Origin of the sequence: Marinobacter sp. DSM 26671, assembly GCF_900112835.1 — a bacterium.
In the GTDB taxonomy this organism is placed as follows: domain Bacteria; phylum Pseudomonadota; class Gammaproteobacteria; order Pseudomonadales; family Oleiphilaceae; genus Marinobacter; species Marinobacter flavimaris.
Genome location: NZ_FONF01000005.1, coordinates 1 through 115,060, shown reverse-complemented (window position 1 = coordinate 115,060; position 115,060 = coordinate 1). Strand labels below are relative to the sequence as shown.

The 115,060-nt window shown below is 54.7% G+C and carries 108 protein-coding genes, 4 tRNA genes and 2 pseudogenes (1 of these 114 cut by a window edge); 85 read left to right on the top strand and 29 right to left on the bottom strand.

Going from position 1 to position 115,060, the window contains the following annotated elements; genetic code table 11:
* Both BM035_RS07340 and BM035_RS23120 read left to right on the top strand, forming a co-directional pair.
* Positions 1-1,191 carry the 3' portion of an O-antigen ligase family protein gene (locus BM035_RS07340; protein ID WP_092030951.1) on the top strand. It extends 585 nt beyond the left edge of the window, so 1,191 of the gene's 1,776 nt are visible here — the last part of the coding sequence; the start codon falls outside the window, past its left edge; its stop codon occupies positions 1,189-1,191.
* 71 nt (positions 1,192-1,262) lie between these two features.
* Entirely contained in the window at positions 1,263-1,793 is a 531-nt protein-coding gene (locus tag BM035_RS23120; RefSeq protein ID WP_302848261.1) for a pilin, read from the top strand.
* Positions 1,794-1,800: 7 nt separating this feature from the next.
* On the opposite strand, the gene BM035_RS07330 is transcribed toward BM035_RS23120, so the two are convergent.
* Positions 1,801-3,162 (bottom strand): MBL fold metallo-hydrolase, encoded by a 1,362-nt coding sequence (locus BM035_RS07330; RefSeq protein WP_092030950.1) that lies wholly within the window; start codon positions 3,160-3,162, stop codon positions 1,801-1,803.
* Between the two features lie 162 nt (positions 3,163-3,324).
* On the opposite strand from BM035_RS07330, the gene cysQ reads away from it, so the two are divergent.
* The 40 genes from cysQ to BM035_RS07130 all read left to right on the top strand — a co-directional run bounded on the left by cysQ (position 3,325) and on the right by BM035_RS07130 (position 46,824).
* Entirely contained in the window at positions 3,325-4,101 is a 777-nt protein-coding gene (gene cysQ / locus BM035_RS07325; RefSeq protein WP_092030948.1) for a 3'(2'),5'-bisphosphate nucleotidase CysQ, read from the top strand.
* Entirely contained in the window at positions 4,098-4,577 is a 480-nt protein-coding gene (rfaH, locus tag BM035_RS07320; RefSeq protein ID WP_092030947.1) for a transcription/translation regulatory transformer protein RfaH, read from the top strand. Before cysQ ends, rfaH begins: the two co-directional genes overlap by 4 nt.
* 324 nt (positions 4,578-4,901) lie before the next feature.
* Entirely contained in the window at positions 4,902-6,377 is a 1,476-nt protein-coding gene (locus tag BM035_RS07315; protein ID WP_217646326.1) for an undecaprenyl-phosphate glucose phosphotransferase, read from the top strand.
* 23 nt (positions 6,378-6,400) lie between these two features.
* Positions 6,401-7,885, top strand: a complete 1,485-nt coding sequence (locus BM035_RS07310) for a capsule assembly Wzi family protein (RefSeq protein ID WP_092030945.1) — start codon at positions 6,401-6,403, stop codon at positions 7,883-7,885.
* A gap of 29 nt (positions 7,886-7,914) precedes the next feature.
* The gene (locus BM035_RS07305) at positions 7,915-10,422 is read left to right on the top strand and encodes an SLBB domain-containing protein (protein WP_092030944.1); all 2,508 of its coding nucleotides are present in this window, start codon (positions 7,915-7,917) and stop codon (positions 10,420-10,422) included.
* Positions 10,422-11,384 carry a Wzz/FepE/Etk N-terminal domain-containing protein gene (locus BM035_RS07300; RefSeq protein WP_092030942.1) on the top strand — a complete coding sequence of 321 codons (963 nt, stop codon included), beginning with the start codon at positions 10,422-10,424 and terminating at the stop codon, positions 11,382-11,384. The genes BM035_RS07305 and BM035_RS07300 overlap by 1 nt, the downstream gene beginning before the upstream one ends.
* 167 nt (positions 11,385-11,551) lie before the next feature.
* A complete protein-coding gene (locus tag BM035_RS07295) occupies positions 11,552-12,685 on the top strand; it encodes an NAD-dependent epimerase/dehydratase family protein (protein ID WP_092030941.1) in 1,134 nt (377 codons plus the stop codon).
* Complete coding sequence (locus BM035_RS07290; RefSeq protein WP_175497358.1) at positions 12,682-13,689, top strand: hypothetical protein; 1,008 nt, start codon at positions 12,682-12,684, stop codon at positions 13,687-13,689. The genes BM035_RS07295 and BM035_RS07290 overlap by 4 nt, the downstream gene beginning before the upstream one ends.
* A complete protein-coding gene (locus BM035_RS07285) occupies positions 13,686-14,999 on the top strand; it encodes a capsular polysaccharide export protein, LipB/KpsS family (protein WP_092030937.1) in 1,314 nt (437 codons plus the stop codon). The genes BM035_RS07290 and BM035_RS07285 overlap by 4 nt, the downstream gene beginning before the upstream one ends.
* Positions 14,986-16,305, top strand: a complete 1,320-nt coding sequence (locus BM035_RS07280) for a lipopolysaccharide biosynthesis protein (RefSeq protein ID WP_139216024.1) — start codon at positions 14,986-14,988, stop codon at positions 16,303-16,305. The genes BM035_RS07285 and BM035_RS07280 overlap by 14 nt, the downstream gene beginning before the upstream one ends.
* A gap of 101 nt (positions 16,306-16,406) precedes the next feature.
* Positions 16,407-17,585 carry a hypothetical protein gene (locus BM035_RS07275; RefSeq protein ID WP_092030934.1) on the top strand — a complete coding sequence of 393 codons (1,179 nt, stop codon included), beginning with the start codon at positions 16,407-16,409 and terminating at the stop codon, positions 17,583-17,585.
* Positions 17,586-17,605: 20 nt separating this feature from the next.
* Positions 17,606-18,154: an acyltransferase gene (locus BM035_RS07270; protein WP_092030933.1), complete on the top strand. Its 549-nt coding sequence runs from the start codon at positions 17,606-17,608 to the stop codon at positions 18,152-18,154.
* Positions 18,155-18,196: 42 nt separating this feature from the next.
* Complete coding sequence (kdsA, locus tag BM035_RS07265) at positions 18,197-19,057, top strand: 3-deoxy-8-phosphooctulonate synthase (RefSeq protein ID WP_092030931.1); 861 nt, start codon at positions 18,197-18,199, stop codon at positions 19,055-19,057.
* Complete coding sequence (locus BM035_RS07260) at positions 19,057-19,608, top strand: KdsC family phosphatase (protein WP_175497357.1); 552 nt, start codon at positions 19,057-19,059, stop codon at positions 19,606-19,608. Before kdsA ends, BM035_RS07260 begins: the two co-directional genes overlap by 1 nt.
* Positions 19,595-20,371 (top strand): 3-deoxy-manno-octulosonate cytidylyltransferase, encoded by a 777-nt coding sequence (gene kdsB, locus BM035_RS07255; protein ID WP_092030929.1) that lies wholly within the window; start codon positions 19,595-19,597, stop codon positions 20,369-20,371. The genes BM035_RS07260 and kdsB overlap by 14 nt, the downstream gene beginning before the upstream one ends.
* A gap of 6 nt (positions 20,372-20,377) precedes the next feature.
* Complete coding sequence (locus BM035_RS07250) at positions 20,378-21,304, top strand: KpsF/GutQ family sugar-phosphate isomerase (protein ID WP_092030928.1); 927 nt, start codon at positions 20,378-20,380, stop codon at positions 21,302-21,304.
* A gap of 47 nt (positions 21,305-21,351) precedes the next feature.
* Positions 21,352-22,449 carry a dTDP-glucose 4,6-dehydratase gene (rfbB, locus tag BM035_RS07245; RefSeq protein WP_092030926.1) on the top strand — a complete coding sequence of 366 codons (1,098 nt, stop codon included), beginning with the start codon at positions 21,352-21,354 and terminating at the stop codon, positions 22,447-22,449.
* On the top strand, positions 22,446-23,318 hold the full coding sequence (gene rfbA / locus BM035_RS07240; protein WP_092030924.1) for a glucose-1-phosphate thymidylyltransferase RfbA: 873 nt from the start codon (positions 22,446-22,448) through the stop codon (positions 23,316-23,318). Before rfbB ends, rfbA begins: the two co-directional genes overlap by 4 nt.
* Positions 23,315-23,857: a dTDP-4-dehydrorhamnose 3,5-epimerase gene (gene rfbC, locus BM035_RS07235; protein WP_092030923.1), complete on the top strand. Its 543-nt coding sequence runs from the start codon at positions 23,315-23,317 to the stop codon at positions 23,855-23,857. The genes rfbA and rfbC overlap by 4 nt, the downstream gene beginning before the upstream one ends.
* Complete coding sequence (rfbD, locus tag BM035_RS07230; RefSeq protein ID WP_092030921.1) at positions 23,854-24,711, top strand: dTDP-4-dehydrorhamnose reductase; 858 nt, start codon at positions 23,854-23,856, stop codon at positions 24,709-24,711. Before rfbC ends, rfbD begins: the two co-directional genes overlap by 4 nt.
* A 163-nt stretch (positions 24,712-24,874) precedes the next feature.
* Positions 24,875-25,663, top strand: a complete 789-nt coding sequence (locus BM035_RS07225) for a hypothetical protein (RefSeq protein ID WP_092030920.1) — start codon at positions 24,875-24,877, stop codon at positions 25,661-25,663.
* The gene (locus BM035_RS07220; protein ID WP_175497356.1) at positions 25,660-26,988 is read left to right on the top strand and encodes an oligosaccharide flippase family protein; all 1,329 of its coding nucleotides are present in this window, start codon (positions 25,660-25,662) and stop codon (positions 26,986-26,988) included. The genes BM035_RS07225 and BM035_RS07220 overlap by 4 nt, the downstream gene beginning before the upstream one ends.
* Positions 26,989-27,184: 196 nt before the next feature.
* Positions 27,185-27,964, top strand: a complete 780-nt coding sequence (locus tag BM035_RS07215) for a hypothetical protein (protein ID WP_217646324.1) — start codon at positions 27,185-27,187, stop codon at positions 27,962-27,964.
* Between the two features lie 4 nt (positions 27,965-27,968).
* Entirely contained in the window at positions 27,969-29,408 is a 1,440-nt protein-coding gene (locus tag BM035_RS07210; RefSeq protein WP_092030915.1) for a hypothetical protein, read from the top strand.
* A complete protein-coding gene (locus BM035_RS07205) occupies positions 29,405-30,520 on the top strand; it encodes a glycosyltransferase family 4 protein (RefSeq protein ID WP_092030913.1) in 1,116 nt (371 codons plus the stop codon). Before BM035_RS07210 ends, BM035_RS07205 begins: the two co-directional genes overlap by 4 nt.
* The gene (locus BM035_RS07200) at positions 30,517-31,740 is read left to right on the top strand and encodes a glycosyltransferase family 4 protein (protein ID WP_092030911.1); all 1,224 of its coding nucleotides are present in this window, start codon (positions 30,517-30,519) and stop codon (positions 31,738-31,740) included. Before BM035_RS07205 ends, BM035_RS07200 begins: the two co-directional genes overlap by 4 nt.
* On the top strand, positions 31,733-32,329 hold the full coding sequence (locus BM035_RS07195; RefSeq protein ID WP_092030910.1) for a sugar transferase: 597 nt from the start codon (positions 31,733-31,735) through the stop codon (positions 32,327-32,329). The genes BM035_RS07200 and BM035_RS07195 overlap by 8 nt, the downstream gene beginning before the upstream one ends.
* On the top strand, positions 32,329-32,955 hold the full coding sequence (locus BM035_RS07190) for an acetyltransferase (protein WP_175497355.1): 627 nt from the start codon (positions 32,329-32,331) through the stop codon (positions 32,953-32,955). Before BM035_RS07195 ends, BM035_RS07190 begins: the two co-directional genes overlap by 1 nt.
* A gap of 6 nt (positions 32,956-32,961) precedes the next feature.
* Entirely contained in the window at positions 32,962-34,137 is a 1,176-nt protein-coding gene (locus BM035_RS07185; protein ID WP_092030907.1) for a DegT/DnrJ/EryC1/StrS family aminotransferase, read from the top strand.
* 15 nt (positions 34,138-34,152) lie between these two features.
* Entirely contained in the window at positions 34,153-36,105 is a 1,953-nt protein-coding gene (locus BM035_RS07180) for a polysaccharide biosynthesis protein (RefSeq protein WP_092030905.1), read from the top strand.
* A gap of 145 nt (positions 36,106-36,250) precedes the next feature.
* Positions 36,251-37,249 carry a UDP-N-acetylglucosamine 4,6-dehydratase (inverting) gene (gene pseB / locus BM035_RS07175; protein ID WP_092030904.1) on the top strand — a complete coding sequence of 333 codons (999 nt, stop codon included), beginning with the start codon at positions 36,251-36,253 and terminating at the stop codon, positions 37,247-37,249.
* Positions 37,250-37,252: 3 nt separating this feature from the next.
* Positions 37,253-38,410, top strand: coding sequence for a UDP-4-amino-4,6-dideoxy-N-acetyl-beta-L-altrosamine transaminase (gene pseC, locus BM035_RS07170; protein ID WP_092030902.1), 1,158 nt, complete (start codon positions 37,253-37,255; stop codon positions 38,408-38,410).
* Entirely contained in the window at positions 38,407-40,029 is a 1,623-nt protein-coding gene (locus tag BM035_RS07165) for an aldo/keto reductase (RefSeq protein WP_092030900.1), read from the top strand. Before pseC ends, BM035_RS07165 begins: the two co-directional genes overlap by 4 nt.
* A gap of 2 nt (positions 40,030-40,031) precedes the next feature.
* Complete coding sequence (locus tag BM035_RS07160) at positions 40,032-40,832, top strand: SDR family NAD(P)-dependent oxidoreductase (RefSeq protein WP_092030899.1); 801 nt, start codon at positions 40,032-40,034, stop codon at positions 40,830-40,832.
* Positions 40,810-41,943, top strand: a complete 1,134-nt coding sequence (gene pseG, locus BM035_RS07155; protein ID WP_254775415.1) for a UDP-2,4-diacetamido-2,4,6-trideoxy-beta-L-altropyranose hydrolase — start codon at positions 40,810-40,812, stop codon at positions 41,941-41,943. The genes BM035_RS07160 and pseG overlap by 23 nt, the downstream gene beginning before the upstream one ends.
* Positions 41,936-42,442, top strand: coding sequence for a UDP-4-amino-4,6-dideoxy-N-acetyl-beta-L-altrosamine N-acetyltransferase (pseH, locus tag BM035_RS07150; protein WP_368073249.1), 507 nt, complete (start codon positions 41,936-41,938; stop codon positions 42,440-42,442). The genes pseG and pseH overlap by 8 nt, the downstream gene beginning before the upstream one ends.
* Before the next feature lie 18 nt (positions 42,443-42,460).
* Positions 42,461-43,513 carry a pseudaminic acid synthase gene (gene pseI, locus BM035_RS07145; RefSeq protein WP_092030895.1) on the top strand — a complete coding sequence of 351 codons (1,053 nt, stop codon included), beginning with the start codon at positions 42,461-42,463 and terminating at the stop codon, positions 43,511-43,513.
* 71 nt (positions 43,514-43,584) lie between these two features.
* The gene (locus BM035_RS07140) at positions 43,585-44,973 is read left to right on the top strand and encodes an MBL fold metallo-hydrolase RNA specificity domain-containing protein (protein ID WP_092030894.1); all 1,389 of its coding nucleotides are present in this window, start codon (positions 43,585-43,587) and stop codon (positions 44,971-44,973) included.
* 42 nt (positions 44,974-45,015) lie between these two features.
* Positions 45,016-46,278: a Vi polysaccharide biosynthesis UDP-N-acetylglucosamine C-6 dehydrogenase TviB gene (gene tviB, locus BM035_RS07135; protein ID WP_092030892.1), complete on the top strand. Its 1,263-nt coding sequence runs from the start codon at positions 45,016-45,018 to the stop codon at positions 46,276-46,278.
* Positions 46,279-46,455: 177 nt separating this feature from the next.
* Positions 46,456-46,824, top strand: a complete 369-nt coding sequence (locus tag BM035_RS07130) for a histone-like nucleoid-structuring protein, MvaT/MvaU family (RefSeq protein WP_053112590.1) — start codon at positions 46,456-46,458, stop codon at positions 46,822-46,824.
* A gap of 36 nt (positions 46,825-46,860) precedes the next feature.
* Here BM035_RS07130 and BM035_RS07125 read toward each other — a convergent pair whose 3' ends face one another.
* Both BM035_RS07125 and BM035_RS07120 read right to left on the bottom strand, forming a co-directional pair.
* Positions 46,861-47,814, bottom strand: coding sequence for a GGDEF domain-containing protein (locus tag BM035_RS07125; protein WP_092030891.1), 954 nt, complete (start codon positions 47,812-47,814; stop codon positions 46,861-46,863).
* Positions 47,815-47,817: 3 nt separating this feature from the next.
* Positions 47,818-48,846 carry a response regulator gene (locus BM035_RS07120; RefSeq protein ID WP_092030889.1) on the bottom strand — a complete coding sequence of 343 codons (1,029 nt, stop codon included), beginning with the start codon at positions 48,844-48,846 and terminating at the stop codon, positions 47,818-47,820.
* A 267-nt stretch (positions 48,847-49,113) separates the two neighbouring features.
* Between BM035_RS07120 and BM035_RS07115 the strand changes: the two genes are divergently transcribed.
* The 3 genes from BM035_RS07115 (at position 49,114) to BM035_RS07105 (ending at position 52,120) form a co-directional block, all read left to right on the top strand.
* On the top strand, positions 49,114-49,989 hold the full coding sequence (locus BM035_RS07115) for a hypothetical protein (protein ID WP_008171304.1): 876 nt from the start codon (positions 49,114-49,116) through the stop codon (positions 49,987-49,989).
* A gap of 49 nt (positions 49,990-50,038) precedes the next feature.
* Entirely contained in the window at positions 50,039-51,484 is a 1,446-nt protein-coding gene (gene sbcB / locus BM035_RS07110) for an exodeoxyribonuclease I (protein ID WP_092030887.1), read from the top strand.
* Positions 51,485-51,781: 297 nt separating this feature from the next.
* On the top strand, positions 51,782-52,120 hold the full coding sequence (locus BM035_RS07105; RefSeq protein ID WP_008171308.1) for an endonuclease domain-containing protein: 339 nt from the start codon (positions 51,782-51,784) through the stop codon (positions 52,118-52,120).
* A 164-nt stretch (positions 52,121-52,284) separates the two neighbouring features.
* On the opposite strand, the gene BM035_RS22910 is transcribed toward BM035_RS07105, so the two are convergent.
* The 5 genes from BM035_RS22910 to BM035_RS07090 all read right to left on the bottom strand — a co-directional run bounded on the left by BM035_RS22910 (position 52,285) and on the right by BM035_RS07090 (position 54,250).
* The gene (locus BM035_RS22910) at positions 52,285-52,794 is read right to left on the bottom strand and encodes a hypothetical protein (protein ID WP_254775413.1); all 510 of its coding nucleotides are present in this window, start codon (positions 52,792-52,794) and stop codon (positions 52,285-52,287) included.
* The gene (locus BM035_RS22905; RefSeq protein WP_254775411.1) at positions 52,752-53,378 is read right to left on the bottom strand and encodes a hypothetical protein; all 627 of its coding nucleotides are present in this window, start codon (positions 53,376-53,378) and stop codon (positions 52,752-52,754) included. Before BM035_RS22905 ends, BM035_RS22910 begins: the two co-directional genes overlap by 43 nt.
* Positions 53,336-53,518 (bottom strand): hypothetical protein, encoded by a 183-nt coding sequence (locus tag BM035_RS22610; RefSeq protein ID WP_175497354.1) that lies wholly within the window; start codon positions 53,516-53,518, stop codon positions 53,336-53,338. The genes BM035_RS22905 and BM035_RS22610 overlap by 43 nt, the downstream gene beginning before the upstream one ends.
* Before the next feature lie 104 nt (positions 53,519-53,622).
* Positions 53,623-54,009, bottom strand: a complete 387-nt coding sequence (locus BM035_RS07095) for a type II toxin-antitoxin system VapC family toxin (protein WP_092030885.1) — start codon at positions 54,007-54,009, stop codon at positions 53,623-53,625.
* Position 54,010: 1 nt separating this feature from the next.
* The gene (locus BM035_RS07090) at positions 54,011-54,250 is read right to left on the bottom strand and encodes a type II toxin-antitoxin system Phd/YefM family antitoxin (RefSeq protein WP_008171314.1); all 240 of its coding nucleotides are present in this window, start codon (positions 54,248-54,250) and stop codon (positions 54,011-54,013) included.
* Between the two features lie 291 nt (positions 54,251-54,541).
* On the opposite strand from BM035_RS07090, the gene BM035_RS07085 reads away from it, so the two are divergent.
* Both BM035_RS07085 and BM035_RS07080 read left to right on the top strand, forming a co-directional pair.
* Positions 54,542-55,951: a plasmid pRiA4b ORF-3 family protein gene (locus BM035_RS07085; RefSeq protein ID WP_092030883.1), complete on the top strand. Its 1,410-nt coding sequence runs from the start codon at positions 54,542-54,544 to the stop codon at positions 55,949-55,951.
* An 80-nt stretch (positions 55,952-56,031) separates the two neighbouring features.
* Positions 56,032-56,304 carry a type II toxin-antitoxin system ParD family antitoxin gene (locus tag BM035_RS07080; protein ID WP_075267572.1) on the top strand — a complete coding sequence of 91 codons (273 nt, stop codon included), beginning with the start codon at positions 56,032-56,034 and terminating at the stop codon, positions 56,302-56,304.
* On the opposite strand, the pseudogene BM035_RS23175 reads toward BM035_RS07080, so the two are convergent.
* A pseudogene (locus BM035_RS23175) lies at positions 56,259-56,684 on the bottom strand (hypothetical protein); the annotation flags it as partial. The gene BM035_RS07080 and the pseudogene BM035_RS23175 sit on opposite strands and share 46 nt — an antisense overlap.
* A gap of 505 nt (positions 56,685-57,189) precedes the next feature.
* On the opposite strand from BM035_RS23175, the gene BM035_RS22895 reads away from it, so the two are divergent.
* The 4 genes and pseudogenes from BM035_RS22895 to BM035_RS07060 all read left to right on the top strand — a co-directional run bounded on the left by BM035_RS22895 (position 57,190) and on the right by BM035_RS07060 (position 58,445).
* Positions 57,190-57,375, top strand: coding sequence for a hypothetical protein (locus BM035_RS22895; protein WP_050898262.1), 186 nt, complete (start codon positions 57,190-57,192; stop codon positions 57,373-57,375).
* Positions 57,368-57,700 (top strand): annotated as a pseudogene (locus tag BM035_RS07070) (transposase); the annotation flags it as partial. The gene BM035_RS22895 and the pseudogene BM035_RS07070, both read left to right, overlap by 8 nt.
* A gap of 90 nt (positions 57,701-57,790) precedes the next feature.
* On the top strand, positions 57,791-58,114 hold the full coding sequence (locus BM035_RS07065; protein WP_008171320.1) for a nucleotidyltransferase family protein: 324 nt from the start codon (positions 57,791-57,793) through the stop codon (positions 58,112-58,114).
* On the top strand, positions 58,104-58,445 hold the full coding sequence (locus BM035_RS07060; RefSeq protein WP_008171322.1) for a HepT-like ribonuclease domain-containing protein: 342 nt from the start codon (positions 58,104-58,106) through the stop codon (positions 58,443-58,445). Before BM035_RS07065 ends, BM035_RS07060 begins: the two co-directional genes overlap by 11 nt.
* A 152-nt stretch (positions 58,446-58,597) precedes the next feature.
* Here the strand turns inward: BM035_RS07060 and BM035_RS07055 are convergent, their stop codons facing one another.
* Entirely contained in the window at positions 58,598-60,598 is a 2,001-nt protein-coding gene (locus tag BM035_RS07055) for a hypothetical protein (RefSeq protein WP_092030881.1), read from the bottom strand.
* Positions 60,599-60,693: 95 nt separating this feature from the next.
* Entirely contained in the window at positions 60,694-62,205 is a 1,512-nt protein-coding gene (locus BM035_RS07050; protein WP_092030879.1) for a flagellin N-terminal helical domain-containing protein, read from the bottom strand.
* A 394-nt stretch (positions 62,206-62,599) separates the two neighbouring features.
* Here BM035_RS07050 and BM035_RS07045 point away from each other — a divergent pair, with 394 nt between their 5' ends.
* From BM035_RS07045 to BM035_RS07025, 5 genes are all read left to right on the top strand, one after another.
* A complete protein-coding gene (locus tag BM035_RS07045; protein WP_092030877.1) occupies positions 62,600-64,117 on the top strand; it encodes a flagellin N-terminal helical domain-containing protein in 1,518 nt (505 codons plus the stop codon).
* A 72-nt stretch (positions 64,118-64,189) separates the two neighbouring features.
* Complete coding sequence (locus BM035_RS07040; protein WP_092030875.1) at positions 64,190-64,624, top strand: flagellar protein FlaG; 435 nt, start codon at positions 64,190-64,192, stop codon at positions 64,622-64,624.
* Positions 64,625-64,879: 255 nt separating this feature from the next.
* On the top strand, positions 64,880-66,868 hold the full coding sequence (gene fliD / locus BM035_RS07035; protein WP_092030874.1) for a flagellar filament capping protein FliD: 1,989 nt from the start codon (positions 64,880-64,882) through the stop codon (positions 66,866-66,868).
* Between the two features lie 36 nt (positions 66,869-66,904).
* The gene (gene fliS, locus BM035_RS07030) at positions 66,905-67,303 is read left to right on the top strand and encodes a flagellar export chaperone FliS (RefSeq protein ID WP_092030872.1); all 399 of its coding nucleotides are present in this window, start codon (positions 66,905-66,907) and stop codon (positions 67,301-67,303) included.
* Positions 67,304-67,432: 129 nt separating this feature from the next.
* On the top strand, positions 67,433-68,644 hold the full coding sequence (locus tag BM035_RS07025; RefSeq protein ID WP_064228759.1) for an argininosuccinate synthase: 1,212 nt from the start codon (positions 67,433-67,435) through the stop codon (positions 68,642-68,644).
* Positions 68,645-68,781: 137 nt separating this feature from the next.
* Here the strand turns inward: BM035_RS07025 and BM035_RS07020 are convergent, their stop codons facing one another.
* Together BM035_RS07020 and BM035_RS07015 are read right to left on the bottom strand one after the other, a co-directional pair.
* On the bottom strand, positions 68,782-69,813 hold the full coding sequence (locus BM035_RS07020; RefSeq protein ID WP_092030870.1) for an AraC family transcriptional regulator: 1,032 nt from the start codon (positions 69,811-69,813) through the stop codon (positions 68,782-68,784).
* A 299-nt stretch (positions 69,814-70,112) separates the two neighbouring features.
* Positions 70,113-71,084: a response regulator gene (locus BM035_RS07015; protein ID WP_041645339.1), complete on the bottom strand. Its 972-nt coding sequence runs from the start codon at positions 71,082-71,084 to the stop codon at positions 70,113-70,115.
* 111 nt (positions 71,085-71,195) lie between these two features.
* On the opposite strand from BM035_RS07015, the gene BM035_RS07010 reads away from it, so the two are divergent.
* The 3 genes from BM035_RS07010 (at position 71,196) to BM035_RS07000 (ending at position 73,399) form a co-directional block, all read left to right on the top strand.
* Entirely contained in the window at positions 71,196-71,678 is a 483-nt protein-coding gene (locus BM035_RS07010; protein ID WP_008171349.1) for a YajQ family cyclic di-GMP-binding protein, read from the top strand.
* Positions 71,679-71,756: 78 nt separating this feature from the next.
* Positions 71,757-73,094 (top strand): AmpG family muropeptide MFS transporter, encoded by a 1,338-nt coding sequence (locus BM035_RS07005; RefSeq protein ID WP_175497353.1) that lies wholly within the window; start codon positions 71,757-71,759, stop codon positions 73,092-73,094.
* The gene (locus tag BM035_RS07000) at positions 73,094-73,399 is read left to right on the top strand and encodes an MGMT family protein (RefSeq protein WP_092030868.1); all 306 of its coding nucleotides are present in this window, start codon (positions 73,094-73,096) and stop codon (positions 73,397-73,399) included. Before BM035_RS07005 ends, BM035_RS07000 begins: the two co-directional genes overlap by 1 nt.
* 41 nt (positions 73,400-73,440) lie before the next feature.
* Here the strand turns inward: BM035_RS07000 and BM035_RS06995 are convergent, their stop codons facing one another.
* Positions 73,441-74,202, bottom strand: a complete 762-nt coding sequence (locus BM035_RS06995) for an SDR family oxidoreductase (protein ID WP_092030866.1) — start codon at positions 74,200-74,202, stop codon at positions 73,441-73,443.
* Positions 74,203-74,364: 162 nt separating this feature from the next.
* Here BM035_RS06995 and BM035_RS06990 point away from each other — a divergent pair, with 162 nt between their 5' ends.
* The 6 genes from BM035_RS06990 to gspD all read left to right on the top strand — a co-directional run bounded on the left by BM035_RS06990 (position 74,365) and on the right by gspD (position 80,886).
* Entirely contained in the window at positions 74,365-74,913 is a 549-nt protein-coding gene (locus BM035_RS06990; protein ID WP_092030864.1) for an FxsA family protein, read from the top strand.
* 194 nt (positions 74,914-75,107) lie between these two features.
* Positions 75,108-75,395, top strand: a complete 288-nt coding sequence (gene groES / locus BM035_RS06985) for a co-chaperone GroES (protein ID WP_008171363.1) — start codon at positions 75,108-75,110, stop codon at positions 75,393-75,395.
* Between the two features lie 78 nt (positions 75,396-75,473).
* Positions 75,474-77,126 carry a chaperonin GroEL gene (groL, locus tag BM035_RS06980; protein WP_008171364.1) on the top strand — a complete coding sequence of 551 codons (1,653 nt, stop codon included), beginning with the start codon at positions 75,474-75,476 and terminating at the stop codon, positions 77,124-77,126.
* A 133-nt stretch (positions 77,127-77,259) separates the two neighbouring features.
* Positions 77,260-78,051 carry a type II secretion system protein N gene (gene gspN / locus BM035_RS06975; protein WP_092030862.1) on the top strand — a complete coding sequence of 264 codons (792 nt, stop codon included), beginning with the start codon at positions 77,260-77,262 and terminating at the stop codon, positions 78,049-78,051.
* 1 nt (position 78,052) lies between these two features.
* A complete protein-coding gene (locus tag BM035_RS06970; protein ID WP_092030860.1) occupies positions 78,053-78,904 on the top strand; it encodes a type II secretion system protein N in 852 nt (283 codons plus the stop codon).
* 32 nt (positions 78,905-78,936) lie between these two features.
* Entirely contained in the window at positions 78,937-80,886 is a 1,950-nt protein-coding gene (gspD, locus tag BM035_RS06965) for a type II secretion system secretin GspD (protein WP_092031054.1), read from the top strand.
* A 4-nt stretch (positions 80,887-80,890) separates the two neighbouring features.
* On the opposite strand, the gene BM035_RS06960 is transcribed toward gspD, so the two are convergent.
* From BM035_RS06960 to purE, 6 genes are all read right to left on the bottom strand, one after another.
* Positions 80,891-82,888, bottom strand: a complete 1,998-nt coding sequence (locus BM035_RS06960; protein WP_092030858.1) for a M48 family metallopeptidase — start codon at positions 82,886-82,888, stop codon at positions 80,891-80,893.
* Positions 82,889-82,899: 11 nt separating this feature from the next.
* Positions 82,900-83,487, bottom strand: coding sequence for a LemA family protein (locus BM035_RS06955; RefSeq protein WP_053112523.1), 588 nt, complete (start codon positions 83,485-83,487; stop codon positions 82,900-82,902).
* Positions 83,488-83,509: 22 nt separating this feature from the next.
* On the bottom strand, positions 83,510-85,570 hold the full coding sequence (locus BM035_RS06950) for a putative bifunctional diguanylate cyclase/phosphodiesterase (protein ID WP_008171375.1): 2,061 nt from the start codon (positions 85,568-85,570) through the stop codon (positions 83,510-83,512).
* 284 nt (positions 85,571-85,854) lie between these two features.
* Positions 85,855-86,433 (bottom strand): superoxide dismutase [Fe], encoded by a 579-nt coding sequence (gene sodB / locus BM035_RS06945; protein WP_092030856.1) that lies wholly within the window; start codon positions 86,431-86,433, stop codon positions 85,855-85,857.
* A 71-nt stretch (positions 86,434-86,504) separates the two neighbouring features.
* On the bottom strand, positions 86,505-87,623 hold the full coding sequence (locus BM035_RS06940; RefSeq protein WP_092030854.1) for a 5-(carboxyamino)imidazole ribonucleotide synthase: 1,119 nt from the start codon (positions 87,621-87,623) through the stop codon (positions 86,505-86,507).
* Between the two features lie 17 nt (positions 87,624-87,640).
* Positions 87,641-88,132 carry a 5-(carboxyamino)imidazole ribonucleotide mutase gene (gene purE / locus BM035_RS06935; RefSeq protein ID WP_008171382.1) on the bottom strand — a complete coding sequence of 164 codons (492 nt, stop codon included), beginning with the start codon at positions 88,130-88,132 and terminating at the stop codon, positions 87,641-87,643.
* Between the two features lie 296 nt (positions 88,133-88,428).
* Here purE and BM035_RS06930 point away from each other — a divergent pair, with 296 nt between their 5' ends.
* The 6 genes from BM035_RS06930 to BM035_RS06905 all read left to right on the top strand — a co-directional run bounded on the left by BM035_RS06930 (position 88,429) and on the right by BM035_RS06905 (position 91,220).
* Entirely contained in the window at positions 88,429-89,409 is a 981-nt protein-coding gene (locus BM035_RS06930; protein WP_092030852.1) for a hypothetical protein, read from the top strand.
* A 139-nt stretch (positions 89,410-89,548) separates the two neighbouring features.
* Positions 89,549-90,421 carry a DUF2846 domain-containing protein gene (locus tag BM035_RS06925; protein WP_092030850.1) on the top strand — a complete coding sequence of 291 codons (873 nt, stop codon included), beginning with the start codon at positions 89,549-89,551 and terminating at the stop codon, positions 90,419-90,421.
* A 50-nt stretch (positions 90,422-90,471) separates the two neighbouring features.
* Complete coding sequence (locus BM035_RS06920) at positions 90,472-90,729, top strand: hypothetical protein (RefSeq protein ID WP_008171388.1); 258 nt, start codon at positions 90,472-90,474, stop codon at positions 90,727-90,729.
* A 173-nt stretch (positions 90,730-90,902) separates the two neighbouring features.
* Positions 90,903-90,978, top strand: a tRNA-Val gene (locus BM035_RS06915).
* A 67-nt stretch (positions 90,979-91,045) separates the two neighbouring features.
* Positions 91,046-91,122 (top strand) — tRNA-Asp (locus tag BM035_RS06910).
* A 22-nt stretch (positions 91,123-91,144) separates the two neighbouring features.
* Positions 91,145-91,220 (top strand) — tRNA-Val (locus tag BM035_RS06905).
* 41 nt (positions 91,221-91,261) lie between these two features.
* On the opposite strand, the gene BM035_RS06900 is transcribed toward BM035_RS06905, so the two are convergent.
* Entirely contained in the window at positions 91,262-92,668 is a 1,407-nt protein-coding gene (locus BM035_RS06900; RefSeq protein WP_053112517.1) for a 3-oxoacyl-ACP reductase, read from the bottom strand.
* Positions 92,669-92,978: 310 nt separating this feature from the next.
* Here BM035_RS06900 and BM035_RS06895 point away from each other — a divergent pair, with 310 nt between their 5' ends.
* The 8 genes from BM035_RS06895 (at position 92,979) to BM035_RS06860 (ending at position 100,394) form a co-directional block, all read left to right on the top strand.
* Positions 92,979-94,316 carry an acetyl-CoA C-acetyltransferase gene (locus tag BM035_RS06895; RefSeq protein ID WP_075267570.1) on the top strand — a complete coding sequence of 446 codons (1,338 nt, stop codon included), beginning with the start codon at positions 92,979-92,981 and terminating at the stop codon, positions 94,314-94,316.
* A gap of 99 nt (positions 94,317-94,415) precedes the next feature.
* Positions 94,416-94,492: transfer RNA gene (locus BM035_RS06890), tRNA-Met, on the top strand.
* A 224-nt stretch (positions 94,493-94,716) separates the two neighbouring features.
* Positions 94,717-94,908: a hypothetical protein gene (locus BM035_RS06885; RefSeq protein WP_053112515.1), complete on the top strand. Its 192-nt coding sequence runs from the start codon at positions 94,717-94,719 to the stop codon at positions 94,906-94,908.
* A gap of 12 nt (positions 94,909-94,920) precedes the next feature.
* A complete protein-coding gene (locus BM035_RS06880) occupies positions 94,921-95,193 on the top strand; it encodes a DUF5676 family membrane protein (RefSeq protein ID WP_053112513.1) in 273 nt (90 codons plus the stop codon).
* Positions 95,194-95,235: 42 nt separating this feature from the next.
* On the top strand, positions 95,236-96,417 hold the full coding sequence (gene nhaA / locus BM035_RS06875; protein WP_227507797.1) for a Na+/H+ antiporter NhaA: 1,182 nt from the start codon (positions 95,236-95,238) through the stop codon (positions 96,415-96,417).
* Between the two features lie 102 nt (positions 96,418-96,519).
* Complete coding sequence (glgP, locus tag BM035_RS06870; RefSeq protein ID WP_092030846.1) at positions 96,520-99,066, top strand: alpha-glucan family phosphorylase; 2,547 nt, start codon at positions 96,520-96,522, stop codon at positions 99,064-99,066.
* A 75-nt stretch (positions 99,067-99,141) separates the two neighbouring features.
* Positions 99,142-99,813 (top strand): DUF998 domain-containing protein, encoded by a 672-nt coding sequence (locus BM035_RS06865; RefSeq protein ID WP_053112512.1) that lies wholly within the window; start codon positions 99,142-99,144, stop codon positions 99,811-99,813.
* A gap of 74 nt (positions 99,814-99,887) precedes the next feature.
* Positions 99,888-100,394 (top strand): phosphoketolase family protein, encoded by a 507-nt coding sequence (locus BM035_RS06860; protein WP_008177429.1) that lies wholly within the window; start codon positions 99,888-99,890, stop codon positions 100,392-100,394.
* Between the two features lie 66 nt (positions 100,395-100,460).
* Here the strand turns inward: BM035_RS06860 and BM035_RS06855 are convergent, their stop codons facing one another.
* From BM035_RS06855 to BM035_RS06845, 3 genes are all read right to left on the bottom strand, one after another.
* Complete coding sequence (locus tag BM035_RS06855) at positions 100,461-101,699, bottom strand: SAM-dependent methyltransferase (RefSeq protein ID WP_008177432.1); 1,239 nt, start codon at positions 101,697-101,699, stop codon at positions 100,461-100,463.
* 129 nt (positions 101,700-101,828) lie between these two features.
* Positions 101,829-102,164 carry a hypothetical protein gene (locus BM035_RS22890; RefSeq protein ID WP_039882193.1) on the bottom strand — a complete coding sequence of 112 codons (336 nt, stop codon included), beginning with the start codon at positions 102,162-102,164 and terminating at the stop codon, positions 101,829-101,831.
* A 199-nt stretch (positions 102,165-102,363) separates the two neighbouring features.
* Positions 102,364-103,371: a hypothetical protein gene (locus tag BM035_RS06845; protein WP_008177437.1), complete on the bottom strand. Its 1,008-nt coding sequence runs from the start codon at positions 103,369-103,371 to the stop codon at positions 102,364-102,366.
* A 291-nt stretch (positions 103,372-103,662) separates the two neighbouring features.
* Between BM035_RS06845 and BM035_RS06840 the strand changes: the two genes are divergently transcribed.
* Both BM035_RS06840 and BM035_RS06835 read left to right on the top strand, forming a co-directional pair.
* Positions 103,663-105,312, top strand: coding sequence for an autotransporter assembly complex protein TamA (locus tag BM035_RS06840; RefSeq protein ID WP_008177438.1), 1,650 nt, complete (start codon positions 103,663-103,665; stop codon positions 105,310-105,312).
* Entirely contained in the window at positions 105,309-109,070 is a 3,762-nt protein-coding gene (locus BM035_RS06835; protein ID WP_254775408.1) for a translocation/assembly module TamB domain-containing protein, read from the top strand. Before BM035_RS06840 ends, BM035_RS06835 begins: the two co-directional genes overlap by 4 nt.
* 2 nt (positions 109,071-109,072) lie before the next feature.
* On the opposite strand, the gene BM035_RS06830 is transcribed toward BM035_RS06835, so the two are convergent.
* From BM035_RS06830 to BM035_RS06820, 3 genes are read right to left on the bottom strand one after another with little or no spacing between them, the layout of a single operon-like run.
* Positions 109,073-109,777, bottom strand: a complete 705-nt coding sequence (locus tag BM035_RS06830) for an SIMPL domain-containing protein (RefSeq protein WP_014577645.1) — start codon at positions 109,775-109,777, stop codon at positions 109,073-109,075.
* A 31-nt stretch (positions 109,778-109,808) separates the two neighbouring features.
* Positions 109,809-110,543 carry a gamma-glutamyl-gamma-aminobutyrate hydrolase family protein gene (locus BM035_RS06825; protein ID WP_008177443.1) on the bottom strand — a complete coding sequence of 245 codons (735 nt, stop codon included), beginning with the start codon at positions 110,541-110,543 and terminating at the stop codon, positions 109,809-109,811.
* Complete coding sequence (locus tag BM035_RS06820; protein ID WP_053112503.1) at positions 110,536-111,537, bottom strand: amidoligase family protein; 1,002 nt, start codon at positions 111,535-111,537, stop codon at positions 110,536-110,538. Before BM035_RS06820 ends, BM035_RS06825 begins: the two co-directional genes overlap by 8 nt.
* A gap of 215 nt (positions 111,538-111,752) precedes the next feature.
* On the opposite strand from BM035_RS06820, the gene lexA reads away from it, so the two are divergent.
* Positions 111,753-112,364 (top strand): transcriptional repressor LexA, encoded by a 612-nt coding sequence (lexA, locus tag BM035_RS06815; RefSeq protein WP_008177448.1) that lies wholly within the window; start codon positions 111,753-111,755, stop codon positions 112,362-112,364.
* A 42-nt stretch (positions 112,365-112,406) separates the two neighbouring features.
* Positions 112,407-112,898: a cell division inhibitor SulA gene (locus BM035_RS06810; RefSeq protein WP_053112501.1), complete on the top strand. Its 492-nt coding sequence runs from the start codon at positions 112,407-112,409 to the stop codon at positions 112,896-112,898.
* A gap of 4 nt (positions 112,899-112,902) precedes the next feature.
* Here BM035_RS06810 and BM035_RS06805 read toward each other — a convergent pair whose 3' ends face one another.
* Both BM035_RS06805 and BM035_RS06800 read right to left on the bottom strand, forming a co-directional pair.
* The gene (locus BM035_RS06805; protein ID WP_008177453.1) at positions 112,903-113,163 is read right to left on the bottom strand and encodes a hypothetical protein; all 261 of its coding nucleotides are present in this window, start codon (positions 113,161-113,163) and stop codon (positions 112,903-112,905) included.
* Positions 113,164-113,214: 51 nt separating this feature from the next.
* Complete coding sequence (locus BM035_RS06800; protein WP_008177455.1) at positions 113,215-113,727, bottom strand: DUF6586 family protein; 513 nt, start codon at positions 113,725-113,727, stop codon at positions 113,215-113,217.
* 224 nt (positions 113,728-113,951) lie between these two features.
* Here BM035_RS06800 and BM035_RS06795 point away from each other — a divergent pair, with 224 nt between their 5' ends.
* Positions 113,952-114,755 (top strand): DUF1329 domain-containing protein, encoded by an 804-nt coding sequence (locus BM035_RS06795; protein WP_254775406.1) that lies wholly within the window; start codon positions 113,952-113,954, stop codon positions 114,753-114,755.
* A 114-nt stretch (positions 114,756-114,869) separates the two neighbouring features.
* A partial coding sequence (locus tag BM035_RS22885; protein ID WP_441295077.1) for a helix-turn-helix domain-containing protein occupies positions 114,870-115,060 on the top strand: 191 nt, incomplete at its 3' end.

Below are 115,060 nucleotides of genomic sequence, written 5' to 3'. Positions count from 1 at the left end.
GCCTCGCTTACAGCAAGCCGAGCCTTTTTAATCAACTTCTTTCTGTTGACATGTTTGTGTTGTTTTTACGTATTTCGATTGAGGTATTTTGTTGTCAAGTCGAATGATTCTGTTGTCACTCCCCCCTTGAGATCTGTATTTATTCTGGTGGCTTTGGGTGTTTTTTCCATTTCGATAGTTCCGCGAATCGACGCAATTATAAGTGCGCCACTTATAGAATCAGGTTTTGTGAACCGCATTGATCCCGATATCACCGCTGACCGAATGAAGTCTGTGAGTAGTAGTGGTCGTCTCGACGAGTGGGGAAAGGTTTTCTCTGGTGTCTATCCAGATAGTGTTGTTTTTGGCAACGGTCTCGGTCGATATGGAGACTTCAGTAATCGTGCACAGCTTGAGTCGGGGCCTCAAGGAAACGGATCAATTTGGAACCACGCTCACAATATTTTCATAATGTTTTACGTTGAATGGGGTGTTGTAGGAATTTTCGCTGTTTTGATTCCGTTGGCTTATGTTTTGAATCTAATTTACCGATCTACAATCGGTTTTTATAATTTAAATGAATTTTTCCCTATTTCAGTGCTGGTTTTTTTTCTTTTCCACAGCCTCGTGGAGTTCTCTCTCTGGTATTTGCCTTTTTTAGGGATTTTTTTGTTTTCTATCGCTTCAATAGATAAGTGCTATGAGTTTGTCTGGTCGTCACGGACTGTTCCAAGAACAATTCTGTTTCTAATATTGCTAATCATGAGCCCGCTTGCGCTATACATTGCGAACGACGCGGTAAAAACCATAAAAATAATGTATAAGGATAGCGTGGATTTAGACGAACTTTGGGCATTGGATGATTTGAGTAGAAACAGAATTATTGGTTATGGCCCTATGCTCGTTATGGCTGCACGATTTCCTGCGCTTGAAGCAGGTGGTGATCGTGCCTTGAAACGTTTTGAGGAATTGTCAGAGTGGCGCCCCTATCCACTTTTCCGTGTGAGAGTTTCAGTTCTGTCTACGGTTTTTAAGTCTTATGAAGAGTCCTGCAAGTACATCGAAGAAACCGTTACTTTATATCCAGATTCAGTCGCTGCGATACAAAATGGAATCATAGAGCTAAATTCGCTTGAAGATCAGGGAGAATTAACTGATTTCTCTGATTGCATACTGCGAGGTGTATCTAATTGGGTAGCGCCCGAACGCTGATTCAACGGCTATGAAGAAAAACTGTGTGTTCGAGTAGCTGTTAGAAGATTCAGTTAGTGGAATCAAAATTAATGGAGCAAGGTTCTGGCTCCTTATTTGCTTTAGGTTCTGCAAGGTTCAAAACACTGAATTTTATTGACTTTAGTGATGAAATTAATATGCATAAACAAAGCGCCGGTTTTTCACTAATTGAGCTTATGATTGTCATTGCCATTATCGGCATTATTGCTGGCACTTCATTTACCTCTTATCAAAACAGCCTGCTGAAAACGCAGCTAAATCGGGCAGTTGGAGAATTGGCTATCTATAAGTCGGCCTTTGAGGTTCAGGTGGCCAATGGGGGTTCTGTCGCAAATACGGATCTCGGCTATGTTCCATCTCCGCTCACGAATGGAAGCGCTGCTACCGACATCGGTTTTGTCAATGCTGACGGGTCAGGTCACATTCAGGTGACGCTGGGGGGCAACGCTCACCCAAATCTTGCAAGGGTTATTGTTCGGTTTGAGCGAAGTAGTGCTGGGTCGTGGCAATGCGTCATTGACCCTTCTGCTGCATCAAGATGGAGCGACGAGTTTAGCCCCGGGTCTTGCACAGTGATTTGAAGGAGGCTTAGACTTCGACTTCTTCAAACAACTCCGGCACCTCAACATTCCAGCCAAATTTGTCACGTATCTTCTTACGCATAACGTCACTCGCAACTATCTCACCGTGGGTGACGTATACTTTTTCAGGTTTGAGAGAGCCCTGCTCCAGCCAAGCCAGGATCTCGTTGTAATCCCCGTGCGCAGAGAGTGAATCCAGATTATGAATCTCGGCCTTCACCGGCCAGTACTCACCATGAATCTTCACCGATTCCGCACCATTCACCAATGCATCCCCGCGAGTACCCGGTGCCTGAAAGCCAGCAAAAACGATGCTGTTCCGAGGATTGGGTAGCAGCGTTTTCAAGTGATGCAGCACCCGCCCACCACTGGCCATACCGCTGGCGGAAATAATCACACATGGGTAACGCACGGCGTCAAGTTCAATGGATTCTTCCACTTTGCGAACAAACTTGGTTTGCTCATCAATGAGTTCACACTGGGCGGCATTGAGCTTGTGCTCTTTATGGTGTTTGCAGAAGATCTCCGTAGCCTTAATGGCCATGGGACTGTTCAGGAATACAGACAGTTTGGGAATCTTCCCGTCGCCCATAATCTTGTGAATCACATAGAGCAGCATTTGCGCCCGCCCAACAGCAAACGCTGGTAAAAGCACGATGCCGCCACGGCCAGCCGTTTTGGTAATGATTTCTGCGAGCTCGGCCTCCGGATCTGTCTCCCCGTGGGCGCGATCTCCATAGGTGGATTCACACAGCAGCACATCCGCTTTTTTTAGGGGCTCCGGCGGGCGCATAATGATGTCATTTTGCCGCCCTACGTCTCCGCTGAACACAACCGTTCTGTCTGCGTCTTTGTGATGAACGTGCACACAGGATGAGCCCAGAATATGCCCCGCTGGCGTGAAGGTTACCTGGAACCCTTTCACCGGTTCGAATGTCTCGTGGTAGTGAAGGGACTCAAAGTGCTTCAGGGCTTCCCAGGCATCTTTCTCGGTAAACAGCGGTTCCGGTTTTTCGTGTTTGGAGAACTTTTTGCGAAAAGCGTATTTCGCATCCTCCTCCTGCAAAAAGCCGGCATCTGGCAGCAGAACCTTGCACAGTTCATGGGTGGCTTTGGTGCAATAAACTTTGCCCTTAAAGCCTTTTTTCACAAGGGCTGGCAGGTAGCCGGAGTGGTCAATGTGGGCATGGGTGAGCACCACCGCATCAATGGTGGAGGGATCCACAGGAAACTTCGCCCAGTTGCGCCGGCGCAGGGTCTTGACGCCCTGATACATTCCACAATCCACCAGCACCCGATGCTTCTCATCTGAAAGCAGGTAGCGGGAGCCCGTGACTGTTCCTGTGCCCCCAAGGAAGCGAAGTCTCATGTTGGAGTCCTTTTACTGGTGAAGCCGGGGTCAGAAGAAAGGTTTCTTCTGACCCCTCTTTTATAGATGATATTATAAGCTTATGAAGTTGGGGTCAGATGAAAAGTTCATCTGACCCCAACTTGTTGCTCCCAAATTGATCTGAAGCAGGAAGCGAATCACATGCATTACAGCTCCATCCTCCCGGATGTCATAAAGGTAGCAGACGAAGCCAGCGAGAAGGTTCTGCATATCTACCAGTCTGATTTCAAGGTGAGCTACAAAACAGACGATTCGCCCATTACCGCTGCAGACACCGCCGCCCACGACATCATAACCCAGGGCTTGCGCAGAATAAGCCGGGACATTCCCATCCTTTCCGAAGAAGGCAAAGATATCCCCTGGGAAGAGCGTAAGCACTGGCGCCGGTTCTGGCTGGTGGACCCTGTCGACGGCACCAAGGATTTCACCCAGCGTACAGGCGAGTTCACCGTCAACATCGCCATGATAGAGGATGGTGAGCCGGTTATGGGCGTGGTCATCGCTCCGGCTCTGAAAGAAGCCTATTGGGGTGTGGTCGGCGAGGGCGCCCATATGCGCGATCGCACAGGCAAAGTTCACAGAATTCGGGTGGCGGAGCCCAAAGACGTAAAACGTGTGGTGGCCAGCAAGAACCACCTGAACCCGGAAACCAGAGCGTTTATCGATAAGCTCGGTGAGCACGAACTGGTGCAGGCTGGCAGCTCGCTCAAGTTTTGCAGGATCGCAGAGGGACACGCTGATATATACCCACGTATGGGACCAACCTGCGAGTGGGATACAGGCGCCGCGCAGGCCGTGCTGGTGGCGGCCGGTGGGAAAGTTCAAACAGTTGATGGCAAGCCTTTGAAATATGGTAAAAAAGATGTGTTAAATCCGTATTTCATTGCAGCGGGAAGCTGGTACCTTCTGCAGTCATGACATGGTATGCACTTCAGTATAAGCCCGCGCAGGGGGATCGCGCCCTTAAAAACCTCCAGAATCAGGAGATTGACTGCTTTTACCCAAAAATCAGTGTCGAGAAAATCAAGGGTGGAAAGCGCTCGAAAAAACTGGAGCCGTTGTTCCCCGGGTATTTGTTTGTAAACCTGGAGCGGAGTGACCCGATGTGGTCGAAGCTCCGCTCCACCCGGGGAGTCCTTCGCATTGTGGGCTTTGCCAACAAACCCGCACCCATCGGCGATGCTGTAATTCAGCATATAAAAGAGAGCCTCGACTCGGTGGCCGAGTTGGGCGGCATCAAGCCAGGGCAGGCCGTGCAGCTGAATGAAGGGCCGTTTGAGGGTATCAATGCCATCTTCCAGTCCTACGATGGCGAGGCGCGTGCAATCGTGCTGATCAGCTTTATGCAAAAGCAACAAACGGTAAGGGTCCCTGTCTCGGCTCTGAAAAGCTGAAATGGTGTGAAAAAACCAACTGCCTTCTTGCTGTTGCGGCTGGCAATATTTGCATCCTCTACTCTTTAACAATTCTTTACCGCCGCAAGTCCCTGAAACCAATGTGTCAGACTTTTTGTCACTTGCTTGTCACAGGCGATGACGTAGAATCGTCACGCTTCTGAAACAGTTCATTCATCTACCGACAGGGATACAGTTGGGAGTCAGTCGTCCCCTTCTTTTGTTCGTGTTTCCTGTCGCTTTTCAGACAATCTTATCCTATGACCTTAAAACACTGGGCCCTGGTCGGTGGGGCGGTAGCGTGCTCGAGAGATGCCAGCTTAAATGAATGATATGTCCCGATTTCAAATACCTGTTGAGGGTTTGAACAGAGTGTCGCTAAAAAAGAGAACTCATGAGTTTCCTCTGGCGCCTCAGGCCAGTGGCCGCGTTCAGTTCGCCTTCTGGGCGCAATGGGCTGTAGCGACGTTTATTCAGTGCAGCCTACTCATCTGGCTTGCAGTTGAAAAAGCGGGTGGAGATGTAGCTTCACACTACAGGATGCTTGCAGTCGTTTCCTCGCTGCTGGCCATTCCTCTTTTTGCCGTGTTCCGTGCGTACAGTATTCGAAGTGGCTATCTGGTTGGTATCGCCAGAATCCTTGCTGCATGGTCAACGCTGGTTGCCATTTTGGCGTTCATCGCGTTTGTAACCAAAATCAGTGAGAGCTATTCCAGGGAAGTCATACTTCAGTGGGTTGCTGGTGGCTTCGGGCTCCAGGCACTAGCGTTCGTACCGATGCACAAGGTTTTCCGTAGAATGGATAAACGCCATCGATTCGCGAATGCTTCGGTCATTATAGGTTGTGGCAATATCGCACTTACGTTGGCAACCAAGCTTCGTCACGAGCGCAAGGAAAGTATGTTAGGCATGGTCTGCCTGGACGACGAGGAGCCACACGAGGGAAACGCTCAAACACCTTATTTCCCGACTCTCGGAGCCGTCAGCCAGTTACGGTCTATTCTCCGCGATAACCGCGTCAGCCGCGTCTACATTGCACTACCCGCCAGGGAAACGGACCAGATTGAAGGTCTGTACGTTGACCTTCTCGATGCCAGTGTTGATGTAGTCTGGGTGCCGGATTTCGCCAATCTGAAACTGCTGAACCACAGTATTTACAATCTCGGTGGAATGCCGGCCATCAATCTCAATGAAAGTCCGCTTACCTCCTATCCAGGCAGTGCCTTTTTCAAGTCAATGATGGACAGAACTCTTGCGTTGCTGGGGATTTTGGTTCTTAGCCCGCTGCTGCTGGGTGTAGCCGCGGCTGTTAAACTGTCATCTCCTGGCCCGGTTCTTTTCCGGCAAAAGCGCCATGGCTGGAACGGCAACATTATCGAAGTGCTGAAGTTCCGCTCAATGCGTATGCACGACGATCAGAAAGTAAAGCAGGCTACCAAGCACGATCCCCGGGTAACGCCGGTTGGAAGATTCCTGCGACGCTCCTCAATCGATGAGCTGCCGCAGCTTTTCAATGTGCTAAAAGGGGATATGTCCCTCGTCGGCCCCAGGCCGCATGCTATTGCCCATAATGACTACTATTCCGATAAAATAATTGCCTATATGGCGCGGCACCGCATCAAGCCGGGAATAACCGGGCTGGCACAGATAAGCGGATACCGTGGAGAAACAGAAACCATCGACAAGATGCAGAAGCGGGTAGAGCTCGACCTTGATTACATCAACCACTGGAGCTTGTGGCTGGACGTCAAGATTCTCATCAAAACGCCGCTAACACTGATCTCGAAAGACATCTACTAACCAGACCTTTTCGGCTTGAATCAATGCGACGTGTAATAACAATACTGTCTGCGGGTGTGTTTCTGGCAGCCCCGTTGCAAGCTTTTGCGGCCCCCTGGCTTGGGCCCGGAGACGCGCGGGCGCGCCACTCCATCCAGAAACTGTCCGACCGTGGTCACCTCGATGCATCCACAGCCACCTGGCCAATCAATTGGGCAGATCTGGAGCAGGGGCTGGATGAAAGCAGTGACAGCTCGGTGGCCACTCAGCGCGCCTATTTGGGGTTTGAGAGGGAGCAGCAGGCGAAAACTGGTTTCCGTGGAGAACTGAAGCTTGAGGGCGCCAACGATCCAGCCTTCCTCCGTGGCTTCCACGATCTGCCCCGGGAGGAAGGCCAGCTTACCGCAACGCTTCAATGGCAGGGCGAAGCCTGGGCAGCAGGGATTTCACCATCGGCAGTCGCAGATCCTGGCGATGGCAAGGAGTCCAGGCTTGATGGCTCTTACGTTGCCGCAACGGCAGGGAACTGGGTGCTCGGTGTTGGGGCTATCGACCGGTGGTGGGGCCCGGGTTGGCAATCCACCATGATTCTCTCTAACAACGCCAGGCCCATTCCAGCCGTATGGATTGACAGAAAAAACAGCCTGGCACCGGAATCGGATCTGCTCTCATGGATCGGCCCCTGGAAGTTGAGCCTGTTTCTGGGGCAGTTGGAAGAAGAACGCGCCATCCCCGATGCAAAAATGATAGGTATGAGGGTAACCTTTGTGCCCATTGAACGGCTCGAAATCGGGCTTTCCCGAATCATTATGTTTGGTGGGGAAGGAAGGCCGGAGGGCTTTTCCACGGTATGGGATGCGTTGATTGGTAAAGATAACATTGAGGTAGATGAGGGCGAGACTGGCGAAGACGACGCCGGCAACCAGATAGCCTCAGTTGATGTTCGGTACGGGTTCCCACTTGGAGAGCAGGCGATGGGACTCTACGCTCAGATGATGGGGGAAGATGAGGCCGGTTACCTGCCTTCCCGGAAATCATGGCTATTTGGCGTTGACTGGACAACACGGCTTCTCAGTTCAGATCAGCAGTGGTTCGTTGAATTCACCAACACGCTGGCCGAGGATCTCATTGGGGACTCTAGGCCTGATTATGCCTACAACCACTTCAATTACACCACTGGATACCAATACTACGGCAGGGCGATTGGCTCCACCTTCGATGCAGATGCCGAGGTGCTGTCTGTGGGGTTACTCAATTTCCTTCAGGATGGAAGTAACCTGAGTGCCACTTTAACCTACGCCAACCTTAATAAAGACGGTGGTAACCGTGTGAGCCAGCCCGATGATGAGGTTTTTTATAACGTTCCGGACGGTGCCCAAAAAACTACCATCGCCAATCTCGGTTATGGCAATGAATTGCTTGGCGGATGGCTGGATCTCAACCTTCAGCTAACCGATAAAAAAATTATGCTTCTCGGTGGTGAGAAAGACCGTTGGTCTTTCTCTGCTTCCTGGAAGTACCGCTTTTAATTCAAATTCTACAGGCTTGGATTTAACCAGTGACGGCTAAAAAACTTCTTATTGCGATGCTCCTTGTGCTGCCTCTTAGCAGTTACGCACAGTCGATTACTCCCGCTCAGATTGAACAGTTTAAAAGCCTGCCGAAAGCCCAGCAGGAAGCACTCGCCAGGCAATACGGTGTAGATCTTGACGCCCTGACCGGGGGAAATCAGGCTGCCAGTCGTCCGCAACCTGTTCAGGTAGTGGAACCGGTTAGCCAGATTACCGATCAGGAAAGGGACAAAGCGGCCGAAGAACGCGAAGAAGATGAAAAGGCGGCTGAAAAGAACAATGGTTTAAAGCCCTTTGGATATGACCTGTTTGCCGGTGACCCGAGTACCTTTGCGCCGGTCACTGAAATCCCCGTGCCAACAGATTACACCCTCGGGCCAGGTGATGTGCTGCGTGTTCAGCTGTGGGGCAAGGAAAACCAGAATCTGGAATTGCCTGTCAGCCGCGATGGCACCATCAGCTTCCCGGATTCTGGCCCACTGAGCGTGGCCGGCCTCGGTTTTAATGAGGCCCGGGAACAAATCAGAACGCGTGTCTCTGAACAGTACATTGGCGTACAGGCGAGCATTTCTCTGGGTGAACTGCGCAGTATGCGAGTGTTTGTGTTGGGCGAGGCGCGCAATCCTGGCTCCTACACAGTCAGCTCACTTTCTACTATCACAAACGCCCTGTATGTTTCAGGTGGAATAAAAAGAACAGGGTCATTGCGAAATGTTCAGCACAAGCGCGACGGTAAACTGCTGGGCACGCTTGATTTGTACGATCTGCTTTTGCAAGGCGACAGCAGAAGTGATAGCCGCATGCAGCCGGGAGACGTAATCTTCATTCCGACGGTTGGCAAACGTGTAGGGATTGAGGGTGAAGTCTACCGGCCCGCGCTCTATGAGCTGGACGGTGAAGGCACGCTTTCGCAATTGGTAAAAATGGCTGGCGGACTTACCCCGCAGGCGTATCCACAACGCATCAACATCGAGCGTACCAACAAGGACTTCCTGCGTATCATCGCGGAGGCGGACTACACCAGCCAGAGAGGTCTTAAGGCGGCAATTCAGGCCGGTGACAGAGTAACGATTCCTTCAATTGTCGATATTACCGGCCAGTATGTGGAAGTTCAGGGGGCCGCGGCCCGAACCGGCAAGTTCGCCTGGATTCCGGGTATGCGCGTCAGCTCATTAATCAAAAATCTGGACGCAGATTTGCGCCCCATCGCCGATAAACAATATGCAGCGATTGTACGCACAGACCCGCAAGACGACACGATTTCAGTCTTGAACCTAAGGTTGAGAGACGCCGTGCAGAACCCGGGAAGCCAACACGACCTGCAATTGAAAGAAAAGGATCGGCTGTTGTTCTTCTCCAATGCAGGGAAAGATTCGCGCCTCACGAGAGGTAGCGAAGAGGGCCCTAAAACTTACACACGCGATAAGCTTTTTGAGCGTGTTATACAGCGACTGAAAGCTCAGGCGAGCCCCGCGAACCCGCAGCAAACCATCTCCATCAGTGGCCCCGTTCGTTACCCCGGAGAATACCCGCTGCCAGCAACACAACGCCTGGAAGACGCAATTTTTGTGGCCGGCGGCCTGAAGGACTCCGCATCCCTTTACCAGGCAGAAGTTGCCCGCTACATAGTGGGTGATAATGGCGTGGGCCAAACCCGCATACTGAACGTGAATCTCGCGGATGCCATGGCCGGGCGAAGCAACATCGAGCTACAAAGCCGGGACAGGGTGTTGATCAAGTCCATACCCGAGTTTGCAAAAACGCGCACCATTACACTTCAGGGCGAAGTACGTTATCCGGGTGAATACACGTTCCGAGATGGCGAAACGCTAACAGACGTACTCAAGCGTGCAGGTGGTTTGACAGACAATGCCTTCCCACGCGGTGCCGTGTTCACACGGGAAAAGCTTCGCCGGTTGGAGGCCCAGCGTCTACGCGAAGCTGAGGAACGACTGCAAGGTGATCTGCTTGGAGTCCAATTGGAGGGCGATAGCTTCGGCGGACAGACCACCCAGCGCATCCAGCAAGTAGAAGATCTGCTGGAGGATGTTCAAAACAGCCGGCCAATTGGTCGTATGGTGATTAACCTTGCATCTGTGGTGAATGACGAGGCCTACCAGTCCATCCGCCTGCAGAATGGAGACAGCCTTACAGTTCCCACGATTCCTCAGTCGGTTTCCGTGTTCGGAGAGGTTCAGTTTCCTACAAGTCATCTCCACCAGGCAGGTCTCACCGTGGATGACTATCTTGGGCGCTCAGGTGGTCCTACCCGCCAAGCCGATGAAGACAGGGTATATGTTGTTAAGGCAGACGGCTCAGTTATGCTTCCAGATCGTAGCCGCTGGTTTGGCGGCCGAAGTCAGCAACTGGAGCCGGGGGATACCATTATCATGCCGATCGACGTAGATCGCCTGAACCAACTTGAGCTCTGGACCAATGTAAGCCAGATCGTCTACCAGATGGCGCTTGGTGCTGCAGCTGTGGGGAATCTGTAATGGCAGAGAGAGTTGAACCTCGTTACTACCCTGAGGAAGAGATAGATATCCGCGAGCTTTTTTCCACGCTCTGGCGAGGGAAATGGGTAATCGTGGCATTCACATTGCTCTTTTCAGCGGCTGGCATCGGATACGCTATGTTCAGTCCAAATATTTATCAATCAAGTGTTCTCGTTGCGCCGGCACAAGAGGAAGGTGGCGGTTTAGGCGGTCTTGCAAGTCAGTTTGGTGGCTTGGCTAGTTTAGCCGGAATCAACCTTGGCGGTGGCAGCGCGAACCAGACAGCTATAGCAAAAGAAGTGTTGAAATCCCGTGCCTTTCTTGCCGACTTCTTCCGTCGTCACAATATGGCAGTGCCATTGATTGCTGCGGAAGCATGGGATGAGAAAAGTGGTGAGTTGGTTTATGACCAAAACAAGTACGATCCAGGAAGGGGCGAGTGGCTGATAGACAGCGATGGTGAAACTCACGAACCGACCGATTGGGATATGGTTGAAGCCTTCAGGGAAGACCATTTTACTGTGAGCGAAGCTAAAGACGCTGGCATGATCACCATCAGAGTGAAGCACTACTCACCGGTCCTTGCGAAGCAGTGGGCAGAAAAGCTTGTGCATGATATTAACGAGCATATGCGCAAGCAAGACGTGGAAGAGGCCGAAGCACGAATAGCGTATCTAGAAGACAAACTTAGCGAAACCAATATAGCGGGCATGCAACAAGTGTTCTATCAGCTCATTGAAAACGAAACCCGCACCGTTATGTTGGCGAACGCACAGAGTGAGTACATTTTCAAAACCGTCGATCCGGCCGTTGTGCCCGAAGACGAGGCAGAACCCAAACGAGTCTTAATTATCATGGTATCTACTGTGCTGGGCGGGATGCTCGGCGTATTTGTGGTATTCGTGAGTGCTTTCCTGCGTTCGGATAAATATAGAACAGAAGAAAAGACCGTTGTTTCCTGATCAAATCTGCCTATTAGATTCTTGACCACCATTCCTTTTCTAATTGATAGCCTGATTTTCAAGCGTCTAATCTATTTGCCACATTGAGGCATGATGTCTGTTTGAAAAGTAAGTTCCTTCGGGCTTAAAAACTCAAAACCAACGATTCATAGAGAGAGATTATTTTAATGAAAGTTCTAATCACTGGCGGTGCTGGCTTTATCGGTGGAGCGCTGGCGAATGCACTTGATGATCGTGGTGACGAGGTTACTGTTCTCGACAATTTGTCGCCACAGATTCATGGAGAAGATCCCCAGTCTTCTGCGCTTCTCCATCGTTTACCGGCATCGGCTCGGCTGGTGATTGGGGATGTTCGCAATCGAGATGACTGGGCTAAGGTCCTCCCTGGGCAGGATGTTATTGTCCATTTGGCTGCTGAAACTGGCACCGGCCAATCGATGTACGAGATTGATCGATATGTGGATGTAAATGCGCACGGCACGTCCCTTCTGCTTGATATGCTTGCGAAGAAAGAAGCCGGTAGCGACTCTGTGAAGCGATTGGTGGTGGCGTCTTCTCGCGCAATCTATGGTGAAGGCAAGTATCGAGGCACCAAAGGCTTTGTTTATCCCGGTCCACGTTTATCCGAAGACTTGGAGAACGGGGTTTTCGAATGTCGAGACCCAGAAACCAACGATATTGCAACTCCGGTCCCCACCGATGAAGCGTCTCGAATTCATCCCTCGTCGGTCTATGGTATTACCAAGCAAGTGCAGGAGCAGCTTGTTCTGACGGCCGGTGCAGCTCTGGGCATCGGCGCAGTAGCGCTGCGCTATCAGAATGTTTACGGCCCTGGCCAGTCGTTGAAAAATCCATATACCGGAATTCTATCGATCTTCTCAACCTTGCTACTGCAGGGTAAAGACGTCAACATTTTTGAGGATGGCAAGGAGAGCCGGGACTTTGTCTTTATCGACGATGTGGTAACGGCTACCGTCGCCGCTATTGATTCAAGAGTAACGGGGCGGGCTTACAACGTTGGCACCGGTGAGAAGACTGATGTTCTGACTGTTGCCCATACGCTTAAGGCAAACTACGGTTGCGGTGGCGAGATCAAGGTTTCCGGTAATTTCCGTATTGGTGACATTCGCCATAATATTGCTGACCTTACGAACGTAAAACGCGATCTGAACTTCCTTCCAAGAACAACATTTGCCGAAGGTGCTAAGGCTTTCGCGCAATGGGTGAAAACTCAGGAAATAAGCGATTCCGGTTACGAGCGTTCCGTAAACGAGTTACGGGCAAAGGGTTTGCTGAAGTGATGGAAGGTGAATCGAATTTGGCCGGAAAGCGGGTGCTGTTTATTGCCCCGATGTTCTTTGGTTACGAGAAGCTTATACAGGCAGAGCTCGAGGCAAAGGGCGCGGAAGTCGATTACTTCAACGACCGACCAGACAACGGATTCTGGACAAAAGCGTTAATTCGCGTGGATCGACGCCTGCTGGCGCGTAAAACCGAGAGGTATTACAACAGCATTATCGAATCCACTCGAAGCCAATCATACGACCATGTATTGATCGTGCGCGGTGAGGCCATTTCACTGCAGATGCTGCGTCTATTACGTCAGGCTCAGCCCAAAGCAAGAATGAGTCTCTATCTATGGGACTCAATGAATTACAACCCCAATGCGCGCAGGGTTCTGGGCGAATTTGATCAAGTCTTCTCCTTCGACCGTTCCGATGTTGAGCAGAATAACAAGATGCAGTTTCTGCCTCTTTTCTACGGTCGTGAATTCGAACGTTCTGCGCAATGGGATGGAGAGCCGGTATACGATGCCTGCTTCATCGGCACTATTCATACCGACCGCTATAAGGTTCTTGAAAAGGTTATCGATAGCCTGGAGGCTCGTGGCCGCAAGGTTTTTGTGTTTTGTTATTATCCTTCCAAACACTTATATCGTTTGAGAGCTTTGTTGGATCCCGGCTTCCGTCGCTTTGGAAGTAAATACGTCAGCTTCACAGGGATGACACTTGCCAACGTGGTTGACCACATCGCTAAGAGCCGGGCTGTGGTCGATGTGAACCGTCCTGACCAGTTGGGTCTGACCATGCGCACTATCGAAGCGGTGGGTGCGCAGCGCAAACTGATTACCACGAATGCGGATGTGAAAAACTACGACCTCTACGACCCTTACTCTGTGCTTCTGGTTGATAGGCAGAGACCGCATATTGATGATGATTGGCTATACCGTGAAGCTCAGCCGTTCAAACCCTCACTTCGCAACAAATACTCCGTCTCTTCTTGGGTAGATCATATATTCCAATGAAATATCTGAGCATTATCTACTACGACACATTTGCCAGGTTTTTTTGTGCAATTGAAGATGCGGTAAAAGAGCGAGACTCAGCCGCGGAATTCTTGCACCTAGCCATTTTCCCCAGCGGCTGGCTATACATGAAGGTAAAGGGACGCAATGTGCGGTTGCTGCCGTTGGAGGTTCGTAAACCCTATGTTGCTGAAAGGGAGGTAGGCGATGCCGATCTTGATAAGATTGCGCATTATCATGCCGTAACAGGAGCGCGGTTCGGAAGTGGCTACAAGCACAGTTTGCGTAAGCGCGCACGGAATTACCTTGGCACAATGGAGCGAATTCTGGGTGAGTTTCGTCCTGATGCGGTGCTTTTCTCCGGTGACACTCGTATTGCCTGTGAGGCCTTGCAGTATCACCTTGACCAAGTTGGGTATGAGGGCAAGCGTTTCTATTTTGAGCAAGGGCCGAATGGTACCACCATCTTTGATAGACGAGGTGTAAACGCAAATTGTTCTTTTCGCCGCGCGGCAGCCAACTTGACTGGCGAGGGATATGATCCAGAAACGGCAGCCAAGCAGCTAAAATTCAAGAAGAATCCTATGTTTCGAGGCAGCGACTACGTTGCAATAGGAATTCTTCGACTTTTTGGTAGACTGCCCCCCGAGTGGGACACCATGCCTTTAAGAAAATTATCTGAGGCTGACTATTCTAATTGTATTGCGCATGGGCGCCGGAATGCTCGGTCCGACTCAACTGAGATTCTCGTGGCACTGCAGGTGCCAGATGATGCCAACAACATTCACCACAACCCGATGGAGCTAAGAGACATCGATCTAGTAACGTGGGTTTTGCGTGCTAGTTCACGTCTTGGATCTCGCGTCCGTGTACGAGAACATCCGCTGTATCGGCGGCGCTACAGCGCTGAAATGTATAAACTGCTCTCCAGCAATGATCGCGTTGCACTGTCAGACTCAGATCTGAGCGAGGATCTAGCAGACGCATCCGTCGTTGTTACCGTTAATTCTATGACTGGCTTGGACGCCTATATTCGCAAGATACCAGTAATTCTTTTGGGAAATGCCTTTTATGACCACCTTCCCGGGGTTGAGCGTGCACAGACTGAAGCCTGTTTGGAAAAATCCCTGACTGATCTAACCAAGCACGGTTTGGCGTCACGACTCGGTGGCCGCAGCCCTTCCTCCATCTTTGCGGAAATGAGAGCAAAGTACTTTATTGATGGACATTACCTGGATGCAGAATTGAGCGCGCCACAAACCATTGCCAAGATCTTAACTCAGCAGATTACAGACCGTGCTGGCAAATAAATCCCCCCTGAGCATGAATTTAAAGGGAGTCTATTTCGGCATTCTCTCTAATATTTTTGGTAGCGTGCTGATGCTGGGTGCTACTCTCTGGTTGACGCGCATTCTGGATCCCGAGGAGTTCGGCCAATTCCGTGTTGGCTCGAACTTTGCTACGTTGATGATTCCTCTGCTTGCATTAGGTGGAGAACGACTGATCAGCAGTATTATTCAGAGGGAAAGCGGTGACTCTTTGCCTGTGTCGCGTGCTTTGGTAACGATGATTTTCATTGTAGCAACTGGTCTCTTCATGCTTAGTGTAAGTTATCCGTTGCTTTCGAAATTCATATTTGACGGTACTATACCCGCAGGCATTTATTACGCAAGCATCGCAATAATACCTCTTACTATTGCCTACAACGTAGCAAACACAATCTGGCGCCACACGGGTGATCCGGCTTTGGCTCAGATTGACCTTAATTTCACGCAGCGACTAACACGTGCGCCGCTTTTGATCGGATGTTCATTTCTCTGGCCAGGTGCGCTAGCTGCATCTTTAGCGATGACTGCGGCGCAAGCTGTATCACTGTTCCGGATACGGAGAAATATACAGCATTTTTCAGTTAGTGGAATTGGCTCTCCTTTGGCCGCAGTCCGCATGAATTTTAGAGGCATGTTGGCTATTGGTTTACCGGTTGCGATTATGGCTTCTGTAGACCGACTGGATGTTTTGTTAGTAAACGCTGTGATGGGGGTAAAAAGCGCGGGTAGTTACGATCTAATTTTCATGCTATCCGTAACTGCGATGTTTCCTGCTATGGCGCTGTCTAAGACAGCTGAGCCATTTCTTTATGGGATGGTTCGTAATCCCGAGAAGAATAAGCAATTAAAAAGTCTTCAAACACGTACTTTCCTCCTATCGTGTATATCGGTGTTAGCCATTGCAGTGATAGCGCCTTTTTTAGAGGTATTTCTTGGGAACGCGGATTCAAATTTTTCCGAAGCGGCTTTGATACTGTCCGCTGGGCTGGCGTTTTCGAGCGCACACGGCCCAGCGTTGGAATATTTGCAAATTAATGGGAAAGTGCGTTTGACCCTAAGTGTGGTCGTTTCTTTAATGCTCCTATTCTTTGTCCTAAAATATTTTGTTGCTAGTGTATATTCTTTAACTGGTGTGGCTGCACTTGCTGGTTTATTTTATTTTACATTGCGTTTATTTCTTTCAATATACATTCGCCTTAGCGAAAATGTTAGCCTTGCGCACCCCGCTACGATTTTTTCTTCCTTTTTAGGCTATTTCGTCGTTGCCTTATACATTTGGGCTGTTTGATTGTGAAATATTTGTCAAGTTTATTTGTTAACTTTATTTGCAGCTCTTTCTTTCTGATTAGTTTAATGTTGGACTGCAATTATTCAGGCTCAACAATCGCGGTGCCGGCAATACTTATTTTTTTTCACATCTGGAAGCTGTTTCAATTCAAAAATTCTCCTGAGTTGGCGTTTTTATTGCTATTTTCATTAACATACCCCCTTTTCTGGGTGTTGGCATTAGGTTTGAATGTTGATATTCATTATTTTTCCTCAAACGTAAACGACAGGTTGATAACAAAGGCATTTTCCGCTCAAGGGCTTTTCCTTGTTTGCATATTTTTGGGCATGCGCGATACGACTCCAGTTTTAATCTCACAATACCCATGTCGAAATAGCTCAATCATATTTTGGGGCTGCATTTTAGCAATGATAGTTTCTTTGGTTGTGGCCGTGAGCTCTATTGATGGCAGTATATTTCAGCAGTCTTACGATTATGAGGAAAGCAGCTCCTCGATATTGTTCGAGTACGTTTTAATTTTAATCATAATAGGGTATGCGTACTCTGGTGACAAAAAATTGCGCCAGGCTTCCTTGTTATTCATGTCACTAATGTTTGTAATAACGCCTCTCTATTTCGGGAAAAGGTTGCCTGCATCAATGGTTGCGTTTGCAATTCTTCTTTTATTCTGGAGACCAAAGAATTTGAGGGCAGTCGCACTTATCTTTTTCATAGGATTCTTCATGTTGTCCGCTCTTGCGATATATAGAGTTGGAGAGTCGGGTCAATCGATGGTTAACGTTTTATTAAATATTGGTGATCACGGCGCAATGCGGAATAATCAGGGTGGTGTAATTTATTCGTCTGCCGCTTATATGAAGCTGAGTGAACAAGGTATTTTTGATCTCATTTTTGGTCTTCAATCGGTTGTGAATACTGCATTGTCTATTTTCTTACCATCTTCGATGGTTGATAAGTCAGCTTACATAAACTTTGCAGCAATGAGCTATATTCCAATTCCCGGTAATGGTGGCTTGCCCGGGGTAAGTTTTTTCGTTTGGGGTCGGGTAGTGGCAGTCGTTATTATGGGTTTTTTCTTGGGTTGGTTGATGAAGAGGTCTCGCTTTGATTATCTGACTTCCGTTTATGTCAGTTTTCTATTTTTTACGTTCCCTCGTTGGATGGCATATAACGTTAATATCATGTTCAAGGCAGGTGTGCTGCTGTTGGTTGGCTGGATTTTGGTTCGGCTTGTTGTATACGCGTCAAACAGAAGAAAACATAAAGTTTCTCCGATCTAAAGAGTCTGGATATCGTGCATATGTTATATAAGTTGGTTTGGGCAATAAGGGCCATCCTCTACAAGGGTATTTTTGGGAGCTTTGGGTTACCAAGCTATATTGGCCGTCCGGTTTTTTTAATGAAGCCCAGGCGTATGAAAATAGGTAGTCGCGTGCGTATTTTTCCTGGATTGCGTGCAGAATGTCACGAAAATGGCAGGCTCTTTATACATGAAAATGTAACTATAGGTCAGAACTTTCATGTTACTTGTCTGAACGATCTTCATATCCGCTCAGGAACAATTATTTCTGGTGATGTGATGATTACTGATATCGATCACGAATATGGAGATCCAATGACTTCGGTAATCAATCAGCCATTTATCCACTCGAAAACAGATATTGGCGAAAATTGCTTCATTGGGTTTGGTGCACGGATACAGGCCGGAACAGTTCTTGGCAAAGGTTGTGTCGTTGGGACCAATTCTGTTGTTCGGGGAGAATTTCCAAGTCATAGCGTCATAGTAGGTGTGCCGGCTCGAGTAGTGAAGCGCTTCGACTTCGAGTCTGGGCGATGGGAGCGTTGTTAAATGTTTGTAAATATTTTCTGTCTTTAGGTGTGGGAATTATTCATGAAAGTTAACCCGAGTGTCGTTCACATAACTAATAAAGTTCAGGTCGCCAATAATCTGCCGTTTGTCCTTTTTGGCGGTATTAACGTGTTAGAAGAAATGGACTCCACTCTGCGCGCTGCAGAGCACTATGTAAAAGTCACGGAGAAGCTGGGCATTCCCTTTGTTTTTAAGGCTAGCTTCGATAAGGCAAATCGTAGTTCGATCAGATCGTTCCGCGGTGTTGGGCTCGAAGAGGGGCTCAGGATCTTTGAGGAAGTGAAGGAACGTTTTGGCTGCCCGCTCATTACGGATGTCCACGAAATCGAGCAGGCTGAGCCAGTTGCTCAAGTGGTCGACGTGCTTCAAATACCAGCGTTTCTTGCCCGCCAGACCGATCTGGTGGTGGCTATTGCGAAAACGGGGCGTGCAGTCAACATCAAGAAGCCACAGTTTCTCTCACCGTCGCAAATGAAGCATGTTACGTCGAAGATTCGTGAGGCAGGGAACGAGAACATTATCGTTTGCGAGCGTGGCAGCCAGTTTGGCTATGACAACCTTGTGGTCGATATGCTCGGTTTCCGTGAGATGTTTGAAGCAACTGACGGGTGCCCGTCTATTTTTGATGTTACCCACAGTCTTCAGCGTCGCGAGGCTGGAAGTGAAGCGTCCGGTGGGCGTCGGCGCCAGGTGGCTGAACTTGCAAGGTCCGGCATGGCGGTAGGTTTGGCTGGGTTGTTTCTGGAAGCTCACGAAGCTCCGGAACGCGCTCTTTGCGACGGCCCAAGTGCACTCCCTCTTGACAGGCTGGAGCCTTTCCTCAACCAGATAAAGGTCATCGATGACGTGGTGAAAAATCTGCCTGAAATAAGAGTTGACTGATGATGAAGAACGTCTATCAGGGAGGAATTCGGCTTGTACTTTTTGACGTAGACGGAGTTTTAACTGATGGCAGTCTTCACCTGGGTGCACTTGGTGAAGAGGTTAAGATTTTTAACGCCAAGGACGGAGTAGCGGTGGCTTTGCTGAAATCTCACGGTATTTCCACTGGGGTGCTTTCGGGCAAGGCGAGTGACGCTCTTGATTATCGCGTAAGTCAACTCAAGCTGGACCTTGCAATTACCGGTCGGAGCGACAAGTTAAGAGCTTATTCGCAGCTAAAACGCGACTTGTGTCTTGATGATCGCGAGATTGTCTTTGTTGGTGATGACGTGATTGACCTGCCGGTAATAAGGCGAGCGGCGCTTAGCTATGCACCAGCGGATGCCCATGAACTGGTTCGTTGGGAAGCCTCCCACATTACCCGAACTAAGGGCGGTAAGGGTGTTGCCCGTGAAGTGGCAGAGCACCTACTGCAACTTGGTGGCCTCACGCTTGAGGAGGCCTACGCTCCTTTGCTAAATAAATGGAGCACGCACGATGTACAACAGTAAACAACCTGGCTTAAGGGTCGCTATACCGGCGCGCTTTGCTTCGACTCGTTTGCCTGGTAAGCCGCTGGTTGACCTCGCGGGAGAGCCCATGATCGTTCGGGTTTTTCGACGGGTTGAAATAGCCTTGCCCGATGCAGACATAGTGGTTGCTACCGACGACCCGCGTATCGTTGAAGTTCTGGAATTTCATGGAATTCCTTTTGTAGAGACAGACGTAGGGCACGACAGCGGCAGCGATCGCATTGCGGAAGTAGCTCGTTTGATGGAGTGGCCCGCTGAGGACATCATTCTTAATGTCCAGGGAGACGAACCTCTGATACCCCTGGAATTATTGCGGGCTTTTGTCGCCTTCTGCCGCAAGCGCCCAGAGTTGGAGATAGCCAGCGTTGCGGTTCCGTTGACCACTCGCGAGCAGCTTACCGACTCCAATATTGTGAAAGTGGTGATGGATCAGAAGAATGATGCTTTGCTCTTCTCCCGCTCGCCGATTCCCTTCTGCCGTGATGGCGACCCTAACGCGTGGCCTTTGGCCGATTTTGCCCGCCATGTCGGCATATATGCCTATCGGAATGTGAGTCTTCAGGGTTTTACGAACACGCCGGTCTGCCGGCTTGAGCAGCTTGAGCATCTCGAGCAGCTCCGGGCGCTGTGGCTGGGCATGAAAATCAGCATGATGAGGTGGCATTCAGCGCCGCCCCACGGGGTAGATACCCCTAGCGACGTTCAGCGCGTAATCGAAACTCTATTGAACAGTAAGGAATGACCTTCTATGGACTATACCGAAATCGCCAAGCGTGTCTTCGCTATTGAAGCTCAAGCCGTGGCTCAGCTTGGCGAATGGCTTGACGAATCCTTTTCTGAGGCGGTGGGGCGAATTCTCTCCTCGAGCGGCCGCGTGATTATTTGCGGTATGGGGAAGTCAGGTATTGTTGGAAAAAAGATTGCTGCCACGTTGGCAAGTACTGGTACGCCCAGTTTCTTCATGCATCCTGGGGAAGCCTACCATGGCGATTTGGGTATGGTTACGCCAGACGACATATTCATTGCCATTTCCAACTCTGGTGAAACCGACGAAGTGGTCAAGTTGATTCCTTTCCTAAAAAACAATGGCAATTATTTAATTGCCATGACGGGAAGCTCGAATTCGACATTGGCAAAGGCGTCAGAGGCCCATTTGAACATCAGAGTAAAAGAGGAAGCTTGCCCGCTCCAACTGGCACCTACGTCCTCCACAACTGCCACCATGGCTATGGGAGACGCCTTGGCAGTTACTCTCATGAAAGCCCGGGATTTCCAGCCCGAACACTTCGCACGTTTTCACCCGGGGGGCTCACTTGGCCGAAGGCTACTAAGCCGCGTTGAAGATGAAATGATCAAAAGCGATCTTTCGATGGTCGGTGAGGAAGCAAAGGTATTGGATGTGATTCATGCCATGACACGCGGCAGCATGGGGTTAGCTATTGTTGAGCACCCAAAGGGCTGGGGCGTCATAACCGATGGTGACGTTCGCCGGGCGATCGAGCGTCATGGTGCCGATGTTTTCATAAAGTGTGCGGCTGATTTAATGAGTCGGGATCCTGTAATGGTTTCTGCCGGTACTCGTGTTGAGGATGCTTTGATGCTAATGGAGAAGCGAGGCATTACCTCATTGCTGGTTGTCGAAGATGAAAAATTAGTGGGTGTTTTCAAGAAATAATTTCGTCCCGCGCTCAAATAACATGTCTCAGTGTTTTGGATAAATTAATGAAGAAAACGATTATTGTGACCGGGGGGGCGGGCTTCATTGGCTCGGCCGTGATTCGACATCTTGTTAAGAATACTCCCCATGACGTAGTTAATCTGGACAAACTTACTTATGCAGGGAATCTGGAATCTCTCCATGAAGTGTCTGAGTCGCCGCGTTATTGTTTTAAACAGGTTGATATCTGTGACGCGGAGGCCGTCGACCGGGTGTTTTTCGAGCTTAACCCCACGCATATCATGCACTTGGCCGCAGAAAGTCACGTCGACCGCTCTATTGATGGCCCAGCGGAATTTATACACACGAACATTGTTGGCACCTATACTCTACTCGAAGCATCTCGGCGTTATTGGTCAGGCCTGAATGAGCCCGCAAAATCCGCTTTTCGTTTCCATCATGTTTCCACAGACGAAGTGTATGGTGACCTAGAGGGAACAACAGACTTATTTACCGAAAGAACGCCCTACGCGCCGAGTTCACCGTACTCAGCTTCTAAAGCCAGTTCTGATCATCTGGTTCGGGCCTGGCATAGAACTTATGGTCTCCCTGTTGTGATCACGAACTGCTCCAACAACTATGGACCATACCATTTCCCGGAAAAGCTCATTCCTCACATGATTTTGAATGCGCTGTCTGGTAAGCCGCTCCCTGTATACGGCGATGGCTCCCAGATTCGTGACTGGTTGTATGTTGAGGATCATGCTCGTGCATTGGTTAAGGTTGCCACTGAGGGCAGGTTGGGGGAGACCTACAACATTGGCGGTCACAACGAGAAGAAGAACCTAGAGGTGGTGGAAACGGTCTGCGATTTGTTGCAGGAAATAGCACCGCCTGGTGACTATCCCCACCTCGAATTGGCGCTTACTTCCAGTGTGAAGCATTACCGGGATCTGATCACGTTTGTGAAGGACAGGCCGGGGCATGACGTGCGCTATGCGATAGACGCTCGCAAGATTGAGCAGGAACTTGGTTGGGTGCCTGAGGAATCGTTCGAATCCGGAATTCGCAAAACGGTGCAGTGGTACCTGAATAATCCGGAATGGTGGCAGCGGGTATTAAATGGAGACTATCAACTTGGCCGCATGGGAGCGAAAGCATGAAGGGAATTATTCTTGCAGGAGGTTCTGGCACCCGGCTTCATCCCATCACACTTGGGGTGTCCAAGCAACTATTACCAGTCTACGATAAGCCAATGATTTATTACCCGTTGTCAGTTTTGATGTTAGCGGGTATCCGGGAAATTCTCATAATTTCAACGCCAGAGGATCTGCCAAACTTTTCCAAGCTATTGGGAGATGGCTCTGAATTTGGTGTCGAACTGAGTTACGCCGAACAGCCGTCTCCGGATGGCTTGGCTCAGGCATTTATCATCGGAGAAGAATTTATAGGAGATGATAATGTATGCCTGATTCTTGGTGATAACATTTTCCATGGGTATGGCTTCAGCCAGATGCTACGTGAGGCAGCTTCCCGTAACCGCGGCGCCACAGTGTTTGGTTACCACGTAACTGATCCTGAGCGTTTTGGTGTAGTTGAGTTTGATAGTCACGGTAAGGCTTTGTCCATTGAGGAGAAGCCGAAGCAGCCGAAGTCGAATTATGCGGTGACGGGTCTTTATTTTTACGACAATGATGTTGTAGAAATCGCCAAGAAAACTCTTCCATCAGACCGGGGAGAGCTTGAGATCACCGATGTAAACAATGCCTATCTTAAGCGGGGTGACCTGAATGTGAGCTTGCTTGGACGAGGGTTCGCTTGGCTGGACACCGGCACTCACGATTCACTTATAGAGGCAGGGCATTTTGTCCAAACGGTGGAGCACCGCCAGGGTTTGAAAATTGCCTGCTTGGAGGAAATCGCCTTTAGAAACGGGTGGGTGACTACAAACTGGCTTACTCAGCAGGGGCAGAGTTTGGCTAAAACCGGCTATGGGCAGTATTTATTACGATTGGCAAAGGAGCAGTTATGAAGGTTATTTCCACAGGCCTGAAGGATTGTGTGGTCATCGAGCCCCGGGTGTTTGGAGACGACCGGGGCTTTTTTCTGGAGACCTTTCAGGCGGAAAGGTATGCCTCCGCTGCCAACATTCACCTTCCGTTTGTGCAAGACAATCATTCACGCTCCAGAAAAGGAGTATTACGGGGCTTGCACTTCCAGATAAAGAAACCGCAGGGGAAGCTTGTGCGCGTGGTGCACGGAGAAGTTTTCGATGTTGCCGTGGATCTTCGGCGTGATTCGCCCTCCTTTGGTCGTTGGGAAGGTGTTTATCTGAGTGGGGAAAATAAGCGCCAGTTTTGGGTGCCGCCTGGCTTTGCCCATGGCTTTGTTGTTGTGAGCGAGACGGCGGACTTCGAGTATAAATGCACAGACTATTATGATCCTGCGGACGAGGGAGCCATTGCCTGGAATGACCAGGACTTGGGTGTTGAATGGCCAGAGGGGCTCAATATCAAGCTATCTGATAAGGACGCTAAAGCGCCAAGTTTTAGGGAGTTTTGTGAATCATGAAAATAATGATTACAGGAGCCAGCGGGCAACTTGGTAAGTGTCTGCAAGACGCACTTGCTAACACCGAGCATGAATGGCTAGCCGTAGGTCGTAGCGACCTTGATATAACTCGTGCATCGGACGTTGACCAAGTTGTAGCGAGAGCAAAGCCCGATGTAATTATTAATGCGGCTGCTTATACTGCCGTTGATAAGGCTGAGGCTGAGCCCGACCATGCCTTCAACGCAAATTCGCATGCTGTGGCTAATTTAGTGGAGGCGGCAGATACTGTAGGCGCTCTTCTCATTCATGTATCAACCGATTACGTTTTTGATGGGCGTTCAAAAAGACCCTATCTCGAGACCGATACTGTCAATCCAATGGGGGTCTACGGCAAGAGTAAGCTTGCAGGTGAAAGAGAAGCCCAGCGAGCCCAACGGCATATCATTGTTCGTACGGCGTGGGTATTCAGCGAATACGGCAGTAACTTTTTGAAGACGATGGTCAGACTCGGGCGTGAGCGGGATAGCCTTTCGGTAGTTAATGACCAGATTGGTACGCCCACTTATGCAGGCGATCTTGCGGCTGCCTTAACTAACTTGGCGCTGCGACAACCTGAGAATGGAATTTACCATTACTGTGGGGGAGAGCCTTGTAGTTGGTATGATTTTGCTCAGGCGATCTTTAACACTTGCAATGAGCTATCGGCAGATTTCTCGCCGCCAACAATTACTCCGATATCTTCAGCTGAATTTCCAACACCTGCCAAACGACCGGCGTTTTCAGTTCTTGATGGCAGTAAGCTTAAACGAGCAACCGGAGTCGAGGTTGGCGATTGGGTTGGAGCACTTAGAAATGTTTGTAGTAAGGCTTAACTATGGGGAGTGTCAGTTGATCTGGTTTTTGCCGTGAAACTGAAATCGGCCAGGTATCAGTTCGGCATTGCAAACCCGTTTCACTTATAGATTCCGTTCCAGCAATACTCTATTTGAGCCACATAGGAGAGTTGAGCATGAACAATTGGTTTCGGAGCAATACATGAAAGCCAGGCATTGGCTCTTCGCTGTTCTCACAGGTGCGCTAATTGGCTTGGTGATCGGGTTCGTTCAACTGCTCGTTTTTAGTGACCAACGGCATACTGCATCACTCAAGCTTTATGAGCGAGTTCTATTCGATGAGTTCTGGGAGGCCGCCCCGCCTTCGTTGTTAAGGGCCGAATTGCGCAGATCAGAACTGTCCAGCCAAGGCTCAGTGAAAAAGGAGCAACGAGACGTTGTTGTTGCAGAGTTGTTGAATGGGTGGTTCAGGCTGATAGATGGAACGCTTTTTCGATTCGCCATTGATGAAGCGTTGAAGTCTGGCTCAATCAGCAGAGATATTCAGCGTTACGCCCGCCTGAATAAGGGGTATGCAGATGGCCTCAACCAGCGTTCGATTTCCTTCCAGGTAGTTGGTGGCGATGAATCGGTTGTTGAACGCGAGCTAAAACGTTGGGTAGCGAGCGTTCAGGCAACGAGCACCCTGCAAGCTCACTCGGCCGTTAAATCCTGGTTGTCCCGTAAGGCTTCTAGCCTGGAAGCCTTATCGGAAGGAGAGGGCGCAACCCTTTCGGAGGACGCGAAGTCTGAACTCAAACGGATGGCGGCGGAATTCCACAATGCAGCGGAAAGTTTTCCTTTGATCGAACCATTCCAGGCAGCGTTGTCTGAAATCGAAGTTTACTCACACCCCCGAACATGGGCCGCCAGAATGGCACTTTGGGCTTTGATTGGTGCAGTTATTGGGGGTGTCCTTCTGCTGGGTTTCCGAGCGAAGAGGGCCGGGTGAGTCTGCGCAGTCGGTTCCTGAAGTTGCTGTTCGGTCCGGTTATAACGTTATTGGCCGGCGTGTTGTCGGGGCCGCTAATCTCCCGCCTTTTTACCCCTGAGGAGTTCGGACGCTACTCGGTTTTATTGGCAATGGTTGGCATTGCTGTTGTTGCCGTTACCATTCGTTTCGAACAACTCATCCCGACCAGTAAAGACCCGGCCGCCAGCTTTTGGATCGTCCTCATTAGCGCGTTGGTTGGTGCCTTGGCTCTGGGAGGGATAGCCTATCCGTTTTTTGCGTTGGAAGAGGCGCTGTTTATCGCATTGGCTACTCTGGCGGTTGCGGTTTTTAATGGGTTCTATTACCTCAGAGTTAATGCAGATGAACCTTTACGCGCATCTGCCGGCCGAGCTGTACAGGCAGCCGGGGTTCTTGGTGGCCAGGCGTCATTTGGAGCTGCGGGCTGGGGAATATTTGGCTTGATCTGGGGAGAGCTTGTGGGGCGCTTTGCTTCACTTTTGTTTGTTTTACAGAAAGTGGATGGCCGAAGTGTTGCTGTACTAAAGCGGGAGTTCGCCGAGCAATGGCCTGCAGCGAAATGGCTGCTTCCCGGGTCTCTCCTGGGCGCCCTCGCACTTCAGCTCCTTCCTTTAGGTATGGCTATTTCGGTTGGCGCAGCATCTGCAGGTATTTTCTTACTTGTTTATCGAATGGTAGTCATTCCCAACTCCATTCTCTCGAAGGTTGCAAGCGATACGCTGCTTGTTGAGTTCAGCCGATTGGAAAAGGACGATCTGCCAATTCGCAATGCGGTCGAAAACGGATTTCGCAAGCTGACCCTTACAGCGGTATGTCTGTATGGGAGTTTGGCGATTTACGGCGGCTGGTTGTTCACAGTTCTGCTTGGCGATCAATGGAGCAACTCCAGCGTTTTTATCCCTTGGTTGGCACTTTTGGTGGCGTTTTGGTCAATCGCCTCACCGCTTGCGATGGTTTTCGTCTCGCTTCAGAAGACCAGATGGTCGTTTGGTTTGAGCAGTCTGGACGTTCTTAATCGCTGTTTTGCTTTGTTCGTAGGTTTCTTCTATCAGGATGTCTTGGCTGCTGCTGTTTCGCTGGCAATTGGTGGGGCCTTTGTTTACGGAGTAACGGTTGCAAGCGCGATGAGAGTTTCAGGTGCCAGTTTCACTGGCGCAGTTGCCCCTGTCTTGCTCAGTGGCACATTCGTTGTGTTTTTGCTGATTGTTGCCAACGTTCTCTTTGAAGGCGGTTCATGGGAGCTTTCGATCGTGCCGACAATTCTTGCGTTCAGTATTTGCGGGAAAAAACTGCTTTATGGCTAAAAGGGTGGCTGTAGTTGGTACCTACATGTGGACCAGGCGCCTTTCTGCGTTGTTGGAGAAGCACGCGGGGGTAGTCTGTTCTCCTGTGTCAGAGGTTCGACTGCGAGATGTCGTTGGGCTAGTGGGCATGTTCCGTGTTAATACTACCATCCGTGTTGGCTTCAGGCCGGGCCAGCTGCGTCCTAGAGCTCTGCTATTGGATCTGGTCTGTCTTTTTTACGTTTTGCTCGGAAAGAATCTGGTGTTTTATTGGACTGGATCAGATGTGCCCAGAACTGCTGGCTTGCTATCTTCCGCTGGTTGGTTCTCAAGATTATGGTCTGTTCCCATTACCCGTTTACTCCTCCGAAAGAGTCATCATTGCGCCGCAGCCCCCTGGTTGGTCAATGAGCTCGATACTCTTGGCTGCAGCGCTGAAAGCTTTCCCTTCCCTACTCCGACAGAACGGTTTGAAAGCAAATCGGATGAAGGCCATGGTTCTTGGCCACTCGGATTCACCGTTCTTTCCTATGTGCCTGACCACAACTATCAAAATTACTGTGGCGATGAAATTCTGGCTTTGGCGAAAAGAATGCCGCACCTGCAGTTCAGGATAATGGGGGGCGAAGGAAAGTGGTGCCTTAACCCGCCGGACAATCTTTTGTTTCTGGGGTGGACAGATGCATTTGCAGAGTACAAGCGGTGCGTCGTTTTATTGAGAGCGGTTCGCCATGATGCCCTCGGTGGTACTGTAAGAGAGGCTCTTTTGTGCGAACGGTATGTTTTGTACACGTATCCCCATGAGTTTGTAGAGTTGCTTCCCTCTCCGGATGAGTCTATTGATTTTATTGGGGCAATGGAAAATAAGTTGGATGGGCTTTTCGGTCGGTTTCGGGATGGCCAACTTTCAGCTAACCAAGAGGGTTCTGAGTGGGTGAAGCGAAACCTTTCCGAGCAGGTGCTTGCTAGAAGGCTCGCCAGCCGCTGGATCGAATAGTCGCATGTTTGAAGTTCGCTTGAGGTATTCGATTATTGTAGCGTTATCCTTGGTGGCCACTGCGTTTTTCGCTGCTGATTTGTTCGGTATTTTTTATAACACGGCGCTCGCTTCATCTCTTTTATTGATCGTTCTATGTGTGCCGTTGCTGTCTCGGAACCTTAAATGGTATGAGCCGGTTTGCGCGCTAAATGTAATGTTTGCGCTATTAGCACTGGCAGGAATCTATCTCGCGTTCACTGGATTTACGACAGCAGAGCATGCTCTCCATCGCTTCCCCGTATTAGCGCAAAGAGCGCCACTGACCCTTTGTTACGTTTCCGTGTGGATTCTCTGCTTCTATACTGGTTACTACCTGTTTAGAAATGTGCCCGTAGAAGGTTCCGAGGACCGGGCGCTGGTACCTGCCTTGATGGGAAAGCAGGCTGGCGCGATTAGATTATTATCGCTTATCTGTTTCTCATTTGCGTTAATAAATCTGTCTTACAATGTCTGGCTATATAATCCAATTGACCCTTTTTCCTATTTCACCAGCTTCGGTGTTTCCAGGTATCGAGACCAGGTGAATGAGGGGCTTTATACAACCTTAGGTTACAATCTTTTTGTGGTGGCGTTGATTTTTTATCGCTACTCCTTTCAGGAATGGTCTCTAAAAAAATTCATTCTGTTTTCAGTGTTGCTTGTAATTTCTTTGATTGCAGTGTTGTCCCGAGGGCAGATATTTTTTACTTTCTCAATCGTGCTGTTTTTGCTTTGTTTGGAATATTTTTTTTCAAAGGATCGAAAACGATATTTTCGGTTGGCAATGCGGGTCTTGCCTTTGCTTTTCGTTATTATTATTTTTTCTTATTTTGCAAGGCTTGTAAGTGTCGAACTTTTCCTGGCAGAACAAGCCGGCAATGATCTCAATGTTATTGACGCATTTCTCGAGAAATTTTTGGGTTTTGGGGCATTGATTCTGGGCAAAGGTAATGTCCCTAACCTGCCAGCAATGATTGTTTACGAGGACCACTTTGGAAGTGTTGAACCGTATCTTTACGGTGAGTCTCTTGTCGCCTGGATGGCTGCATTTTTTCCGTTTTTTGATGCTACCTATATTGGGTATGGTATTAGTGATACTTGGTATCCAAATAATGTCGGCGGAATCCCCCCGGGTGTTGTTCATGAGATGATAGCAAATTTCGGTTTTTTGGGAGGTTTTCTTTCGGCATTCAGTTTTGGTGTCGTTAGCGTGCTTATATTTAATCTTGTTGTTAAGAAGGCTGGTTTTTTAATTGTTGTGGCTTACTCAGCTTTATTTGTCAGGTTTTGGTTTATTTTGCCAAAAGTTGAATTTGCCGTTCTGAGTAATGCTGTTTGGTTATTCCTTCCAACGGCTTTGGTTTATGCAGTCTATTGTTTGGCAGATAAAAATTTTCGTTGGCCAATTAGAGAAAAATTATGATTCATATCTCTAATAACTTTATCAGTAGCACTGTGCACGCGAGTGTTATCTCTGAGTTGTCGAAGACTTTTGAGGATCAGCTGGTAATTGTTCCAATAAGGGAGAGGGCCCACGAGGGTAAGAATACTGAAGGATTGGTAAATGTTCGGTTCAGATTTATTTATTTTAATAATAAGATTATTAAGTTTTTTCCATTGCTGAAAGTTCTTTTACTGTCGTTAAGAGTTCACTCGCTTCTCAGCGCTGCTGGTAAAGCATGCGGCGGTCGGGGCAAAAAGTTGAATGTTATTGCACACAATTTCTGGTCGGATGGAACGCTCGCTTTTTTCAATTCTTTCTTCATCCCGATGCGCTATATGCTGGTTGTAAGAAACACGGACATCAACTATTTCATTGCCAGGTTACCCCATTACAGATGGCTGATGGCATGGGCTATAAGGCGTTCAGAAGGTTTGACTTTCGTTAGCCGCTCCCACTATCTCCGGTTTAAAGCTCAATGGCCCAGCCTGCTTGCTCATGCCCCTAAGGTAGAGATAATTCCCAATGCTCTCTCGGAATGGTGGCTTGATAATATCGTCGAAAATCCTATTGCCCGGCCTGCACAAGTGTGTTTTGTCGGTCGGTTTGACGCCAACAAGAATCTAGTAAATCTGCTGAATGCTGCCCAGATTGTTCGGGCGGCTATGCCTGATTTCAGGCTGGTACTCGTTGGGGGAGACGAATCCGAACTTCGTGCGACAACAGGGTATGCCTGTATTCCGGACTTTGTTGAGGTTCGGGGCAGGCTTCAATCAGAGGAGTTGTTGGATGTTTATCGGTGTTCCCGCGTGTTCGTGATGCCTTCTTTTACGGAGACCTTTGGACTGGTTTATCTGGAGGCTCTGTCTCAAGGCTGCTCAGTAATTTGTAGCATCGGGGAAGGTATCGATGGCATGTGGGAAGTGCCTTTCATCCGGGCGGTAGATCCAAAATGTGTTGATGCTCTTGCCAGCGATATGATGGAGCTGATTAACCGGTTCCCGGAGGGGATCCCTGTATCTTGGAGTGTTCCTGAAATTCGTCGGTTCGATTGGAAGCGCGTAGCAGATAAGTATTTGGAGTTTTTTTCTTGAAAATTATCTACCTGCATCAGTATTTCCGCACTCCAGCAATGTCCGGAGGCACCAGATCCTATGAGATGGCGCGTCGTCTTGTCGCGGCAGGGCACGACGTCCATATAGTCACTTCGAGTACCGACCCTGATGAGGCTTCAAATGACTGGTATGAGGAAATGGTGGACGGAATTCATGTCCACTGGTTGCCAGTGCCCTACAGTAACACAATGGGTTTTGCCAAGCGGCTGATTGCGTTTTCTACGTTCGCAAGGAAGGCTGGTAGGTACGCGTCCAAATTGAGCGGAGAAATTGTATTTGCAACCAGTACACCCCTTACCATTGCTATCCCGGGTGTTAGGGCCAGTCGCTCTTTGAAGGTGCCACTGGTCTTCGAGGTACGCGATCTTTGGCCGGAAATTCCAATTGCTCTGAACGTGTTGAAATCCCCTGTTACCAAATATCTTGCCAGACGCCTTGAGAAGTGGGCATATAAAAATTCAGACAGAGTGATAGGCCTATCTCCCGGGATGTGTGAGGGTGTAGTCCGAGCTGGCTATGACGCTTCGAGAGTGCACTGTGTTCCCAACAGCGCCGATCTTGATCTGTTTGCTGTGTCGGACAAGGCGGGCCAGGACTTTCGTGATAGCCGCGCATGGCTGGGTGACAGGCCTTTGGTGTTATATGCCGGAACATTTGGATTTGTGAATGGTGTCGGTTACTTTGCGGATATAGCACGAGCAGCGCTCCAGCTTGATCCACGAATTTGTTTTTTGGCGGTTGGTAATGGGGCGCAGTATGAAAAGGTTAAGCAAAAAGCTGCAGAAAACGGAGTCCTTGGGAAGAACTTTTTTATGGAGCCTCCCGTTACGAAAAAAGAGATGCCAGCATTACTCAACGCTGCAACGCTTACGACTTCACTGGTGATTCCTAATCGAGCTCTTTGGCATAATTCTGCCAACAAGTTTTTCGATTCACTTGCGGCCGGCAGGCCCATTTTTGTTAATCACGGGGGATGGCAGGCCGAGCTTCTTGAGGAGGCAGGCGCCGGTTTTGAAGTGCCCCCTGATGATGCTTCGGCATCGGCTGAGAAGATCATAAATTTCCTGAATGATCGGGCCAGAGTAGAATCAGCTGGAAAAGCTGCTCTTGATCTGGCGCGAACGCGGTTCGATCGCTCAGTGCTTGCTGGCCAGCTAGAGAGGGTATTATCTGAAGCAGTGCAGGCAGTTCATGCTTAAGCGGTTTTTTGACATTGTAGTAGCTGGCATCCTCTTGGTCGTCTTGGCACCCGCCTTTTTCCTGTTGATTGGGGTCGTCAGGGCGAACCTGGGATCACCGGTTTTTTTCAATCAGTTGCGGCCCGGGAGAAATGGCAGTCCGTTTCGGATGGTTAAATTTCGTACTATGCTCAACTCTGTTGATCACGAGGGGCGGTCCTTGCCGGATGAACAGCGCATGACATCTTTTGGTCGGTTTCTCAGGTCTACCAGTCTTGATGAGCTGCCGGAGCTTTGGAACGTTCTGAAAGGCGAAATGAGTCTTGTTGGCCCGCGCCCGCTGTTGATGGAATATCTTCCTCTTTACTCTGAAGAACAGTTCCGTCGACATGAAGTGCGTCCGGGTATTACCGGATGGGCTCAGGTGAATGGGCGCAATGCGATCTCATGGGAAGACAAATTCAGGCTAGATATATGGTATGTGGATAACCAATCCCTCTGGCTTGATATAAAGATCCTGATTATGACGGTGAGGAAGGTATTGAAGAAGGATGGCATCAGTAGTGAGGGTGCAGCCACGGCGTCCAAGTTCACCGGGAACAGGAACTGATGCGTTTAGCAATTCTTGGGGCCAGCGGGCACGGAAAAGTAGTGGCCGATACGGCAGTTTTGGCCGGTTGGAGCGACGTCGTTTTTTTTGATGATGCCTGGCCAGAGGTCACCTGGAATGGCATCTGGCCAGTGGTTGGTTCGACCAGAGACTTGATTTCACAGCGGCGAGATTTCGATGGCGTGGTTGTCGGGATTGGGAATAACTTGACCCGGGCAGTACTGCAGAGAAAGCTGATTGATGCCGAGCTCAATATTGTCTCGGTATGCCATCCGTCAGCTGTTATCAGTACTCACGCAAATGTTGGAAGCGGGGTCGTAGTTTTTGCCAATGCTGTGATTAACGCCTTTGCTCAAGTAGGTGCCGGATCGATTATAAATACCGGGGCCGTTGTCGAGCACGATTGCTCGATTGGTGATTTTTGCCATTTGAGCCCGAACGCAGTCCTTGCGGGTGGAGTGTCTACCGGTTTTCAGGTTTGGGTTGGTGCAGGGGCCTCGATAAAACAGTTGATTAATCTAGGTAATGAAGTAACGGTAGGTATGGGAAGCGTGGTTTTGCGGGATGTTCCAGAAGGCCAAACCGTCGCAGGTATACCGGCCGGTCCCATTCTTTCTCAGGATTAGGTTTTTATGTTGAACACGACGTTCTCACCCTGGCCATCATTTTCCCAGGAAGAAGCAGATGCTGTTTCGTCAGTGTTGTTGTCAAACAAAGTGAATTACTGGACTGGCACGGAGGCAAGGGAATTCGAGAGGGAATTTGCTGAGTTTGCAGGTACAGAGCATGCGATAGCCGTGGCTAATGGCACTGTTGCTTTGGACCTCGCTCTCAGGGGGTTGGAAATTGGGCGTGGTGATGAAGTTATAGTAACTTCCAGAAGCTTCCTTGCTTCTGCATCGTGTATTGTTAATGCCGGTGCCAAGCCAGTTTTTGCCGATGTGGATCGGGATTCGCAGAACATCACTGCCGAAACAGTTCGACCTTTAGTGAGCGAACGGACCAAAGCGATTATTGCTGTACACTTGGCTGGGTGGCCATGCGATATGGATGCCCTGAATGTGTTGGCAGCTGAGCATGGTCTGTACCTGATTGAAGACTGTGCACAGGCCCATGGCGCCACCTTTAAAGGTCGCTCGGTTGGTGGATTGGGGCATGTGGCGGCATGGTCGTTCTGTCAGGATAAAATTATGACAACCGGTGGAGAGGGTGGCATGGTCACCACGAACGATCGGGAGTTATGGTCTCGCATGTGGTCGTTTAAAGATCACGGAAAAAGCTGGGATGCTGTCTACGAGAGGGAACATCCTCCAGGCTTTCGTTGGTTGCACGAGAGTATTGGTACCAACTGGCGCATGACTGAGATGCAGGCAGTCATCGGGCGTATTCAGGTGAAGCGGATGCATGACTGGAACCGTGCTCGGAAGGCCAACTGCGAAAAGATCTGGGCGAGCGCTGCAAAGCAGAGCGGGTTGCGGGTACCTACGGTGCCAGATGAGATTGGTCATGCCGGTTATAAGTGTTATGTGTACGTGGAGACTGAGCGGCTGAGGGCTGGCTGGAATCGTGACAGGATCATGGCTGCTTTGATTGAGCGTGGTGTGCCATGCTTTTCTGGTTCCTGTTCTGAGGTGTATCTTGAAAAATGTTTTCAGGATGCAGAATTGGCCCCCGCCGCTCGACTTCCCGTGGCTAAAGAGCTTGGGGAAACAAGCCTTATGTTTTTGGTACATCCAACGTTGACTGATGTCGAAATGTCAAAGACGGTTGAAGTGCTTGCCGATGTATTGGTCGAAGCATCCAAATAAAACAGGGTTTTCAGATTGAGAAAGGGACTGATCAACTACGTTTTGCATTTGTCGAGGCCTGAAAAGCGGGCGATTTCTGTGGTGACCGATTTCTTTTTGCTGTCGTTCGCCATTTGGTCGGCGTTTGCGCTGCGTTTTGAGAGTTCGGCATGGGTGCCCTCGGATAAGCAATTATGGGTTTCATTGGCCACGGTGGTCTTAACCATCGGTGCATTTGTAAAGCTTGGCCTATATCGAGCGGTTATTCGCTACATTAGTGAACACGCCTTCCTTGCAATTTTAACTGGGGTTGTGTTCTCGAGTGTTTCTTTAATTGTGCTTGGATTCCTATTCCAGACCCTTGTTCCCCGTTCAGTGCCGGTAATCTATGGCGCATTTGCTTTTATGTTGGTGGCTGGTACCCGATTCAGCGTCAGAACTATCGTACGCAAGCGAAGCGACCGTTCGAGGGATGGTGTTCTTATTGTGGGTGCTGGACAAAAGGGTATGCAACTGGCGTCGGCCTTGGCTCAGGGCGTTGAATATCGTCCTCTGGGTTTTGTTTCAACTGTAGAGGCCAATCATAAATCGGTGATTGGCAGTCTTCCGGTCTATTCGCTCGATTATATTGATAAAGCTATTCGCGAATTGGATGTTTGCCGGGTTCTATTGGCAATCGAGGATTCTGAGCAAGTCGATCGCAAAGATTTGATGCGAATTCTCGAAAGCCTAGCCGTTCCGGTTCAGACTGTCCCTTCGATGTCTGAGCTAGTTACCGGTGTTGCCAGGATTAACGACATTCGGGATCTTGAGATTGAAGACTTGCTCGGTAGAGATCCGGTGAGACCAGACACCGCGATGGTTTCGCAGGGACTTTTCGCGAAGTCGGTATTGGTGACTGGAGCCGGAGGATCGATTGGGTCAGAATTGTGCCGTCAGATTATTCAGCATCGTCCTGCCAAACTAGTGTTATTTGAGCAATCAGAATTTTCCCTCTATGCGATTGAGCGTGAACTCCAAGCCTTAAATCTGACTGAGGCGCTCGGGGTAGAAATTCATCCTTTGCTGGGAAGTGTTGTTCATCGTCGTCGCTGCGAGGCGGCAATGCGAAGCTTTGGAATTGACACGGTCTATCACGCGGCCGCATACAAGCACGTGCCCTTGGTTGAGCAAAATGTCATTGAGGGTGTTCAAAACAATGTCTTTGGTACTTTCCACGCTGCGGAAGCGGCTATCGCGGCTGGGGTAAAGCGTTTTGTGCTGATCTCTACCGACAAAGCGGTGCGCCCCACCAATGTGATGGGCGCCAGCAAGCGTCTTGCCGAGCTTGTTCTGCAGGGACTGGCCCAGAGGCAGTCAGACACCTTCTTTTCCATGGTGCGATTTGGCAATGTGCTTGGCTCTTCCGGTTCGGTTGTCCCGCTGTTCCGGGACCAGATTAGGGATGGTGGGCCAGTTACCGTGACTCACCCGGATATTATTCGTTACTTCATGACCATTCCAGAGGCCAGCCAGCTCGTTCTTCAGGCTGGCAGCATGGGACAGGGTGGCGAAGTGTTCGTTCTGGATATGGGCGAACCCGTAAAAATTGCTGACCTGGCCCGCAAGATGATTCACCTGATGGGGTTGATGGAGAAAACAGACGATCGGCCGGATGGGGATATCGAGATTGTTTTCTCCGGGCTACGGCCGGGTGAAAAGCTCTATGAGGAGTTGTTGATTGGCGACAACCCGCAAGGTACGGCCCACCCGCGGATCATGATGGCAAGGGAGGTCTCGATGCCCTGGGATGAGGTGGAGCAAACGCTCAACCATCTGATGCGGGCAAGCCATGACTTTAATTGTCAGGATATCATTCAGATCCTTAAAACGGCGCCGACAGGGTTTGCCCCCAATGGGGATGTGGCGGATCTGGTATGGTGCAATGGTGATCGACAGTTAACTGTGGCTTCTCAAGAGTCCGATAAGATAAGGCGCTTCCCGGCCTGAAACTGTTTGTTTGGTGAGGCCGGTGAGGTTTTTGAAAGAAGGGGCAGATCGGGAAGATCTTGCCCCTTTTTTCTTTTATCATGCAACGACACTATTGGTTAGCCATTTGCGCCGAACTACAAAGACCAGAGGTACCTGACACCCGATGTTTGAAAACAGCTCCATACTGATCACCGGCGGTACAGGCTCTTTCGGCCATACCTTCGTCCCCATGCTCCTCGAGCGGTTCAATCCCAGAAAAGTGATCATTTTCTCCCGGGATGAAATGAAGCAGTGGGAGATGGCCAAGAAGTTTGCCGGCGATCACCGCGTTCGCTTTTTTATCGGCGATGTGCGCGATAAAGACCGGCTTTACCGGGCGCTGGATGGCGTAGATTATGTGGTGCATGCCGCAGCCACCAAGATTGTTCCAACCGCGGAATACAATCCCTTCGAGTGCATAAAGACCAATATCAACGGCGCCATGAACCTGATCGATGCCTGTATCGATAAAGGCGTGAAGCGTGTTGTGGCTCTCTCAACAGATAAAGCCAGCAGCCCGATCAACCTGTATGGCGCTACCAAACTGGCCTCAGACAAATTGTTCGTTTCTGGCAATTCCTACGCGGGTGGCCATGAGACACGCTTTGCGGTCGTGCGCTATGGCAATGTAATGGGATCCCGTGGGTCGGTCATTCCATTTTTCATGTCGGTTAAGGATCAGGGCGTGTTGCCCATTACCGACGAGCGGATGACCCGCTTTATGATTTCGTTGGAAGAGGGTGTGGAGCTGGTGTGGCACGCCTTTGAGGATATGGAAGGTGGGGAAATCTACGTAAAGAAAATCCCTTCCATGAAGGTGACCGATCTTGCCCGGGTAGTCGCTCCGGATGCCAAACACGAGATCGTCGGCATCCGCCCCGGCGAGAAGCTACATGAGCAGATGATAGGTGCCGAGGATTCCTATTACACCTACGAGTATCCCGAGCACTTCAAGATTCTTCCTGCTATTCATGACTGGAGCGCCGATGCTGCGCGCATCAAGGACGGCAAGAAAGTGCCTGAAGGATTTGTTTATTCAAGTGACAACAACACGGAATGGATGTCGCAAGATGATCTGCAGGCCTGGATCGATGCTAACCGGGAAAAAATCGGGAGTATCTGATTGATGATTCCTTACGGGCGCCAGGAGATCACGCAAGAAGATATCGATGCCGTTGTTCAAGTTCTCGAGTCGGACTTCCTGACCCAGGGCCCGAAAGTTCCGGAGTTTGAGAACACGGTGGCCAGCCATGTTGGTGCGAGGTTTGGCGTGGCGGTTAACAGCGCAACGTCGGCATTGCACATTGCCTGCGCAGCTCTTGGTTTGGGAGAAGGGGACTGGCTGTGGACTTCGCCCGTTACGTTTGTGGCCTCGGCAAATTGTGGCCTTTATTGCGGTGCAAAGGTGGATTTCGTCGATATCGACCCCCGCACCTACAACCTTTGCCCGGATGCGCTTGAGCGAAAGCTGGAACAGGCCAGGGAGCAGGATCGTCTACCCAAGGTGGTTGTGCCTGTTCACCTGTGTGGCCAGCCTTGCGACATGGAGCGGATCAAGGCGTTGTCTGAGCGTTACGGTTTTCGCATTGTTGAAGACGCGTCCCATGCCATTGGTGGCAAGTATCAGGGCGAGTTCATTGGCGGTGGCCGGTACAGCGATATCACGGTGTTCAGCTTTCATCCGGTAAAAATTGTGACAACTGCCGAAGGTGGCATGGCTGTTACCAATGATGCTGAGTTGTCGCAGCGTATGGAGATGCTTCGTAGCCATGGCATAACCCGGGACCCTGCCCGCATGACCCACGAGCCAGACGGCCCCTGGTACTATCAGCAGGTGGAGCTGGGTTTTAACTACCGAATGACCGAGTTACAGGCGGCTCTGGGTTTAAGCCAGATGACGCGGCTGGACGACTTCGTGAAGCGCCGGCATGAGTTGGCGCGGCGATACGATGAGATGCTGGCGGATTTGCCAGTGTTGACGCCATGGCAGCATCCGGACAGCTATTCCGGCCTACACCTTTACGTAATCCGACTGAAGCTGGCAGAGATTCGTGCCAGCCACCGTGAGGTATTCGAGTCGCTCAGGAAGCAGGGGATCGGCGTCAACCTGCATTACATCCCTGTCCACACCCAGCCTTTCTACGCGGCCATGGGGTTCGCGCCCGATGATTTTCCGGAATCCATGCGTTATTACAACGAGGCGATCAGCATTCCCATGTACCATGGCCTGACGTTTGAGCAGCAGGACACGGTGGTTGCGGCGTTGAAGGAAGCGCTGACGTGAGGCGGGTTGCCGTTCTGCAAGCCCGTTCTAACTCCTCGAGACTTCCAGGTAAGGTTCTTTTGCCAGTTGGCGGTGTGCCGATGGTTGTCCTGGCTGCCAGTCGAGCAGGTAACATGGGCTGCGATATTCTGGTTGCTACGTCGGATGAGCCGACAGATGATTGCCTCGCTGATACCGTTGAAAACGCAGGCATTCGGTGTTTCCGGGGAGAGCTCGATAACACTTTGGCCAGGATTGTATTTGCCCTGGCAGATTATGAAGATGATACCTGCGTTTTCCGCCTCACTTCAGACAATGTTATTCCTGATGGTCAGTTACTGGATGAGCTTTATGATGAGTTCATTGACCAAAAACTGGATTACCTCTGCTGCAACGGTGAGCCATCCGGATTGCCTTACGGGGTGAGCGCTGAGGTGACTTGGCTCAAGCACCTGAGAACGGCGCTGGATTCGACTTCTGAACCCCATGACCTTGAGCATGTGACCCCCTGGGTGCGCCGTCAGTTCGGTGACATGTATTTTCAGCGTTATCGTGAGTTGGGTAAGGGCCACTTTCGGGCGACGGTGGATTGTTATGATGATTACGTGGCAGTGCAGCAGATCTTTCGGGACCTTCCGGATCCGATAAATCATTCCTGGATGGATCTTGTAAAGAGGCTGGAAGGGGCGAGGTTCCAGCCTGTTGGTCGCCGGCCCTGCTCCAGGTTGGTTGTGGGCACCGCCCAACTGGGCATGAACTACGGTATTGCGAATACTGCAGGCATGCCTTCCCCGGGCACCGCCGAGGCCATACTGAAGACAGCGATTGGTAGTGGCTCGGGCTACCTTGATACAGCGCGTGCGTATGGTCACAGTGAAGACGTGGTAGGTCGTGCTCTGGCCTCAGGCTGGAAAGGGCGTGCGCAAATTATCACGAAACTGTCCCCCTTGGCCGAATGCCCTGAAAAAGCCTCCCCGGAAGTAGTGAGAGCCTTCGTGGAAAGCAGTATCTTCCACTCTATGTCCTGTTTGCGAACGAATCGTCTGGATGCTTTGCTTTTGCACCGTGCATCGCATTTATCTGATTGGGACGGAGCAGTATGGTCCTGCCTCTGCGAAATGAAATCGCAGGGTACTATTGATACGCTTGGCGTATCTGTCCAATCTCCGGAAGAACTGGCGGAAAGCCTTTCAGTACCAGAGGTCGGGTTGATTCAGATGCCATTTCATATTCTGGATTGGCGATGGGACTATCTGTTTGAAAAAATTGAGGAGGCGCGGGCCAATCGTGGGGTAGTCATACATGTTCGTAGCTCCCTGCTTCAGGGCCTCCTGGTCTCAGAAAAGCCCGCGTTGTGGCGACAAGCTGGAGAACCGGAACCTGAGCTCTGTATTCAATGGCTGAATGACACAGCTCGCCAGCTTGAGTGTGGGTCGGTCTCAGAGCTCTGCATACGGTATTGTCTGGCAAAGGAGTGGATTGATGGAGTGGTTATTGGTATGGAAAGCCCGGCTCAGCTGAAACAGAACATCGCGGTGTTTGATAAATCGGGGCTGGAGCCTGATCAGGTCCGCTTAATTGAACAACATCGCCCTTTGCTTGCTGAGCGAACGTTGGATCCCTCCCGCTGGAGTAAATAACGATGACGAGTGATCAAGCCCTGTTTTCGCTGGCTGGGAAGACTGCCTTGATAACGGGCGCGACAGGTCATTTGGGTTCTGCGATGGCCGAGGCGATGGCTATCGCAGGTGCCCGGGTTCTGGTCAATGGCAGAGATCCCCAGAAGTGCGAATCCTTGTCCTCAGAGCTTCGCTCAAAAGGCTTTGATTCCGTGGCTGCTGTGTTTGATGTGTCCGACCGGCAAGCTGTCGCGGAGTATTTCAAGAACAAGGGGCCCGATGAGTTACATGTGCTTGTCAATAATGCATATGCTGGAGGGGCAGGTAGCATCGAATCTGCGTCGCCTGAGAGTTTTTTACAGAGTTATGATGTTGCGGTTGTAGCTTCCCACTATCTGTTTCAGCAGGCCTTGCCTGCGCTTCGGCGGGCCGTTGACCAGGATGGCGATGCTTCGGTTATCAACATTGCGTCGATGTACGGCGTTGTAAGCCCGGACCAGAGGCTGTACCCGAATGCAGAATCTGCAAACCCCCCATTCTATGGCGCAGCCAAGGCAGCACTTCTGCAATGGACACGTTACGCTGCCTGTGAATTCGGCAAGGAAGGCATCCGGGTAAATGCGATATGTCCTGGCCCCTTTCCCGCCAAAAGCGTTCAGGATGAGTCCCCGGAGTTTATTGAAAAGCTGGCAGCCAGAGTCCCGATGGGGCGCATCGGTGGTGCCAATGAGATTGCCGGCCCGACTGTGTTTCTGGCGTCTGTGGCGTCGAGTTATGTCAACGGCGCGAGTCTGATGGTTGATGGTGGGTGGACTGCATGGTGATGCACTGATGGAAGTGGCTTTCCGGGTCGATGCATCCACGCTTATAGGGTCTGGCCATGTGATGCGTTGCCTCACTCTTGCAGACGCTCTGGCAGAAGCCGGTGCTCGATGTTTTTTCGTAATGCGGCAGAAGCCGGGAAGCCTGGAGGGCGCGGTGCGCAGCAGGGGGCATCAGGTATTGATGCTTTCATCGGGCGGGGCGGAGCAAAGCGCTAGCCATTCTGAAAGTGAGCCATCCCACACCGGCTGGCTGGGAGTGAGTTGGGAAGCCGATGCCTCTGACACTCTGCAGGCATTGAAAGGCATCGAGTTAAACTGGCTGGTGGTAGACCACTACGCACTGGATCATCGTTGGGAGTCTCAAGTTCGTGACTGTTGTCGGCGCCTGATGGCTATTGATGACCTTGCAGATCGAAAGCATCAGTGTGATTTGCTTCTGGACCAGAATCTGGGGCGTGAACCGCATGATTACGATGGTCTTGTACCGATCCATGCCGAACGGCTGATTGGCTCTGATTACGCTTTGCTCAGGCCCGAGTTCTCACGGGCACGTGCCCTGTCTGTTGAAAAAAGGAAAACCCGGGAGCCCGGGAACATCCTTGTTAGTATGGGGGGCGTGGATGCGGCCAATGTTACCGGCGATGTTTTGCGGGTATTGGATACCATCGGGGTTGTTGCCTCTTGCCGGGTTACCGTCGTTGTCGGGGCAGCCTGCCCTCATATCGACGAGGTAACAGATCAAGCGGAATCAATGCGTCTGGATACACGGGTGGTCGTAAATGCCAACAACATGGCGGAGCTGATGAGCCAGGCAGATCTTGCCATTGGTGCCGCTGGGGGTTCTGCCTGGGAACGCTGTTGCCTTGGTTTGCCCAGCTTGCTTGTGGTGATGGCCGACAACCAACGGCCGGGCGCTGAGGCGCTGAAACGGGCTGGCGCATCACTCAGCTTGGGGTGGCCGGACGCTATTGAAGAGACATTGCCCAGGACGATGCGTGAAGTATTCGCGCCCGGAAGGTTGCTTGAGATGAGTCAGAATGCTGCCGCAATCTGCGATGGCTTGGGTGTGCAGCGTGTGGCTGATGCCCTCCGGGAGGTTTCGGATGAGTAGTGGGCGGCTGAGACTTATGCACTCCGGGGACCTTGCGCGGGTTCTCAATTGGCGGAATCATCCCGATGTGCGCCAGTTTATGTACACCAGCCATGAGATCTCCCCGGAAGAGCATGCGCAGTGGTTTGCCCGGAACAATGAGGCCCCGGGTGTGTGGCTGCTGATCTACGAGGTTGGTTCGGCCCCTTTAGGCTTCGTTAATATCTCCTCGACCCGCTGTGCCCAAGTTGCAGACTGGGGCTTCTATCTGGCACCGGATTCAGAGCCAGGAACCGGGCGGTCGCTTGGCGAGGCTGCCTTGAAGTACGCCTTTGAAGAGCTGGAATTGCATAAACTCTGCGGCCAGGCGCTCGGTTTTAACGAACGATCAATCCGCTTCCATGAGCGTCTTGGATTTACCCGGGAAGGTGTCCTTAGAGAGCAACACTGCGATGGTGAGCGTTATCACGACGTTATCTGTTTTGGCCTTCTGGCTGCCGAGTGGAAAAACGCGAAATAAAGGTTTAAGGGCGTATTTATGAGTGAAGCAAAAATTTTCATTGATGGTCGTGAAATTTCATCATCTCAGACGCCTTACATAATTGCGGAGCTGTCCGCCAATCATAACGGCAAGCTTGAAACGGCTCTGAAGATCATTGATGAAGCGGCCGAAGCCGGGGCAGACGCGGTAAAATTGCAGACTTACCGTCCCGATACCATCACCCTGGACTCCGATGCTGATGATTTCAAAATCAAAGGCGGGCTCTGGGACGGTCGTACCCTCTACGAGTTATATGAAGAGGCCCACATGCCCTGGGAGTGGCACAAGCCGCTATTTGAGCGGGCCCGGGAGCGGGGGATTACTATTTTCAGTTCCCCGTTTGATACCACCGCTGTTGATCTGCTTGAGGAACTCGGCGCACCTGCCTATAAGATCGCCTCGTTTGAGGCTGTAGATCTGCCATTGATTGAGTACGTGGCCCGAACCGGCAAGCCGATGATCATTTCCACCGGAATGGCGGATGCGGAAGAAATCCGGGAGGCCATTGATGCGGCGCGAGGAGCTGGCTGTAAACAGCTGGCGATTCTTCACTGTGTAAGTGGCTACCCGGCTCCAGCGGAAGACTATAACCTGCGAACCATTGTGGACATGCAGCAGCGTTTCGGCCTGGTAACAGGGCTTTCGGATCACACCCTGGACAATACAACGGCGATTGCCAGCGTTGTACTGGGTGCATCAATCATTGAAAAGCACTTCACGCTCGACCGTTCTGGCGGTGGTCCGGATGACAGTTTTTCCCTTGAGCCTGAAGATCTCAAAGCGCTTTGCCGGGATAGCAAGACAGCCTGGAGGGCACTTGGCGAGGTGAATTACGGTCGAAAATCCAGCGAGCAGGGTAACGCGCTGTTTCGCCGTTCCCTGTACTTTGTGAATGATATCAGGGAGGGGCACGTCATATCAGGCGAAGATGTACGGAGTGTTCGCCCGGGCTTCGGGTTGGCGCCGAAGCACCTGAAAGCCGTTGTTGGCAAGGTAGCCACGCATGACATAAGCAGGAACTCTCCGGTCAGGGAAGCGGATTTTCGGTAACCGGTAAACGAATAGAAGACTTGGCCGGGGACTCGGGCCGGGTTCAGAATTATCAACAAGGACGTTCAAGCATGATTTCAATATCTCACCACGGCGCCACCTCCGGCGTAACCGGCTCCTGCCACGAACTCACCCTTGGCCAAGGGGCCCAGAAGAGCGGCATCCTCATAGACTGCGGCCTATTCCAGGGCCAGGACGAAGGCCGCGGCGCTTCCGCTTCCGATCTCTCCATTGATTTTCCCATCGAACATATCCGGGCCCTGGTGGTCACCCATGTGCATATTGACCACGTAGGGCGCATTCCCTATTTGCTAGCCGCGGGTTTCGAAGGGCCGATTATTTGTTCAGAACCCTCCGCGATTATGCTGCCGGAGATTCTGGAAGATGCTCTGAAGATCGGGTTTACCCGGAATCGGCAGTTGATTGAGCGGGTTCTGGGGCTGATTCGTTCCCGCCTGGTGCCGGTGCCTTATGGCAAGTGGCATTCGGTGTTTGCTGAGGGTGATTGCTCGCTCTCGGTTCGACTGCAGAGAGCAGGGCATATTCTGGGCTCCGCCTATGTGGAGTGTGATGCCCGCGTGGGGGATTCTGAAGAACGGATTGTTTTCAGTGGCGATCTTGGGGCGCCCCATGCTCCGTTGCTCCCGTCGCCGAAATCCCCGGAGCGAGCGGACCGGCTGGTGATTGAGAGTACGTATGGGGATAAGGACCATGAGGATCGGGAAACGCGGCGTTATCGATTGAAGGCGGTGCTGGAGCACGCCCTGGAAGACGGCGGAACGGTTCTGGTGCCGGCGTTCAGTATTGGGCGGACGCAGGAGTTGCTTTATGAGATTGAGGGCCTCATTCATGAGTTTGGGGGCGAGCTGTGGGGCAATCTGGAAATCATTGTAGATTCACCGCTGGCTGCGGAATTCACCCGAATCTACCGCGATCTGAAACCCTACTGGGATGCTGAGGCTACAGACCTGGTGCGCCAGGGCCGGCATCCGCTCTCTTTTGAGCAACTCACGGTCATCAATTCCCATGAAGACCACCTGAATGCGGTGGATTACCTGGCCCGCTCCCATCGCCCTTGTGTGGTTCTGGCCGGTTCCGGTATGTGCGCCGGTGGCCGGGTGGTGAATTATCTGAAAGCGATGCTGGGGGATAAGCGGAACGATGTACTCTTTGTGGGCTACCAGGCCGCAGGTACGCCAGGAAGGGATATTCTTACTTATGGGCCTCGCGGTGGCTGGGTAGAGCTGGATGATGAACGTTATGATATCCGGGCCCGGATTCATCAGGTTGGTGGTTATTCGGCCCATGCCGGGCAATCGGATCTGGCGGCGTTTGTATCAGGTATACCTGTATCGCCCCGTGAGATTCGAATTGTCCACGGTGATCAGGACGCAAAGCAGGCGTTGAAAAGGTGTTTTCAATCCCTGGCTGGTATAGACATAATTATTCCATCAGAGTAGGGCGCTGATCGCCGGTTTATACTTCCTAGGAAAGGATTTCAAATGAAGAAAATAGCAGTTATTGGTCTGGGTTACGTGGGGCTCCCTCTTGCCGCTGCCTTTGGAGAGAGGCGAGAAATTGTCGGTTTTGATATCAACAAAAAACGTATTGCCGAGCTGAAAGATGGTGTTGATTTCACCCGTGAGGTGTCCCGGGAGGAATTGGCTGCCGCGTCGGGTTTGTCTTTTACCGATAATCTTGAAGGCATTCGTGATTGCCAGATTTATATTGTCACGGTGCCCACCCCGATTGATGAGTTCAAAACCCCGGATTTAACACCTCTGGTAAAAGCCAGCGAAACCGTAGGCAAGGTTTTGAAGCAGGGCGATATTGTGATTTACGAATCCACGGTATATCCCGGCGCCACGGAAGAGGTGTGCGTGCCGGTACTGGAGAAAGTATCCGGTCTTGCGTTTAACAAGGATTTCTTTGCGGGTTACAGTCCTGAGCGAATCAATCCGGGTGATAAGGAGCATCGGGTAACCAGCATCATGAAAGTAACCTCTGGTTCCACTCCGGGAATTGCCGATGAAGTGGATGCACTATATGCCAGTGTTATTACTGCGGGCACCCATAAAGCCAGTTCCATCAAAGTGGCCGAAGCGGCAAAGGTTATCGAAAACACCCAGCGTGATCTGAATATAGCGCTGATGAATGAGCTTTCGATGATTTTTTCTCGCCTGAAAATTGATACCCATGAAGTACTGGCGGCAGCGGGCACAAAATGGAATTTCCTGCCGTTTAAACCGGGGCTTGTTGGTGGCCACTGTATTGGTGTGGATCCGTATTATCTGACCCACAAGGCCCAGGCTATTGGTTATCACCCGGAGATTATTCTGTCTGGCCGGCGGGTAAACGACAATATGGGCCCGTATGCGGCGGCCGAGCTGGTTAAAGCAATGATTAAAACCGGGCATACCGTGGCATCGTCAAAAGTGTTGGTGATGGGGCTGACCTTCAAGGAAAACTGCCCGGATTTGCGGAACACTCGGGTGATTGATGTTATCCGTGAATTGCAGGATTTCGGCTGTTCCGTGGATGTGACAGACTGCTGGGCGGATAATACGGAAGCCGAGCATGAATATGGGATTTCACTGGTGGAGGCTCCGAAAGCCGGTGACTACGATGCGCTGTTTCTGGCTGTGCCTCATCGTGAATATGCCGCTAAATCGTCGAAAGAGTTGCGTGCTTATTTGAAAGATAATGGGGTTCTGTTTGATCTGAAGGGTGTTTTGCCGTTGGGCGAGGCGGATCTCAGATTGTAAGTACAATTTTCGTACAGCGTGTATTTTAAGAGTCGGTCAAGTTGATCGGCTTTTTTATTAAGGGCTCGTAAATAAATAATTTTGCCAGACTACATTTATTTTATTATTATTGTCCCTGACTTTTAGTCAACTCCACTTAAGTTTTTAAAACCCCTATTTGAATAAGGTTTTAATTCCATGGCAAAGATTAACGATTACTACCAGAAGAAACAGCTTATGGAAAAGCTTTCTGCAGAGCTGGAACAGCTTGAAAAAGACCAGGCTCTGAAAGGCGAACTGGAGTTTGAAAACAAGGTTCGCGCATTGATGAAGGAGTATGACAAGTCACCGAAGGATGTTCTTCAGATTCTTTCTGCAATTGATCCCTCAGTGTCCGGGGCAAAGGCTGACACAACCGCTGGCAGCCGCCCAAAGCGCCCGATGAAGACTTACAAGAACCCGCACACCGGTGAAGTGGTCAAGACCCGTGGTGGCAATCATAAGACGCTGAATGAGTGGCGCCAGAAGCATGGTAAGGAAGCTGTGCAGAGCTGGCAGCAGGACTGATACCAGCTGGCCCTTCTCCTTTCCGGCGGAGGGCTGTTAACTCACCACCACCCGGTTTCGACCACCTTCCTTTGCCGCGTACAACGCTTCATCTGCTTTCTGCATCCACTGCATATAGTTCTCAGGCTCTTCCGTTAACTGGGCAATGCCAATGCTGATGGTATACCGGATTGGTGCCACGCTGGTTTCGACTACGCTCTGCTCAATGCTTTCTCGTATCCGTTCGCAGATGATGCGTGCGCCCTCTGCGTCCGTTTCCGGCAGTATGATGCCGAATTCCTCACCGCCGTAGCGCCCAGCGCTGTCGGATTGGCGGATGGCATTACGGGTGAGACTAGCGGTGTGTTTGATCACTTCATCCCCGGCCAGGTGGCCGTGGGTGTCGTTCACTGGCTTGAAGTGGTCTATATCAAACATCACCAGGCTGGTGGTGTGGCCGTAGCGGCGGAAGCGTTCGAATTCGGCGTCCACCAGGTTTTCCCAGGTGCCCCGGTTGAGCAAGCCGGTCAGGCGGTCTGTCATGCTCAGTTTGGCCAGCTGTTCATTGGCCCGTTCCAGGGCCATTTTGCTGCTGGCGATGTCGGTCACGTCGTAAACCATCAGGCACACTTTGTTCACTTCCCCCGTGGTGCCGGAGAGTGGGCTGATGGTGAGGTTCTGGAACATGTACTCTTCGGTGCCGGTGATGGGCCGGGTATTGCGGAACTGGAACAGGTAAGGGCGTTGCTCCCAGGAGGTAAAGGCTTTGGTGTTAAGCAAGGCCACGGCGTCTACTTTTCGGGTCAGCCAGGCTTGGGGGATATCCGGGAATACATCGAACAATACCTGACCCTGGATCCTGCTCGCGGTGATGCCGCTGTGGTTTTCCATGAATCCATTCCAGACTTCGACTTTGAAATCCAGGTCCAGGACTACCAGACCCACTTCCACGGATTCCAGCATGTCCATTAGCCAGTGAAAGGAGTTGGCTTCAGATTCTTCTATGGCCATGAGTCAGTCCACCAGATATTGCAGGCGATCTTCGAGAAAAGGCACTGAATCTTCGGTAAGAAGAATCAGCATGTCGCATTCGATGTCCCGGTCTTCCAGGGCGTAGCAGATTTCGATACACAGCAGCTGTTCTTCACGGGCGCTGTGGTGTTCCAGCAACTCTGTAATTTGGCGGTGCTGCCCCAGCACCGTGGGGTGGCCAAGGCCGAGTTTCAGGTCGAGCTGGTCACCAATGCCTTTGAGGAAGGCTCCGAAGAGTATGCTGGACATATCCATCAGCACTTCTACGTTCACCGCTTCACCCTCAAGGGTGTCGTAGTGAAGCATTTCCGCCATTTCCCGGAAGCTGGCGTCTGCGAACAGCAGAAGAGCTTCTCCGGCGATGCCGGCCCCGGTGAAGCCCTGGCACACGGCAGAATAGGTGTCGCTGTCGCTGACCGAGGAAATCGCCATGTGCAGTTCGGAATTGGCGAGGAAGGCCACCTTGGGAATGGGTTGCTTCACAAACACCTTCAGCAGGCGGGCCAGCAGATCGGAGGACCGCCCCATGGCCACGTTGGAGATTTCCTGCAGGTAGTCGTTCAGGGAAACGGAAATCTCCGGGCTGGCGCTGCCTGTATTCTTAAGGGTGGCATCCCGCAGTGCGGCGTCTTCGAGGTCTCCTGGGCGGTAGATCCCGTAATCCATCAGCAGGCTGAGCAGGAGGGAGGTCTCGGTGGGCTTTTTGATGAAATCGATGGCGCCGAGTTTTTTCACCCGCTCCCGGGCTTCGGGCTGGATATCGCCGGAAACCACGATGGTCATGACCGGCAGGTCTTCCTCGCGGATCTGCTCCAGTACCTGATAGCCGTCCATTTCCGGCATGTTCAGATCCAGGAACATCAGCTCTGCCTCATGCCTCCGCAATTTCTCAAGGGCTTCCACGCCGTCTTTTGCGTAACTGACATCCCCCCGCAGCCCCTCCGGCAGGGCCCGGGCCATTTGTTTTCTGGCAAGGGCGGAGTCGTCGCAGATCAGTATGCGGGTGGTCATTGAGGAAGCCGTTGAGGGTTGATCATAAGGGGCGAAAGTATATCAGTAGTGGTTGTTATGTACACGTTTGCTACAGCGTTCGTAACCGTAGGTAAGGTGTTGTAAGCATATTAAACCAAAGGTTTTGTGACTGTATTCAAACTTGGCCGAGTATTACTGAATTGTAAACGGCGATTGTGAACCTGCTCACTCTATTGGCCGGTCTGCCTTGTTTATAGTGTGTCGTCGGCACATAAAATAATAATGGTTTTTCAGAGACGCAATTATATGAGACAGCAGGCGTATGGATACGCTGCCGTCACCCTGTTCTGCCTGGGTATTGCGCCCGTTGCCCAGGCCGAGCTGAAGCCCATTTCAGACGAAACAATGGGTGAGGTGACCGGGCAGGGGTTTATTCAGATTGAAAACATACCGGGAGATCCCCACCAGTTCACGCGGATGACGCTGAGCATGGACGTGGAAACCCGGATGAATGTGGACGATGTGAAAGCGGGTGAGATCGACGGCGGAGTGGACTTCGCGGCGCAGCACGTGGCCCTGGGGCACATTGCCCGTAATGACGGCGTTCAGTATAACGGTCGCGCCTACAATGCCGGTGACACGGTGCCTTTTGAAGCGTTCCAGCCCTATATCGAGCTGGCGGAAGATCCCTCCGAGGGCAGGCTCTCCGGATTCCGCATGGGGTTCGGGCAGGCGAGGGGATCTGTCTCTTCACTGACCAGCAGTTTCAGTGGCGATATCGGGCTTAAGCTTGTTGATGATAGCGGTACCGAATTTGACGCCACCTTATTCGACCAGAATTCCCAGGCCACCAACTATCGGGCCAGTTACATTGGTATAAACGATGGTTCGGCCGATTGCGCTCAGGGCATCAACTGTGCGCCGCTGACCCAATTGCAGTCGCTGTTTGTGGGCCAGGAAAGCACGGATGGCACGACCGGCTTCACCAGCGACTTCTTTATCGGCTTCCAGCGAGAAGGTGTTGAGTGGCAAAGCCCGGATGGCACGAACGTAATCAATGCCGGCAAGGGCGTGTTTATCAATCTGCCCACGAGCATGAAGGTGGATATGAGCCAGCTGATCAACCAGGGCTTGCCGCGACTGCAGACCCACCGGGAGGATATGGGTACCCGGCTGTTCTAGATGCTAAACTCCCGCCAGTCCGAAATTTATTTGGCAGGAGTTTAGTCCCTTGATCCGCTCTTTTTACTGGCACGATTACGAAACCTTCGGTGTAGATCCGGTTCATGACAGGCCTTCCCAGTTTGCCGGTGTGCGGACGGACGCGGATCTGAACATCATCGAGGATCCGCTGGTGCTTTACTGCAAGCCGGCGGACGATTACCTGCCATCACCGGAAGCCTGCCTGATTACCGGTATTACCCCGCAAAAAGCGCTGGAAGACGGGCTCCCCGAGGCCCAGTTCATCGCCCGGATCAACGAAGCCTTCAGCCAGCCCGGCACCTGCGTGGTGGGCTACAACAGCCTGCGCTTCGACGATGAAGTCACCCGCCACACCCTGTACCGGAACCTGCGCGATCCCTACGCCCGTGAATGGCAGAATGGCAATTCCCGCTGGGACATCATCGATATGGTGCGGCTGACCTACGCCCTGCGCCCGGATGGCATCAACTGGCCCCGCAAGGAAGACGGCAGCCCCAGTTTCAAACTCGAGGCGCTGACAGTCGCCAACGGGATCACCCATGAAGCCGCCCACGATGCCATGTCGGATGTGGAGGCGACCATTGCCGTTGCAAAGCTAATCAAGGAAAAGCAACCCAGGCTGTTTGATTTCGTGCTGCAGAACAAGGACAAGCACTCCGCCCGGGCCATGCTCGACACCGCCACCATGAAGCCGGTGTTCCACATATCCGCCAAGTACCCGGCGACCCGTGGATGCTGTGCACTGGTTGCTCCGGTGGCCGAGCATCCAACTAACAAGAACCTGGTGATTGTTTACGACCTGCGCGAGGACCCCAGCGAGCTGATCGCCGCTAGCGCTGAGCAGATTCGTGAGCGTGTGTTTACTTCCCAGGCGGAATTGGGGGAGGGCGTCAGTCGCTTTCCTCTGAAAGGCGTGCAATTGAACAAGTGCCCGGTGCTGGCGCCGGCGAATATGCTATCCACCCTTTCTCCGGAGCGCCTCGAAGAATTGGCCCTGGACGGGGACACGCTGCGAGCCAACCTGGCCATGCTGCGCAAGGCGCCGGATTTGCCCGCCAGAATTGCCGAGGCCTTCGACCAGCCCCACGAAAGCGAGCTGACAGACCCGGATGAACAGCTCTATGCAGGTGGCTTTATCAGCAAAACTGACCGCGAGAAGCTGAACTGGGTGCTGGAGCAGCCGGTGGAAACACTCGGCGAGCTGGATGTGACCTTTGAAGATGATCGCCTGCAGGAGCTGCTGTTTCGCTATCGGGCCAGGAATTATCCGGGCAGCCTGATGGGTGAGGAGCTGGAGCGATGGGAGGAGTTTCGCAGCCAGAGGCTAATGCACCCGAAGAAGGGCTGGCGGTCTTTGGAGGCTTATGCCCAGGAGTTACAGCGTCTGGCGGCGGACCCGGAACTGACGCCGGAGCGGCGGCATATCCTGGAGGATTTGCATTTGTATGGGGAATCTTTGATTCCTTATATCTGAGGATAAAGATGTTGGCTCCGTTGGAGCCGCCGTAAGGGCTTGCCCCCCCTCTCCCCAACCCCTCTCCCGCGAGGGGAGAGGGGCTAAATAGAGTTATCCGGACATGTGATCGAGAAGCCCGGCTCTGCGTTAGCCGGAAAAAGGAGCCAGGCAGAGTTATCTTGGGAATTTGATCCGAAGACTCCCCTCTCCCCTTTGTGGGAGAGGGGCCGGGGGAGAGGGGGGGGTATCGAGCGCGAGACCATTGCATCCCCCGCAAAACGGGCAGGAAGCCCACCACAAACCCAGGGACGAACCATGAACCAAACAACCTTCGCCAAACACCTCCGCAAAAATATGACCGACGCCGAAAGGCGCCTCTGGTTCCACCTCCGTGCCTACCGACTCAATGGAAAACGCTTCCGCCGACAGCAACCGTTGGGACCCTTTATTGTGGATTTCGTGCATTTCGGTTCAAAAGTCATCGTTGAGGCTGATGGTGGGCAGCACAGTGAGTCAGCAACTGACGAACGAAGAGACGCTTGGTTGAAAGCGCAGGGTTATAGGGTGCTTCGGTTCTGGAACCACGAGATTCTACGACAGACCGATGTGGTGCTCTCGGTTATTTACAAAGCAGTTGAAGGCCGAGGGGAATGAAGGAGTAACAATTTAACCACCCCCTCTCCCGCCAGGGGAGGGGGCTTTGATGGTGTTGTCCTCATTTCTGTACCCCTAATCTCCCCTCTCCCCTGGCGGGAGATGGGTCGGGGGAGAGGGGGAGAGGCGGAGAGGCGGAAGCGTCCTGGCCTCCACAATCCAAATCACCGCCGCTTCAAAAAATAAACACTCAAATTCTGCCCCATCAAACTCTGCACCTCACTGCCCAAAGCCTCCGCCTGAATCTGCTTCTGAACCGGCCCGGTTGCCAGGCTGTGGCCATCCACATCCCGCGCTTTCACGAGCTTCCATTCCACCTCGTTACTCGCCATGGCCATCAGTTCTTTCAGCTGGGCTGTGTCCTGCGGCCGGAACCATCTGTCGCGACAGCCGCCGAGGCTGTAGAAATCGGCGTCGGCGGTCAGGTCCTGCCAGGCAGTATCGTTTCGGTTGGCCAGAACCATCCGGCGGAGCTGGCGCAGCGTCTGGCGAGTGGGTTGGAGCTTGTGCTCGCTGACCAGTTTGCGAATCTGTCTGTCGCCGGACGTTTGCTCGGCAATGGCGGTGCGCATGTGCACCACAGCGCCGGAGCCGGTGGCCTGGTTAACCAGAGCCGCCAGAGACAGGGTGGTCATGGCCGGTGAGGGCAGTCGACCGACTTCGATCCAGTGCACCTGTTGGCCATCAATGTTTTAAGGCTGCTTTCGGTGCGGTAGGCCAACCGAGACCAGGACGGCCATGCCTGGGGAGCATCGGTCTTATCCAGACAGAGTTCCTCGGCCTTCTCATCGAAACTCTGTTTGATCGCCTCTTCTTCGGCCCGATCGTAATAGCTGGCGGCCAGAACGGGCTGCAATGCCAGGGGCCAGTCCACGAGGTTCCATTGGCCAAGTTGCACCGCGAAGGGCTGGTGGAAGAGAGCGCCGTACATGGCGCTGGTCATCAGTGAGCCGATGAGTCCGTCCTGCTCCTCGCCAAGGGCAAACTGGGCCTGGATGCTGTCGTTGATGGCGGAGACCAAACGTTCTTCGTCATCTTCAGCGGCCAGGGCATAACCGGTTCTGGCGGCGTATTGAGCGATGGCCAGTGTCAGGCGCTGCAGTTCGTCCCGAAGTTCAACGGTTTGTGCGACTTCGGCGATGATCGCCCGACGCAGCAGGGTAACCAGCTCTTCCATCGCAGGATTGGGCATCAGGGTTTTCTGGGGGGCAAGGATCAGCAGTTTGTCTTCGCTGGCGGCTTCAGATAGCCCCGGCATTCCTGCCGGGCCCTCAGCCGCTGGATATGGCTGAGGCCGTTGCTGTTGGACTCCCCGTAGGCAAGGTTGGCCTGCAGAAGCAGGCGGGCAGCCTGGGCCTGTTGGGATTGGGATACCTGGACTTGATGCTTGGCTTGCATCGGACACCTCGTGATAACAGCCGCAATTGGGAGCGGCAAAGGTCTGCAGTTTTTGACGGTTTGCCGTGCTTTGAGGGAGGTGTTGCGAAAGGTGTGCCAGTTCTCTAAATCAACCGAACAGGCCTCGGATAGCGTGCAACCAGCTCATCGGAGGTAAGTAGCAAGAAACCCTCTGTCTCTGCCTGGGCGACCAGAATCCGGTCGAAAGGATCCTTGTGTATGTCCGGAAGGTGGCTTACGGCAAGTGCGTGCTGCGACGATATCGGCAATTCCAGGTAGCCGTTATCCATAAGGCCACGCCTCAGTAGATGCGGATCAACGTGAAAATCCGGTCGGCCCAGCCCATTCTTGATAACCACTTCCCAAAGACTTGCGGCGCTGAAATACAGGCGGTTACTTTCGTTGCTGATCAGGGTTGCCGCCTCGGGTGACAGCTTATCCGGCTCGGCCGCTGCCCATAGCAGAATGTGGGTATCCAGAAGCAGGTTCACCTCAGCCTCCGAACATTTCAACTATTTCGTCCTGGCCCATCCGGTCAAAATCTTCCGGCACCGTGAATTCACCTGCCATGAAGCCAATCCGTTTTTGCTGGCTTTGTTCGGGGGAATCGTAAGCCATTACCCGGGCAACCGGCTTTCCCGCTTTGGCGATGATGAATGCCTCGCCCTTGGCGGCACGGGCCACCAGTTGTGACAGGCGGGTTTTTGCTTCGTGCATGTTGACGGATTCCATTTATCCTCCATAGACTTAGTTCTTTGAACTTAGTCTATCACTGGCGAGGTAGTTGGGCTACCTTCCGGCGCATTTCTGATTAGGCAATGCCGCAACAAGGTAGAGTGCCGGGAAGGTGTGGGTTAGACTTTTGGGAAAGCGACTTATTCATAAGGGAGCGGGAATGGCTAAATCCGGATTGCCAGGTGTCCTGAGGGATCGACACGGAGAACTGAACCAGCTTTGCCGTAAGTACAATGATTGCGTTTAGAAATGTGCTCATGAAGTGGACCCCAAACTACCGGAGCCCTTATGCCCCCGCCAGCCAACAAAGCCTACCAACTCAAAGTATCACTTCTCGGCGCCCGGCCGCCGATCTGGCGCCGGTTGCTGGTTGCGCCGGATACCACGTTTCAGGATCTTCACCGGATTATCCAGTTGGCGATGGGCTGGCAGGCCTGTCATCTGCATATGTTTCAGGCGGGTGATGACCGGTTGATTGGTGATCCGGCGGAGGATTTCGATGGCATGCAGAATTTTCAGGATGAAACCATGGTGGCGGTGTCTGCTGTGCTCAACAAGGAAGGGCAGGCTCTGACGTATGACTATGATTTCGGCGACAGCTGGGAGCACGAGGTACGGCTTGAAAAGGTCCTGCCGGGCGATCAGGGCGAGCCGTTGCCCCGCTGCATAAAAGCCGTGCGCCAGTGCCCGCCAGAGGATGTCGGTGGCTTGCCCGGATTCTACGATTTTCTGGAAGCCATGGAAGATGCCGCTCATCCGGAGCATGTGGCAGTGCGCGAGTGGATGGGTGGCGAATGGTTCGAGCCGGAGTTTGTGGATCTTGATGACATCAACCAGGCGCTCGCCGAGCGGGATGCCCTGTTTTCCGAAACCGAATCCGAACCCGATATCCCGCCGGCCAGAGACTTCTTCGGCCTTAGCCCCAGCCAGGTTTATGAGCTGCTGCAGAACCCACTGAATTGCCCCTCTGTGTTCAAGCCGCTGATCGATGCCGAAGCCGTAAACCGCGAACTCGACACCGCGCCGGTCATCCGGATGGCGAAAGTTCTGGTTGAGGCCATGAAAGGCAAGGGCATCCGCCTCACCGGCAAGGGCAACCTGCCTCTCAAACAGGTCAAGGCCATGATTGAAGCCGGTGGAGAAGAGATTGTGGCACCGATGGCGAGATATTCTCCGATTCGCTCCGAGGAGCACATTCTGGCCGTGATTCTCACCCGCGTGTTGCTGGAAATTGCCGGCTATACCAAAAAGCAGAAAGGTGTACTTTCACTCAAAAACACCGCCGAAACCAGGCTTGAGAAAAAAGGCTGGTTAATGGTTTACAGGGATCTGCTCTCCACCGCGTTCTCGCGGCTCAGCTGGGCTTCCATGGACCACTACGATGGCCTGGATGAAATACAGTACACCGCACCATTCTGCTTCTGGCTGCTGTCAGAGAAAGGCGAGCAGTGGCGCCCGGTGGACGACTACCTGGAGGACATGCTCAAGGCCTTTCCCCGGCTGCCGCTTGCCGCCTACCCGGTGGTCTACATGAGCGATGAGGAGCAGGCACGATCTGCGATGCGCTCAAGAATGTTGACGCTGTACCAGCTACTTGGCCTGATCGAGCTGGATCCTGAGCATGCACGGTTGCGGAGTGAGGGTGAGCAGATGATGCGGCGGACGGCGTTGTTTGAGGGGCTATTTACCAGAGTATAAGTTTCGGGGCTGGCTCCAAAGTAGTGGCGGTGCATTCTTTGGCAATTTTTGCCATTATCTGACCATTAGAGGGCTTAATTATGGCAACGATGAATATATCCCTGCCCGATGCGATGAAAACCTGGGCAGAGCAACAGGCCGAATCTGGTAGGTATTCCAATACCAGCGATTATGTTCGTGATCTTATTCGTAAAGATCAGGACCGGCGACACAAAATCGACCAGTTACAAAGTCTCGTTACAGCGGGAATTGCCAGTGGCAAAGGGACTTGTTCAATGGATGAACTGAGAGTTTCTGCAAAGAAACCAGCCAGGGATTCATCCACCGCGATCACTTCCACATCGTCCAGATAGCTGGCCAGTTCCATGGCCCGTTGGCCGGACTGGGCGCCGCAGACCATGATGCGCAGAGTGGCCGGGAGATTGTCGGTGTCCAGCCCCAGTTCGGTGACCATCGCGGCCTTCTCATCGAAATTCTGTTTGATCGCCTCTTCTTCTGCCCGATCGTAATAGCTGGCGGCCAGAACTGGCTGCAATGCCAGAGGCCAGTCCACAAGGTTCCACTGGCCAAGTTGTACCGCGAATGGCTGGTGGAAAAGGGCGCCATACATGGCGCTGGTCATCAGTGAGCCGATGAGCCCGTCCTTTTCCTCACCAAGGGCAAACATCGCAGGATTGGGCATCAGGGTTTTCTGGAGGGCAAGGATCAGCAGTTCGTCTTCGCTGGCGGCTTCAGATAGCCCCGGCATTCCTGCCGGGCCCTCAGCCGCTGGATATGGCTGAGGCCATTGCTGTTGGACTCCCCATAGGCAAGATTGGTCTGCAAACTCCACCGTCCATAGTCGAGCCATCGGGTGATCGGCCTGCCAAGGCTGCGGTAAGTTTTGTCCTCAGTCTACCTGGACCAGCCGCACAGGCCCCGGGTGCGCGCCACCAGCTCATTCGAGGTAAGTAGCAAGAAGCCCTCAGTCTCCAGAGGCTGGCAGCACTGAAAAACAGGCGGTTATCTTCATTGCCGATCAGCTCTGTCGCCCGAGGGGATAACTTGGAGGGCTCACCTTTGGCTGCACGGGCAACCAGTTGCTGCAAGCGGGTTTTCGCTTCCTGCAAATTGACAGATTTCATGATTGACCTGACCGGCCATCTAAACTTGTTCAAAAGAACTTAGGGAGACTCTGAATAAGTCTCAAAATCAGCGATAATACGGCCATCGTCAACCGCACAGGATTCATCACCACCATGGATCAGATTACCGTCTCCGAAGCCGAGTACCAGAACAAGAAGCGTAAAACCCGCCGCGAGATTTTTCTGGAACGGATGGACAAGCTGATTCCGTGGAAGCAGTTGGAGAAGAAGGTAGCCCGATATTACCCCAAGGGGCCAGACTGGCCGGCCACCGTATCCGCTGCCGACCATGCTGCGTGAAGGCAGCATTGTGGATGCTTCCATCATTTCTGCACCAAGCTCCACGAAGAATGAAAGCGGCCAGCGCGACCCTGAGATGCGACAATCCAGAAAAGGCAACCAGTGGTACTTTGGCATGAAGATGCATATCGGCGTGGACGATACGCTCGGCTTGATCCACAGCATCGATACCACCGCTGCCAATGTCCACGACACCGTGTCCGCCGGCAACCTTCTTCACGGTGACGAGCAGCGCGTGTTCGGTGATGCCGGTTATCTTGGCATTCAAAAGCGGGATAAGCATAAAGATCGCCAAAATGTATCCTGGTTCATTGCCAAACGCCCCGGTTGTTGGCCGTTCCGGCCGCCGCTTTCTTTATTGTTTGGGGGGCAAGGTTTAAACTCCAGACATATACCGTAAGCGACTGAGTAAAGTATGGCCGCATTTAATGCACTGGAGATGCTGAAAGAAAAACAGGACGAGATTCGGCGGCTTTGTGAAAAGCACCGGGTAATGTCGTTTGGTGTTTTTGGCTCTGCTGCTACGGGGCATTTCAATGAGAGCAGTGATCTGGATTTTCTTGTGGATTTTGATCCGGCTTTACCCGCCACCCAAAAAGCTGAGGCGTTTTTCGGGCTAAAAGAAGATCTTGAAGTGATGTTTTCTCGCTCCGTGGATCTGGTCACTGTGTCCTCCTTGACCAACCCTTATTTCAGAGCCTCGGTTCTTGAAGAGCGGCATTCCTTGTATGCAGCGTGAGGCTCTCAAGTACCTTTACGATATTCTTGCAGCTGCTGAGAAGGTTCAGCGTTTTGTTGCTGGTAGCAGTGAAGACGATTATCTGAGTGATGAGTTGTTGCAGTCTGCTGTTGAGCGCCAGTTCGAAATCATCGGAGAGGCAATGGGTAAGTTACACAAGATTGCTCCGGACGAGGCTGAGCGGTTTGTCGATTATAAAAAGATGATCGCATTTCGGAACGTGCTTATTCACGGCTATGCGACTATCGATCCGGTGATTGTTTGGGGTGTGGTGGAAAGCAATCTGAATGACGTTTTGAATCAGGCGCGGGAAGCTCTGAGCGCTGATTAATCATCGACAGTTGATATTGGACGAATGCCTCGAAAATGAGGGTAGAGGAAAATTGCATCTGACCCCGGGTTCACGCCTTTTGCTTTGGAATAAGGCGCTTTCTTGTCGGATTACGGCTTCGCCTAATCCGACACCCCAGGCCCGAAGTTAATTCACCGCCGCTTTAAAAAATAAACACTCAAATTCTGCCCCATCAGACTCTGCACCTCGCTGCCCAGTGCCTCCGCCTGAATTTGCTTCTGCACCGGTCCGGTTGCCAGGCTGTGGCCATCTACATCCCGCGCTTTCACAAGTTTCCATTCCACTTCGTTACTCGCCATGGCCATCAGCTCTTTCAACTGGGCTGTGTCCTGGGGCCGAAACCATCTGTCCCTGCAGCCCCCGAGGCTGTAGAAATCTGCGTCTGCGGTCAGTTCCTGCCAGGCGGCATCGCTGCGATTGGCAAGGACCATCCGGCGGAGTTGGCGCAATGTCTGTCGCGTGGGTTGTAGCTTATGCTCACTGACCAGTTTGCGAATCTGTTTGTCACCAGCCGTTTGTTCCGCGATGGCGGTATACATGTGCACCACAGCGCCGGAGCCGGTGGCCTGGTTAACCAGAGCCGCCAGAGACAGGCTGGTCATAGCCGGTGAGGGCAGGCGACCAACTTCAATCCAGTGCACTTGGTGGCCATCCGCCACAAAACGCTGGGCGATGGACCAGGGCCAGAACACGATGTTGTCCATACCCATCTCGTTGGCCATGCGTGTGGCTTTGGCGATGTTGGCCAGAGATTCATCCACCGCGATCACTTCCACATCGTCCAGATAGCCGGCCAGTTCCATCGCCCGCTGGCCAGACTGCGCACCGCACACCATGATCCGAAGGGTGGCCGGGAGATTTGCCGTGTCCAGCCCCAGTTCAGTCGCCATCAGTGTTTTCAGGCTGCTTTCGGTACGATAGGCCAACCGGGACCAGGACGGCCATGCCTGGGGAACATCGGTCTTCTCCAGGCAAAGCTCTTCGGCCTTCTCATCGAAATTCTGCTTGATGGCTTCCTCTTCGGCCCGATCGTAATAGCTGGCGGCCAGGACTGACTGTAATGCCAGGGGCCAATCCACCAGGTTCCATTGGCCAAGTTGTACCGCGAAGGGCTGATGGAAGAGAGCGCCATACATCGCGGTGATCATCAGTGAGCCGATGAGTCCGTCCTGTTCCTCGCCAAAGGCAAATTGGGCCTGGATGCTGTCGTTGATGGCAGAGACCAGTCGTTCTTCGTCATCTTCCGCAGCGAGGGCATAGCCGGTTCTGTCGGCGTATTGGGCGATGGCCAGCGTCAGACGCTGTGGTTCGTCCCGAAGTTCAACGGTTTGTGCGACTTCGGCAATGATCGCCCGACGCAGCAGGGTAACCAGCTCTTCCACCGCCGGATTGGGCATCAGGGTTTTCTGGAGGGCAAGAATCAGCAGTTCATCGTCGCTGGCGGCATCCAGGAAAATCTGTGCATCCGGGTTATCCAGATCGTACTGTTGATGGATAATCGCGCCAACGAAACGACCCAATTCCTGGTGCGGCAAACCATCCCTCTGAAGCAGGGCGATAGCATCACGGGCCAGTGCGGAATCGGCTTTGCTCACTTCCAGGTGTTGGGCGCAAGTGAGCATCCCGCTGTATACGGAATCCCATTCAGCTCCGGTTTCCAGAAGCTTGCGATAATGCAAATAAGCCACATCAAACTGCCCCTGCAGCCGCTTGGAATGGGCAACACCGCAGAAAGCGGCGGCAGATTGCCGGTCGCAGTCCAGGGCCTGGAGGAAATACTGCTCTGCAAGCGCCGGCCGTTCGGTTTTTAGTGCCCAGTAACCCAGGTTGCAATATTGCTGAACCTGGCCCGGCTGATGGTCCAGGCTGGCGTTGAACAGGGCATGGGCCTTCTCAAGCTGCCCGTCGTCCATCTCCACACGGCCAAGCAGCCCCAGCCCACCGGCATGCATCGGCTCCAGAGCCAGCGCCTCGTTCAGATAGCCCCGACATTCCTGCCGGGCCTTCAGCCGCTGGATATGGCTGAGGCCGTTGCTGTTGGACTCCCCATAGGCAAGGTTGGCCTGCAGAAGCAGGCGGGCAACCTGGGCCTGTTGGGATTGGGAAACCTGGACTTGATGCTTGGCTTGCATGGGACACCTCATAAAACCTGCCGCGGCAGTCACTGCGATCAAAAAGTAGGTCGGATTAGCCAGGGGCATAATCCGACATCACCCGCTCTGCCTCATTAACCCTGCAGCAACTGCAGAACCTGCTGTGGCCGTGCGTTGGCCTGGGCCAGAACGGACAGGCCGGCCTGCTGGAGGACCTGGGTCCGGGCCAATTCTGCGGATTCCGCTGCGAAGTCCGCATCGCGGATGCGAGAACGGGCTGCCGAGAGGTTCTCGGAGGTGGTGCTCAGGTTTGCGATGGTGGATTCGAGGCGGTTCTGAGCTGCACCTAGATCGGCACGGATGCCACTGATGGTCTCAAGAGCGGCATCAACAACGGCAAGGGCACTGGTCGCCCCATCAACAGTACTGATGTCGATTCCTGATACGGCTTCCGGGGTTGAACCCGCTGCAATGTTCTGCGCGCTGTTCAGAACGCTGCCTGCCGCCAGAGTCGCATCCGAGGTAGCGGCGAAGCTCACTGATGAATCGAGAGTCAGTTCGCCCGCGATTCGAGTAGCGTTGGTGCCTCCACTGGTCAATTCGATAGCGCTTGGGTCGCCACTACCTTGAACAGCTAGCTGCTGGGAACCAGAGGCTGTGAAGTCTTCGATCGTGATGTCCTTGCCTTGATCCTGCACCAGTGTGATGCTGCCATTGTTTTCCACTTCGGCAGTAATACCGGTTTTGCCAGAGGCTGCGTTCACTTCGCGTGCTATGGCTGACAAATCGTTCGCATCAGTGATTTGTGCTGAAATTGTTGCCGAGCTGCTGCCGTTTGAAATGGTGAGGGATACAGTTTGTGGCACGGCAATCGGTGTGGTTGCAGTATTGCTGAGTGTCGCTGAGGTTCGCGCCGTAGCATTGACACCGGTTGTTGCTGCAATATCGTTGATTGAGGCAGCTATTTCTTCAGCTGTGTCCCCGGCGCCAATTGGGACCACCTGACTATCCAGCGAACTCGATATAGTGAGGTTTTGACTTGCTATTGTGTTTTGGGTCGGGAGCGTGGCGTTCGCTGCCGTGGTAGAACCAGTGCCCTGGTTCAAAGTAGCGTTCGTCGCTGACAGAGTATTGTTCGCCAGATCGTCAGTTCGAGCGCCTTCAATAGATACGGCAATGGTCTGGTTTTCGTTCGCACCCGCCTGGAATTTCTGAGCCTGAAAGGTGCCGTCCAGAAGTTTTAACCCGTTGAACTCGGTCGTAGTGGCGATTCGCTCCAGCTCTTCTTTCAACTGGTTTACTTCAGATTGGAGAGCCTTCCGGTCGGAAGCGGAATTTGTAGCGTTGGCAGACTGAACGGCCAGTTCACGGATGCGCTGCAAAATGTTACCAGACTCGCCTAGGGCGCCCTCCGCCGTCTGGGCAAGGGAGATACCGTCATTGGCGTTCCTGATCGCCTGGTTGAGGCCTTTGATCTGAGAAGTGAAACGCTCAGAGATTGCCAGGCCTGCGGCATCGTCTTTGGCAGAGTTGATTCTCAAGCCTGAGGAAAGACGCTGTAGTGCAACGTTCGCATCTTCCTGCGAGGCATTAAGGTTTCGCTGTGCATTCAGTGACGCAATGTTGGTGTTGATGATCTGAGGCATGTCTCTTCTCCCTGCTCAGAGGTGCCGGCTGTTCGTCTTTCCGTCAGTAAAGGCAACGAGTGACCGGCAGGTATTCGTTTGATTGCCGTTTTTATCTGAGTAAGCGAAGGGCGTGCCACTTTCTGAAAATAAATACTAACTACATGGAAATGTTAACAAAACGAATTTTAGCGATTGTCTATTTGGCCGACCATCATGTTTTCAGATTCCTTCTTCTGGCATGCCTTTGCCGCTTTTTAGCGGGTTTTACATTCCTTTACAAAAAGTTGGCTTTTTTTCCTAAAGGATAGGAAGGGTGGGCCGTTAAGCGGTGTAACAGGGCGGCGCTCCCAAAGTGAAAAAGGGCGCCAGACCTTTTCCATGAAATAACGACACCTGTCGAAGGAGAAGCATAATGGCTCTCGGTATTAACACTAACGTTGCGTCACTTTCCGCTCAGAACCAGTTGGGCAAATCTCAGAGCCTGTCTGATCAGGCCCTGCAGCGTCTTTCCTCAGGCTTGAGAATCAACTCTGCCAAAGATGATGCCGCTGGTCTTGCAATTTCTACTCGCTTTCAGTCTCAGATCAGTGGTCTGAACGTTGCGCAGCGGAACGCGAATGACGGTATCTCGCTGGCACAAACTGCTGAGGGCGCGCTTGAAGAGACCACTAATATTCTGCAGCGTATTCGTGACCTGTCCATTCAGTCTGCCAACTCCACCAACTCTTCGTCCGATCGTTCCGCCCTTCAGGCAGAAGTGAATCAGCTTCAGCAGGAGATGCAAAGGATCGCTGAGACAACTCAGTTCAACGGCCTGAATTTGTTGGATGGTAGCTTTAGCGCCCAGAAGTTCCAGGTCGGTGCGAACGCGAATCAAACCATTTCCGTTGATGTCGGCAGTGCCAAGACTACCGATCTGGCCAACTACTCACTGACTGCAGGCAGTGAAGATGCCAACTTCGGCTTGGGCACAGCTGCAAATGCTGCAGCCGCAATTCCCGGCACTAATACTGTTGCAGGCCAGGACGTTACCATCAATGGTCCTGTTGCTCAGGGCTCTTTCACCCTCAGCGGTGGCGAGTCTGCAGAGCAGATTGCCGGTCAAATTAATGATATTTCTGGATCTACAGGTGTTTCTGCAACGGCCTCGACTTCTGCCACTCTGTCTAACTTGACTGCCGGTGGTTCGGTGAGCTTGACCATTGAAAGCGGTGGTCAATCAGCAACAGCGACTGCAAGTGTAACAACCGGTGACCTCTCCGCACTTGCCGATGCAATCAATGGCTTGACCGGTACAACGGGTGTTTCAGCTGAGATCAACTCCAGCAACGAGATTGTCCTTTCACAGTCGACTGGAAAGGATATTGGGCTGACTTTCTTAGGCGCAGCCGACGGTGATCAGATTAGTGTTGCAGGTGCAGGTGACGGAACAACCGCTCAAACAGCGATCCAGCTTACTTCTGCGAATACTACTGCAGCAAACACTGATTCAACAGTTGTTACCGGTACGGTTGAATTGTCTGCTGATCAGGCGTTCTCGGCCAGTTCAAGTGTTGCGGATGGCGCTGGTTCAATCTTTAACAGCTTGGCAAACACAGTAAACAATGGATCTGCGAACACAGTAGCTCAGATCGATATCAGCAGTGAAGATGGTGCTGCGTCAGCAATCGCAGTTGTAGATTCTGCTCTGTCTCGGGTTAACTCCATCCGTGCAGACCTGGGTGCGATCCAAAACCGGTTCGAAAGCACCATTGCTAACCTGGCGACCACGTCTGAAAACCTGAGCGCTGCCAACAGCCGGATCCTGGACGCAGACTTCGCAGCTGAAACTGCAAAGCTGTCCAAGTCTCAGGTTCTGCAGCAGGCTGGTATCTCGGTACTGGCGCAGGCGAACGCCCGTCCGCAGCAGGTTCTGTCCCTCCTGCAGTAATTGGGGCATAGCGGTAATAGCCGGAACCTTCGGGTTCCGGCTTAGCGCCGTTTTAGGATAGCGAGGTAAGCTATGAATGACGTTAACCTGAACAGCCCGGATCTGAAGCTGGTTCGCACCAGTGAGCAAGCACCGGCTCGGGCAATTTCGTCATCTCAGGCCGAAGGCAGGAATGCCTCCGACCTTGCTGGTTCGTCTGCCGCAGTCAGTAAGGTTGAGAACTCCCAGGTAACTTCGGACTTGTCGAAAGCTGAAAAGCTCCAGGCTCGGAATGAGGCCACACGGGAGCAACTGGATGATGCGGTTAGCCAACTGAACGATTTTGTTCAGAATGTGCAGCGGGATTTGCAGTTTGAAGTGGATAATGAATTAGGCCAGACGATCGTAAAGGTAGTCGATCAGTCGACCAAAGAAGTTATCCGGCAGATTCCGGATGAGCTGGCATTGAGGTTGGCAGAAAACTTGCAGCAGGATGAGCCGCTGACGTTGTTTAATATTAAAGTGTAAGGGCGGTTGCTCTTACGCAGATTTAAATGACGGTATTTCAGCACCGCCGCACCCGTGAGGGGCCGGCGGTGTTCTGCGTTTTTGGGGTGAGAGGGTTCTCCCTCTCCCCCGGCCCCTCTCCCGCGAGGGGAGAGGGGAGGTGTTGTTAACTGTTACAGGGTGTTACAAATCGGCGAAAGAAAAAGGCAAAGTTTTGCCGCTTTTTGCCGATAAACTGAACAATGAAGAGATTCGCCCCCTTGAGGAGGCATGAGCATGGCAAACATATCATCGTTGGGTCTTGGTTCAGGCGTTCTGAATTCGGATCTGGTTGATCAACTGGTACAGGCAGAGCGTGCGCCTACGGAAAATAGGCTTACACAGAAGACAGAGCAAACCCAGGCTTTGCTGTCTGCCTATGGCAAACTCCGCAGCGCCGTTACCGAACTGCGCCTGCCCATGCGCCAGCTCAGTGCTCCCGATAACCTCAAAGCGTTTTCTGCAAATTCTTCCAATGAAGGTATTGCGGTATCAGTGGACAGCACCAAGGCGAGTCGTGGCACTTACAGTGTTGAGGTAACCAGTCTTGCCGGTGCGCAGGCCTTGGCTTCCAGGGATGTATTTGCAGATCGCGACGCGACCAGCGTCGGGCAGGGCACGCTGACGCTTAATGTTGGTGATAAAACCACGAATATTACTGTTGATAACAGTAACGACACGCTTCAGGGGCTTGCCAACGCGATCAATGATTCGGATGCAGGTGTCTCTGCGGGTGTGATCGATACGGGTAACGGCTTCCAGTTGGTCCTTTCTGCTGACGAGACCGGAACGGCCAATGCGGTAAGTATTTCCGTATCCGGTGATACAGGTGGTACAGACACCGATAATCAGGGACTGTCCCGTTTTGCGTTTAACACCGGTATGGATTCAGATGCCGGTTTGCAAGAGACGATTGCTGCATCAGATGCCGTTATGAAAATCAACGGCGTTGAGGTTACCCGGTCTACTAACAGTTTTGAAAACGTAATTGATGGCTTGACCTTCGATATCACCGAGACTGGTTCCTCTACTATCAAGGTTCAGCAAGACTTGGGTGCGGTTGCTGATCGCGTACAAGGCTTCGTTGATAAATTTAATTCGCTTCAGTCCACTATTGATAGTCTCGCTGGCTTTAACGCTGAGGCAGGCGTTGGCAGTCTGCTCACGGGTGACAGTACCGTCCGTTCTATTCAGAATCAATTGCGTCAGGTTCTGACGCGGGTTGTGCCGGGCCTGGAAAATTCCAGTGTTCGTAGCCTGGCGGATGTGGGCATCACGACCAACTTTGAAACTGGTGGTCTGGAGTTTGACCGAGCCAAGTTTGAAGAGCAGCTGAAGAATAATCCGGACGATGTGACGGCACTGTTTGCAGAGCAAGGCCGGACAACCGATAGCCAGGTCGAGTTCGTCCGGAGTGGCTTGAATACTGAGCCAGGCCGCTACGATATCAACATTACCCAGGCGGCGACGCAGGGCGCACTATCTGGGGCTGCGTTTACGGCCCCACTTACCATCGGCGCCGGCAATGACGAGCTGACGTTCCAGGTTAATGGTGAAACGTCTGTGAGCGTTCAGCTCACTCAGCAAACCTACAATACAGCTCAGGAGCTGGCAGACGAGATACAGGCTCAGCTGAATGCCAATAATGCTCTGAATGCGTCTGGCTCGGGTGTCCAGGTTGGCATTGGAAGCGGCGGCGAGCTGACCTTTACCTCCTCCGATTACGGCAGTGATTCGAACGTCAGCCTGACATCAGTAGAAGATGGTTCCGCTTATGGGTTGTCTGCTGCCACCGGCACTTCAGGTATCGATGTGGCAGGCACCATTGGTGGCCGAACCGCGGAAGGCGACGGCCAGGTACTCTTTCTGGGAAGTGGCAATGGTGGTGCGTCTGGTCTGCAGGTTCGTATTCTGGGCGACCAGACTGGCAGTCGTGGCTCGATTACTTTTGTGGAAGGCGTTGCAGAGCGGACGGTTGATCTGGTTTCCAGTTTTGTGGGTGCTGATGGCGCCATCGAATCGCGGACTGAAAGCCTCAATCGCGATCTGGAACAAATTCAGGAAAATCAGGCGCGACTTGAGGAACGTATTGCTGCTTACCGTGAGCGCTTGGTTAGTCAGTTCACAGCGGCAGATTCCCTGATTTCCCAGCTCAACAGCACACAGGATTACGTAAGCCAGCAGCTCGCTGCGCTTGCACCCCAAAACAACCGGAACAACAACTGATCGGCCCGGGCCGATTAGCGAACCAAGAGGTCGAGTATGAACGGTTTACAGGCATACCAGCGCGTAAACACCCAAACCAGCATCACCGATGCAGATCCGCATAAGCTGATCCAGCTTTTGTACAACGGTGCTATTGAGCGCATCAACATGGCCAAGTCTCGTATCCAGGCAAAGGATTACGGCGGCAAGGCCCAGTTGATCAACAAGGCCATCGAGATTATTGGTGGACTGCGTTCCTTCCTGGATTTCGAACAGGGTGGCGATCTGGCTGCGCGTCTTGAGGCGCTGTATGACTATATGGAGCGCTCTTTGCTGGAAGCCAGTGCCAAGAATGATTTGGCCAAGCTGGATGAGGTTCTTACCCTTCTGCGTTCTGTTAAAGAAGGGTGGGATGGTATTCGGGAAGAGGCTATTGGTCAGCAGGCTGCTGGCTGATCAATAACCCCCTCTCCCCAACCCCTCTCCCGCCAGGGGAGAGGGGCTTTATAGCCATTCCTCACGCTCTCCCGTACAATAACGCCCTTATTTTCAACACATCCATTCTGTTCAGTCTGGAGCAAGGGCATGTCTGATATTAAAAAGGTGGTGCTGGCCTATTCCGGTGGCCTGGATACTTCCGTAATCGTTCGGTGGTTGCAGGATACCTATAACTGTGAGGTGGTAACTTTTACCGCCGACATCGGCCAGGGCGAGGAAGTTGAGCCGGCGCGGGCGAAAGCCGAAGCGTTGGGCGTTAAGGAAATCTACATCGAGGACCTGCGCGAGGAGTTTGTGCGCGATTACGTGTTCCCGATGTTCCGCGCGAACACCATCTACGAGGGTGAGTACCTGTTGGGTACGTCCATTGCCCGTCCTCTGATTGCCAAGCGTTTGATCGATATCGCCAATGAAACCGGCGCCGATGCCATTTCCCACGGCGCAACCGGTAAGGGCAACGACCAAGTGCGTTTCGAGCTGGGTGCTTACGCGCTGAAGCCTGGAGTAAAGGTGATTGCACCCTGGCGTGAGTGGGATCTGAATTCCCGCGAGAAGCTGCTGAAGTACTGCGAAGAGCGCAATATCCCGGTGGAAATGAAGAAGGGCAAGAGCCCGTACTCCATGGATGCCAACCTGCTGCACATTTCTTACGAAGGCATCAATCTGGAAGATCCCTGGGCGGAAGCCGAGGAAGATATGTGGCGCTGGAGTGTGTCTCCGGAAGCCGCGCCGGATGAGCCGACCTATGTTGAGCTGACCTACAAGAAGGGCGACATTGTTGCCATCGACGGTCAGGACATGAAGCCCCACGTGGTTCTGGAAACTCTGAACAAGCTGGCGGGTGCGAACGGTATCGGTCGCCTGGATATCGTCGAGAACCGCTACGTGGGCATGAAGTCCCGCGGCTGTTACGAAACCCCGGGCGGTACCATCATGCTGCGTGCCCACCGTGCCATTGAATCCATTACCCTGGATCGTGAAGTGGCGCACCTGAAAGACAGCATCATGCCGCGCTACGCCGAGGTGATCTACAACGGTTACTGGTGGTCCCCGGAGCGCGAGGCTCTTCAAGCTCTGATCGATCAGACCCAGCATTATGTAAACGGCACTGTTCGCCTGAAGCTCTACAAGGGCAATGTGGATGTGGTTGGCCGTAAATCTGAGGATTCTCTGTTCGACGAGAAGATTGCTACCTTTGAGGAAGATCAGGGTGCGTACGATCAGAAGGATGCAGAAGGCTTCATAAAGCTTAATGCGCTGCGTCTGCGGATTGCTGCTGGCAAAGGCCGCAAGCTTTAAAAGCATTGCCTGCTAATTCGGAGTAGGCGCCAGGCAGGCAGCGCTTTTCAGGACACGCTACGAGCACATCCATGTGCGCTTGACGTTGGCCATCCCTGGCCAACGACAGTCCTGAAAAGCGCTACCTGTCTGGCTTTTCAGGCTTCTGAGTTTGCTGCTCGTTGCCGAAACTCTCCCGGTGCTTTCCCCGTTACCGCTTTGAACTTCCGGTGAAACGACGTGGTTTCACTGTACCCCAGCCTCAGTGCAATATCCGGAATGGCCAGCTCGCTGTTGCGAAGATAGTCCTCGGCCATTTTTTGCCGCACTTCATCCAGCAATTTCTGGTAAGACACGCCTTCCTGGCCGAGTTTTCTCTGCAGGGTTCGGCTGGTCATACCCAGGTCTTCAGCCACCATGTCTTGCCGGGTTATGCCGTGCATGAGCTGTTGTTGGATGCTGTGACGGACCTTCGAAGTCAGGTCGCTGTCGGTATCCAGGGACGCCAGCTGACTCAGGGCATGGGCTTCCAGCGTTTTGCGGAGCAGGGGGTCTGGTTGCCGCAGGCGGGTCTCCAGCAGGGTTTTCTTGAGTGTGATGCTGTCCTCATCGGCTGAGAAGGTGACCGGGCAGTGCCAGCGCTCTCGGTAGGCTGTTTCAAATTCGGAACCTGGCGAGGATCGGCGGAGTTTTACCACGCTTGGTGATGCTTCCTGATTGTCTGCAAGCCAGCGGGCGTAGTTCACCCAGGAGGCAAATACGTTGTCCACCAGTTGCGGGCGGACGACGGGATCGGTGTAGTTGCAGTTCCAGGTCAGTTTGATGTCTTCGCCTTTCATGGCGAGGCTGGTGGTGCCCATGTCTCCAACGAGTTTTTCGAATGGCGCAATGCGCGCTACGGCCTCCCCCAGGGTGGCGCAGCTCATGGTGATGTAGCCAAGCACGCTGTAGGAGCCGGGTTGAACGAAGTCGCCGGTCTCGAGGCCCAGGATCGGGCTGCCGGTTTGTTCGCACAATAAACGGATAAAGTGCTGGAACTGCTCGCCGTTAATGCGGCCGTCGTCGGTGTCCAGGATGTTCTGGTCCAGTTCAGCCTGGTCGAAAAGGCGATTGATATCCACGCCGGCGGATTCGGCAGCACGAACGTATTGGCGCAGGGCGGCGACAGAGGCGGTTCCGAGGGTTTTCATGGTTACAGCACTGTTTTTGGAGTCGTTATAGCCGGAGTATAACGGAACTGGTGCGGAAACGTCTGGAGCGGAAAATAAAAAGGCCAGCTAAAAAGCTGGCCCAAAAAACAAGGAAAGAACGAAAGTGCCTGAAAAATTCGTTAATCCGGTGGATTCGATTCCCCATATGGCGGCGGAGGTACTACTCGGCTCCTCCACCATGGGGGATACTGCTTAAATCCACAATTGCAGAATAAGTCGTCCGGCCTTTCCTGTCTGTTTGTGAAGTGTGTATCAGTGTTACCGAGTGTGTCGCCGCTTCAGGCGGTCGCTCCGATCTCCGGCGCAGTCTCGGTAAACCGACGCGTATCGTAGGCATCCACCAGCCCCTGCACCGCTGCCCGTTCCATATCCTGGATCGAGGGTGTGCCGTTCTGGGCGTCAGCTTTGCACAACACCATGCCGGCTTCCACGGAAATATAGCCGGCTGTGGTTTTCAGGGCCTTGTGGTTGATGCCGTCGAACACGCGCCGGAAGGCGGTGGTGGTGCAGTGATCGCTGTTCGGGAAGTAGGCAATGATGGCGAACTGATTGTCGCCAACGCGGCACAGGGCATCAATGGGGCGAATCAGGGTGCTCAGTCGGCGGGCAATGCCGATGGCCAGTTCGCTCATCACTGTGGGCGGGTGTTTGCGCTTGAGTTCCTGCCAGTTGCGAATGCCGCACAGTACGTAGGCAGAACAGCCGCCTCGGGATTCAGCGTGGCGCAGCATCTTGGTCAGCCGCTCGCGACCGTATTTGGTGTTGCAGAGACCGGTTTCCAGATCAATGATGTTTGTGGATTCCAGTTCCCGGTTGTTCTCGATCAGCAGGGAGTTGGCCCGGAGCAGGGTGTTCTGGCGGTCGGCCATTCGGTCTGCGGCAAATATGCGGGGGATCAGTTGCTTGGTCATGTCGGACTTGTAGATGAAGTCGTCCACACCCCGGTCGAAGGCTTCTGAAAGAGCCTCTACGCTTTCCCGTGCCGTGAGGAGGATCACGTAGGTGTAGTGATTGTTCTGCTCGTCCTGTTGTCGCACCTGGTCCGTCAGCTCAAGGCCATCCATCTCGGGCATCAGCCAGTCGGCAATCAGCACGCTTACCGGGCGCTGTTCGATTAACTGCAGGGCTTCCGGTGCGTTATTCACGATGCGTACGTCGCGATATCCGGCATTTCGCAGCGTGCGGCCAACCACCATACTGCTGAATTTCGCGTCGTCTACTACCAGGATGGGAAGGTCCAGATTTGGCATTGTTATCTACTTTTAGCAGTCCGTTGTCAGGTGCGAGAGATGCCCGGGGTTGGTATCATCCCCAGCAAATTGAAGAAGTATACCTTCTTACCCTGTTGGAGAATAACGACCATGCCTTCTTTTGACATTGTTTCAGAAATCGATATGCACGAAGTCACCAATGCGGTCGACCAGGCCAAGCGGGAGCTGGGCAATCGCTGGGACTTCAAGAACGTGGAAGCCGACATTGAGCTGGACGACAAGGGCATTACCATCAGTGCCGAGCAGGAGTTCCAGCTGGAACAGTTGCTGGACATGCTGCGTATGGCCTTTGCCAAGCGTAATATCGATGCGCGAGCGCTGGCTGAGGATGGCGACAGCAAGTCCGGCAAGCTGGTTAAACAGCACCTGCTGCTGAAGCAGGGCATTGAAACCGATATGGCCAAGAAGATCGTGAAGATGATCAAGGACCAGAAGATGAAGGTCCAGGCCAGTATCCAGGGTGACAAAGTGCGAGTGACCGGCAAGAAGCGGGATGATCTCCAGGAAGCCATTGCCATGCTCAGGGAAGCTGAGCTGGATATCCCGCTGCAGTTCAATAATTTCCGCGACTGATCCGGAGGCTTCACCATCTTAAACGGCACCCGCCTGACCCTGATCCGGGACACGCTCCATACCTATACCCGTTGGCAGGTGATTGCCCTGCTATTCCTGGGCTTTTCGGCGGGGCTGCCGTTCCTGCTGGTGTTTTCCACGCTGAATGCCCGTCTCGCGGATGTGGGGGTGGAAACCGCCACCATCGGGTTCTTCAGCTGGCTTGGTATTACCTATTCCATCAAGGTGTTCTGGGCACCGGTGGTGGACCGCCTGAAACTGCCGCTGCTCGACCGGCTGCTGGGCAAGCGGCGAAGCTGGATTATCTTTGCGCAAGCAGGTATCGCCACGGGGCTGTACCTGATGGCTCACGTGGATGCCACGGCAGCGCCGGAAATGATGGCCCTTTGTGGCCTGCTGGTGGCGTTCTCCTCTGCCACCCAGGACGTGGCCATTGATGCCTACCGCATCGAGATTGCCGAGGAGCGGCTCCAGGCCGCCCTGGCTGCTACGTATATCTTTGGCTACCGTCTGGCGCTTCTGGTGGCCGGCGCCGGTGCTCTTTACCTGGCGGAATTCTGGTCGTGGCAGGTGTCCTATGAAGTCATGGCGGCCCTGGTAGGAGTTGGCGCGCTCACGGTGCTCATTGTTCGCGAGCCCAGCGTGAACCACTTTGCCGCCGCCCAGGACATTGCCCACGAGATCGAACAGGAGGCTGCCAAGCTCACGCATCTGAATCCCCGCCTGGCGAGACTTGTTGGCTGGTTCTACGCCGCCGTGGCCGGTCCGTTTCTGGATTTTTTCAGGCGGTACAAGGAGCTGGCTCTGGTCATCCTGCTGATGGTTGCCGTGTACCGGATCTCCGACATCGCCATGGGCGTCATGGCCAATCCCTTCTACCTGGATTTCATGGGCTTCAGCAAAACCCAGGTGGCGGACGTCACCAAAATCTTTGGCTTCTTCATGACCATTGCCGGCTCCCTGGTTGGTGGGGTTATGGTGGTTCGCTACGGGGTTCGTCGAATTCTTCTGTTGGGAGCGATCATGACTGCCGCCACTAACCTACTGTTCGTTGTTCTGGCCCAGTACCCGCCCAACATCATCGCCCTGGCCGCCGTGGTGAGCGCCGATAACCTCAGTGGCGGCATTGCCAATGTTGCCCTGATCGCATGGCTCTCGAGCATGACCAGTGCCTCGTTTACGGCTACGCAGTACGCACTGTTCAGTTCCCTGATGACTCTGCCTGGCAAGTTTCTCGGTGGGTTCTCCGGCATTGTCGTGGCGGGCTTTGGTTACGCCGAATTCTTCCTGGTGGCCGGCATAATGGGTGTGCCTGCGATTCTGCTGGCCATTTTCATGATCCGAAATGGCCATCGACTGGATTCGTTGGCGCCGCGCAATGAATCGAAGCCCGATGCCGGAGCAGAGAGCCCTTGATGTCCGAACCGACCAAAGACCAGAAAATCTGGCAAGTCGTACTGGCTGTCCCAGAGGGAAAGGTGGTCAGTTACGGCCAGGTTGCAGAGATGGCAGGGTTGGGCCGGCAGGCGAGGTACATCGGGAAGGCCTTGGGCAAGTTGCCGGAAGGACATGCCGTGCCCTGGTATCGGGTGATTCGCAGTAACGGCCAGATTGCCTTTCCCGTGGGGTCCGAGAAATTTGAGGAGCAGGTTAGCCGGCTTGAGGCTGAAGGTGTCGAAGTTACCGACGGGCGGGTTTCGATGTCTCGGTTTCGATGGTAACGGGGCGCTCTGGGCGCCCCACTCAATGGTAGCTCGACCCGTTAGAGCCGAAGAGCCCCATCCACTTCAATCATCCGCCCTGACACATAGTCGTTCTCAAAGATGAACGCCGCAGCCGAAGCAATCTCTTCGGGTTTGCCCATGCGCTTGAGCGGAATGCCGGCCGTCATTTTTTCCAGGGCTTCCGGTTTCATGGAGGCGGTCATTTCGGTCTCGATGAAGCCCGGGGCGATACCGGCGCAGCGGATGCCGTAGCGGGCGAGTTCCTTGGCCCATACGGGAACCAGGGCGGAGACGCCGGCTTTGGCGGCGGAGTAGTTGCTCTGGCCCATGTTGCCGGCGCGGGAGATGGAGGCGATGTTGATGATCGCGCCCTGGTCGCCGTTCTTGATCATCTGGGTGGCGGCTTCGCGGCCGCAGAGAAACACACCGGTGAGGTTGACGTCGATCACCGCCTGCCACTGGGACAGCTCCATGCGGCGCTCAACTTCGCCATCCTTCACTTTGACCATCAGGCCGTCTCGCAGGATGCCGGCGTTGTTGATCAGGCCATTGAGGTGGCCGAAATCTTTTACGATGGCTTCAAAGGTTTTTTCAACGTCTTCTTCTTTGGCGACGTTGCAGACGTAGCTTCTGGCCTCAGCGCCCGCGGCCACGCAGGCGGTGACGGCTTCGTCCAGCTTCTCCGGCATCAGGTCGATCAGCGCAATTTTTGCACCTTTGGCCGCAAGGTATTCGCCCATGGCGCGGCCAAGGCCCTGGCCGCCGCCAGTGATTGCAATCACGGAATCTTGAAGTTTCATGTTTTGCCCTAACTACTGTTATCAAGTGGCTTTACAGTTGCTGTGCGTCTTTTCACCGGTATGGCTGGTGCGTAGAGCCATGAATGTGGCTTCTTGTTAGATACGGAAGGACTGCGAGTATACCAGACCTTCTGAAATTCCTGCTCAGACCCTGAGGTCCCGATGTCCGTGTTTCTTTTTCTATTCATAATCATGCCGATTGCCGAGATGGCGGTGTTGATCCAGGTGGGTGGCATGATTGGTGTGCTCAATACCGTCGGGTTGGTGTTGTTGACCGCCGTGATCGGCGCCTGGCTCCTTCGCCAGCAGGGTCTGGCAACGCTGTTGAGGGCCAATCAGCGGCTGAACAGTGGTGAATTGCCTGCCAAAGAGGTTGCCGAGGGGCTGATTCTGGCTATTGGTGGCGCCTTGCTGCTGACGCCGGGTTTTATCACCGATACGGTCGGCTTTTTGTGCCTGATTCCGGGGAGCCGCCACTGGCTCGCGGCGCAGGCGCTGAAGCGCATGGTCGTGGCTGGTCAGAACCGCAGCAGCAGCTTCTATTTCCGTGCCGGTGGCGGGTCCAATCCCTTCGGGCAGGATCCGTTTGGCGGCCAGGAGAACCCGTTCGGCCGGCAGCGGCCTTTTGATCGGGACAGCAATGGCGACATCATCGAAGGCGAGTACCAGGATGAGACGGAATCCGATCGGGACCGGATCGAAAAAAAGTGAAAAAATTTTCTCTAAGGGGTGTTGAAAACACCTACCAGCTACCCCAAATAGAAACCACAAGTTCGCTGCGGGCTGATTTCCACTGAAAACAGTTGGTTATCCAGCCGGGCAATTTGTCGGACCAGGCTTTGCCTGTCCGACCTACATCAACAATGTCATTGCCACATTAATCTGACTATTGGAGAAACCGAGCAATGAAAATTCGTCCGCTACACGACCGTGTTGTCGTGCGCCGTAAGGAAGAAGAAGAGAAAACTGCGGGTGGCATCGTGCTGCCGGGTAACGCCAAAGAGAAGCCCTCCCAGGGCGAGGTAATTGCCGTTGGTAACGGTCGCATCCTGGAAAACGGCGAAACCCGCTCACTGGCGGTCAAGGTGGGTGACACCGTGGTCTTCGGCCAGTACGCCGGGAACACCGTCAAGATCGATGGCGAAGAGCTCCTCATCATGAGCGAGAGCGACATCTACGGCGTGCTTGAGTGATCGCTGAGGCGAATCGCACGAACTCTCATTAATCCGATTGATTCAACAACTTCGGTTTAACGAACAGGAATAGAAGACATGGCAGCAAAAGACGTTAGATTCGGTGATAGCGCACGTAAGCGCATGGTCGCGGGCGTCAATGTACTGGCAGACGCGGTTAAAGTGACCCTCGGCCCGAAAGGCCGTAACGTGGTTCTGGAAAAGTCCTTCGGCGCGCCGACCATCACCAAAGATGGTGTTTCCGTAGCCAAGGAAATCGAACTGTCTGACAAGTTCGAGAACATGGGCGCCCAGATGGTGAAGGAAGTAGCTTCCCAGGCCAACGACACCGCCGGTGACGGTACCACTACCGCAACCGTTCTGGCTCAGTCCATCGTTAACGAGGGCGTTAAGGCAGTTACTGCCGGCATGAACCCGATGGATCTGAAGCGCGGCATCGACAAGGCCACAACGGAAGCCGTGAAGGCAATCCGTGATATGGCCAAGCCCTGTGACGACAGCAAGATGATCGCTCAGGTAGGCACTATCTCTGCCAACGGTGACGATACCATCGGTAAGATCATCGCCGATGCAATGGAAAAAGTTGGCAAGGAAGGCGTTATTACCGTTGAGGAAGGCCGAGGCCTGGAAGACGAGCTGGACGTGGTTGAAGGTATGCAGTTCGACCGTGGCTTCCTGTCTCCGTACTTCATCAACAACCAGGACAACATGTCTGCCGAGCTGGAAGACCCGTACATCCTGCTGGTCGACAAGAAGATCTCCAATATCCGCGAGCTGCTGCCGGTGCTGGAAGCTGTAGCCAAGGCTGGTAAGCCGCTGCAGATCATCGCTGAAGACATCGAGGGTGAAGCGCTTGCCACTCTGGTAGTGAACAACATGCGTGGCATCGTCAAGGTAAACGCTGTCAAGGCGCCTGGCTTTGGTGACCGTCGCAAGGAAATGCTGCAGGACATCGCGATCCTTTCCGGTGGTACCGTAATCTCTGAAGAAGTCGGCCTGACTCTTGAGAACACCACCCTGGATGACCTTGGCACAGCCAAGCGTGTGAACGTCACCAAGGAAAACACCACCATCATCGGCGGTGCTGGTGCGCAGGCGGACATCGAAGCTCGCGTTGAGCAGATCCGCAAGCAGATCGAAGACAGCTCTTCCGACTACGACAAGGAAAAGCTGCAGGAGCGTGTTGCCAAGCTGGCTGGCGGTGTTGCCGTTATCAAGGTTGGTGCCGGTTCCGAAGTGGAAATGAAAGAGAAGAAGGCCCGCGTTGAAGACGCGCTGCACTCTACCCGCGCCGCGGTTGAAGAGGGCATCGTGCCGGGCGGTGGTGTAACCCTGATCCGTGCCATTGCGGCCCTGGACAAGGTAGACGCCATCAACGAAGAGCAGAAAGCCGGTGTTAACATTCTGCGCCGTGCCATGGAAGCTCCTCTGCGCCAGATCGTTTACAACGCAGGCGGTGAGTCTTCTGTTGTGGTTGCGAAGGTTCGCGAAGGCGAAGGTTCCTTCGGCTACAACGCCGCGACCGAAGCCTACGGCGATATGCTGGAAATGGGTATCCTGGATCCTGCCAAGGTCACCCGTTCCGCTCTGCAGGCGGCCGCTTCTGTGGCTTCCCTGATCATCACCACCGAGGCGATGGTTGCGGATGAGCCGCAGGACGAGTCTGCCGGCGGCGGTATGCCGGACATGGGTGGAATGGGAGGCATGGGAGGTATGGGCGGCATGATGTAATGCCGGCCTGATCTCGGCCCCTTAAAAACCCCGCGTTGGTTCACGCCAACGCGGGGTTTTTGTTTTTTTGTCATGAACTTGCCCCATGGCTTTGCTAGACTCGGCTTCCGGTCCATTATCTGTGCAACGCCGAATGAGTGACGCTGAACCCAAATCCTTTCTCCGCCCCGGCAAGGTATTCTTGCTCCTGCTGCTGGGCGCTTTGGTTTATGTCCTGTCACTGGTCTTTCTGGTCCCTGCGGGATGGGTCTGGCAGCAAGCCTCTGCCCATGTATCTCTGCCTCCCCAGGTAAAGGTTCAGCAAGTTGCCGGCAAACTCTGGGATGGCGAAGCCGGGGTTGTGGTGGCCGGTTTCGCGGTGCGTGTTGACTGGCGCCTTTATATGCCGTCGGTCACCAGCTTGGAATGGCCAGCCCGAATTTCCCTGGAATCGTCGCAATCCTCGCTCAACGGCGATGTTACGGTGGGCTGGCCGGCCAGTGCCCAGCTTGATGCCAGCGGACGGATCACGGTGGCCGAGTTTGAGGAGCTGATCCGCCAGAGCGGCGGCGCCATGATTGAAGGCGAAGTCATGATTGACCGTCTGAATATGGCCTGGGCCGATAACCGGATTACGCGGGCGGAAGGCCTGGGGCGCTGGGATGGCGGCCTGGTGACCTGGCCAATGGGTGGCCAGCGTGGGCAGGCCGAGTTTCCGCCCATGCAGGCGACGATGGATACCTCCCAGGGTGGTGTGGCGCTGACCGTCTCCGAGCAGGGCGCCCAGGGGCCAGCAGCAGATGCCACCGTGTTCTGGAACGGAATGATGGAACTGCGTGTCTACAAGCGTATGGTGGATCTCGCCGGCCAGCCCTGGCCGGATTCTGCCAGCCCGGGTGATGTCGTATTCCGGGTACGCCAGCCTCTCGTACCGGGGGCAAGATAATATGGCGCTGTTGAGTATTCCGGCCCAGAGCCGGATTTCCCGGATCCTCGCCAACCTGTTGCTGTTGGTGCTGGTGGTGTATTTGGCCAACACTCTCGCCCGGATGACCTGGTTATACGCCTGGGACGACCGGCCGGTGCCAGACGCGCCGGTCGCAGCCGGTGCAGGCAGTCTGTCAGGCGGTAGCCGTTTGACAACGTCTATGGCCGTTTACGATTTCTTCGGGCGGTCTGAGCGACCGGTCGAGGTGGCCGATGCGGTTCGCCGCTCGGCTCCGGAAACCCGGCTTCGGCTCCGGCTGGAAGGGGTACTTGTCGCACAGCGCCCGGAGGACTCCGGTGCTATAGTTGCTGGGAGCAATGGAGAAACCGCATATTACCGGGTAGGGGAGATGCTACCCGGCAATGCCGAGCTGGCCGAAGTGGAACCCGGGCGTGTTCTGATTCGTCGGGGTGGGCGATACGAATCCCTGACTTTCGAGGAGCAGTCGTCTGAACTGGTTGCAGAAGTGACCGAGGAGCCTGCAGAATCATCACCGGATGAGTTCCTGGCCAGCGCCCGTGAACAGATTGACAGCCAGGGCATTGCCGCACTGGCGCCTTTCGGGTTGAGCCCGGTGGACAATAGCGGCATGTCCGGTTACGTGTATGACGGCTCTAACGCCATGCTTAACGCCGTCAACCTGCAGGCCGGGGACGTGATAACGGCTATCAACGGTCAGCGGCTGGGCGATATCAGCCAGGATAAGGCCCTGCTTGAGAACTGGCGCGGCCAGGCCCAGCTGGAGATAGAAATCGAGCGTGACGGATCCATCCTCACCATCAGTTATGCCATACCCGAGCAGTGGCGCTGACCGGGTTCATCGAAACAGGACGAAATCGCCAGATGTATAACCACAAGATCAATGTTTTGCGGGCCATTGTCCTGCTTTTTCTCCTTCCCTTTATGTCCATGGCTTATGGGCAGGAAGCCGAGACATGGCGGCTGAACCTGAAAGACGCCGATATCCGTGCGTTCGTGACCCAGGTCGCGGACATTACCGGGTACAGTTTTGTGGTGGATCCGCGGGTAAAGGGCAAGGTAACGTTGCTCTCCAGCGCGCCCATGAACAAGGACGAAATTTACGATCTGTTCCTGGCGGTCTTGAATGTTCACGGTTTTACCGCCATCCCGGGCGCAGAAGTGATCAAGGTGGTGCAGCAGGTTGATGCCAAACAGTCGGCAGAGATTCTGGAGCGCTTTCCCGAAACCCCCTCCGAGCAGCTGATCACGCGGGTTATCCAGATCGACAACGCCAACGCCCTGGAGCTGGTGCCGATTCTGCGCCCCCTGGTGGCGAAATACGGCCATCTGGCCGGGGTGGCCGCCGCCAACGCCCTGATCATCAGTGATCATTCTTCCAATATCCAGCGCATCGAGCAGATTGTCCGGGAGCTGGATAGCCCGTCCAAATACGAAGTGGAAGTCATCCAGCTTCAGGAAGCCTGGGTGGGTGATATGGTGACCCTGCTGCAGGAACTGGCCCCGGATGAACTCGGCCGGGCCGGCGGCGACAATGCCGCCAGAAAATACAGCGTCACGGCAGATGAGCGCAGCAACCGCCTTATCCTGCGGGGCGATGAGACCTTCCGCGAAAAGATGCGCGGCCTGATTCGACAGCTGGACCAGCCCTCTGCCACCGGCGGCACCACCAAGGTCCTGAGGCTGAAACACGCCGACGCCAAAAACCTGACTGAGATCCTGAAGGGTGTGATGGGCGAGCTGGTGAAAGAAGGTACCGGTTCGGGAGGCGGCGGTGCCGCCAAACCGCAAAGCAGCTTTGCCGTGTTTGCGGATGAGGGGCTGAACGCGCTGGTGGTGAGGGGTGAGCCATCCCTGATGCAGGAAGCCGAACAGATTGTTGCGGCGCTGGATGTGCGTCGTGCCCAGGTGATGATTGAGGCAGCGATTGTCGAGATCAGTGACGAGCTGGGACAGGATCTGGGCGTCCAGGTTGCCGTCGGTGACGAGTCTGGTGAATCCTCACCAGTGGCCGGCACCAACTTCGGCAACGTGGGGCGCAGCCTGGGTGAGGTATTGAGCGCGATTCTGACTGAATCCGCCATTACCCCCGCAACAGGTGGTATCACCATCGGCGCCGGCCAGCGTAACGAGGATGGTGTCAGTTGGGGGATTCTCCTGCAGGCGCTTTCCACCTCGGCGGCGGCAAACCTGCTTTCCACGCCGAGCATCATCACCCTGGACAACCAGGAATCGGAGATCATCGTGGGCCAGAATGTCCCGTTCCGCACTGGCCAGTCGACGGTTGTCGGTGACGGCACCACCAATCCATTCACCACCATCGAGCGTCGCGATATCGGTCTGACCCTCAAGGTTACCCCGACCATCAGTGCCGACGGCCTGGTGCGTCTGGTGGTGGAGCAGACCACAGAGAACGTGGCAGACAGCATCGAGGACGCCTCGGATATCGTCACCAACAAGCGGGAAATCAAGACCACAGTGCTTGCAGATGACGGTGAGACCATCGTGCTGGGCGGTTTGACCCGGGATGATTACCAGGTCAACAGGAGCAAGGTGCCCCTGCTGGGTGACATCCCGTTCGTTGGTCGCCTGTTCTCCTCCGAATCGGAGCGCCGGGTGAAGCGCAACCTGCTGGTGTTCCTGCGCCCCAAAATCATGCTGGGCAAGGAAGAGGCCGTTGCGGCTACTTCCGACAAGTTCAATCAGCTTTGGGACGTCAATCTGAACATCCGGGAGAAGCTGGGTATCCCCACCGAAGAGCAGCGTCCGACAGTGGACGCGCTGTTTGAAGACGGCAGCACCCGGGTAAAGTAAGCGCTCAGACAGCCAGTGGCGGCATCGGGCAATCCATCTGGTCCGCCACCAGCCGCATCAGTTCGTACTCCCGGGTTTCCACTTTCCCGTCGCGGGTAATGCAGTGCCCACAGGCATCGATGATTGCCGGTTTCAGCAGCGGTGAAAGACCGTTCAACGCGGTCAACGCTTCCCGTAGCTGGCGCATGGTGACTTTTTCCAGAACTGGCTCCACTCCATCCTTCGCATTCATGAAGCCGGCCATGGCCTCCCGATAGAGCTTCTCGGCGTCAGATTGGGACTCAGACCCAGCCCTTGCCATCAAGCTCAGGAGCCTCTGGAGGGCCGGCATGACCGGTTTGTAGCTCTTATAGCGCACCGGTACCACTCTGGCTGCTTCGTCGCCCAGGTGGCGTGACAGGAAGCTTGTCAGAGCGAGTTCAAACAGGGTAACCCGGTTATCCGCCGCCACAAGTTTCTGGACATTGGTAATGAGCAACTCCCGCTCTTCCGGGTCCAGCTTGCGAAGGGCAGGCATGGCCAGCTCCAGGGCAGGGAAACGGACGCCATCGCCGATGGTTTTCAGTGCCGGCAGCAGTTTCTCGAGTAGATCCGGCTGGCTGCCCAATACCGGGTGTGCCGGCAGCAGGTTCAGCCGTTCCGTTTGCTGTGGACGCGGCAGTTCGCTGATCAGCATGGCATAGCAGAGCTGCGTGGCCCCGGCCCGGGTGTACAGCAGGTTTCGGAAGGTGGCTGGCAGGCGTTCCAGAAAACGCAGGGCGAAATCTTCGCTTTGCCGGTTGATAGTGCCGACCTGATCTGAAAATTTCCGGGCCGGTTTTATGGTTTTTTCCGGGCTGGATGCAAGCGGTGAGGTTCTGCCACTCCTGCCGGTAACCGGCCCGAGTATGTCAGTTGCCGCGCCACTGAACCCGGACGCGCCCGCTTCTGGTGCTCCAGAGCCTCCCCGGTAGAGATCGGCGCCTGGTTCGGTATCCCTGAGCCGGCTTCGCAATCTGGCCAGCATGCCGGGCTGAATGGCATTGATTCGCTCATCTATGGGCGGGTGGGATGCCAGCAAAGAGGTGAACTTCATCCGCGCACTTTCGCCAAAACACATGTGATTCATGTCGCTGGCGTGGCTGGTTGTGTCCAGGTAACCGCCCTTCATTCCGATCTTGAACAGCGCTCCGGCAATGCCTTCGGGATTGCGGGTAAATTGCACGGAGGATGCGTCTGCCAGCATTTCGCGTTGCCTGGAGACCGCTGCCTGTATCAGCCGGCCAAAGAAAACGCCCACATAGCCAATCACAAAGAGGGCCAGACCAATGATGCCCATGGCCGCCTGGGCCCGACCGTCCCGTGATCGACCCACCCGGTGGCCGCGGTAGAAGGATGCGCGCAGTAGAAAGCCGCCAATCTGTCCGATCATCAGGATGCCGGCAAGCAGGGCAATGAGCCGAACGTTCAGCCGCATGTCGCCGTTGAAAATATGGCTGAATTCATGGGCGACCACGCCTTGCAGTTCGTCCCGGGATAACTGGGTGATGGCGCCGTGGGTGACGACCATGACGGCCTCACCGGGAGTGTAGCCGGCCACAAAAGCGTTGATGCCGGTTTCCTGATCCATCACATAGAGTTCCGGCACCGAGACACCACTGGCAATAGCCATTTCCTCAACGATGTTGCGCAGTTTGCGCTCGTCACTGTCGCGGGTATCGGGGTCAATGGGTCTGGCGCCAACCATTTTGGCGACCCGGTCGCCACCTCCGGCCAGATCAACCCAGCGGAGCAGGGAGCCCAGAACAATCAGGGAAACAACCGTAACGGCGGTCAGCAGGCCATGATTGGAGAGCAGCCAGTGGTGGAACGCAAGACCGGAGGATTCACTACGGGTTACGAAATAACCCACAAGGCAGACAGCAAGCGTGATAAACGCGACCGCCGTCAGGAAAAGAAAAACCAGCAGAATGGTGTTGCGCCGGGCGTGGGCCTGGCGCTGAAAAAAACCGGGATGAGCCATGACTCAGGGCCTCAGAAGGCCACTTTCGGTGCCTGACGGGCTTCCGGTGATTCCAGTTCCAGTTGCGACGTTTCCTTGAACGCAAACATGCCGGCGATAACATTATTCGGGAACTGCTCCCGGAAAATGTTGTAGCTCATGACGCCATCGTTATAGGCCTGGCGGGCAAAGGCGACCCGGTTCTCGGTGCTGGAGAGTTCTTCCATCAGTTGCTGAATGGTTTCGTTGGCCTTCAGCTCCGGATAGTTCTCGGCCACGGCGTAGAAATTTGCGAGCGCCTTGGTGAGCAGGTTTTCGGCGCTGCCCAGGCGTTGGATCTTGGTTCCATCGCCGGGATCCTTGGCGGCGTCTTTTTGGGCGCTGACCGCATTGTTGCGGGCTTCCATCACCTGGGTGAGGGTGCTTTTTTCGTGGGTCAGATAGGCTTTTGCCGCTTCCACAAGATTCGGAATAAGGTCGTGCCGACGCTGCAGTTGAACATCAATCTGGGCAAACCCGTTTTTGAACTGGTTGCGCAGGGAAACCAGGCGGTTGTAGATAAAGACCAGATAGAAAACAATGACGGCGATAACGATCAGGCCGATAACAGTGGTTCCCATGGCAACTCCTAGAGGTAGTGGTTCAGAGGTTATTTTCCACGATCTGCTCGTGAAAACCTTTAACGAAGGTCTCAAATTCACGCGGCGGCAACGGTTTGCTGAAGAAATAGCCCTGGGCGAGCTTGCAGCCACGCTGGCTCAGGTAATATTCCTGCTCTGCCGTTTCCACCCCTTCAGCAACCACTGACAGGTTCAGACTCTTGCCAAGGTCGATGATGGTATTGGCGATTCGGGTATCTTCCTCATTGACCAGCAGATCGCGGATAAACTGTTTGTCGATCTTCAGATGCTGTACCGGCATCTGTTTGAGGTAGGTCAGTGACGAGTAGCCGGTTCCAAAGTCGTCCACCGCGATGCTTATTCCCGCTTTGTTGAGTCTGTGGAGTTTGGCTACGGCGTCTGACAGGTTGGTCATGAAGCTGGTTTCTGTTACCTCCAGCTCCAGCCGCCCGGCCGGTATCTTGTGTCGTCGCAGGGTATCGAGAATATCATCGACAATGCTTTCCTGGCGCAGCTGAACGGCCGAGAGATTAACAGCAATACGAAGCGGCGAGCCGTCCGAGGCCCAGCGAGCTGCCTGCCAACAAGCCTGGTCCAGAACCCACTGGCCAATTTCCACGATAGAGCCGTTTGCTTCGGCCACCGGGATAAAGAAGTCGGGGGGAACCGTGCCACGAGTCGGGTGCTCCCAACGTAACAATGCCTCTGCCCCGATTACCCGTTTGCTCTCCAGATTAATCTGGGGCTGGTAAACCAGATGAAATTGGTGATTACCAAGAGCCTGGGACAAATCCTTTTCCAGTTGCTTCCGGTCCCGGATTTCCTGGTCAATGCTGGCGACATAGAACTGGAAGTGGTTGTGACCGTTCTGCTTGGCCAGGGTCATGGTCTGTTCGGCACTCTGAAGCAGTCGGTCTGCCTTGCTGGTGTCGGAGGGGTAAAGAGCAACCCCCAGGGTGGCGCTGATTGAGATGTTCTGGTCTTCGACCAGCATGGGCTCATTGACACAGGCCAGGATTCGCTCAGCTGTGTCTGCTGCTTGAAACCCGTCCCGAAGTCCTTTCTGGACAACCACGAACTGGTCGCTGCCGAGGCGTGCAATGGTGAAGCGGGCATTGTCCAGTTTGTTGGTCAGGCGGTCGGCAACGGTCTGTAGAATAAGGTCCCCGGACCGGAAACCGCACTGCTCGTTCACCGATTTGAAATCGTCGATGCCGCAGACAATCAGCGACAGTTGGGCGTTGCGCCTGGCGGCATCCTCAATATCCCGCACCAGCAACTCCATGAAGGTATCCCGGCTGGGCAGGCCAGTGAGCTGGTCGTAACGTGAGAGACGGCTCACCCGGTCCTCCGCCTCGCGATGGCGTTTCTGGCTGTCGCCAATGGCCACCAGAAGGTTGTTGGTTGCGTTGACCCAGAGGCCGAGTTCGTCGCTCTGGTGGCCGGATGGCGTGGTGACCAGGCGGTCATCCGGGTGCGCAGGATCCACCTGCCTCACGGAATTGACAATTCGGAGGAGGGGGCGCGTCAGGAGCAGGTGGAATACATAGAACAACACCATGCCGAGAATGAGAGCTGTGGCCATGCCGGAAGCGAAAGTGACAGCCGCCCTGTCCAACCAGGTGCGGGCCGCTGCTGCAGTGTCGTAGTGAACGTCAAGAAAGCCGTAGACGTCTTCCGGATTACCCTCGCGGAAAAGCGGTTCCCGATAGAGCCGGTCGGCGTCGAAAATCGGATCGGTGACCGGGCGGAAAGCGGTTTCCTGGAGTGGCCGGCTGCGATCTCCCAGTGGGTCGCCGTCAGGGTGGACGATGCGGGCCATGTGGACGGCTTCCTTGGCGAAGAGGCCGTCCACGACTTGTTGCGCGAGCTCGGCGTCGATGCTGAACACCGCCTGGGTGGCTGCGTCTTTCACCATCGCGATGGTTTGCTTGGCATCGCTATCCAGCCCTCTGGACACACGTTGGGCGTCCAGGATGACCTGTATGGCACTGACAACGACGCCACTGGCAAGGGCCACCGCAAGAATCCACCGTAAGATTCGATAGCCCAGGCGATGTTCAACCTCGAAGGAGTTTTGCATTCAAGCCTGTCTTGTTCCGGTTTTTGCAGAGCCGCTGATCTGCAAGGTTCAGGGCAAAGGTGTCGCACTTTGGGTGATGTGCGTGGGGGCTCACCCTGATGGTTGTTTCCAAGTATGGTTCAGATTCGCGATATCTTCATGGAGTATCGGCGATTTTTCCAAAGATTTCAGAGTGTGCTTGTATCAAATTGTAATTGCTTGGGTATCGCAGACACAAAAACGCCCGCCAGGGGCGGGCGCTTGATCACAGTCGTTTTAGACTGAGTCTGGAAGCGAGGCCGGGATCAGGCCAGGTTTTCGTTTACGAAATCCCAGTTCACCAGGTTCCAGAAAGCTTCCAGGTAGTTCGGGCGGGAGTTGCGATAGTCGATGTAGTACGCGTGCTCCCAGACGTCGACGGTCAGTACCGGCTTGTCGGCACCGGTCAACGGCGTTTCAGCGTTGCTGGTATTCGCGATGGCAACGGAGCAGTCCGCTTTTTTCACCAGCCAGGTCCAGCCAGAACCGAAGTTGTTGGCTGCTTTGTCATTGAATTCTTTCTTGAAATCTTCAAAAGAACCGAACGCCTTCTCGATCGCTTCCTTGGCAGCACCGGTGGGTTCACCACCGCCGTTCGGGCTCAGGCAGTGCCAGTAGAAGGTGTGGTTCCAGACCTGTGCGGCGTTGTTGAACAGCGGGCCGCTCGCACTCTTGATGATGTCTTCAAGAGATTTGTTGGCGTTGTCCGTACCTTCGATCAGGCCATTGAGCTTGGTGACGTAGGTGTTGTGATGCTTGCCGTAATGGTACTCGAGCGTTTCCTGAGAGATGTGCGGTTCCAGTGCGTTCTTTTCGTAGGGCAGTGCGGGAAGTTCAAATGCCATGAGGTCGTTCTCCCTGTCTCTCTGTTTATGTTGATGTTCGTTACCCCAATATAGGGTCGATTTGAGTCAGATCAACCCTTTGGTGCTAAAGAACTTTTAAACTCTGGGCTGCCCGGCAGGAACTGGGCGCAGTTCTTCACCCGCCAGACAAGCTCTTCGTAGCTGTCGGCCAGTATGTTTACGTGGCCCAGCTTCCGACCCGGTCGTTCACCCTTATTATAGAGATGAACATGGGCGTAGGGCAGTTCGAGGATTCGCTCGATGTCGCCGTGCTCTCCGATGATATTGATCATGCAGCTCAAACCACGTGGAGCAACATTGCCAAGAGGGTGCCCGCTTACCGCGCGAATGTGGTTCTCGAACTGGCTGGTCATCGCGCCTTCGATGGTCCAGTGTCCCGAGTTGTGAACCCTCGGCGCCATCTCGTTGGCGACCAGGCCATCGGTTGTCTCGAACAACTCAAGCGTTAATACGCCGACATAGTCCAATTCGTTCAGTAGTGCCTTGATGTACCGCTCCGCATCTTCCTGAACGTGCTTCTCGAGCTTCGGAGCAGGCGCAATGGAGTAGCGCAGAATCCCCTCGTGGTGGGTGTTCTCCGCCATCGGGTAGAAGGCCAGCTCACCGTCTTCAGCGCGAACGGCGATGATCGACACTTCCCGGTGAAAGTCGACGAACTTTTCCACGATAAGGCGGGGGTGGCCGATGGAGGTCCAGGCGGCCTCGGCGTCCTCAGGCGATTTGAGTACGGCCTGGCCTTTGCCGTCGTATCCTTCGGTGTTGGACTTCGCTACCACCGGGCAGCCAAGTTCCTCGGCCGCGGCTTTCAACGAGGCGGCGCTATCGGCAATTTTCCATTCTGGCGTGGGGATGCCCAGCCCGCCGAACAGAGTCTTTTCCGCTTCCCGGTTCTGACAAACCTGCAATGCCCGGGGGCAGGGGTGAACCGGTTTGTGAGCAGCAATTTTCTCGGCCACGTTTACTGGCAGGTGTTCGAACTCATAGGTAACACGGTCGACCCGGGAGAGGAAATCATCCAGGTACTGGCCCTCGCGGTCGATGATGACTTCACCAAGGCCGGCACTGGGGCTGCCGGACATGTCATAGAAAACAAAGGTCTTGGCCAGTGGGTATCCGGCCAGTGCCAGCATTCTTCCCAGTTGGCCGGCGCCCAGTACACCAATTCTCATTCGAGTTCTCCTGCCTGTTACTGGTCCCGAGGATCAGGATTGTCCAGAATCGTTTCGGTCTGTGTGGCCCGGAACTGCTCAACCGCTTTGCGTACGCTGTCGTCTGAGGTGCCGATAATCTGCGCTGCCAGCAGGCCAGCGTTGGTTGCGCCGGCTTTACCAATAGCGAGGGTGCCGACAGCGATGCCGCCTGGCATCTGGACGATGGAGAGCAACGAATCCAGTCCATTCAGGGTTTTGGACTGAACAGGAACACCAAGGACCGGCAGGGCGGTTTGTGAGGCAACCATGCCCGGCAGGTGCGCTGCGCCGCCGGCGCCCGCAATAATGACTTTCAAGCCGCGGTCTGCGGCCGTTTTGGCGTAGTCAAAAAGCAGATCCGGTGTGCGATGGGCCGAGACGACTTTGGTTTCATAGGGCACGCCAAGTTTTTCGAGCATGGTGGCGGCGTGTTCCATGGTGGGCCAGTCGGATTTGGAGCCCATGATGAGTCCTACAAGCGGCTGCATATGCAACAGTCCTGTGATAATTGGAAAGCCGGCCATTGTATGTTTTGGCTACTTACCATGCAACAAACCTTGGTGGAAGGCGCAGTTGAGAGGCCTTTTCCGGAAACCGCTACGAGCACATCCATGTGCGCTTGACTGAAGCCATCCTTGGCTTCAGACATTTCCGGAAAAGGCCTCTCAACTCCGCCCCGAACGCTCTGGAAGATTTGGCATGAGCGCGGCTTCATTTTTACCTGCGGGTAAGTACAGGTATTATCAGACCTTATTATTTTAACCGTCCATACTCAGGAGCTGTAATGGAACCGATCCGTCCAGATGATGATGAGTTGAGGGCTGAACGACCGATTGGTAGTGCCGAGTCGAAAAAGGCAGCGGAAAGAAAGTCCAGGCCAGCGTCCGGAGGGAAAGGCGAACCGTCGACACCAGCGAAGCCTCCCAAAGGTGGCAAGGGCGGTAACGGAAGTGGCGGCAGCAATGGTCGCGGTAGCTCGGCAATGCTGTGGGTGTTGTTGATTGTGCTGGCCGTTGCCGCGGGTGCTGGCTGGTACTCCCAGGAGCAGCGGGTTCAGGCGTTGGAAGGGCAGCTTGAAGAAGCGGATTACTGGGCGCGGCAGAGCAAGCTGGCGCTTGCTCGGTTTGAGGGCGAGCTTTCGGAAACGGGGGAAAACCTTCAGGAGCGGGGCGCTACTCTGGAGGAGCAGATCGCGGCGCATACGAAGCGTCTGGATACGGCAGACAGTGAGATCCGGAAACTCTGGGCCATTGCCAATGAACGCAACAAGAAGCGCCTGGATGAGCAGCAGGAACGGATTGCCGCCTTGGAATCCGGCCTTGCGGAGGGCAAGCAGGCCATTGGTTCGCTTGAGACGTCGGTTGAAAAGGTCCGGTCCTCGCTTTCCGCCGATATTGCAGCCCTGAAACAACAAACGGAGACGTCGATTTCAGCGCTGCAGGATGCCAACCGGCAGGCAACAGATCAGTTGACGAAATTGAGCCAGCAGCTGGCGGATGTGGATCAGGTGATCGAGAGCCGTATCCGGCGTTTTGAGCAGGAGCAGAAGCTGGGAATCAGCGGCATGGAGGGTCGGATCTCGGCCCTGGAGCGGGAGACCGATGAGCTGGCCGATGATGGCCGGGTTCAGGCGCTCCGTAATGAGGTGGCCAGTCTCAAGCGCACGGTTGAGTCTATCGATGCCTCGCGGTCACAACTGACCTCCCGTCTGGTTCGGCTGTCTGAAGAGGTGAATCAGTTACGGAGCCAGATCAGCGGGCAGTAACTGCCCGTAGCGTGGTCCAGCAATCGGCATTTCGGGTTTTGTAACGGTTTGTAGCCATCCCTTGCGGTAGCTCTCATTTCTGTTTTTGTGCAGTTGTTAAGATCAGGCAACTCGCAATCAGGATGAAGAGTTAACAACAATGAAAACCCGAGTGCCTTCCGTTTTTCTTGTTCCCCGGCTTCTGGCAGCGATGTGGCTGTTGCTGGCGTTGCCGGGCTGTACGGTTTATCAGTCCATCGGCAAAAGCGTCGGGTCGTTCCTGCATCCGGTTTCCGGGCATGACTTCGTTCATATCGACAACGATAGCTGGGATCGGCGCAACGCGGTGCTGTACTTCTACAGGACCCACTCCCAATGGGCGGCTGATGAAATTGAAGCGCCCAGTGTCTACATAGATGACACCCACTATTTCAACATTCGCAACGACAGCTTCACCTGGCTCGAGGTAAGCCCCGGAGAGCGCCACATCGCCATGCGCCGACCTTTGCTGGGTCTGGAGGGCATGAACTCCTTCAGTCTTAGCCTGATCGCCGATGCCACTCTGGACGTTGAGCCAGGACAGATCTATTACCTGCGTTATAACGAGCTTTCGGAACCGGGCCAACGGCATCCGGACCTGGATCCGGATCATCCGCTGACTCAGGGCGACCTCCAGCTGGTGACGCGGGAATATGCCATGCAGGCAGAGGAGATTGTTTCCACCCGTTTTCTGAACAGTGATCTGTTGGCGCCAAACCACGCGGCTACCTCCATTGTGGAAGTGAACGAAGACCTGGATTACGAGCGGCAACTGGTGCTGCTGGAGGAGGAGCGTGAGCTCGAGATCGAGCGCCTGAAGCAGGAGGGCAAGTACGAATCCACGTCCTGGTTCTGGCCGTTCGGTGGTGGCCCAACCGTGCCTCTTGAAGCTGATCGCAAGATCAAGAGGCTGGAGCAGGAATACGCGGAGTTGGAGGTGGAACGGGAGCGCAGAGAAGACGCAGAATCCGGAGGCGGCTGGTGGATTTTCTGAGTGCTGACTACACTAATGGCAGGTGAATGGCTCGGGAAAATTTAAAAACAATGGCTCTCAAGGATTCTCTTCGACTCAGATTCGAAAAACTGGCGGATGATGTCGTTCCCCAGTTGCTGGACAGCTGGGGTGACCTGCAGAAACGATTGGACGATCTGAATTGCTCTCTCGCTAATCGAGCGGTTCCCGAAGACAGGCGCAGCCGTGTCAGCGAATTGTCCCTGCAGGAGAAGGCTCAGCAGGCGGGCCAGAATCGCCCGGCCATACGGGCAGTCAAAACCGCTAGCAAGACCTCGGGTAAAAACTGAATTTGCTTAAAAACTGTACGCTTTTGAATGGCTTGCAGGTTTTTTTATAAAATTGCCGGAAAATATTTGACACCGTCAGCCAAATGCTTAAAATGCGCCTCTCACTTGGTTGAGACAGCACGGCTGGCAAGCAAGTGAATGCCTTTTTAGATTAGATAGGAAGGCTTGAAAGTGGGTGGTTAGCTCAGCTGGGAGAGCATCGCCCTTACAAGGCGAGGGTCACTGGTTCGATCCCAGTACCACCCACCACTTTCAGTTGCATCACCGGATCACCCCATCCGGTTTCAGGTTCGGGCCCAAGGGCCGGAATTGATGCGGAGCGGTAGTTCAGTTGGTTAGAATACCGGCCTGTCACGCCGGGGGTCGCGGGTTCGAGTCCCGTCCGCTCCGCCACTTTTATTTATGAAGTATTCCCGGGTGGTTAGCTCAGCTGGGAGAGCATCGCCCTTACAAGGCGAGGGTCACTGGTTCGATCCCAGTACCACCCACCAAAATTCCAAAAAAGGGCCGATCCGCGAGGATCGGCCCTTTTTTACTTTCCAATCAAAGACTGCCCACAAACGCGCACAACATTGCCATTCACTCCATTGGAGGCAGGGCTGCAGTACCAGGCGATGGCCTCGGCCACATCCACCGGTTGCCCGCCCTGGGACAAGCTGTTCATCCGACGACCGGCCTCTCGGATGGTGACCGGCATGGCGGCGGTCATCCGGGTTTCGATAAACCCGGGGGCGACGGCGTTGATGGTGATGCCGTTTTTCAGTTGCCGGGCCATGGCTTCCACGTAGCCGATCACTCCGCACTTGGCGGTTGAGTAGTTGGTCTGTCCGAAGTTGCCGGCGATGCCGCTGATGGAGGAAATACAGACAATGCGTCCGTTTTCTTTCATGAGCTCCCGCTTTGCCAGTTCCTCGTCGATCAACTCCTCCGCGGTCAGATTGACTGCGATGGTCATATCCCAGAAGTGCTCCGGCATGTTGCCAAGGGTCTTGTCGCGGGTGATGCCGGCATTGTGAATGACCAGGTCGACGCCGCCGAAATGCTCTTCGATGAAGTCGGCGATCAACTTTGGTGCTTTGTCGTCGGTAATGTCGCAGGCCAGAGCCTTCCCGTTGATAGCGGATGTGACCTTTTCCAGTTCTTCCATGGCCGGCGGAATGTCGAGGCCGATCACGGTGGCGCCGTCCCGGGCGAGGGTTTCAGAAATGGCAGCACCGATACCCCTGGACGCTCCGGTGACCAGTGCCACCTTTCCAGTCAGTGGTGCGACGGGATTGGTGGCAGGGGCAGCGTTGCCTTTGCCGACCTTCACGACCTGGCCGGACACATAGGCAGAGCGGGCAGACAGGAAGAACCGCACGCTGGAATCCAGTTGCTTCTCTGCCCCTGGGGCCATCCACAGTAGGTTCGCCGTGGAGCCTTTCTTGCCGATTTCCTTGCCAACGCTGCGTACGAAGCCTTCGAGTGCCCGTTGCGCGGCGGCCTGCGGCGCCTTGCGACAACTGGCGGGATTCTGGCCGATTACCAGAACGCGGGCGTTGCTGCCCAGTTTTTTGATGGTGGGGTGGAAGAAGTCGTATAGTGCCCGCAGGTCGGCCGGACCTTTCAGGCCGGTGGCGTCAAACACCAGCGCCGAAAACTGCTGGTTGATGTCGGAGGCCAGGTCCAGCGGCCGGGCTTTGTTGCCGGCTTTCGATGAGTCCGCCAGGCGATTGCTTTCGCTGGCGTGATGAAGGGTGGCCGCGCTGGCGCCGAGAATACTGCCTAAAGTGGCAATGGCTTTTCCGCCGTTGGCGGCGCCGATGAGCACCTTGCCTTCGATAAATGGCTGGTCGGTGCGCTTCAGGCGCTTCAGTGGCGCGGGCGCGGGGAGACCAAGGGATTGTGCGGCGGTTCTACCAACGGGGGTGTTTACCAGTCTAAGATAGAGGTCGGACATGGGGGCTTCCTTGTGGTTGCAATCGGTTCTCTGGATGCGGATTGTCTACAGGGTAAAGAATCGGACAGTTTTTGGATTGACTCAATGCCTGTAGGGTGTTGTCAGGGGTGCCAATGAGGCATTGTGCGTTGTCGCTACACTTGTTGCCAGCCTGGGTGCAGGGAGCATTGGGGGCTGGCCTCCCAAAACACGCTGTGAATACGTCCTTGTACGCTCGGCTCCGCCATCCATGGCTCCGCACGGTTTTGGGAGGCCAGCCCCCAATGCTCCATCCGGCAATGAAATTTTCCGCAAAAGGATTGGATTGATCATGGCAGAAGCATCGAAAACTCCACGCAAGAAAACCGCTACTTCAAAAAAGACCAGCACAGCCCCTTCGGGTATTCGCCGCGTAGCAGTGCTGGGTGGTAACCGGGTTCCGTTTGCGCGGTCCAATACCGCCTACAGCAAGATCAGTAACCAGGAGTTGCTGACATCCGCGCTGCGGGGGCTGGTGGATCGGTACAGTCTTCAGGGCAAGCGCCTCGGGGAAGTGGCGGCAGGGGCGGTGATCAAGCATTCCCGGGATTTTAACCTTACCCGGGAGTCGGCGATGAGTTGTGGTCTGGCGCCGGAGACACCGGCTTATGATATTCAGCTGGCCTGCGGGACGGGGCTGGAGGCAGCCATTCTGGTGGCCAACAGGATTGCCCTGGGGCAGATCGAATGTGGTATTGCCGGTGGTACCGATACCACGTCCGATGCGCCGATTGGTGTAAGCGAGGGGCTTCGGGAGATTCTGCTGGATCTGAACCGGGCCAAAACCACCGGCGAGCGGTTGAAGATTCTGGCGCGGTTCCGGCCCGCGCACCTCGTGCCCTTGGTTCCGGAGAACCGGGAGCCTCGCACCGGCATGTCCATGGGGGAGCATGCCCAGGTGATGGCCAGGGAGTGGGACATTCCCCGGGAAGATCAGGACAGGCTGGCCTGGGAGAGTCATCAGAAGCTTGCCAAGGCCTATGAAGAGGGGTTCTTTAAAGATTTGCTGACGCCGCTGGCGGGGCTGGACAAGGACAATATTCTGCGGCCGGATACAACCCTTGAGAAGCTGGCGACGCTCAAGCCGGTGTTTGACCGGGACAACGGCACCATGACGGCGGCCAACAGCACGGCGCTGACTGATGGCGCCTCCTGCGTGCTGCTGGCCAGTGAGGAGTGGGCGAAAGAGAATAACCATGAGGTGAAGGCGTGGCTGACGTTCTCCGAGGTGGCAGCGGTGGATTTTGTGGACAAGAAAGAGGGGCTGCTGATGGCGCCAGCTTACGCCGTACCCCGGATGCTGGAAAAAGCGGGGCTGACACTTCAGGATTTCGATTTCTACGAGATCCACGAAGCCTTCGCCTCGCAGGTGCTGTGTACTCTGAAAGCCTGGCAGGATCCCGCCTTCTGCAAGGACCGTCTGGGGCTGGACAAGCCGGTGGGCAGCATCGACCGGGACAAACTCAATGTAAAAGGTAGCAGCCTGGCCACCGGCCATCCGTTCGCCGCCACCGGCGGGCGCATCATTGCGACCCTGGCCAAGTTGCTGGAGGAAAAGGGCAGTGGCCGCGGCCTGATCTCCATCTGCACCGCAGGCGGGCAGGGGGTAACAGCGATTCTGGAGCGGTAAGTTTCCGGAAAACCGGAACTTTCCTTTGACAGTGCCAGGCTCAGCCCTTATCATGCTCGCCACGTTGATCAGGGGCTCCCTGAGCAACAACCAGTTTGATGCGGGGTAGAGCAGTCTGGTAGCTCGTCGGGCTCATAACCCGGAGGTCGTTGGTTCGAATCCAGCCCCCGCTACCATCTAAGAGAAAGGCAGATCAGTAAGCTACTGGTCTGCCTTTTTTATTTGTCCGCAGAAAGTTTCCCATTCCTGACTTGATTGAGGTCAAATCCCGATCCGGTTCGCTCCAATAATTCAGGTTGAACTCAGGTGACTGTGGTTTGCTTATCTCGCTGGAGATGCATGCCCGCTCCGGAGATCACACAATGGCAGTCGGGCGCAACCGCAGACGGAGGAGGGTTATATGGAATGGTTAGCGGAAAACTGGTTCTGGGTGGTTATCGGCATCCTGTTCGTGGCCATGCACATGTTCGGTCACGGTGGGCATGGTGGTCACGGCGGAGGCGGGCACGGCGGACATGGCGCGTCCGACAAGACGGACAAGCCGGACAAACCGGACAGCAATCAGGACCGACCCTCGGGTCATCGCCATTGATGGGAGTGGAACATGCTTAACACGAAACTGGTTACCTGGGCGCTGGGGTTGTTCGCAGCGGTCACCTTCATTGTCTGCGTTATCTATGGACTGGTAACGCCCCAAAGCCTGCATATGCATGCGTTTCTTGAGCAGGTATTGCCGGGATTCAAGTGGCTGACCTGGTGGGGATTTGTGGTCGGCCTGATTGAGAGTTTCCTATATGGCGCCTATGCCGGGCTGGTGTTCTGCCCGATCTACAATCGACTTCACCGTTACTTCGATGCCAAGCAAAGTGGGGACTGAGTTCGTGCCTGCCCGGATTGCGAGCACGTCGGGGGGGTGCCGGTGAGTTCCGGTGCTTCGTCGCGCCTGCAGCTCATCGCGGGCCTGATGACGCTCGCGGCGATGCTGCTTGCGCTGCTGATCGACAATTCTCCCGCGCAAGCCTGGTATGACATAGTCCACCATTTACCGGTGTCCTTGCGCGTGGGTGAGTTTGCCATCGACAAGCCAATCATCCTCTGGATCAATGATGGGCTGATGGTATTCTTTTTCCTGCTCATTGCCCTGGAGCTGAAACGTGAGGTGCTGGAAGGGCAACTGGCGACACCCAAGGCGATTGCCACACCCGGTTTCGCCGCCCTGGGTGGCATGGCTGTCCCTGCGCTGATCTACACAGCGTTCAACGCCGGCGATCCGGAGGCCATGCGCGGCTGGGCGATTCCCGCCGCAACCGACGCGGTGCTGGCGCTGACCGTGCTGGTACTGCTTGGCCCGCGTGTGCCGGTCTCGCTCAAGGTGTTTCTGACGGCGGTCGCGATTTTCGACGACCTGGGGGCAATCGTCATCATCGCGTTGTTCTATACGGAGCAGCTTGCCACAACATCACTGGTGCTGGCGGCCCTGGGGATTGTGGCCCTGGTAACGCTCAATATCTTCAAGGTCACGCGTACCGGGGCTTACGTCGTCGTGGGTGTGTTTCTCTGGGTCGCAGTGCTTAAGTCCGGCGTTCACGCGACGCTCGCCGGGGTGGCCATAGGTCTTGCGATTCCCATGCGGGCCAGACAGGGCGCTCGCTCTTTCTCGCCGCTGAAAGATGCGGAACAGGCGCTTCAGCCGTGGGTGGCGCTCGGCGTGGTACCGATCTTCGCGTTCTTCAACTCGGGCATTGTGCTAACGCTGGCGAGTGCAGCCACGCTTGCCTCTCCGACGTCGCTGGGGATCTTGCTAGGGCTGTTCGCCGGGAAACCGCTGGGTATTTTTGGCTTCACCTGGCTTGCGGTGCGACTCGGGGTGGCAAGACTTCCAGAGTCGGTGAGTTGGGGCCAGCTCGCCGGCGTGGCCCTTGTCGCCGGCATCGGTTTCACTATGAGCCTGTTCATCGCCGGCCTCGCCTTTCCCGATCCGGAGGTATTTCGCAATGCCCGTCTCAGTGTGATTGCAGGCTCGCTGCTGTCGGCGGTTGTCGGCGTGGTGGTCCTGATGAAGACCACGCAACCGCGGTTTAATCCCCCGGAGCACAACTGACCCTGGCAGGGGCACCACTCTGGTGAGCCGCGGCGCAGGTGAGCGGCGGCGCAAGGGCTATCAACGGGCGCAGGCCCCGGTCTTAATAAGGAAGGAGACCCCATGAACAATGAAACCCCTGTCAGCCAGCTGCTATACGGCCCGCTGCATACGGATGTCGAGGGATTTGATGCCCTGGCCGAGCTGGCCCTGGATATGCGTTCGTCATGGAATCATGCGACCGACCAGGTGTGGCGGCAGCTGGATCCCGAGTTGTGGCAAGCCACACGTAACCCCTGGGTCGTTCTGCAGACGGTCTCGCGGGAGAAGCTCCAGGGACTTCTGGCCGATCCGGCGTTCCGTAAAGACGTCGGGGACCTGGTGCAGGCCAGGCGAGATGCCGCTCGGGCGCCGGCGTGGTTTCAGCAAACCTACCCGCGGCCGCCTTTAACCTGTGCCGCTTATTTCAGCATGGAGTTCATGCTGAGCGAGGCCCTGCCCATTTATTCCGGCGGGCTGGGCAACGTGGCGGGCGATCAGCTCAAGGCCGCCAGCGATCTGGGTGTTCCGGTGATTGGCGTGGGGCTTCTCTACCAGCAAGGCTATTTTCGCCAGCTGATCGACCGGGACGGTGCACAGCAGGCGCTTTACCCGTATAACGATCCCGGCCAGTTGCCAATCATGCCGTTGCGTCATTCCAACGGGGAGTGGCTGCGGATACAGCTCGGCCTGCCCGGCCACCCGATCTGGCTGCGCGCCTGGCAGGTCCAGGTGGGCCGTGTGAAGCTTTACCTCCTGGACAGCAACGATGCGGCGAACTACCCGCCGTACCGGGGAATAACCAGTGAGCTTTACGGGGGCGCGCCGGATCAACGCCTGATGCAGGAGGTGATCCTCGGGATTGGCGGCTGGCGGTTGCTCGCCGCGCTCGGTATCGAACCGGAAGTCTGCCACCTGAACGAAGGGCATGCGGCTCTGGCCGTGCTGGAGCGCGCCCGCCACTTCATGCAGCGGACCGGTCAGCCGTTCGGCGTTGCGCTGGCCGCCACGCGCGCGGGCAATCTCTTCACCACCCACACGGCGGTGGCCGCTGGCTTCGACCGTTTCCCACCAGGCCTCATCGAGCACTGCCTGGGTGGCTACGCAAGCAACCAGCTCGGCATTACGCTCGACGATTTGCTGGCGCTGGGCCGCCGGAATCCGGACGATCCGGCCGAGGATTTCAATATGGCGTACCTGGCGATCCGCGGCAGCGGGGCGGTGAATGGCGTAAGTCGCCTGCACGGCAAGGTGAGCCGGCACCTGTTTGCGCCGCTGTTCCCGCGCTGGCCCGTGGATGAGGTGCCGGTTACGCACGTGACCAACGGCGTTCACATGCCGACCTGGGACTCGGCGGCGGCGGATGATCTTTGGACCGAGGCCTGTGGCAAGGAACGCTGGCTGGGGACCACGGAAACCCATGAGCAGCACATTCGCGCCCTCTCTGACGCCCGTCTCTGGCAATTCCGCACGGCGGCCAGTAAGGCGTTGGTTGACTACGTCCGTGATCGATTGTCCCGGCAACTGGCCGCCTCCGGCGAGGCGCCCGAGGCCGCTGATACTGCGAACCAGCTGTTTGATCCCGGGGTATTGACGCTGGGTTTTGCCCGCCGCTTCGCCACCTATAAGAGGCCGAACCTGCTGCTGCATGACCCGGAGCGCCTGCTGCGCCTGCTGACTGACCCGCAGCGCCCGGTGCAGCTCATTATGGCCGGCAAGGCTCATCCGCAGGACCGGGCGGGCCAGGCCCTGATCCGGCAATGGATGCAATTCATCCAGCGGCCCGAGGTGCGCGCCCGTGTGATCTTCCTGAGCGACTATGACATGCACTTGGGTGAGCACCTGGTGCAGGGCGTGGATGTCTGGCTCAACACGCCGCGCCGGCCCTGGGAGGCGAGTGGCACCAGTGGCATGAAGGTGCTTGTCAATGGTGGTATCAATCTGTCGGAATTGGACGGCTGGTGGGCGGAAGCCTACACTCCGGATGTGGGCTGGGCACTGGGGGACGGCCAGGAACATGGCGATGATCCGTTCCGGGATGCGGCTGAAGCCGATGCGCTGTACGACCTGCTCGAACGCGAAGTGATCCCCGAGTTCTATACGCGTGATGAACAAGGCATTCCCTCCGCCTGGGTGAACCGGATGCGCGAGAGCATGGCGCGGTTGACACCGCGCTTTTCTACCAACCGTACGGTGCGCGAATACACCGAGCAACACTACCTCCCGGCTGCCGCTGCATACCGTGAGCGGGCCGCTGGCAAAGGGGGAGTCGGCGCGGAACTGGTTGAATGGCGGCACGCGCTGGATCACAAATGGGCCGCGATACGCTTCGGCGACGTTGAGGTCGAGCCTGACGGTGAACAACACCTCTTCGAGGTTCAGGTCTACCTCGGAGACCTTGATCCGGAGGCCGTGCGGGTTGAGCTCTACGCCGACGGCAGGGACGGTAGCGCACCTGAACGGGTGGAGATGCAGCGCCTGCGGCAACCGACGGACGGCGAAAGCGGCTACAGCTATCGCGCAGCAGCCCCTGCGGCCCGCCCGGCGACAGACTATACCGCGCGACTCATGCCGCATCACAATGGTGTGGCGATCCCCCTGGAAGCTGCTCACATCCTTTGGCAACGGTGAGCGGGCGGGTATCGCGCATCCAGGAAGATCGCGAGTCGGGTTGGTGTCCTGGCGCGCAGGAGACACTCAGGAGAGATGAAAGCACGTATGACCAGGGAACACAGGTTTTCATGGCCGGTGCGCAGGCTTGCGCTGCTGGGGCTGGCGGGGGTTGCGGTGTTCGGGGCGGCAATTATCGCCCTGCACCTGACCGGCAGCGGGGTCGACTGGACCAGCGATTATGTCAGCGACCTGGCTAACCAGCCGTTTGGCTGGCTGTTCATGGTTGGCGCCTTCGTGCATGGCTGGGGTAACCTGGCGCTGACCCTGGCCCTGCGCGGCGCGCTGCGCCCGGGGCCGCTGCGGACCTGGTCGGTACTGCTGTTCGGCCTGGCCGCGGTCGGTATCCTGCTGGCGGCGTTGTTTCCCATCGAGGCACCCGGCCAGGCGCCGAACCTGCCCGGGCAGATACACCGGGGGGCAGCCAGCCTGGCGTTTGCACTGGAACTCGCCGCGCTGTTCGTGTTTTCAGCGGCCTTTCGCCGTCAGCTCGACTGGCGCCGCCAGCGCGCCGCCTCGCTGGTGCTGTCGGTGATCGCGGCGACGGCGGTGACGGCGTTCGTGATCGCCATTCAACTGGATATCGCGCCGGGCCTGGCGGAGCGTGTCGCGCTGGCGGTTTTCCTGGTCTGGGAAGTTTGGGCTTGCCTGCAGGTCATCCGGCCGCAACAGAAACCTGAGCCTGACCTGAAGCACTCCTATCCCTGACTTTGTGGAGGACCTGATCTTGAAAAACCTATACAAACCGAACAAGCCAGTGCCGGGCCGAGCCCGCCGGCGACGTGCCGACTCTGGAGATCCTGGCGGCGGTGGATATTCTGCGCCGCCACCTGCCCGAGCTCAGGGTGCGTGTGATCAACGTGGTGGATCTCATGACCCTGCAGGACCAGGCGGAACACCCGAACGGGCTGTCACACAAGGACTTCGACACCCTGTTCACGACCGATAAACCGATCATCTTCGCCTATCACGGGTATCCCTGGCTGATCCATCGCCTGACCTACCGGCGCACCAATCACAAGAACCTCCACGTGCGTGGCTACAAGGAGGAAGGCACCACCACGCCGTTCGACATGGTGGTGCGCAATGACATGGACCGTTTCCACCTGGTGGCGGATGTCATTGATCGGGTTCCGCAACTGGGGTCACGGGCCGCCTATCTCAAGCAATGGCTGCGTGACCGGCTGATCGAGCATCGGCATCACATCATCGAGCACGGCGTGGATATGCCGGAGATTACCCAATGGCGCTGGGGGGCAACCGCGGACCCCACCCGAAGTCAAGAATAATTCCCATGGCTACAGGCTCCCATGCCTGCAGCCAATAACGCTCGTCGCTGCGGAAAAGCCGGGTCGCTACTCCCGGCTTAACTCCACCTGCATCACATTGATACCTCCGGCGCGAAACATACCGGCACAGCTGGCCAGGTAAAACCGCCACTTTCGCACGAACATCTCGCTGTACCCGAGCGCCCGTATCGCCGGTATCTGTTCGTCGACGTTCGCCAGCCACTTTTCCAGCGTAATGGCGTAATCCTGCCCGAATTCGAACACATCGTTCACCACCAGGCCGCTATCGGCGGCAACAGCTTCAAAACGCTTTCTGGAAGGCAGCATACCACCGGGGAAAATATGTTCCCTCAAAAAGTCGTTGCCGGAGCGATATCGCTCAAATCGCTCCTCGGCAATGGTAATGGTCTGTATCATTGCCTTGCCGCCAGGTCTCAGGTAGTCGTGCACATCCCTCATGTAGGCGGGCCAGTACGATTCGCCAACGTGCTCAAACATCCCGATTGATACCAGGTAATCAAAGGGGCCGGACAGCTCCCGGTAGTCCTGTAAACGAACCTCGGCATTTTCCGCCAGTCCGGCGGACTCGAGTCGCTGGCGGGCATAATCCGCCTGTTCGCCGGACAGGGTCGCACCGGTCACATGGCATCCGTGTGTGGCTGCGATTTCCATGAAACCACCCCAGCCACAGCCTATTTCCAGAATGCGGCTTCCCGGTTCCGGTGCCAGTCGCTGAAGGATGCGTTCATATTTCGCTTTCTGGGCCTCGTAAAGCGAGAGGGACGTATTGCCGTCAAACAGGGCGCAGGAGTATGTCATGCTCCGGTCCAGCCAGAGCTGATAAAAGTCGTTGCCTAAATCATAGTGCTCCTGGACGTTCTTACGGCTGCGTTTCAGTGTATTGGAAGACAACCGGTGCCTGCACCAGTGCCATAACCTGAGCCATACGCTGGTGTGCAAAACCCGATCAAAAACAACGATATTGCCTGCGGCGAGGCGCATCAGGGCAAGCAAGTCGGGTGTGGACCATTTGCCTGCCATGTAGTCTTCGCCCAATCCCACGTCACCGTGGGTGATCAGGTGATCGATGACATCCCACTGCAGCAATGCCATTTCCGCATGCACACCGTCTTGTTTTCCTTCATGGCGGGTCGTCTTTCCATCCGGCCATGTAAGCGATAACGAACCGAACTGAAGAGATTTCAGCGCCTGCAGGAAAAGATTACGGTGAATTGCGCTCGTCTTTCCCGTTGGCTTTTCCCGGGACCCCAGGTGCCCGCCTTCCGGCAAGGATTCCCTGCTCATGCCTTTCCATCCTTACGCTGTTCCCAGCAAGTTTCAGTGGGTTAAAAAGTAGGTGGACTATCATTTATTAGGCAACTGCTGTTCGTCAAACCTTATCGGAAACTGGGACGCTTGCAGGAGTTACCGGAACTATGGAAGTCTTTTCCGGCCATCCGGACGTACTCCTGTATTTCCGGATGATCTTGGCTTACTTCGGCCCGGATCGATATCCAGGTTCACCAGGGCGCCCCTGTCGGCCAGGGAGTTGCCCAGGGTGCGATAACCCCCGGTGAGCTCATGCTCCACCGGGCACAGCGGATCCTCCAGCCATAAACCGACCCGGGCATTGCGGGCCATGGGGCCGCCCTCGACCAGATCCGGTCGGGACTGGGTGCCGGGCGGGCCGGGGATGTGGCCGCGGAAGGAAACCAGCGAGCGCGCGTTGCTTATCCGCTTCGCGGGCGCTGGCCAGTGCGCTGTGTTCATCCAGCGCCACAATCGCGTTGATGGCAGGGTTCTGGTCCCGGATTCTTTCCAGTAAGGCGGTAATCAGTGCCTCGCTGGTCAGGGTGCCGGCCTCCAGTTGTTTCAGGAGCTCATGGGCCGGCTGATAATGAGTCGGGGTGTCTTGTACATCCATGGATGTTCTCTTTTTTTGTTGGTCTTAAGGCCTGTCGCCAGCGAGTCACGGCAGCTCTGATCGCCAGTGTTTTACGTTCACCTGGTCCTTGACTGCGTCGATGATTTCGATAATCAGGTTAATCAAGGCCTCGTTCTGGGCTTCGTCGGCTTTCACTTCACCGGGTGTCGGCAGGAAAACATTCACGATGTCTTCAATGAAGGCGTGATTGGAGGCTGAAGCCAGGTCTTCGAGGATCTGGTGGATGACATGGGCAACGATGTCGCCGACCGCTTCTTCCAGGGTTTCCTGAATGGTGGGGCCCACCACCGGAAGATATTTCAGTCGTGACAGTTCCAGGTTCTGTTTGAGGGCATTATCCACTGTGTCTTCCAGGTAGCTCCTGAGGGCTCCGCGATTGGGTACGTAGCCTTCCTGGGCCGCCTCGGCAACCCGTTTGGAAATCCAGTCGGAGAGCATGTCCCGTCGGGGATAGAGAATGTCCTTCTGGATCTTGTCAAACAGCGGAGAGCCCAGTTTGACCTCCTGCTGCACGCCGCTCAGCACCTTCAGCACAATGCGATCAGAGAGCTCTTCCATAAAGGCTTCGTAATAGAAATTTACGAAGCGGTAGATCTTGGTGTTCGTAACGTCAATGATCTTGTACTGGTGCAGTCGATAGATGATGGAGATCACACGGAGGATACGGAGGAAACGCAGGCTTCCCACCGGAATACAGCCCACCAGGTCATACCAGTGAATAAACGGGTAGAAGTACCAGCGGTCGTAGATTTTTGCCTTGATGGCGTAACCCCAGCGGACGAAGAACTCGGTCAGGAATATGCTGACGAAGATCAGATCGTAAAAGATGAAGCGTTCATGGATGGGGTGGTAGGCCGACTGTATGGCCGGAGCATGCTCTTTCAGCAGATTCTGAACGGCTACAAAGTTATAGATCGAGTCCCAGATGATGAACGCCAGGTTGATGATCAGCAGGCCCAGCATCAGGAAATCAATGATGAACCAGACAAGCTGGTGGCTGGATTTCAGGTTTTCTCGATTTATCTTCAGCATTCGCCAGGGTCCGGTCTGTTGCTAAGTATCTGACAGGTTAGCTTATTTCAACGCCACAAACGACTCGCCCTTGAGCCGCTCAGGGCAGTCCGAAAGGCCAACCATGGATTAACTTGACCGTCTGCCATTAAACTCCCACGCTTGAACGGAAATCCTTCTTGTTACCACCAACACTGAAATAGCCGGATGCTATCAATCTATCAAGTCGTGAATTCGGGCCGGGTCCGGCTTTTGATCTTGTTGCTCTGCTGGCTGCCGTCGTGGGTTTGCGCGCAACAGGTCGTCGTGAACATGGAGGGAGACTACCCGGATCTGAAATCAAATGCCCAGGCGTTTATCGGGGAGGTTGAAGGCCGCAGTGCCAGTAATCTCAGGCGTTATGCCCCCACGGCCGTTGGTCAGGCCGAGGAGGCATTGCGGGCGCTCGGGTATTACAGCCCGTTGATTGATTGGCGGATTGAAGAGGGTGGTTCCGACACAACGGCAACGCTCGTTCTGTCCATTACACCGGGGGAGCCGGTGCGAGTTACGTCCCGGACCGTGGAGATCAGGGGGGCAGCTGCGTCAGATGAACGGTTTAACGCCGATCTGCCAGAGCACCCGGCGGAAGGCGACATTCTCAACCACGGTCAATATGCCAGCCTGCGAGACACCATCCAGACCCGTGCCCGACGGCGTGGCTATTTCGACGGCACATTTGTTACCCGTACCCTGGAAGTGGATCCGGCAACCCGAAGCGCTGCGGTTACGCTTATCTATGATAGCGGCGAAAGGTACCGGCTCGGAGAGGTAACCTTTGCCGAGGGACACTGGTTCGAGATCGGTCTACTGGAGCAGTTCGTTTCTTTCGAGCCAGGTATACCCTTCCATGCTGATGAAGTAGCAAGGCTCAACCGGGATCTCCTGAACAGCGGCTATTTCAGCAGTGTTGATATCGATGCCTCACCGGGTAGTGCCGAGGACGGCGTGATTCCGGTCCGCGTTGATCTCACCCGGCGCGAGGCCCGCTCTGTGGCGGCGGGCGTGGGGTTTTCGACCGATGTCGGACCCAGGTTCCGTGGAAACTGGCGGGAACACTGGATCAATCCCATGGGGCACAAGCGGGGCGCCGAGACAGAACTCTCGGTACCCAGGCAGAACCTGAGTACCTGGTACGAGCTGCCCCTGGATCCGCCCATGACCGACCTGATCCGCCTGAGCGCCGGTTACCAGCGCGAGGACATCGAGAATGTGGAATCGGAACTTCTGAGCCTGGGGCAGCAGTGGCAGCATCAGTTGGATAACGGCTGGCTACAGATATTGTCGCTGCGTTGGGAAGGTGAGCGCTTTAACATCGGCAATGACGAGAAAGGCACAAGCACACTCCTGCTGCCCGGTGCGGGATACTCGAAAATACACACGGACTCGCCACTGGACCCATCCCGGGGCTATCGCCTGCAGTTCGATGTTACCGGTTCGCATCGGGCGGCGCTGTCCGATGTGGATATCCTTCATGTAAACGCACTGGTCAAGGGGCTGTTTACGCTGGCGGACAAGCACCGGTTTCTGGGCCGTCTGCAGGCGGGGGCTGTGGCAACCAACCGGTTTGAAGATGTACCTCCATCCCTGCGTTTCTTCGCTGGCGGTGACCAGAGTGTGCGAGGGTATGGCTATGAAACCCTGTCGCCAGAGAATGATAACGGCGTGCCGGTGGGCGGACGCTTCCTGATGGTTGGCAGTGCCGAGTATCAGTATCAGTTTGCGGACAAATGGCGTGCCGCCATGTTCGTCGACCACGGCAACGCGATCAACAATCCGAGCGACCCGCTGGCCACCGGCGCTGGTGTCGGCATACGCTGGATCAGCCCGGTCGGGCCGTTGAGGCTGGACATCGCCAAAGGGTTGGATCGTGAATTTGGCGGGGATTGGCGCATTCACTTTTCCATGGGGCCTGAGCTGTGACGAGGACACCGGAAACTTCGGACGACAGGCCGCACAAGCCATCGGCACGCCCGCGCCGCCTCCGGTTTTGGCTGTTGGTAGGGCTGGCGGTATTGATTCTCGTGCCTGTCCTTGTGGTGGCCGCTGTTTTGCTGGCCCTGCGCTCTGAGACGGGAACCGCCTGGGTTATAGAACAGGTGCCAGGGCTTCAGGTGGAAAATGACCGGGGATCTCTGTTTGGTCGGTGGCAGGCCGACCACTTGCAATGGCGTGGTTACGGGGTCGAAGTGGTCGTTGAGTCGCCACTCGTGGACTGGTCCCCTTCCTGTCTGTTCCGAAAACAGCTCTGTATTGAGAATCTGGAAGCAGAGACGCTCGAAGTCTCGCAGTTGCCCCCGGCGGACAAAGCCGAAGGCGGGAGCCCCATTACACTGCCAGGCGTGGACCTGCCGCTGGCGCTGAATATCAGTGGCGTCCGGCTCGGGCCTTTTACCTTCAACGGCAACAGAGTCTGGGACCGGTTTGAGCTGGACGCCGGAGGGTCGGGCGCCGCCTGGAACATAAAGCGCGCCTGGTATCAGCTGGGTGAGTACACGGTGTCCGCCGCTGGCCGGATAGAAACCCGCCGGGACTGGCCTGTCAATCTGGAAGTCAAAGCGGACATCCCGCCGCCTTATGGAGACGAGTGGCTTCTCGACGCCCGGCTCTCCGGCAGCGTTCGGGACCTGATGGTCGCTGCATCCAGCCGTGGCTACCTGGATGCTGAACTCTCGGGGGAAGTCGAGCCGCTCGATCCGGCCCTGCCGGCACAGTTGAGGCTAACCTCGGATCAGTTCCGCGCAGCGCAGGCGCTGCCGGAGACCCTTGTGTTCAATGATTGGTCTGTGGACGCCAGGGGTAGCCTTCAGCAGGGTTTTCGCACCCGGGGGCAAGCTACGCTTCCGGGCACGACAGGCCCGGTACGGCTGACGCTGGAGGGCCTGGCGACGACTCGTGCGGCGGAGAACATCCGGATCGAGTTGGCCGCAGACAAGGAGAATGGTGCAGGGCAAGACACTGTGGTGGCCAATGGCAATGTCTCCTGGAGCGAGGGCCTCGAAGCCAGTGCCGACATCCGTTTGCGCGGATTTCCCTGGTATACGCTGATCCCGGGCTTTGAGCCGCCAGTGGTAACCCTTCGTTCCCTGGATGGCACCGTGTCCTGGCGTGAGGGGAACTACCATGCAGAGCTTCAAGCCGGTGTCGAGGGTCCCCAGGGCAACGCGGAACTGACCACCACGGTGGATGGCGATGCCGGGCAGACCACACTGACCAACCTGACCGTCAGCACAGGCGCCGGGTCTCTTACCGGCAACGGCTCGGTGAACTTTTCCGGGCCGCTTTCCTGGCAGGCGGCCTTGCGCCTGAAGGACTTCAATCCCGGTTATTGGGTACCTGTACTGGAAGCCAGTCTCAGCGGTGATGTGACGACCGAGGGACAACTCGGGGATGGACCGGTACCTGCCATGAATGCCGGATGGGATCTTGAGGGCGACTGGCGTTCCAATCCCGCGTCTCTGCAGGGACGGCTAGATACCTCATCAGGCAGTTGGGAGCTATCCGACCTGCAGTTGTTGGTGGGTGACAACCGTATTGAGGGTAGCGGTACCTGGGGCGACGTTCTGCGTGGTGATCTGGCTCTGAACCTGCCCGCGCCGGAAATTGTCCTGCCTGGCCTGACGGGGAATCTGCAAGCCACTCTGACGGCGGAGGGAACACCAGAGCGCCCGAGGGGCGAGCTGAGTGCAAGTGGCAAAAACCTGGGCTGGCAGGATAAGCTCGCCATTGAAACCCTCAGTCTTGAGGCCGATCTGCAGGACGGCATGCGCCTTGTCAGCCGTTTGCAGGCGGAGAACCTCAACGGGTTCGGGCAAGAGCTTGAAACGCTCACTCTGGAAGCCAATGGCACCCAGGGAAAGCACACCGTGAGCATCGGTGCACGTCATGCCGAGGCTGACCTTGAGCTGGTTTTCGCAGGAGAGGCCGGCGCTGACTGGAGAACCTGGCAGGGAGAGCTGTCCCGCGGCCTGATTGACCTTCCGGAACAGTCCCAGCAATGGCGGCTTCAGGCCCCGGCGACCCTGGCATACAAAGCCGATGGTGAGCTCACATTTGGCAATCATTGCTGGCGCTGGGAGGAGAGTACGGTTTGTGCCGAGGACCAGACACTGCTCCCGGTTCCCCGCATTGCCTATCGTATCGACCGCTTCCCAACCGTTGCCCTCGCTCCCTTGCTGCCAGAGACGTTACGCTGGGACGGTTGGATCAACGGAGAGGTTGATTTCACCACAACCGACGACGGCCCGGACGGACGCGTTTTCCTGGACGCCGGTGAAGGACAATTCCAGTTGCTGGTGGACGGCGAGTGGGAGTCACTCGCCTACAATACCCTGACAACCGAGGTCGGCCTGAAGCCGAGACAAGCCGACCTTGCGGTCCGTCTTTCCGGACCCGAGCTTGGCGATTTCACGCTGGATATGAACCTGGATCCGAACTCGGACGACCGTAGCGTTGAGGGTTCCTTCAGTCTCGAGGGTCTGGATATTGCCCTTGCAGGATTGCTTTCCGGACTGGACGAAGTTGCCGGTCGGGTGAACGGCCAGGGCCTGCTCTCCGGCCCGCTGATGAACCCGGCGGTGACCGGCGAACTGCACCTGGTGAATGGACGAGTTTCCGATCCCCGCTTGCCGGTACCAATCGAGGAAGTGATCGCCAGCGTTCAGTTTGGCGGTTACTCGGCCGAGATCAGTGGCAGGATCCGGAGCAATGCGCGAAGCCAGACCATTGTGGATGGGGAAATCGACTGGCAACAGTCTCCCCGGGGGGAAATCACGATTTCCGGCAGCCGTGTGCCATTCAACCTGGAGCCTTATGCGCAGCTTGAGGTGGAGCCGGATCTGACCATCGTTTTCAGTGAGGGGGCCCTGGAGGTATCCGGACAGGTCGGAGTGCCAAGAGGCGATATCGAGATACAGGGTTTGCCGGACCAGGCCGTGTCGGTCTCGGAGGATGAGGTCATTGTCGGCGTGGAACGGGAAGAGCCCGTTGTCCGATCGCTGAATATGGATGTGACCGTGGTTGTTGGAGAAGATCAGGTGACTTTTGCCGCCTTCGGCGTGACCGGTGATCTGGAGGGATCTCTTCGCATTGGCAATGACATGGATACCCGTGGCACGCTCCAACTGGTCAATGGCCAGTATGAAGCCTATGGTCAGGAGCTCAAGCTCAGGCGGGCAAGACTGTTGTTCGTGGGCAACCTTACCCAACCCTACCTGGACATCGAGGCCGTCCGCACCGTGGATACCGTCGTGGCCGGTATTCGTCTGACCGGCCCTGTGCAGTCGCCCCAGACGGAAGTATTCTCCAACCCCGACATGCCTCAGACGGAGGCGCTTTCCTATGTCATTCTTGGCCGGGCGCCCCAGAGCCGGGGTGATGAGGGCCAGATGAGCCGGGCGGCGCTGTCCCTGGGACTGACCCAGGCCAACAAGGTGACGGGGCAAATTGGCGAAGAGTTCGGTATTCGCCAGCTCACCCTGGAAGCGGAGGGTTCCGGCGATCAGACCTCGGTGGTGGCGAGCGGGTATCTGACGGATGAGCTGAGTGTCCGCTACGGTGTCGGCATCTTCGAGCCGATCACCACGGTCGCTCTGCGCTACGATCTGGGCCGTTACTTCTATCTGGAGGCTGCCAGCGGGCTGGCGGCCTCCCTGGATATCTTCTACACCCGGGATTTCTGAGTTCAGTCCAGCTCGAAGGTGGCGCTCACTGAGGCCCGGATTTCCCGCTCACCCACGCTCGAGACCGTATCCGACATGGATTTGGCCTCCGCCATCATCATTGGTACCGGGCGGTGCCCGCCATTGATGTTGATGGTGACTACATCACCACAGCTCTGGTCGAGCTGACTGGCCACGAATCGGCAGCGGGCCTGGGCGTCTGCGATGGCTCTGGCCAGTGCTTCCTGTTCCATACCGGTCTCATCCGAGTGGAAGAACTGGTGAGGGCCCAGGTGGTAATCCAGGCCCACAGCCTGGGCCTGCTGGAGCAGGGGGTTGAGCAGAGTAAGATCACTGATGCTGAAGCTGACGGTCTGGGAGGCGACGGCCTGCTTGCGGGGCTGCTCCTCTCTTTCAGATGCGGGCAGAGTTCGGGTGTAAAGGTTTACCGACGCGTCTGAGTAATCATTGAGCTGATCCTGATACTCGGTAATACCCTCGCGCCACTGCGCCATCAGGGCCGCTACCCGTTCGGTGGCCTTCTGGGGAAGCTCGTGCTCGGCACTGGCTGTGAACTGGAGTCTGGCGCTGTCGGGCTCGTATCGGACACTGCCCTCGCCAGTGAGCGTAACTTCACCTGCCATTGTCAGAGCAGGTACTGTGAGCGCGAGAGGGAGAATAAAACCGGACTTCAGGTTTAAACGGAGCTTTCGGTTCCGTCCGTTCATGGTAGTGCCTCCTTTGGAAACCGTTAATGGATCAGGCGTCGTCGGAATCCGGTTCCAGGCGCGCCAGTTTGTATCGGCGGGCAGCATCCACGAACTGGCCAAAGATGCGTCGGTGTCCGCCATGGTAGAGCAGGTATTCCGGGTGCCATTGGATGCCCGTTAGCCATTGGCGTCCGGTGCTTTCAATAGCCTGTACAAACAGATCATTGTCCACGGCGGTCACGCGCAGGTTGCGGCCCAGGCGCTTGATGGCCTGGCTGTGAATCCGGTTGGCGCCGATCACCGGGGAGCGCATGGCTTGCTCAAGCCGGCTGTGCGTTACCAGTCGCACGGTTTGCAGGGGCAAGAGCAGTGGGCGATGCCGGGTATTGACCCTCAGCGGTGTCACGTTCTGGCACAGGGACCCGCCGTGGAAAACGTTGATGAACTGGGCGCCGCGGCAAATCCCGAGCACGGGAATGCCAATGGCTTCAGCCTGCTCAAGCAGTGACTGATCGGTTTTATCCCGCTTGCGGTCATAGTTGGCGGTAACCTGTGGCTCCTGCCCATAACGTTCAGGATGGACGTGGGTGCCGCCTGACAGCACCAGGCCATCAAGCATCGGTACGGCAACCCGTGAACCGGGGCGAATATAGTGGGTCCGGGCACCGTGGAGGCGCAGACCCAGGCTGATCAGGCGATGGGCAAGGCTTTTTCGAGCGGGACCACTGATGCCGATCGTCAGGCCCGGAACCTCAAGTTCCTGTTCTTTGGACTCTTCAGACATACCCGTTTTTGGCCAGCCAGTCGTCAGTGGTTTCCCGCCAGCTGTGGGTCAGGTTGTGAAGATTCAGTTTGCGGCGCTCCCGGAACAGTTGCCGCATGTCGGCCAGGTCGTCGGGATTGTTGGCCAGTTGCTCCAGGACGACCCAGTCGTTCCAAACGGTTGAGAAATGCCAGCCGGGATTGTCGATGTCGCAATCCGGCAACCGGTAATGCAGGGTTGGCCTGCTTTTTATCCTGGGATCCTGAACATGGCGTTCCAGCCGTTCCTTGTCCAGGTGGGCAAACAGTGGAAGCAGGTCAAGCGCGCGATTGCGGGTAGGATTGAACTCCAGGTAATCCTCCATGAGCTCCCCGAGGTTTGGTTGATAGTTATCCTCCATCAGGAGCTCGGTGTAGCGGCCGTGCCAGGGTTCGATGTACGTAGTGAATTTGCGGCTGACGTCCAGTTGATGCCGGTGCTTGAGCCATTCATACAGGGCCGCGAACGCCTGGAAGTAACGAACCAGGGTCTCCGGGCTGAGGTCGGGCAACTCGGGATTAAGCTGCAGGCCAAACGCAAAATAGATGGCGTCCCGGCTGCCCAGTGCCCCGGCGTTCCTGAGCTTGTCGACGAGCGTTTCAATCACCTCGACGCTGGAAAACTTCAGGGGTGGGCTTATGATCTCAAGGGGTACCACGCGTTCGGCCGCGGCGTCGATCACATCCATCGCCTGTCCACCGAGTTCACGAATGGACTCGGGGAGGCGCTCATCCGCCAGATCAAGATCCTTGATCGGATCGGAATCAAGCTCAACCGTGAAGTCGCCAAGAGCTGTCTGCAAGGTTGTCACATAGCGTGACTTGAGCTCAGGTGTGCCCTCCAGCATCTTCGCCGCCAATGTAACCAGCTCATCGTAGCCCAGACCAGACAGTTCGATCTCGACGCCAACCCGGCGTTCCTTCCCTTCGTTCGTCTCTAGGATTTCAGGCATCCTGCAGGCACTGACTTGAGTCATGGTGCTCCCTGGTTCGTGAGGAATATTGCCCTAACCATATCACACCGCTGTTGATCCTCATTATTAAGCGGATGCAAGAAAATCAGGGAGCCGACTTTACACTGGATAAAACACTGTATATAGTCAGTTTACTGTATAAAAAAACAGGGCCACCGGAGCCACTCTTACGAGAGGCTGATGTTTGCAGCGGCCCGATCCCGATATAGCGGAGTAGCTTGATGAAGCTGACAGCAAGGCAGTCCCAGGTACTGGATATTATTCGCCGATACGTCGACGAGACCGGCTATCCGCCAACCCGTGCTGAAATCGCAGCAGAACTGGGCTTCCGTTCGGCCAACGCCGCGGAAGAACATCTCCGGGCATTGGCAAGGAAAGGTGCCATCGAGATGGTGCCGGGAGCGAGCCGCGGCATCCGTCTGCCTGAGGCGGAAGAGGATCTGGGCCTCCCGGTCATTGGTCAGGTCGCTGCCGGTAGTCCGATCCTTGCTCAGGAGCACATCGAGGACCACTGCACACTGCAGCCAGAATTCTTTTCGCCGTCTGCAGATTATCTTCTGCGGGTCCGGGGCATGAGCATGAAAGACATCGGTATTCTCGATGGCGACCTGCTGGCAGTTCACAGTACCCAGGATGTTCACAACGGCCAGGTGGTTGTTGCCCGGGTTGGCGATGAGGTCACGGTAAAGCGTTTCCGCAAGGAAGGCTCGAAAGTCTACCTGATTGCCGAAAACGAAGAATTCGCACCGATCGAAGTGGACCTGACCGAACAGGAGCTGTTCATCGAGGGTCTGGGTGTTGGTGTTATCCGCCGCTCTGACCTGCACTGAGCGGTTCGGATAGCCTCAGATAGTTTGAATAACGGGTGAATTATGGAACAAATGAGCTTTAATCAGAATCTGGCCTACAACCCCAATGCTCTGTCCTGTTCAGTGTCGGCAACCGCCGCCCGCGAGCGACGTTCCGTCATTCGCGCCCGACGCGCTCCGGAAACCACCGAACCCAAAGTCTGTGGCAATGTGACGGAGATCATTCTGCCGGAAGGCCAGGTAGAAAATTTCCAGCTGCTGTTGCCAATGCTGACCCAGCTGAATCAAGAGAAGCGCTGGCTGGCCTGGATCGACCCGCCCCAGGCGCTGGTTAGCAAGTGGCAAAAAATGCACGGGATTGTCGCCGGCGAATTGCTGGTGCTGCGTTCAACACCGGACTATCCTGCCCAGGACCTGGCAGAGCGAGCCCTCAGTGCCGGCACCTGTCACGCTGTGGTCATGTGGACCCGTAAACTGGGGCGAGTTGCCTTCGAATCCCTGCAAAGAGCCTCGGCCGAGGGCAATAGCCACGGCGTCGTTCTCAGGCAGCGTTAACCGATCAATGCAAAGTGTAGGAGGGCTGGGCGTCTGAGGCGTCCAGTTCGTCATCTTCCCAGTCGATATCGTGGGCAACATTGCCTACAGCCTCAATGCCAGCTGCAATCATGGCTTTGGCAACCGACATATCCCGATCTTCCATCATTTCCCGGGCTTCTTCCGAAAAAGAGATTTTTACCAGTGGCGCACTGTCATCATCAATGCGGCGCAGAGCGTAATCGCCATTGGTCAATTGCACGATTTCAAAAAACGATGGTGACATTCAATAAACCTTCAAGTTAATACGATTTGAATAACCGGAGCTGGGAGTGGCTTACCACTCGCTGTGCTGCTCTTCCAGATCGTCGGCAAAATGTTTGACGGCGGTCAGCGTTTTCATCAAAGCAGCCGACGATCGATCCGGGCCGGAATCGGCCGATACCGCAATGATGTTTTCCTCGCTCACGGTTTTTTTGGTCGCCGGGGGTCTGCTTTGGGCGCGCTCGAGTTGCTCCAGATGGTTCCACCAACTCCCGGATCGCTGTTCCAGCTCCTTCAGGCGGCCAACTTCACTCGGTTCTGGCCCGATAAGAGCGACCAGCTCATCAAGGGTTGAAGGCTCCTCTGATTTTCTCTGGTATAGCCTCGCAACCATGACCAGCAACAGTTTTCGAGACCGCAGAAGCAGCTCGATCGCCCCCTGAATAGCGGCCTCCCGGCGCAGCGCCTGTTCCGCCTCGTTGGGACGTTGTTCCTGAGCCTCGTCTGTGGGCCGGTCGAGTGGCTGAAGCAGCGTGCGGGCGAGAAAGAGCTTTTGAGAAACCAGTGAGTGCCATTGCGAGGCCATGGAATACCTTCAATCCCCCAGCGCGGGTGTAACCCCGAAAAATTAATTCGTCACTATATCATTTTCGCTATCAAATTTCTTCCATTCTCTGTGCGGTGAGGTTTCACAATAAAACACAAACATTCACTTGAAACGACCGTTTGAATTTGGCAAAAAGGCGCCCGGCTGTGCGAGTTCTGCTCGTGGCGGCGACCCAACAGCATGAATTTCTGGAGGTGTAAGGGATGCGAAGCCAACTCGTTGCAGGTGTCGCACTGGTTTTTCTCGGGTTTTCCGGACAGGCCCTGTCCAAGGTCACGGCCGCCGAGGCCGAGCGGCTGGGTGGTGAATTGACCCCGGTCGGAGCCGAAAAGGCGGGCAACCGCTCAGGCAGCATACCCGAATGGACCGGAGGTTTGGCCACGCCGCCGGACGGCTGGCGTGAGGGGCAAGTGGAAATTAACCCGTTTCCCGAAGATGAGGCTCTTTTCGTTATTACCTCCAACAATCTGGAGCTATACAGGGACAAGCTTTCAGACGGCCACATTGCCATGCTGGAGAATTATGGGCCTGACTTCTTCATGCCGGTTTACCAGACCCGACGGACTGCCGCGTTTCCCGACCACGTCTACGACAAATTTCGTGAGAACGCGCTGACAGCTCAGTTGCTGGACAACGGTAACGGCGTTCGCGACACCATCATGACCAGTCCCTTCCCGATTCCAAAAAATGGTCTGGAGGTTATCTGGAACCATATCCTTCGCTATCGGGGCGAAGAAATTTCCCTGCGTAGTGCCTCTGCAACGCCCCAGAGGGATGGCTCCTACAACCCGGTGGTCAATGATTACGACTACTTCTTCGCATACAGCCAGAGGGGCGCGGAGCTGGCGGAAATCGATAACAAGATTTTTTACCTGAAGACGGACACTGTCTCACCGTCGTCACTGGCCGGCACCATCACGCTGGTGCATGAAACGCTTGACCAGGTGCGGTCGCCGCGTCTTGCGTGGCGGTACGATTCCGGTTCTGTTAGTGGCCAATTAAAATGACCCACTACTGGCCATTAATTTTGACCCACCCCCGGGTGGCCGTCAGGCCACAGAACCAGCTACTGTCCCCCGCTTTTATCCATGGCCGGGGGCATGTCAGTGAAGGAGTGGGTTGTGATACACAAGATCAAGGCACTGCACGATAACGGCAAAGGGCTGTCGATCCGCGCCATCAGTCAGGAACTGGGGTTGTCCCGCAATACCGTTCGCAAGTACCTGCGGATGGAGGTGGATGCGATTTCAGAACGGTTTGCAGACCCCTCGCGGAGCAAGCGACTCGATGATCACCGGGATTATCTGGTGCA

Bases quoted from the DNA above. Each gene is read 5' to 3' on its own strand.
- BM035_RS23120 (WP_302848261.1), top strand. From the start codon at position 1,263: ATGGAGCAAGGTTCTGGCTCCTTATTTGCTTTAGGTTCTGCAAGGTTC.
- BM035_RS07330 (WP_092030950.1), bottom strand. From the start codon at position 3,162: ATGAGACTTCGCTTCCTTGGGGGCACAGGAACAGTCACGGGCTCCCGC.
- cysQ (WP_092030948.1), top strand. From the start codon at position 3,325: ATGCATTACAGCTCCATCCTCCCGGATGTCATAAAGGTAGCAGACGAA.
- rfaH (WP_092030947.1), top strand. From the start codon at position 4,098: ATGACATGGTATGCACTTCAGTATAAGCCCGCGCAGGGGGATCGCGCC.
- BM035_RS07315 (WP_217646326.1), top strand. From the start codon at position 4,902: ATGAATGATATGTCCCGATTTCAAATACCTGTTGAGGGTTTGAACAGA.
- BM035_RS07310 (WP_092030945.1), top strand. From the start codon at position 6,401: ATGCGACGTGTAATAACAATACTGTCTGCGGGTGTGTTTCTGGCAGCC.
- BM035_RS07300 (WP_092030942.1), top strand. From the start codon at position 10,422: ATGGCAGAGAGAGTTGAACCTCGTTACTACCCTGAGGAAGAGATAGAT.
- BM035_RS07295 (WP_092030941.1), top strand. From the start codon at position 11,552: ATGAAAGTTCTAATCACTGGCGGTGCTGGCTTTATCGGTGGAGCGCTG.
- BM035_RS07285 (WP_092030937.1), top strand. From the start codon at position 13,686: ATGAAATATCTGAGCATTATCTACTACGACACATTTGCCAGGTTTTTT.
- BM035_RS07270 (WP_092030933.1), top strand. From the start codon at position 17,606: ATGTTATATAAGTTGGTTTGGGCAATAAGGGCCATCCTCTACAAGGGT.
- kdsA (WP_092030931.1), top strand. From the start codon at position 18,197: ATGAAAGTTAACCCGAGTGTCGTTCACATAACTAATAAAGTTCAGGTC.
- BM035_RS07260 (WP_175497357.1), top strand. From the start codon at position 19,057: ATGATGAAGAACGTCTATCAGGGAGGAATTCGGCTTGTACTTTTTGAC.
- kdsB (WP_092030929.1), top strand. From the start codon at position 19,595: ATGTACAACAGTAAACAACCTGGCTTAAGGGTCGCTATACCGGCGCGC.
- BM035_RS07250 (WP_092030928.1), top strand. From the start codon at position 20,378: ATGGACTATACCGAAATCGCCAAGCGTGTCTTCGCTATTGAAGCTCAA.
- rfbB (WP_092030926.1), top strand. From the start codon at position 21,352: ATGAAGAAAACGATTATTGTGACCGGGGGGGCGGGCTTCATTGGCTCG.
- rfbA (WP_092030924.1), top strand. From the start codon at position 22,446: ATGAAGGGAATTATTCTTGCAGGAGGTTCTGGCACCCGGCTTCATCCC.
- rfbC (WP_092030923.1), top strand. From the start codon at position 23,315: ATGAAGGTTATTTCCACAGGCCTGAAGGATTGTGTGGTCATCGAGCCC.
- rfbD (WP_092030921.1), top strand. From the start codon at position 23,854: ATGAAAATAATGATTACAGGAGCCAGCGGGCAACTTGGTAAGTGTCTG.
- BM035_RS07225 (WP_092030920.1), top strand. From the start codon at position 24,875: ATGAAAGCCAGGCATTGGCTCTTCGCTGTTCTCACAGGTGCGCTAATT.
- BM035_RS07210 (WP_092030915.1), top strand. From the start codon at position 27,969: ATGTTTGAAGTTCGCTTGAGGTATTCGATTATTGTAGCGTTATCCTTG.
- BM035_RS07205 (WP_092030913.1), top strand. From the start codon at position 29,405: ATGATTCATATCTCTAATAACTTTATCAGTAGCACTGTGCACGCGAGT.
- BM035_RS07195 (WP_092030910.1), top strand. From the start codon at position 31,733: ATGCTTAAGCGGTTTTTTGACATTGTAGTAGCTGGCATCCTCTTGGTC.
- BM035_RS07190 (WP_175497355.1), top strand. From the start codon at position 32,329: ATGCGTTTAGCAATTCTTGGGGCCAGCGGGCACGGAAAAGTAGTGGCC.
- BM035_RS07185 (WP_092030907.1), top strand. From the start codon at position 32,962: ATGTTGAACACGACGTTCTCACCCTGGCCATCATTTTCCCAGGAAGAA.
- pseB (WP_092030904.1), top strand. From the start codon at position 36,251: ATGTTTGAAAACAGCTCCATACTGATCACCGGCGGTACAGGCTCTTTC.
- pseC (WP_092030902.1), top strand. From the start codon at position 37,253: ATGATTCCTTACGGGCGCCAGGAGATCACGCAAGAAGATATCGATGCC.
- BM035_RS07160 (WP_092030899.1), top strand. From the start codon at position 40,032: ATGACGAGTGATCAAGCCCTGTTTTCGCTGGCTGGGAAGACTGCCTTG.
- pseG (WP_254775415.1), top strand. From the start codon at position 40,810: ATGGTGGGTGGACTGCATGGTGATGCACTGATGGAAGTGGCTTTCCGG.
- pseH (WP_368073249.1), top strand. From the start codon at position 41,936: ATGAGTAGTGGGCGGCTGAGACTTATGCACTCCGGGGACCTTGCGCGG.
- pseI (WP_092030895.1), top strand. From the start codon at position 42,461: ATGAGTGAAGCAAAAATTTTCATTGATGGTCGTGAAATTTCATCATCT.
- BM035_RS07140 (WP_092030894.1), top strand. From the start codon at position 43,585: ATGATTTCAATATCTCACCACGGCGCCACCTCCGGCGTAACCGGCTCC.
- tviB (WP_092030892.1), top strand. From the start codon at position 45,016: ATGAAGAAAATAGCAGTTATTGGTCTGGGTTACGTGGGGCTCCCTCTT.
- BM035_RS07130 (WP_053112590.1), top strand. From the start codon at position 46,456: ATGGCAAAGATTAACGATTACTACCAGAAGAAACAGCTTATGGAAAAG.
- BM035_RS07125 (WP_092030891.1), bottom strand. From the start codon at position 47,814: ATGGCCATAGAAGAATCTGAAGCCAACTCCTTTCACTGGCTAATGGAC.
- BM035_RS07120 (WP_092030889.1), bottom strand. From the start codon at position 48,846: ATGACCACCCGCATACTGATCTGCGACGACTCCGCCCTTGCCAGAAAA.
- BM035_RS07115 (WP_008171304.1), top strand. From the start codon at position 49,114: ATGAGACAGCAGGCGTATGGATACGCTGCCGTCACCCTGTTCTGCCTG.
- BM035_RS07105 (WP_008171308.1), top strand. From the start codon at position 51,782: ATGAACCAAACAACCTTCGCCAAACACCTCCGCAAAAATATGACCGAC.
- BM035_RS22905 (WP_254775411.1), bottom strand. From the start codon at position 53,378: ATGCCGGGGCTATCTGAAGCCGCCAGCGAAGACAAACTGCTGATCCTT.
- BM035_RS22610 (WP_175497354.1), bottom strand. From the start codon at position 53,518: ATGCAAGCCAAGCATCAAGTCCAGGTATCCCAATCCCAACAGGCCCAG.
- BM035_RS07090 (WP_008171314.1), bottom strand. From the start codon at position 54,250: ATGGAATCCGTCAACATGCACGAAGCAAAAACCCGCCTGTCACAACTG.
- BM035_RS07085 (WP_092030883.1), top strand. From the start codon at position 54,542: ATGCCCCCGCCAGCCAACAAAGCCTACCAACTCAAAGTATCACTTCTC.
- BM035_RS07080 (WP_075267572.1), top strand. From the start codon at position 56,032: ATGGCAACGATGAATATATCCCTGCCCGATGCGATGAAAACCTGGGCA.
- BM035_RS22895 (WP_050898262.1), top strand. From the start codon at position 57,190: ATGGATCAGATTACCGTCTCCGAAGCCGAGTACCAGAACAAGAAGCGT.
- BM035_RS07065 (WP_008171320.1), top strand. From the start codon at position 57,791: ATGGCCGCATTTAATGCACTGGAGATGCTGAAAGAAAAACAGGACGAG.
- BM035_RS07060 (WP_008171322.1), top strand. From the start codon at position 58,104: ATGCAGCGTGAGGCTCTCAAGTACCTTTACGATATTCTTGCAGCTGCT.
- BM035_RS07055 (WP_092030881.1), bottom strand. From the start codon at position 60,598: ATGCAAGCCAAGCATCAAGTCCAGGTTTCCCAATCCCAACAGGCCCAG.
- BM035_RS07050 (WP_092030879.1), bottom strand. From the start codon at position 62,205: ATGCCTCAGATCATCAACACCAACATTGCGTCACTGAATGCACAGCGA.
- BM035_RS07045 (WP_092030877.1), top strand. From the start codon at position 62,600: ATGGCTCTCGGTATTAACACTAACGTTGCGTCACTTTCCGCTCAGAAC.
- BM035_RS07040 (WP_092030875.1), top strand. From the start codon at position 64,190: ATGAATGACGTTAACCTGAACAGCCCGGATCTGAAGCTGGTTCGCACC.
- fliD (WP_092030874.1), top strand. From the start codon at position 64,880: ATGGCAAACATATCATCGTTGGGTCTTGGTTCAGGCGTTCTGAATTCG.
- fliS (WP_092030872.1), top strand. From the start codon at position 66,905: ATGAACGGTTTACAGGCATACCAGCGCGTAAACACCCAAACCAGCATC.
- BM035_RS07025 (WP_064228759.1), top strand. From the start codon at position 67,433: ATGTCTGATATTAAAAAGGTGGTGCTGGCCTATTCCGGTGGCCTGGAT.
- BM035_RS07020 (WP_092030870.1), bottom strand. From the start codon at position 69,813: ATGAAAACCCTCGGAACCGCCTCTGTCGCCGCCCTGCGCCAATACGTT.
- BM035_RS07015 (WP_041645339.1), bottom strand. From the start codon at position 71,084: ATGCCAAATCTGGACCTTCCCATCCTGGTAGTAGACGACGCGAAATTC.
- BM035_RS07010 (WP_008171349.1), top strand. From the start codon at position 71,196: ATGCCTTCTTTTGACATTGTTTCAGAAATCGATATGCACGAAGTCACC.
- BM035_RS07000 (WP_092030868.1), top strand. From the start codon at position 73,094: ATGTCCGAACCGACCAAAGACCAGAAAATCTGGCAAGTCGTACTGGCT.
- BM035_RS06995 (WP_092030866.1), bottom strand. From the start codon at position 74,202: ATGAAACTTCAAGATTCCGTGATTGCAATCACTGGCGGCGGCCAGGGC.
- BM035_RS06990 (WP_092030864.1), top strand. From the start codon at position 74,365: ATGTCCGTGTTTCTTTTTCTATTCATAATCATGCCGATTGCCGAGATG.
- groES (WP_008171363.1), top strand. From the start codon at position 75,108: ATGAAAATTCGTCCGCTACACGACCGTGTTGTCGTGCGCCGTAAGGAA.
- groL (WP_008171364.1), top strand. From the start codon at position 75,474: ATGGCAGCAAAAGACGTTAGATTCGGTGATAGCGCACGTAAGCGCATG.
- gspN (WP_092030862.1), top strand. From the start codon at position 77,260: ATGAGTGACGCTGAACCCAAATCCTTTCTCCGCCCCGGCAAGGTATTC.
- BM035_RS06970 (WP_092030860.1), top strand. From the start codon at position 78,053: ATGGCGCTGTTGAGTATTCCGGCCCAGAGCCGGATTTCCCGGATCCTC.
- gspD (WP_092031054.1), top strand. From the start codon at position 78,937: ATGTATAACCACAAGATCAATGTTTTGCGGGCCATTGTCCTGCTTTTT.
- BM035_RS06960 (WP_092030858.1), bottom strand. From the start codon at position 82,888: ATGGCTCATCCCGGTTTTTTTCAGCGCCAGGCCCACGCCCGGCGCAAC.
- BM035_RS06955 (WP_053112523.1), bottom strand. From the start codon at position 83,487: ATGGGAACCACTGTTATCGGCCTGATCGTTATCGCCGTCATTGTTTTC.
- BM035_RS06950 (WP_008171375.1), bottom strand. From the start codon at position 85,570: ATGCAAAACTCCTTCGAGGTTGAACATCGCCTGGGCTATCGAATCTTA.
- sodB (WP_092030856.1), bottom strand. From the start codon at position 86,433: ATGGCATTTGAACTTCCCGCACTGCCCTACGAAAAGAACGCACTGGAA.
- BM035_RS06940 (WP_092030854.1), bottom strand. From the start codon at position 87,623: ATGAGAATTGGTGTACTGGGCGCCGGCCAACTGGGAAGAATGCTGGCA.
- purE (WP_008171382.1), bottom strand. From the start codon at position 88,132: ATGCAGCCGCTTGTAGGACTCATCATGGGCTCCAAATCCGACTGGCCC.
- BM035_RS06930 (WP_092030852.1), top strand. From the start codon at position 88,429: ATGGAACCGATCCGTCCAGATGATGATGAGTTGAGGGCTGAACGACCG.
- BM035_RS06925 (WP_092030850.1), top strand. From the start codon at position 89,549: ATGAAAACCCGAGTGCCTTCCGTTTTTCTTGTTCCCCGGCTTCTGGCA.
- BM035_RS06920 (WP_008171388.1), top strand. From the start codon at position 90,472: ATGGCTCTCAAGGATTCTCTTCGACTCAGATTCGAAAAACTGGCGGAT.
- BM035_RS06900 (WP_053112517.1), bottom strand. From the start codon at position 92,668: ATGTCCGACCTCTATCTTAGACTGGTAAACACCCCCGTTGGTAGAACC.
- BM035_RS06895 (WP_075267570.1), top strand. From the start codon at position 92,979: ATGGCAGAAGCATCGAAAACTCCACGCAAGAAAACCGCTACTTCAAAA.
- BM035_RS06885 (WP_053112515.1), top strand. From the start codon at position 94,717: ATGGAATGGTTAGCGGAAAACTGGTTCTGGGTGGTTATCGGCATCCTG.
- BM035_RS06880 (WP_053112513.1), top strand. From the start codon at position 94,921: ATGCTTAACACGAAACTGGTTACCTGGGCGCTGGGGTTGTTCGCAGCG.
- glgP (WP_092030846.1), top strand. From the start codon at position 96,520: ATGAACAATGAAACCCCTGTCAGCCAGCTGCTATACGGCCCGCTGCAT.
- BM035_RS06865 (WP_053112512.1), top strand. From the start codon at position 99,142: ATGAAAGCACGTATGACCAGGGAACACAGGTTTTCATGGCCGGTGCGC.
- BM035_RS06855 (WP_008177432.1), bottom strand. From the start codon at position 101,699: ATGAGCAGGGAATCCTTGCCGGAAGGCGGGCACCTGGGGTCCCGGGAA.
- BM035_RS22890 (WP_039882193.1), bottom strand. From the start codon at position 102,164: ATGAACACAGCGCACTGGCCAGCGCCCGCGAAGCGGATAAGCAACGCG.
- BM035_RS06845 (WP_008177437.1), bottom strand. From the start codon at position 103,371: ATGCTGAAGATAAATCGAGAAAACCTGAAATCCAGCCACCAGCTTGTC.
- BM035_RS06840 (WP_008177438.1), top strand. From the start codon at position 103,663: ATGGAGGGAGACTACCCGGATCTGAAATCAAATGCCCAGGCGTTTATC.
- BM035_RS06830 (WP_014577645.1), bottom strand. From the start codon at position 109,777: ATGAACGGACGGAACCGAAAGCTCCGTTTAAACCTGAAGTCCGGTTTT.
- BM035_RS06825 (WP_008177443.1), bottom strand. From the start codon at position 110,543: ATGTCTGAAGAGTCCAAAGAACAGGAACTTGAGGTTCCGGGCCTGACG.
- BM035_RS06820 (WP_053112503.1), bottom strand. From the start codon at position 111,537: ATGACTCAAGTCAGTGCCTGCAGGATGCCTGAAATCCTAGAGACGAAC.
- BM035_RS06810 (WP_053112501.1), top strand. From the start codon at position 112,407: ATGGAACAAATGAGCTTTAATCAGAATCTGGCCTACAACCCCAATGCT.
- BM035_RS06805 (WP_008177453.1), bottom strand. From the start codon at position 113,163: ATGTCACCATCGTTTTTTGAAATCGTGCAATTGACCAATGGCGATTAC.
- BM035_RS06800 (WP_008177455.1), bottom strand. From the start codon at position 113,727: ATGGCCTCGCAATGGCACTCACTGGTTTCTCAAAAGCTCTTTCTCGCC.
- BM035_RS06795 (WP_254775406.1), top strand. From the start codon at position 113,952: ATGCGAAGCCAACTCGTTGCAGGTGTCGCACTGGTTTTTCTCGGGTTT.